Consider the following 99216-nt stretch of genomic DNA (forward strand, 5'->3'; position numbering starts at 1 on the left):
GTGGGGGAGCGGCCCACGCCACTCGGCCGACCCGCGAGACACGACGGGTCACGGAGGCCGAGACACAGCGAGGGCCGCTCCCCCACCGGGGAGCGGCCCTCGCTGTGTCTCCACGGCCTGGACCGGATGCCGCTCGGGGCGTCCTGTCGTATGCCGTGTGCTGACCTGAGGTGATCTCGCTCAGTGACCGTGGCCGTGGCCGTGGCCGCCCGCGGCCGGCTCCTCGTCCTCGGGCTTGTCGACGACGAGTGTGTCGGTCGACAGGATCATCGAGGCAATCGACTCGGCGTTGCGCAGCGCGGAACGGGTCACCTTGACCGGGTCGATGACGCCGGCGGCGATCAGGTCGCCGTACTCGCCCGTGGCCGCGTTGAGGCCCTGGCCCAGCCCGAGCTCGGCCACCTTCGAGGTGACGACGTAGCCCTGCAGGCCGGCGTTCTCGGCGATCCAGCGCAGCGGCTCAGCGAGGGCCTTGCGCACGATGGTCGCGCCCGTGGCCTCGTCACCGGTGAGCTCGAGGGTGTCGATCGCGGACGCCGCGTGGATGAGGGCGGTGCCGCCACCGGCGACGATGCCCTCCTCGATCGCGGCACGCGTCGCGGAGATGGCGTCCTCGATGCGGTGCTTCTTCTCCTTGAGCTCGACCTCGGTGTGCGCGCCGACCTTGATGACGCAGACGCCGCCGGCGAGCTTGGCGAGGCGCTCCTGGAGCTTCTCGCGGTCCCAGTCGGAGTCGGTGCGCTCGATCTCGGCCTTGATCTGGTGGACGCGGCCGGAGACCTCGCCCTCCTCGCCGTTGCCGTCGATGATCGTCGTGTTGTCCTTGGTGAGGACGACGCGGCGGGCCTGGCCGAGGACGGTCAGGTCGGCCTGGTCGAGGCTGAGCCCGACCTCGGGCGCGATGACCTGGCCACCGGTGAGGATGGCGATGTCCTGGAGCATGGCCTTGCGGCGGTCGCCGAAGCCGGGCGCCTTGACGGCGGCGACGTTGAAGGTGCCACGGATCTTGTTGACGACCAGGGTCGAGAGAGCCTCGCCGTCGACGTCCTCGGCGATGATGAGCAGCGGCTTGCCCGACTGCACGACCTTCTCGAGGATCGGGAGCACCTCGGCGACCGAGGAGATCTTGCCCTGGTTGATGAGGATGTAGGCGTCCTCGAGGACGGTCTCCATGCGCTCGGTGTCGGTGACGAAGTAGGCCGAGAGGTAGCCCTTGTCGAACTGCATCCCCTCGGTGAACTCGAGCTCGGTCGCCGTCGTCGAGGACTCCTCGACGGTGATGACGCCGTCCTTGCCGACCTTGTCGAACGCCTCGCCGATGAGACCACCGAGGGTGGTGTCCTGGGCGGAGAGCGTGGCGACCGAGGCGATCTCGTCCTTGCCGTCGACCTCGCGAGCGTTCTCGAGGAGGCGGTCGTTGACGGCCGTGACGGCCTTGTCCATGCCCCGCTTGAGCGCGGCCGGGGCGGCGCCCGCGGCAACGTTGCGCAGGCCCTCCTTGACCATGGCCTGGGCGAGGACGGTCGCGGTCGTCGTGCCGTCACCGGCGACGTCGTTGGTCTTGGTGGCGACCTCCTTGGCGAGCTGTGCGCCGAGGTTCTCGTAGGCGTCCTCGAGCTCGATCTCGCGGGCGATGGTGACGCCGTCGTTCGTGATCGTCGGGGCGCCCCACTTCTTGTCGATGACGACGTTGCGACCCTTCGGGCCGAGCGTCACCTTGACGGCGTTGGCGAGCGCGTCGACGCCGCGCTCCAGCGACTTGCGGGCGGAGTCGTTGAACTCCAGCTTCTTGGCCATGGTGTTCCTTTTGGCTCGTGATGCGATGCGGTACGGGGGATCTGGTGGAACGAGACGCACCCCGGGGAGACCCCGACGGGGCTCACCGGGGTGCGTTCACGGCATACGGCTGGGTCAGCCGACGATGGCGAGGACGTCGCGCGCGGAGAGGATGAGGTACTCCTCGCCGCCGTACTTGACCTCGGTGCCGCCGTACTTGCTGTAGATGACCTTGTCGCCGACCTGGACGTCGAGCGGGACGCGCTCGGTGCCGTTGTCGTTGAAGCGGCCGGGGCCGACGGCGAGGACCTCGCCCTCCTGGGGCTTCTCCTTGGCCGTGTCCGGGATGACGAGGCCGGAAGCGGTGGTCTGCTCGGCCTCGAGGGACTTGACGACGATGCGGTCTTCGAGCGGCTTGATGGAAACCGACACGGTGGTGACCTTCCCTTCGGGACAGTCGGAAACTGACTACGGACTGTGGGCTCTTCGAGGCTGGCCGCCGTCGCGGGGGTCGACCTCCCTCGAGGAGGGCGCTGGCACTTTCAGGTCGAGAGTGCCAACAAGATGAAATCTAGGTATGCCGTTAGCACTCGGTCAAGTCGAGTGCCAATGCTCGGGAGCTCACGGACCCGGCGGCCCTGCGCCCGCGAGTGCTCCGAACACTGCCCGCACGCCTCCTTCCGGCCGGCCCCGCCCCCTCGACGGGGGGCCTGCGAGGATGGCGGGATGGACGCCGCCATGGTCGATCGCCTCGCCGCGGGTGAGGGCTGGGCGCTGCTCCAGTCGCTGCCGCCCTACGACGAGGGCACGTCCTTGCACCTGCAGGGTCGGCTGCGTGAGGCCGGCTTCGCCGCGGACCTCGTCGCCGCGGCGATGACCCAGTCGCGGCTGCGCTCCCGGGGCGCCGAGAAGTTCGGCGACTTCGCGGCAGGGATGCTCTTCACCTCCGACGGGCTGGAGCAGTCGACCCGCCTCGCAATTGCCGCCCGGCACGCGCACCGGTATGCCGCCGCCGGCGTCCGGGACGTCTACGACCTCGGCTGCGGGCTGGGCGCCGACGCGATGGCCTTCGCAGGACTCGAGCTCAACGTCCACGCCGTCGACGCCGATGACACCACCGCCCGCGTCGCCGCCGTCAACCTCCGCCACTGGCCGTCAGCGCGGGTGACCCACGGACTCGCCGAGGACGTGAGCATCCCCCAGGGCGACGGGCGCCGGCACCTCGGCCTGTGGCTGGACCCGGCCCGCCGAATCACCGGGGTGGCGGACGCCAAGGGGCGCACCAAGCGCGTCTTCTCCCTCGACGCCATCTCGCCGTCGTGGTCGCAGGTGCTCGACTTCGCCGAGCAGGTGCCGGCGACCGGGGCGAAGCTCTCCCCCGCGTTTCCCCACGGTCGGGTGCCGGGCGGCGCAGAGGCGCAGTGGACTTCGTGGCACGGCGAGGTGCTCGAGTGCGCGGTCTGGTGGGGGCCCCTCGTCGCGACGGCGGGGCGCACCGCGGCCGTCTGCAGCGAGACCTCGACGGCCGTCGTCACGGAGGCGGACGCCGCCGAGGGCAGCGCGCGTCCCGCGCTCATGTCGGTCAACGACATCGGCGAGTGGCTCCACGAGCCGGACCGGGCCGTCATCCGCGCCGGCCTCACGGGCGCGCTGGTCGCGGCGGTCGACGGCGCCGAGCTCGCGACCGGAGTCGGCTACGTGTCGAGCAGCAGCGCCCTCGAGCTGCCCTGGGCCCGCCGCTTCCGGGTCGTCGAGGCGATGCCCCTGTCGACGAAGCGCCTCGCACGCTGGCTGCGCGACCACGGACACGACCGCGTCACGGTCAAGAAGCGCGGCGTCACCATCGACGCCGACGCGCTGCGCCGGCAGCTGAAGATGACCGGACGCGGCAAGGGCGGCTCGGGGGCCACCCTGGTGCTGACGCGGGTCGGCGGCAGCCAGGTCGCGCTCGTCGTGACGCCGGCCTGACCCATCCGACGCCTGCCTGACGCGCGGGACCTGCCGCATGATCTGCCGTCTGGTGGGGTGATCACCCCATCGGATGCAGGACCACCCGCAGATCGTCGAGGAAGGGGCGACGTCAGTCGCGCGGCCGCTCGGCACGAGCCACCACGCCCACAGGTGCAGGGGGCGTCAGAGGGCCGCGTCCGGCTGGGCGCCGACCCAGCGCACGGCGGCCGCACCCGCTGCGTTCGCCGCCTCGAGGGCAGCCTGCCGGTCGGCCCCGGCGGCCAGCGCGGCCGCCAGGGCACCACAGAACGCGTCCCCGGCGCCGACGGTGTCACCGAGGTCGCTCGAAGCCACGGGTATGCCATCGACCCCGTCGGTCCCCCACCGCGCGCCCGCAGCCCCGAAGGTCACGAGCAGCGACTGCGGCATCAGGTCGGAGTCCGCGAGCGCCCGCATCTCCGACTCGTTGACCACGACGGGGTCGGCGAGCGCGATGACGTCGGGCGGCAGGGCGGCATACGGCGCGAGGTTGAGGACGACGCGGGCACCGGCCGCATGCGCGGCCCTCGCGGCGTCGGCCACCGTGTCGAGGTGCGCCTCGAGCGAGCAGAGCAGCACGTCACCGGGGCCCAGGCGGCTCGCCTCGGCCGCGAGGGACGGGTCCGCCTCGCCGTTGGCGCCCGCGATGACGATGATGGAGTTCTCGCCCTGCTGGTCGACGGTGATGAGGGCGGTGCCCGTGGGCGCGGACGGGCTGGTCGAGACGGGCGAGGCGTCGATCCCGAGCCCGGCCAGGCGCTCGAGGTATACGGCGCCGGCCTCGTCGGCGCCCACCCGCGCAAGCATCTGCACGTGGCTCACCCCCGCCCTCGCCGCGGCAACAGCCTGGTTGCCACCCTTGCCTCCGGCGAAACGGCCGCCGGCCTCGCCCAGCACCGTCTCGCCCGGCGCCGGGTGGCGCTCCACAAGAGTGACGACGTCGACGTTGAGCGAGCCGAGCACGGCCACGCGTCCCATCAGGGCGCCCCGACCCGGCCGAGCAGGGTGTCGGCCCAGAGCTTGGAGTAGCGCGGCCCGTCGACGGCCAGCGCCACGTCGATGCGGACCGGAGCCTCGCCGTGCGGGTCGTGCGCCATGTCGCCGCTCCAGTCACGGCGGTCGACGATGGTGCGCCCACGCGACCACGTGCCGGCGAGCTCCACCCGGATGGGAAGGGTCTCCGTCGTCAGGGCCGCCCGGTCGAGGACGGCGCACACGGCTCCTGCGTCGCCGATCGTCGACGCCTCGCGGCCGAAGCGGGCGTTCTGGAAGTCGAGCAGCCGCCCGCCGAGCTCGGCGGCACCCCGCCCGCCGACGCCGACGAGCTCGCGCACGACGTCGGCCCCGATGACCGGCTCGTAGAAGACGTCGAGGCCGTACATCGTGACCGGGATCCCCAGGTCGGCGGCGGCATCGAGGGCGATCGCGGCCGCCTCGGGGTCGTGGAAGACGTTGAACTCTGCCGAGGCCGTGGCGTTGCCCACATTCGCGGCGCCGCCCATGAAGACGATCTCCGAGATGCCTTGTGCCGCATCGGGATACGTGCGCAGCAGGAGCGCGATGTTCGTCAACGGCGCGAGGGGCAGGAGCGTGACCGGGCGGTCGGCGGCGGCCGCCTCACGGCATACGTCCCGAAGCAGCTCGACCGCGTGCCTCGGGTCCGGACGGGTCGCGGCGGGGCCCCAGCCGAGGTCGCCCATGCCGTCGTCGCCGTGCACGTGCCGTGCGTCGACGGGGCTCTCGAGCAGGGGCCGCTCGGCGCCGCGCGCAACCGGGACGTCCGCGCGACCGGCGGTCTCGAGCACCAGCAGCGTGTTGCGCACGACGTCGTCGACGGGGGCGTTGCCGCCGACGCACGACACCGCACGCAGCTCGAGGGCGGGGTGCAGGGCGGCGAGGAGCAGGGCGCAGGCGTCGTCGACTCCGGTGTCGACGTCGAGCACGACGGGGATGGGTTCGGTCGTCACAGCGGCAAGGTACCGGTTCGGCGGCGGGAGCACCGGACCACGTGGTCCCCGGCACGGGGCGATACCCTCGGGCGATGCGCCGTAGCCCTCGCCGACTCCGCCGCCCCTTGACGCTCCGGTCGGTCGTGATGGTCGCCGCGGTGACCTCGCTCGCAGCCGGGTGCACGTCGGCACCCGCCCCCACCGGCCCGACCGCTGCCGGCAGCTCCACGGCGCCCTCGGTGCCGGCCTCCTCGGTCCCGACGTCTCCCCCGACGACCGCGCAGACCGGCCCCGCGACCAGCTCCTCGACGACGGGCACTCGATCCGCGACCACAGGACCAACGAGCAGCCAGCCCGCCACCCCGTCGTCGTGCGCCCCGTCCATCGTCGCCGGGATGGACGACGACGAACGCGCCGGCCAGCTGCTCATGGTCGGCCTCGACAGCGGCGCCGGCCGCACGAGTCTCGACGGGCTCGTGGCCCGCCGCCACCTCGGTGGCGTCATCCTGCTCGGCGGTTGGGACCGTGGCGTCCAGGGTGTCCGCACGACGACCCGCCACCTCGCGGGGCTCGCCTCCAAGCGGGACACCGCCGGCCTCGGACTCCTGCTCGCAGCCGACCAGGAGGGGGGCGCCGTGCAGCAGCTGCGCGGCGACGGCTTCAGTCGTATGCCGTCCGCGCGAGTCCAGGGCCAGGGCTCGCCCAGCGGCCTCACCACCGACGCGACCAGCTGGGCCAGCCAGCTGCGTACAGCCGGCATCAACGTCAATCTCGCGCCCGTCGCCGACACCGTCCCGACCTCGATCGGCAGCGCCAACGCGCCCATCGGGCAGTACGGCCGCCAGTTCTCGAGCAACCCCGAGCGGGTGTCGCGCATGGTCGGAGCGTTCCTCGCCGGCATGCGCGCCGGAGGCGTCGCTTCGACGGTCAAGCACTTCCCCGGCCTCGGCCGGATCACCGGCAACACCGACGTGACCGCACGCGGCATCACCGACAGCACAACGACGGTTGACGACCCCTTCCTCGAGCCGTTCCGCACCGGCATCCAGGACGGTGTCGAGCTCGTCATGGTCGGCTCGGCGATCTACAGCCGCATCGACCCCGGGACTAATGCCGTCTTCTCGAAGCCCATCGTCACCGACCTGCTGCGCGACCGGCTCTCGTACGACGGCGTCGTCATCACCGACGACGTGGGCGCCGCCAAGGCCGTCGCCGCAGTGCCGGTCGGCCAGCGCGCCACTCGCTTCATCGAGGCCGGGGGCGACATCACCCTGACCGCCCGGCCGGCAACCGTCCCCACCATGCACGACGCCATCACCAAGAAGATGAACGCCAGCCCTCCCTTCGCCAAGCTGGTCCAGACAGCCGCCACCCGAGTCGTCGACCTCAAGCTGAGAATGGGCCTGGCCCACTGCCCCTGAGACACGCCACAGCTGCGGCCAGGAAGGAGGGCGCGCGGCCCAGAGGAGGGCGCGCGGCGGAGCGAGCGGCATCGGAGGCGGCCAGCTGCCGCTGGAAGGTGACGTGCCGACATGCGGCCGCCGACGCTCCACGCCGCGAACGTCGCCGCGGGCCCGACGAACCCGGCCGAAACGCTACGCCTGAACCAGGGTGACCGGCATCGACGAGTCCGTCGGCAGCCCCAGGTCGCTCGGCTCGCGCCCCTTGGCCACCATCTGCGCCCCCAACGCCGCGACCATCGCCCCGTTGTCGGTGCACAGCCCGGGACGTGGGACACGCAGGGTGACGCCGGCCTTGTCGCAGCGCTCCTGCGCGAGCGCCCGCAGGCGTGAGTTGGCCGCGACCCCGCCGCCGATGAGCAGGTGGTCGACGTCGTGCTCCTTGCAGGCCAGCAGCGCCTTGCGGGTCAGCACGTCCACGACGGCCTCCTGGAAGCTGGCGGCGACGTCGGCTACCGGCACGCTCTCGCCGGCTCGCTGGCGCGTCTCGACCCACCGCGAGACGGCGGTCTTGAGCCCCGAGAACGAGAAGTCGAAGCGGTGCCGCTCCAGGTCCCGACCGGTCGTCAGCCCGCGCGGGAAGTCGATGGCGACCCGGTTGCCTTCTCGCGCAGCACGATCCACGTGCGGGCCGCCGGGGAACGGCAGGCCGAGGACCCGGGCGACCTTGTCGAAGGCCTCCCCCGCGGCGTCGTCCATCGTGGCGCCGAGCGAGCGCACGTCGTTGGTCACGTCCGGCACGAGCAGCAGCGAGGAGTGACCGCCGGAGACGAGCATCGCCATCGTCGGCTCGGGCAGTGGGCCGTGCTCGACGATGTCGACGGCGACGTGGGAGGCGAGATGGTTGACCCCGTAGATCGGCTTGCCGAGGGCGAGCGCCAGGGCCTTGGCGGAGGCGACCCCGACGAGCAGGGCACCGGCCAGCCCGGGGCCGGACGTCACCGAGATCGCGTCGAGATCGCGCAGCCGCACACCGGCCTCCCGGCAGGCGCGCTCGATGGTCGGCACCATCGCCTCGAGGTGGGCGCGGCTCGCGACCTCGGGCACGACGCCGCCGAAGCGGGCGTGCTCGTCGACGCTGCTCGCGACCGTGTCGACGAGCAGCGTCTGGCCCCGCACGATGCCGACGCCGGTCTCGTCGCAGGACGTCTCGATGCCGAGGACGAGGGGCTCGTCGCTCATGTGTCTCCCTTCGTGAGCAGGAGACGCATGACGAGCGCGTCGACGTCTCCCGGCTGGTAGTAGCGGCGGCGCACCGAGATGACCTCGAAGCCGGCCCGGTCGTAGAGCCTGCGAGCCGCGTCGTTGTCGGCCCGTACCTCGAGGAGCACCGCCTCGAGGCCCCGCAGCGACGCCCGGCGGACGAGCTCGGCGAGCAGCACCCGGCCGATGCCGCGGCCCTGGTGGCCGGGGACGGTGGCGACGGTCATGACGTCGGCCACGTCACCCGCGACGTCGAGACCGGCATACCCCAGCACGTCGGCGGCGACAGCGCCGGAGGCGACGGCGAGGACGTAGTCGCGGCGAGGTCGCCCGGCCAGCTCGGCCCACCACGTCGCCTCCGACCAGGCGTCGTCGGCGAAGAGCTGCTGCTCCAGCTCGGCGAGGTGGGCGAGGTCGGTCCACTCGAGGTCACGAAGTACCACCTGCCCGCCGAGGTGCATCTGCGGTTGCGCCACGGTCATCCGAGCGTCGACTTCGTGGAGGGCGGGGGCGGGGCGACGTCGGGCCGGCGCAGGTAGAGCGGCTCGAGCCCGTCGAAGCCGTGTCCGGCGTCCACCCACTGCAGCTCGCCGGCCCCGGCCGCCGCCGCGTCGCCCAGGCGACGGATGGCGAGGTCCGCGAGCGCTCCGCCGCTGACGTCGAGCGGCGGCACCGCGTGCGGCAGCGCCTCGGAATACAGTGACGGCCCACGACCCGCCGTCGGCAGTGCCCGCAGCTCGGCCGGCAGGTCGGCCGCCCGCACGACGGCGGGATCGGTGACGCGGTCGGCGCGCGCGTTCCCGAGGAGGTACGCGGCGGCATACACCTCCTTGCGGCGGGCATCCGTGGCGACGAGCAGGTCGCCGCGGTGGCCGGTCAGCCACGCCTCGTGCGCGATGGCGTCGAGGCTGGTGAGGCCGCGCACCGGCCGGCCCAGCGCGAAGGCGAAGGTGCGGCCGGTGACGATGCCGACGCGCAGTCCGGTGAACGGTCCCGGGCCGATGCCGACCACGACGTCGGTGACGTCGCCGGGCTCGGCGTCGACCGAGGCGAGCGCCTTGCGGATGCCGGGCGCCAGGTGCTCGGCATGCGCGCGGGCGTCGAGCGTGGTGACCTCGGCGACGACCGAGGTGCCGTCGTGGAGGCCGACGGTGATGGCGGTCGTCGAGGTGTCGATCGCGAGCAGGAGCACGTCGGTCAGGCTATCCGAGCGCCTGCGCGGTCCCCGAACCCGGCAGAGGCGGGGTATGCCGGGTGGCCGGGTCCGCCTCGCGGCTGGCGGGAGAAAGGGGCTGGGTCAGGCGGCCGGCGCGACCTCGTCGAGGACCTCGCACCAGCGGTCCCCCACGCCGACGAGGCGGGCGGTGCGTACGTCGTCTCCGGTGATCGTCAGCTCGAGACGCGACTCGCTCAGCTGCTCGACGAGCCCGGCGCCCCACTCGACGACGGTCACGCTCGCGTCGAGGTCGGCGTCGAGGTCGAGGTCGTCGAGCTCGAGGGCCGACCCCAGCCGGTAGGCGTCGACGTGGACGAGCGACGGACCCCCGACCAGTGAGGGGTGCACCCGCGCGATGACGAAGGTCGGCGAGGTGATGGGCCCGCGCACGGCCAGGCCCTCGGCGATGCCCTGGGTCAGGGTGGTCTTGCCCGCGCCGAGGTCGCCGGTCAGGACGAGCACGTCGCCGCCGCGCAGCAGCGTGCCGAGGCTGCGGCCGAACTCCTGGGTCTGCTCGGTGGTGGCCCAGCGGACCTCGCGCTGCACCGCGCTCATGCTCCCTGCCTGCGGGCCCGCTTGCCGCGACCAGAGCGCGCGAGCGCGGCGGCCTCCTTCTCGAGGCGTCGCAGCCGACGGTTCTTCGCGACGTCGGTGACGATGCGGCGCACGCGCGGCTGCTGGTCGACCTCGATCTGCTCGACGCGGGACCGGGCCGACTGGTCGACGAGCTGCACCAGGTGGGCGCCCAGCAGGTCGGGGTGCTCGAGCATGATGACGTGGCCGGCGTCGTTGACCACGATGTGCTCCGCACCGGGGATGCCCTCGACGATGAGCTCGCTGTGCGACGGCGGCGTCAGGATGTCGTCGCGGCCGTTGAAGACGAGAACGACGGCGTGCCGGAACTCTGTCAGCGCCGGCCGCTTGTCGAAGCCGTCGAAGGTCTGCAGGTAGTCGTTGACCACGTCGAGCGGGGTGCCGAGCAGCATGTCCGCGGTGTAGCGGACCACCGACCGCGGCACGGGCGAGGCGAAGGAGTTCTGCTCGACCAGGAAGTGCTCGAGGTCACGGGCCACGTGCCTGAAGCGGCTGAACAGCTCCGGCCGGTTGGCGAGGGAGCCCAGCACCCCGGGCCCCAGTCGCTCGAGCATGAGCCGCCCGAAGGTGGCGGTGCGGCCGCCGTTGGCGAGCATCAGGCCACCGGCACTGGTCGCGATGAACCCGGCACCCACCACCCGCTCGACGACGAACGCGGGCTGCTGCTCCCCGAGCGCCAGCATCGTCATGCCGCCCATGGAGTGGCCGACGAGGACGATGTCGCCCTCGGGCACGGTGTCGGCGAGCACCGCCTGGAGGTCCTGGCCGAGCCGGTCGATGGTGTAGCTGTCCTTCTCCCCCCGGCCCGAGCGGCCGTGGCCACGCTGGTCCCAGCTGACGACGCGGTAGCCCGCCTCCTTGAGGGCGCGCCGCTGGTAGACCCAGCAGCGCAGGCTGAGGCAGTAGCCGTGTGTCAGCACGACGGTGGGCAGCTCGTCGGGGCGGTCGTGACGCGTCGCCCCGGCGGCTGCGCGCCGGGCGTCCTCGGGTGCGGGCAGGTCGATCTCGACGTGCAGGGGGACGCCGTCGTCGGTGAGCACGACACGTTCCTCGTCGGGGGTGATGTCGAGCAGCTCGGGGGTCTCGAGCGCCGCCATCGCCGCGCGGTGCTTGCCGGCGCGGTCGGCGGCGATGCCGGCGGCGACACCTGCGGCGACGCCGAGGGTGGCGGCCGCGATGCCGAGGACGGGGTTGCGCCGCGGGCTCATGCGCGGCCCTCCGACTTGGCCAGGTCGGCCATGACGCCCACGTCCCTGACGTCGCTCACATCGCTGACGTCGCCGACGTACAGCCTCGGGACGCGCGCCCCGACCCGGGTGACGATCTCGTAGCTGATCGTGTCGGTGGCGTCGGCCCACTCCTGCGCGGTCGGCTCGCCGGCAGCGCCCCCGAAGAGGGTGACGACGTCGCCTGCCCGCGCCGGCGACCCAGGACCGAGGTCGACGACGAACTGGTCCATGCAGACACGCCCGGCGATGGTCGTGCGCCTGCCGTCGACGAGGAGCGGCCCGACGTTGGTGGCGTTGCGGGGCACCCCGTCCGCATAGCCGGCCGGGACGAGGCCGACCACGGTGTCCACCTCGGGGACGTAGGCGTGGCCGTAGCTGATGCCCTGGCCCGCCGGCAGTGCCTTGACCAGGGCGAGGCGGGCGCGCAGCGTCATGGCCGGTCGCAGCCCGAAGTCGTCGTCGACCTGCGGCACGGGGGTCAGGCCGTAGATCGCGATGCCGGGCCGCACGAGGTCGGCGTGGGCCGACGGGTGCACCAGGGTGGCGGCGGAGTTGGCCAGGTGGCGCACCTCCGGACGGAGGCCGGCCTGCTCGGCCTCGCCGACGGCCTCGAAGAAGCGCTCCTGCTGGCCAAGCACCGTCGGGTGCTCGGGCGAGTCGGCGTGCGCGAAGTGGGTCCAGATGCCGACGACCGTGATGGCGCCCTCGGCCTCGTGCCGCCGGGCGTGCCGCACCAGCGCGGTCCAGTCGGCACCGTAGGCACCACCCCGGCCCAGGCCCGTGTCGACCTTGAGGTGCACGCGGGCCGTGCGGCCCAGGGCGCTCGCGGCGGCGGCGATCTCGTCGAGCACCCAGAGCGCCGAGGCGGACAGGTCGATGTCACGCGAGATGGCGCCGCCGAAGTCGGAGCCCGGCACGCTCAGCCAGGTCAGCATCCGCGTCGTCACGCCGGCGTCGCGCAGGGCGAACGCCTCTGGGAACTGTGCGGCTCCCAGCCAGGTGGCGCCACCGCGAACCGCGGCGCGGGCCACGGGCAGCAGGCCGTGGCCGTAGGCGTCCGCCTTGACGACCGCCATGAGCTCCGACGAGGCCGCGCGGGCACGGAGGGTGCGCACGTTGGCCTCGATCGCGCCGAGGTCGACCTCGGCCCACAGGGGCAGGCCGTGGGTCTGCGGAGCGGTGGTCCGGTCCACGGAGGGTGTCGCCGTCCGCTCGGCGTCGGCAGCGTCGATCTGGCTCATCGGTGCAAGTCTCGCAGTTCGTCGAGGTGGTGCAGAAACGGGTCCGGGCAGGGCGCCCGCCGGCCGGCGCTCAGCCGGGCGCGGACCGTCCCCGGGCCAGCAGGTCGCGCACCGTCGGGCGTATGCCGTGTGCCACAGCCAGGGCCCGCAGCGGGCCGCCGCCGGACACGCGGTCGGCGGCCACGCCATGCACGAGGGCTCCGAGGGAGGCTGCATCGTGCGGTGGCAGGCCGGCTGCGAGGAGCGCCCCGATGACGCCCGAGAGCACGTCACCGGCGCCGGCCGTGGCGAGCCACGGCGGCGCGTCGGCCTGGGAGCGCACCGCCTCGCCGTCGGTGACGACCAGGGTGGTGGCGCCCTTGAGCAGCACCGTGGCCCCCGTCAGGGCCGCGAGACGCCGGGCGTGGCCCAGCGGGTCGGCCTTGACGTCGTCGGCGGTGACGTCGCGCTCGGCGTGGTCCCCACCGCTGGCGGGACCGATGGGGCGGCTCCTCGCGGCGTCCACGCTCGCGGCGGCGCCCGAACGGCTCGGATCTTCGTCATCGGTCCCGGATGACGGCCGTTGGAGGCGGGTGAGGAGCCGCGCGAGCTCGCCGGCGTGCGGCGTCAGCACCGTCGGCGCGCCACGCCGTTCGTCGACGAGCGCCAGGCCGCCGGCGTCGATCACCACCGGGAGGTCGTTCGCCAGCGCGCCGCGGGCCGCGTCGAGCTGGGTCCGGGCGAGATCGTCGCCGGCCTCGGTGTCGAGCCCGGGCCCGACGACCCAGGCCTGCACCCGTCCGTCGCCGACGACGGCCTCGGGCACGGCCTGGTGCACCAGGCCCACGGGGGTCGGCGTGCCGACGTAGCGAAGCATCCCGACCCCGGCCTCGGCTGCCGCTGTCGTGCAGAGCACCGCCGCCCCGGGGTAGCTCTCGCTGCCCGCAACGACGCCGAGGACCCCCCGGGAGTACTTGTCGTCACCGCGGCCCGGCACCGGCCACAGCTTTGAGACGTCGTCCCAGGTCAACCGCTCGACCGCGGCGGGCACGTCGTCGACGTCGATGCCGATGTCGACGACCGTCAGGCGGCCGGTCGCCGCCTCACCGGCCGGAAGCAGGTGCACGGGCTTGGGCGTGCCGAAGGTGACGGTCTCGTCGGCCCACACGGCGTCGTCCTCCCCCGACTCACCGGCGGGGTCGAGCCCGCTCGCGAGGTCGACGGCCAGCACCCACGCGTCGTCGTCGATGGCGTCGACCAGGTGCGCTGCCTCTGGGCGCAGGCCCGGACGCCCGCCGATGCCCACGATGCCGTCGAGGACGAGGTCCGCCTCGGCCACCACCTCGGCGGCGGACTCCGGGTCGTCGCTCGCGACGTGGACCGTGACCCCGGCCGACTCGGCAGCCTCGAGACCGGCGGCGTGCACGCCTGCGCGGCCCGAGGGCGGGACCAGGACCGCAGCACACGTGAAGCCCGACCCGGCGAGGTGTGCGACGGCATACAAGGTGTCCGCGCCGTTGTCCCCGGCCCCGACCAGACCGACCACGGTGGCGCCGTCGGCGTCGGCCAGGCGGGCAGAAGCGACCTCGGCGAGGCCGGCGGCGGCACGGGACATGAGCTCGCCCTCGGGCAGCTCCGCCATGGCCGCGGCCTCGGCGGCCCGGACCGCCTCCACGGAGTGTGCGCGAATCATCAGCCCTCCGCGATGACGACGGCCGACGCGACACCCGCGTCGTGTGACAGGGACAGGTGGAAGGAGTCGACGCCGAGGTCGTTGGCCCGCGCCAGCACGGTGCCCCCGATCTCCAGCGAGGGCCGGCCGTCGTCCTGCGACACGACCTGGGCGTCGGTCCAGTGCAGCCCGACGGGGGCACCGAGCGACTTCGCGAGCGCCTCCTTGGCGGCGAACCGAGCGGCGAGCGAGGCGATGCCGAGGTGGCGCTCCTCGACGGTGAAGAGCCGCTCGCGGAGCGCCGGCGTGCGCTCGAGGGTCGCCTCGAAACGCGCGATGTCGACGACGTCGATCCCGACCCCGACGATCACGTCACTCGACCGTGACCGACTTGGCGAGGTTGCGCGGCTGGTCGACGTCGAGGCCCTTGGCCGTCGACAGCCACAGCGCGAAGACCTGGAGCGGCACGACGGTCAGCAGCGGCGCCAGCAGCGGCGAGGTGGCCGGCACCCGGATGACCTCGTCGGCGAAGGGCTCGACCGACTCGTCTCCCTCCTCGGCGATGACGAGGGTGCGGGCGCCACGGGCCCGGATCTCCTGGATGTTGCTGACGACCTTGCCGTGCAGGCCGTGCTCGCTCGTCGGCGACGGCACCACGACGAAGACCGGCTGGCCCGGCTCGATCAGGGCGATGGGTCCGTGCTTGAGCTCACCCGCTGCGAAGCCCTCCGCGTGGATGTAGGCAAGCTCCTTGAGCTTGAGCGCGCCCTCCATGGCGATCGGGTAGCCGACGTGACGGCCGAGGAAGAGCACCGAGCGGGTGTCGGCCATGAAGCCGGCCACCTCCTTGACGCGGTCCATCTGTCCCAGCAGGGTCTCGATCTTCGCGGGGACGCCGGCGAGCTCCTTCATCACCGACTGCGCGTCGTCGGCGTACGAGCCGCCGCGCAGCTGCGCGAGGTAGAGGCCCAGGACGTAGCAGGCGGTGATCTGCGCGAGGAAGGCCTTGGTCGAGGCGACCGCGATCTCCGGTCCGGCGTGCGTGTAGAGCACGGCATCGGACTCGCGCGGGATCGTCGACCCGTGGGTGTTGCAGACCGAGAGCGTGATGGCGCCGAGGTCGTGGGCGTGCTTGACCGCCATCAGGGTGTCCATCGTCTCGCCGGACTGGCTGATGGAGACCACGAGGGTGCGGCCGTCGACGATCGGGTCGCAGTAGCGGAACTCGTGCGCGAGGGCGACCTCGACGGGGATGCGGGTCCAGTGCTCGATGGCGTACTTCGCGACCATGCCGGCATATGCGGCCGTGCCGCAGGCGACGATCGTGATCCGGTCGACGGACTTCAGCTGCTCCTCGGAGATGCTCATCTCGTCGAGGACGAGCCGGCCCTCCGCGTCGGTGCGCCCGAGGAGGGTGTCGGCGACCGCGTGCGGCTGGTCGTGGATCTCCTTCTCCATGAACGTCGTGTAGCCGCCCTTCTCGGCGGCCGCGGCATCCCAGGTGACCTCGTACGCCTTGCCCTCGGCGGGCGTGCCGTCGAAGTTGACGACCGTGGCACCGTCGGGGGTGATGGTGACGATCTGGTCCTGGGCCAGCTCGAGGGCGTGGCGGGTGTGGCCGATGAAGGCGGCGACGTCGGAGCCGAGGTAGTTGGCGTCGTCGCCGAGGCCCACGACGAGCGGGCTGTTGCGCCGCGCGCCGACGACCACCTCCGGCTGGTCGGCGTGGATCGCGAGGAGGGTGAAGGCGCCGTCCAGCTCGGCGACGACGGCACGCATCGCGGCCGTCAGGTCTAGCTCGCGGTCGTAGGCGGCGGCGAGCAGGTGGGCGACGACCTCGGTGTCGGTCTCACTCGTGAAGTCGACGCCGTCGGCCAGCAGGCCCGCCTTGAGGGCGTGGAAGTTCTCGATGATGCCGTTGTGGATGAGGGCGAGCTTGCCGTCCTGGCCGCCGCGGTGCGGGTGGGCGTTCTCGTCCGTCGGGCCGCCGTGCGTCGCCCACCGCGTGTGACCGATGCCCGTGGTGGACGTCGGCAGCGGTTCGGCCTCGAGCTCGGCCGTGAGGTTCGCGAGCTTGCCCGACTTCTTGCGGGTCTCGACGCGGTCACCGGCGACCAGGGCCACCCCGGCCGAGTCGTAGCCGCGGTACTCCAGACGGGCCAGGCCCTCCATGACGACGTCGAGTGCCGTACCGTCGTTCGACCGCCCGACGTATCCCACGATTCCACACATGGGGGCCAGCCTAGGGGACCCCGTGTGGGGCCGAGGCCACCCCAGGGCGCCGCGTCCGCAACAATGTCGCTCGTGTCGGAGCCATCCAGCGGTACCGGCGGGGACGGTTACGCCGGTGGCACCGGCGTGGCCGGCACCGCGATCCCGTCGCCCTACGTCGAGTTCGACCGGGTCGCGTGGTCGCGGCTGCGGGAGAACCACCCGCTCAACCTCGACGACGCCGACCTGGCGCGCCTGCGCGGGCTCGGCGACCGTGTCGACCTCAACGAGGTCGAGGAGGTCTACCTCCCCCTGTCCCGGCTGCTCAACTTCTACGTCGGGGCGACGCGTCAGCTGCACCAGGTGACGAGCGACTTCCTCGGCGAACGGCCCGCCAGGACGCCCTTCGTCATCGGCGTGGCGGGCTCCGTTGCCGTCGGCAAGTCGACGACCGCGCGCATCCTGCGCGAGATGCTCGCCCGCTGGCCGGACACGCCGCGGGTCGCGCTCGTGACGACCGACGGGTTCCTGCTGCCCAACGCGGAGCTCGAGCGCCGCGGGCTGCTGCAGCGCAAGGGCTTCCCGGAGTCCTACGACCGTCGGGCTCTGCTGCGCTTCGTCGCCGAGATCAAGTCGGGCCGGCCGGAGGTCACGGCCCCCGTCTACTCGCACCTCACCTACGACATCGTCCCCGGGGAGCGCATCGTCGTGCGCCAGCCGGACGTGCTCATCGTCGAGGGCCTGAACGTGCTGCAGGCTCCCGAGGTGCACCCGGTGCGCGGGTCAGGGCTGGCCGTCAGCGACTTCTTCGACTTCTCGGTCTACGTCGACGCGTGGGTCGACGACGTGCGCAAGTGGTACGTCGAGCGCTTCCTGCGCCTGCGCGAGACGGCGTTCTCCAACCCTGACTCCTACTTCCACCGGTATGCCGTGCTCTCCGACCAGGAGGCCGTGGCCACCGCGAACCGGATCTGGCGCGAGATCAACGGACCGAACCTCGTCGAGAACATCCTGCCGACTCGCTCACGGGCCAGCCTCGTGCTGTCGAAGGGCGACAACCACGAGGTCCGGCGGGTGCGCCTCCGCAAGATCTGATCGCGGGGGCGTCCCACGCACGTATGCCGTGGGGCGGGCTCCCTGAGGGCCCCCCACACGGCATACGGAAGCGGGCACGGCCCTTGCGGGCCGGTGGGGTCAGTACCAGTGCGGCGAACGGGCCTGCCACGTGGACCAGGCGTTGCACGGGTTGCCGTAGGACATCTTGATGTACCAGAGGCCCCACTTGATCTGGGTCAGCGGGTTGGTGCGGTAGTCCGCGCCGAACTGCGACATCTTGCTGGCCGGCAGCGACTGCGGGATGCCGTAGGCGCCGGAGCTCGGGTTCTCGGCGAACCAGCGCCAGTCGCTCTCTCCGGTCCAGAGGTTGACGAGGCAGTTGTACTGCGCGTCGCTCGTCCAGCCCTGGTCGGCCATGAGCACGCGAGCCGCCGACTTGGGGTCGCCCTTGGCGTTGGCGACGGCGTTCTGGCGCTCCTTGGCGAGCGCTGCCTGCTGTGCAGCCGCCCGGGCCTTCTCGGCCTGCTTGGCGGCTTCCTTCTTCTTCTGGACCTCGAGCTCCTTGGCGGAGCGCAGGCCGGTCGCGGCGATCGCGGTGCGACGCTCGTTGCGCGACACCGACGCCGCAGCGCGGTACGTCGTGTCGACGGTGGAGGCGCGAGCCAGCTCGTCGGTCTGGGCGACGACGCCGCTGCCCACGACGAACGCTGCTGCGTCGGTGCCGATCAGGTTGTTGGCCTTGGCGTAGGCCAGGCCTGAGGCGCCGAGGCCGAGCGCCAGGGCGCCGGCGAGGATCGGGCGCCCGAAGTGCCGCCTGCGATGCTGCCGCTGCTCCTTCAGGTGGCGGGTGCTGCGCCCGGAGGTCGAGTGGGTCGAGTGGGTCGAAGACGGGACGCAGAGCTCGTCGCGGCCCGCCGGCTCACCAGCGGACAGGGTGGTCTGTGCGGAGTCGGGGGCGCGGGCTGCGCCCCGGCTCGAGCTGGGACCGGTCGAGGGGGCCGGAGCGTTGCGGTGCCGGCCTTCATACCGTGCCATGAACAGACGTCACGCCTTCCTGGGTTCGGGGGCTGCGTCGGGTGCGGCGCAGGTGATGACCCGCGCCCGGCGACGACCGACGCGCAGTGCAAGATCCCGGAGCCGAACGAGCGCCACGTCAGGTGTCAGCGTTACCGTTCCGAGATCTGTCGAGGCCCAACGGTGCCATCCAAATGCTCACGGAGCAAGTCGGCGGCCGCGGAAGGACAGTCCGACAGGCGCCTTGGCCGTGACCCGGGGCACAGCCTCCCCGAGCTACGTGCTCGGGGAGGCGAGCGAGGGTTGTGACCCACGTCACACCTCGAGGCCCTCCAACATGTCAGTGACGAGCGCAGCGATCGGGCTGCGCTCGCTCCGCGTGAGGGTCACGTGGGCGAAGAGCGGGTGCCCCTTCAGCTTCTCGATGACGGCCGCCACCCCGTCGTGCCGCCCGACCCGAAGGTTGTCGCGCTGGGCGACGTCGTGGGTCAGCACCACCTTGGAGTTCTGGCCGATGCGGCTCAGCACCGTGAGCAGCACGTTGCGCTCGAGGGACTGGGCCTCGTCGACGATGACGAAGGCGTCGTGCAGCGAGCGGCCGCGGATGTGGGTGAGCGGCAGGACCTCGAGCAGGCCCCGGTCCATGACCTCCTCCACGACCTCCGTGGACACCAGGGCGCTCAGGGTGTCGAAGACCGCCTGCCCCCAAGGGTTCATCTTCTCCGCCTCGGTACCCGGTAGGTAGCCGAGCTCCTGCCCACCGACGGCAAAGAGTGGACGGAAGACGAGGACCTTGCGCTGGATGCGGCGCTCCATCACCGACTCGAGGCCGGCGCACAGCGCGAGGGCGGACTTGCCGGTGCCGGCCCGGCCACCGAGGCTGACGATGCCGACGTCGGGGTCGAGGAGCAGGTCGAGCGCGATGCGCTGCTCGGCGCTGCGACCGTGCAGGCCGAACGCGTCGCGGTCGCCCCGGACGAGGCGGATCTGCTTGTCGGCCCCGACGCGCCCCAGACCGCTTCCCCGCGGCGAGAGCAGCACGAGGCCGGTGTGGCACGGCAGCTCCGCCGCACCGGCGTGCTCGATGCGACCGTGGTCGTAGAGCTGGTCGAGCTCGTCGGTGGTGACCTCGAGCTCGCGCAGGCCGGTCCACCCGGTGTCGACGCCCTGCTCGTGGCGGTACTCCTCCGCCTCCAGGCCGCAGGCCGACGCCTTGACGCGCATCGGCAGGTCCTTGGACACGACCGTCACGTCGCAGCCCTCGTTGGCGAGGTTGCGGGCGACCGCGAGGATCCGCGTGTCGTTGTCGCCGAGCCGGAAGCCCGCCGGCAGCGAGCTGGGGTCGGTGTGGTTGAGCTCGACCCGCAGCGTGCCGCCGTCGGAGCCCACGGCCACCGGCTTGTCGAGGCGTCCCTCGCTGATGCGCAGGTCGTCGAGCAGCCGCAGCGCCTGGCGGGCGAAGTAGCCGAGCTCCGGGTGGTGGCGCTTACCCTCGAGCTCGGTGACGACGACGACGGGCAGGACCACCTCGTGCTCGGCGAAGCGCAGCATCGCCCGCGGGTCGGACAGCAGTACCGAGGTGTCGAGCACGTACGTCTTGTGCCCGGGCTCGCGCTCGCGTGCCGCGGTGCGCGTGCCGGCGCGAGTGGTGGTGGCGCGTGCGGAGTCCGCGGCCGGCCTGGTGGTCGTGCTGGCGGGGTCCGACGTGACCTGACGAGTCGTACGTGCCATGTGCCACTCCCTCTGCGGCGCGCGCTGCGCGCCTAGTCGCTCCCGAGATGCCGGGCGTCCACCAGAGGGTGGCGTGGTGCCCGGCCCTCCGTCCTGAGCGATCGCTCCATGGGTGGGCCTCCTGGCAACGTCCGACGGGTGTCGGCCGTTGGGACGACGGTACGACCCGGGACCGACAACCAGGCGGATTGCGTGTGCGCGTGATGGCGTGTCGCGTCGGCAGAGGGCTGCGACGGGTCGTCGAACGAGGCGTACGGCGGCGGGTCGGCCATCACGCCCAGGGAGAGCGGCCCATGACCCGGACGTACTCGCGCTTCCAGCGCCAGCGCACGAACGCGATCGCCATCCCGATGACGCCGAGGCCACCGAAGATCGCCAGGATCAGGTAGGCAACTCCCATCGCACCCTCGGCGCCTTGGTCGGCGCCCTTCTTGACCATGAGGAAGAAGATGACGCCGACCACGGTGAAGGCGAGGAAGAAGAGGCCCATCACGATGGGCTCACGGATCTTGAGGGTGAGCAGCCCACGGTCCTGGCTGACGTAGGAGAACGGCTCCTTCGGCGGCGTGGCGCCGGTCAGGCCGGCCGATCCTGCAGGTTCGGCCGGGCCAGTCGGGCGTGGCGCCGGGGTGCTCATGCGTCCACCGCCTCGGCGTAGAGGGCCGTCACCGCATTGTGCAGTCCGTCGGCGTCGACGACCCCGCCGGTCCCGGTCCCCGGACCGGCGACGTCGGTCAGGGCCTCGAAACCGTTGCCGGAGCGGCGGATCGCGAGGTTGCTGCTGCCCTCGAGCGTCTGGACCTCGAGGAAGACCCCTGCCGCGGGGTCGGCGGCGAACCGCTCACGCACGAGACCCGTGACGAGGGCGCCGGTGCCACCGTCGCGCTCCCCGAGGCGGATGAACCACGACGCGAGCTGGCGCGGCTGCATGAGCGCGATGACAGTGTCGGACTCGACCAGGACGGCGAAGTCGGCCTGGCTGACGTCCTCCCCCACGAGCCCGATGCGGGTCCACCGCGTGGCAGCGCCAACGGCATACTCGACGAGGGCGGCGTTGGAGCGCGTCTGCCCCACGCCTTCCTCGTCGAGTGTCAGCCACCCACGAGCCGCCAGGCTCGACGCGCCGGCGAGCAGGGCCGCCTCGGCCGCCGAGCGTGGGTCGAGCATGAGCAGGCGGCGCGAGCGCTCTCCCGCGGGCGTCTCGTGGCGTGACATCAGGTAGGCGAGCTCGGCCGCGCCGAGGCCGAAGACCTCGTCGGGCGTCTCGAAGCCGGCCAGCGGTGTGCCCTTCATCGGGTCAGCCATGGTTCTCCTCGGTCGTTCTCGATCGGGCGGTGCGACATCTCGGACGGTGCATTCTTGCGGGTCAGAACGGCCACGCCTTGTCGGCGACGTCGCCGATGGCGTCACCGGCTTCGGAGGCGAGATCGCCCACGGTGTCGACGGCCCCCGTGGTGAAGTCGCCCACGGCGTCGGCCGCGTCGGACGTGAAGTCGCTGATGGCACCCCAGTTGTCGTGGACGAGCTGGCCGACGGCCATCCCGCCGGCGGCGAGGCCGCAGACGACGTCGACGGGCGGCGGGGTCATCAGGGCGGCCGCACCGAGGCCGGTCATGACGGAGTCGTAGCCGGCGCGGCCGTAGTCGCCCTCCGAGATGTCGTTGGCGACCGTGAAGCCGCCGAAGGCCACGCCCAGGGGTCCGAGCGCCTTGCCGACCGTACCGAGACTGCGCGCGAGCGCACCCCCCTCCGACAGCGACGGCAGGAAGCGCGAGAGCGTGCCCCAGTTCTTCGGGCTGAGCGCGTCCCCGAACTCGGCGAGCCGACCGGTCTTCCAGGCCTGGGAGAAGTTCTTGAAGATCCCGAGGTCCTTGTCCCAGCCGGAGAGGTTGGATAGGAAGTTGCGGATCTTCAGGCTGGTGCCGAGCAGGCCGACAGCGGTGCCCATGCCCTTGAGCGGCGTCCAGAGAGACTTCAGGAAGTCGTAGCCCGGAATGCCGCCGTTGCCGCCGTTGCGGCCCGAACCGCCCGAGCCGCCGGGACCGCCGCCCGAGCCGGAGCCGCCCTGGCCGCTCGTGGTGTCCTGCTGTCCGGCGTTGCGCCGCAACGCCTCCGCCAGCTTGCCGAGGTCGGTGCCGAACTGGGTGAGCTGCGCCTCGACCGGGGGCCACCGGTTCATCAGGTGGTCGAGGTCGGCGCCGCCCCACTGGCCCTTGAGGGCGTGGACCGCGCGGCTCGCCTCGCCCTTGACGGTGTCGCACTCACGCGCGTGGCCCGTGATGCGCTCGGCGGACGCCCGCAGGGCCACCGGATCGGCACCCTTCTTGTAGATCGCCATCTGTGCTGCTCCCCTGACGTCGTCGCCGTGTTCGTATGCCCTGTGCCCGGGCCGATCCCGGGGCTGTCCTCTCCCGGTCCTCCGGCCCACCCGCAACCTACGCAACAGGGCCAAGCCGGACAATGGGGAGCACTCCCCACGGTCGCCCCGTCGCGTCACCGGCGCCTTGGAGTCAGCCCAACGGCAGGTCAGCCACCGAAGCGACGGTGCCGGCCGGCATACGCCCTCAGGGCACGCAGGAAGTCGACGTGGCGGAAGTCGGGCCAGTACGCCTCGCAGAAGTAGAACTCGGAGGTCGCGCTCTGCCACAGCAGGAAGCCGCCGAGGCGCTGCTCCCCCGACGTGCGGATGACGAGGTCGGGGTCGGGCTGGCCCTTGGTGTAGAGGTGCTCGGCGATGTCCTCGACGGTGAGCTCAGCGGCGATCTGCTCGATCGTCTCGCCACCAGCGGCGCGTGCCAGCAGCAGGTCGCGCACCGCGTCGGCGATCTCGCGGCGGCCGCCATAGCCGACGGCGACGTTGACCGTCATGCCGTCGACCTCCTCGGTCTGCCTTGCCGAGGCGCTGAGGCTCGCGGCGGTCTCGGGTGGCAGCAGGTCGAGGGCGCCGACGATCTTGAGGTGCCAGTTGCCGGACTCGGCGAGATCGGCGACGGCCGTCTCGATGATCTTCAGGAGCGGGGCCAGCTCGTCCTCGGCCCGGCGCAGGTTGTCGGTGGAGAGCAGCCAGAGGGTGACGTACTCGACGCCGGCGTCGCGGCACCACTCGAGCAGCTCCTCGATCTTGTCGGCGCCGGCCTGGTGCCCGCTGGCGGTCCCGGCGCCTCGCGCGCGGGCCCACCGGCGGTTGCCGTCGAGCATGACCGCAACGTGTCGTGGGAGCGCCTCCTTCGGGAGGTCCTTGAGGACTCGGCGTTCGTATGCGCCGTAGACCACATCGCGCCACCCCACGGGGCCTCCTCGTCGACTCGATCGCCATCGCCGTCGGTCACGCCGGCGGGCCGCGGGTCCACCGTACCCCCCGCCCATGGCGGCGCCGAGGGGGTCGGCGGGCGGTGGCGCGAAGCTTCGGTGAAGGAGTCGTGGCGGACGTGTGACGTCGTCGGCCGCATGCCGAAAACGGCAAACTTACCCATCCGTAACCTACGGTTGCGTAAGTTACACTGGCGGACATGAGCACCACGCCCGAGCGCCCCACCGAGGACACCGCGACCGGGCCGGTCGCCGACCTCTTCGCGGTCGTCAAGCCCCGCCTGCGCGGCTGGCTGCACCTCGGCATGTTCCCCGTCGCCCTGCTCGGCGGCCTCGTCCTCGTCTTCCTCTCCCCGCCCGGCGCCGTCCGCACGGCGTCCCTGGTCTTCACCGTCAGCGCGGCCCTGCTCTTCGGCGTCTCGGCCGTCTACCACCGGGGCACGTGGGGCCCGAAGATGTCGGGCGTGCTCAAACGCTTCGACCACTCGAACATCTACCTCATCATCGCCGGCACCTACACGCCCTTCGCCGTGACGCTGCTGCCGGCCGACCAGGCGCGGCTGCTCCTGTCGGTGATCTGGGGAGGCGCCGTCGCCGGGGTGCTGTTCCGCATCTTCTGGGTCGGTGCGCCCCGCTGGCTCTACACCGCGCTCTACATCGGGCTCGGCTGGACCGCCGTCTTCTACGTCGTGCCGTTCTGGCGCGAGGGCGGCCCGCTCGTCGGGACGCTCATCAGCCTCGGCGGCCTGCTCTACACCGCCGGCGGCATCGTCTACGGCATCAAGCGGCCCAACCCGTGGCCCCGGTGGTTCGGCTTCCACGAGGTCTTCCACGCGTTCACCCTCGGCGGCTTCCTCACGCACTTCGCGGCCGTGACCCTCGCGGTGATCGGCTACCAGGCAGCCACCTGAGCACGTCGAAGGCCATGCGCCCGCTTGACGAACGAACGCCCCGGCTCGGTGCCGGGGCGTTCGTCGTGGCCGATGGCGTATGCCGTCAGGTCGGGTCTCAGGGGCGAGGTCCCTCGCCGTCGGGGCCGGGGTGGTCGGCCGTGTCGTCGATCGGGGGACCCTGAATGCGGCCGTCCCGGCCCTCCGGGTCGACACGACCGGGCGGGTTGACGGCGTCCGCGTCGGCACTGGTGGCATCGGCTGCCTGCTGCTCGTCGCGGTCGCGGTAGGCCATCCGGCGCAGCCGGCTGTTCATGTTGCGCACGAGGAACCACAGCGCCACCGCCAGGACGAAGAAGGCGATGAACCCCCAGATGCCGGGCCCGACCGGCAGGTTGCCGCTGCCACCCATCAGACGTCCGCCTTCTCGGTGTCGTGGTCACCGGAGGCGACCGCCTCGGCGCCCGCCCGCAGCTCGGCGTCGTCCTCGTCCACGTGGGTGTCTGAGCTGTCGCCGTGCCGGTGCGCGGCCTCGGACGCGGCTTCCTCGGCCTCCTCGGCCTCCGGCTCGCCGGTGACCCGCCCGTCGTGGACGAGTTCGAGGCCGGCACGCGCCGCCAGCGCGTCGGCCTCCGCCGGGCTGCCCAGACCGGCGAAGAGGTCGTCCTCGCCCTCGGCGATCGGCACGTACGACAGCGCCGCCTCGAACTCCTCGACGCCCCAGACCCGCTTCTGGATCTCGAGGGGCACCTGGAACCAGAAGCCGTCGGGGTCCACCTGCGTCGCGTGGGCGATGAGGGCGCGGTCACGCGTCTCGAAGTAGTCGGCGCAGGCGATCGTCGTGGTGGGGCGCCCGGAGCGGCGCGGCTTCCAGTTGGCCAACCACTCGGCATACGGGCTCTCGAGCCCCTCGGCGAGCATCGCGTCGTGGATGGCCTCGAGGCGGTCCTTGGACCAGCCGCCGTTGTAGTAGATCTTCAGCGGCTGCCACGGCTCGCCGGCATGCGGGTAGCGCGTCGGGTCGCCGGCCGCCTCGAAAGCCGCCATCGACACCGTGTGGCACATGATGTGGTCCGGGTGGGGATAGCCACCCTTCTCGTCGTAGGTCGTCATGACGTGCGGGCGCCACGCGCGGATGACCCGCACGAGGGCTTCGGTGGTGACGTCGATGTCCTCCAGGGCGAAGCAGCCGTCGGGCAGCGGCGGCAGCGGGTCGCCCTCCGGCAGACCGGAGTCGACGAAGCCGAGCCACGTGTGCTCGCAGCCGAGCACCTCCTGGGCGGCCTTCATCTCGTCCCGGCGCACCTGGGCGATGTCGCGCAGGATGTGCGGGTCGTCCTTGAGCTTCTCGTTGAGGATGTCGCCGCGCTCGCCACCCGTGCACGACACGACCAGGACGGAGGTGCCCTCGGTGACGTACTTCGCCGTCGTCGCGGCGCCCTTGCTCGACTCGTCGTCGGGGTGCGCGTGCACCGCCATCAAACGCATGCCCTCGGCCACGTGGCTCCCTGCTCGTCGGTTCTCGTCGTTCTCGTCGGCTGTCGGAGGGCGCGAGGTGGCTGGTCGGCCGGCGGCGCCCGGGTCCGTGCGCCTGGCGCGATGCCATGGGAGACACTGGACCCGTCGTCATCCTCTCACTCCCCCGCACCTCCCGGTGCGCGGCCTCGAACCGCCAGGACCCCGTATGCCGTCCCGCACCACCTTGCCCCGCCCTGCTCCCGGCCAGCTGAAGTGGTGGGTCTTCGGCACGCTCGCCATCCTCGCCGGGGTGGGCCTTGCCATCTGGTTCGGGCTCTCGGCGACCCTCGGGCAGCCGAGCTGGGACACGCTCGGCTACAAGGTCGTCAGTGACGAGCAGGTCCGGGTCGACTTCCAGGTCTACCGGCCCGGCGGCACGGCCCTGACCTGCACCGTCGAGGCGCTGGCGCGGGACTTCTCCCCGGTCGGCACCAGCACCGTCGAGGTGGCGGCCAGCGCCGACGAGACGACGTCCGAGTCGGTGACCCTGCGCACGACCTCTCGTGCGGTGACGGGGCAGGTGAAGACCTGTTCCTGAGGTCCCCTCACCCGCTCCCGCAGGGGTCGTCCAGCGGCTCGTTGCGGGGGCCTTTCTCCGCGTAGACTGCGTGTTCGGGCTCTCCTTTGTTATCCTTGTTGCTTCATCAAGGGTCCGGACCCGTCGCCGACCGGCATCATGAGTTGACGACACCACGGTTCGGGCCCTTCGTTTTGTTGCAGGCGCCCACGCGAGCACCGCGTGGGCGTCTTTCTTCCAAGGAGTGACAACAGTGACCGACACTGCCGCTGGCTTCCTGACCCAGGAGGCCCACGACCGCCTCAAGGCGGAGCTCGACCAGCTGACGGGCGAAGGTCGCATCGAGATCGCGCGCAAGATCGAGGAAGCCCGTGAGGAGGGTGACCTCAAGGAGAACGGCGGCTACCACGCCGCGCGCGAGGAGCAGGGCAAGATGGAGGCCCGCATCCGCCAGCTCACCGAGCTTCTCCAGAACGCCACGATCGGCGAGACGCCCCCCGACGACGGCGTCGTCGAGCCGGGCATGCTCGTGACCGTCGAGATCTTCGGCGACGAGGAGACCTTCCTGCTCGGCAACCGGGAGATCGCCGACGGGTCCGACCTGCAGGTCTTCTCCGAGAAGTCCGCCATGGGCGCCGCCATCAACGGCAAGAGCGTTGGCGACAGCACGAGCTACGAGGCCCCCAACGGCAAGACGATCGGCGTGAAGATCATCGCCGCCAAGCCGTACACCGGCTGACCGCGACGCCAGGCGCTTGACGAACGAGCCGGTTCCCCCAGGGGGAGCCGGCCCGTTTTCCTCCCCTTTCAACCGTCGAAAGGCCACAAACCGGGCGCACCGGACGCGCCCCGCCGTCTGCGCTTCCACCGTCGAAAGGCCACAAACCGGGGTCGAGACCCCCGCGCCTCCAACCGACGAAAGGCCACAAACCGGGTCGGCCACCGAAGACGTCGGCCGGCTGGCGGCTCAGCGACGACGCGGTCGCCGGAACTGCTGCGGCGCGTGGAACTGCGGCCCTGCCTGACTGACGGTCAGTGCCTCAGGATTCCTGCCCAACGCCACAGCGAGCTCGACGAGGCGCGCTTCCCGGTCGGCGTCCACGAAGATGTCGTCGCTCACCATCGGCACCACGGTCCACTCGTTGCGCCGGAAGCGCTTGAACCGGATATCGTCCGCGGCCCGTTGCTCCGGCGAGGAATGCCATTGAACGCCTTGGTACTCGCCGACCACGCGTTCCTCCCGCCACACGAGGTCACCGCATCCCAGCCACTCACCCGACTCGCTGATGACGGGCTCGTTGAGCAGCGGCTCCGGCAGTCCAGCGCGCACGATCATCAGGCGAGCCCTGGTCTCCATCGCGGATGCTGAACCCACGCGGATGCGCGGGATGGCATACGTCAGCGTCACCTTGCCGCGAGGCCTGACCCGCCGTTCGACCGCTCGCTTGAGCGGGTCGACACCACCTGCGAGATTGGCGACGGCATCACCGGCTGCGATCAGGTCGTCGAGACCCGCTGGCTTGCCAGGACCCACCATCTCGCCGAGGTCGACCCACGTGTCGCACGGCTCGATGACCGGGAGCCCGTGGACGATGATGGTCCGCCGCCACTCCAGACCACGATGACCGCACACCTCGTCTCGCCGCATGCGGTTGGACACGGTCGCGCGCATGATGTGCAGCAGGCAGTCAGCCTCCATCTGCTCGGACACCGGAACGCCGAGCAGCTGTGCGGCGGTGACGTGGGAGAACGCGAACGGCCAACGTGATGCCGCGGCGAAGGCTCGCGCACGCTCCAACAGGTCGAGGGGCGGGTCGGTGGTCCGGACCCCGTGGGTCGGGCGCCAGAGGTCGTCGCCACGGAGACGGTCCTCGGTGACGCCGAGACGCAGTGCCTCCCGAACAGCGAAGGGCCTGGCCAGCAGTGCGGGCGGTAACGACGACGGTTCCACCTGTCGACCGTCGCGCACAGGTGAGGGCACGGCACGACCGCTTCGCCGAGCTGGGGACAAGCCGGGCAGCCTAGTAAGAGGTGTGGAGAGCCCGGTTTGCGGCCCTTCAACGGTTGGCGAGGCGGTGCCAACCCCCGGTCTGTGGCCCTTCGACGGCTCAAGTGGGCGGGCGGGTGCCCGGTTTGTGGCCTCTCGACGGTTCAGAGGGGGATGGTGTGGGCGAGGGTGCGGGCGACGGCGGGGTGGTCGGGTGCGAGCAGGCCGACGGCGAAGAGGACGTATGCCGTGTCGACCGTCGCGCGCGCCGCACGCGGAACCTTCCAGCCGCCCGCGTGGTCGGCGAGGACCGCCCCGAGCACGTGCTCGGCGCCTGCGGCGTCGGTGTTGCGCACCACTCCTCCGGAGCCGATCAGGGCCGCGACGTCGGCGAGCGGGCGCGGCGACTCGGTCGGCTGGGCAGGGCGGGCGTGCCGCCGCACCGCGACGAGGGCCGCCAGCCGCGCCAGCTCCAGGTCGAGCCCGCGCTCGAGGACGTCGACGGGCAGCGAGCCGGGGCGTTCGTGGACGCGCGCGGCATACGCCCTCAGCACGTCGGGGTCGGCGACGGCGCCGAGCAGGTGCTCGGTCTCGGCGGCCCCGAGGACGTGCTGGGCGTTCCACCTCATGCCGAGGTCACCTTCGACGGTGCGGGCGTGCCAGAGCGGCGCCACGACGTCCTTGCGCAGTCCGGCGTCCTCCCCCTGGGGTGTCAGGCAGGAGTAGACGTCGCTCGTCGCGCCGCCGATGTCGACGACGAGCACGTCGCGGCCGCCGCTCACCCCGGCGAGCACCTCGACGCCCCGCAGCACGGCGTCGGGAGTAGCCGCCTGCACCATCTCGGCGAACGCCGGGTCCCGCGACAGCCCCTTGCCGCCGATGACGTGACGCAGGAAGGCGTCGCGGATGGCGGCGCGCGCCGACTCGGGGGCGATGACCCCGATCTGCGGCAGCACGTTGTCGGCGAGCACGACGGGTCGTCCGGTGGCGGCGAGCGCGGCGGCGGCCCCATCCCGCGCATCGGCGTTGCCGGCCACCACCACCGGCACGGCGTGCGCGCCGTGACCACCGATGGCTGCCCTGGCGAGCTGGGCGGCGTTGTGCAGCAGGACGGCGGCGTTGCCGCCGTCGGTGCCCCCCACGAGCAGGACGATGTCGGGGCGAGACGCGCGCACCCCGACGACGTCGGCGGCGCTCAGCTCGCCGGCCGCCACGTGCACGACCTTCGCGCCCGCCGAGAGCCCGACCCGGTGTCCGGCCTGGGCCGTGACGGTGCGCTCATAGCCCACGACCGCGAGCCGCAGCCCGCCGCCGGCACTGGAGCAGGCCCGCACGGTCGCGTCCGCGGGCACGTCGAGGCAGTTGCGGAGCGCCCGGTAGCCCTCGAGGATGTCGCCGCGGCCACCGGTCCCCGTCGTAGGCGTCGACGCCGTGCCCAGCACCCTGCCGTCGTCGCCGATCAGCAGCCCCTTGGTGAACGTCGAGCCGAAGTCGACCGCGAGGAACGTCATGCCCAGACTCCGGCCCGCCCGAGGAGCACGGCGGGTCAGCCGTGGATGTCGAGCGCCTCGCGAAGGTCGGCGATCAGGTCGTCGACGTCCTCGATGCCGACCGACAACCGGATGAGGTCCGAGGGCACCTCGAGCTCGGTGCCGGCCACGCTCGCGTGCGTCATCCGGCCCGGGTGCTCGATGAGCGACTCGACCCCGCCGAGGGACTCACCGAGCGTCCAGAGGCTGACGGCCGCGCACGCCTTGACGGCGGCATCCTCGCCCCGGAGCATCCGGAAGCTCACCATCCCGCCGAACCGCGTCATCTGGCGCGCCGCGACGTGGTGGTTCGCGTGCCCCGGCAGCCCGGGGTAGAGCACCTGCGAGACGCCGTCGTGGCCCTCGAGGAACTCGACGACCTTCTCGGCGTTGTCGCAGTGACGCTCCATGCGCACCGAGAGCGTCTTCAGCCCGCGCAGCGTCAGCCAGGAGTCGAAGGGACCCGCGATGCCGCCGATACTGTTCTGGTGGAAGGCGATCCGATCCTCGGCGTCCTCGAAGCCGGCGACCTGGATCTCCTTCGCCGTCACGACCGCGCCGCCCACGACGTCGCTGTGCCCGCCGGAGTACTTCGTCGTCGACATCGTGACGATGTCGGCGCCCAGCGCGAGTGGCGTCTGGAGGTAGGCCGTCGCGAAGGTGTTGTCGACGACGAAGACGCAGCCGGCCTCGTGTGCGATCGCCGCGATGCCCTCGATGTCGGCGATGCCGAGCAGCGGGTTGGTCGGCGTCTCGATCCACACCATCTTCGTCTGGCCGGGACGGATCGCAGCGCGGACGGCCTCGAGATCGCCCATGTCGACGATGGAGTGCTCGATGCCCTGCGGCTTGGCGACCTTGTTGAAGTAGCGGTACGTGCCGCCGTAGGCGTCGTTGGGCACGACGACATGGTCGCCGGGGACGAGGAGCGCCCGGGCGACGGTGTCCTGTCCCGCCAGCCCGGACGCGAACGCGAAGCCGCGGCCGCCGCCCTCGAGCGCGGCGATGCATTCCTCCAAGGCGGTACGGGTCGGGTTGGCCGAACGGCTGTACTCGTAGCCGTTGCGGAAGCCGCCGATGCCGTCCTGCTTGTAGGTCGAGACCTGGTAGATCGGGGTCACCACCGCCCCCGTCAGCGCGTCGGCCTCCTGGCCGGCGTGGATGGCTCGCGTCGAGAAACCGTGCTCGTCAGACATGCACCCGAGCCTATGCCCTGAGGTCGGCTCGTCCGGGGGCGGCCGGCACCTCTCCGCACCGGTCGAGCCGGAGTGCGACCGACGTCGCGCACCGGTCTGCACTACAGCAACGTGGGCGGGCGGACGCCCGGGCCGGTCCTCTCGGCGCTGTCGACGGTCTTCCCGGGGTCCGTGCCGTCCAGGAGCAGGTGCGGCCGTATGCCGTGTGGTGGCAGCCCCACAACCGCGTGGCCGCCGCCGCGACGGGGCCGCTCCGGGTGCTCTCGGGGACTCGATGACCAGGGCATCGGGGTGAGCGCGCCGGACCGGGGCTGGGTCGGCCAGCTGAGTGGGCGCCTCACCGCCCGCGGCTGGGACCACCGCGTCGTGGACCTCGGCGTCCACCGGGTGCGGCCCAGGACGTGCTCGACGCTTGATCACCTGAGCCGGCCGCACGGCATACGCCCCCGGGGCGCGCTGTGGCGCAGCGGTGCTCAGTCGAGCGGGTCGAGGATGCGGTGCAGGAACTGCTGCGCGCGCTCGGTGCGTGGACGCGTCAGCACCTCGTCGGGCGTGCCCCGCTCGACGATGACGCCGCCGTCCATGAACAGCACCTGGTCGGCGACCTGCTGCGCGAAGCGGATCTCGTGCGTGACCACGACCATCGTCCAGCCTTGTGCCGCAAGGTCCTTCATGACGGTCAACACCTCGCCGACCAGCTCCGGGTCAAGGGCGGACGTCGGCTCGTCGAAGAGCATGAGCTTCGGCCGCACGGCGAGCGCCCGTGCGATGCCGACGCGCTGCTGCTGGCCGCCGGAGAGCTGGTAGGGGTAGGCCTGCGCCTTCTCCTCGAGCCCGACGAGCCGCAGCAGCTCGTGCGCCTCGGCAGCCACCTCGGAGCGGTCCCGGCCCTGGGCGAGCACCGGGCCGGCGGTGACGTTCGCGAGCACGGAGAGGTGCGGGAAGAGGTGGTGCGACTGGAAGACCATGCCGCTCTGCGCGCGCAGGGTCGCGATCTGGCGCTTCGTCACGGGAGGTTGCGCGAAGTCGACCTCGACGTCGCCGATGCGCACGACGCCGGCGTCAGCGACGTCGAGGGCGTTGAGCGAGCGCAGCACGGTCGTCTTGCCCGACCCGGACGGTCCGATGAGGACCGTGACGCTGCCCGGCGCCACCTCGAAGTCGATCGACCGGAGCACCTCGTGGTCGCCGAAGGACTTCGCGAGCCCAGCCACCGAGACGAGTGAGTCGCGCTGGGGCGGAGACGAGCTGGTGGTGGCTGTCATGTCGAGACGTACCTGTTCTGTCGGTGCTCGAGGCGGGCCTGGCCGAACGATAGGGCGAGGCACACGACCCAGTAGTAGACGGCCGCGACGCCGTAGAGGGCGAAGAACTGGTAGGTCGGTGCCGCAGCCTCCTGTGCGACGCGGAGCAGCTCCGTCACCTGGATCGTGGACGCGAGGGACGTGTCCTTGACGAGCGAGATGAGCGTGTTGGACAGCGGCGGGATGGCGGTGCGGGCCGCCTGCGGCAGCACGACCCGGCGCAGCGTCGTGGCATACCCCATGCCGACGGTCGAGGCGGCCTCCCACTGCCCCTTGGGGACCGAGAGGATGGCCGAGCGGATGACCTCTGCAGCGTAGCCACCGACGTTGAGCGTGAAGGCCAGGATCGCCGCGGGGAACGGGTCGAAGCGCACGCCCATCGCCGGCAGCCCGTAGTAGATGATGAACAGCTGCAGCAGCAGCGGCGTGCCACGGATCAGCGAGACGTAGAGCCGGGCCAGGGCCGAGACGACGCGGATCGACGACAGCCGCATCAGGGCCACGGCGAGCGCCAGGACGAGGCCCAGGACGAAGCTGATCACGGTGAGCGGGATCGTCGACGTCACCGTGGCGCGCAGCAGCGGCCCCAGTGAGTCGACGATCAGCTGGACGGTCTGGTCGTTCACGACCGGCTCACGACCCGGAGACCGCGGCGGGCTGCTTCGAGACGTCGGCAGAGAAGTACTTCTGCGAGAGCCTCGTCAGGGTGCCGTCGGCCTGGAGGTCGGCGAGCGCCTTGTCGATGGCGGCGACGAGGTCCGAGCCCTTGCGGGTGGCGATGACCTGCTCGGAGACGTCGCCGGTCTTGCCGGCGATCTTGACGCTCTTGTCACCGGTCGACTTCTGGTAGTCGAGCACCGCGAGGCTGTCGTTGACGGTCGCGTCGACCCGGGACTGCTTGAGCAGCGTGATGGCCTGCGTGAAGCCCTCGACCGACTCGACCTGCGCGCCGGCGTCCTTGGCGACCTTGGCCCAGTTGCTCGTCAGGCTCTGCGCCGACTTCTTGCCCTTGAGGCTCGCGAGCGAGGTGATCGACGACTCGTCGGTGCGGGTGGCGATGACGCCCTCGGACCACGTGTAGGTGGAGCTCAGGCCGTACAGGCCGGCCCGCTCGGGGTTCTTGGTGACCTGGTTGGCGACGACGTCGTAGCGGTCGGCGGCGAGACCGGCGAAGATCGCGTCCCACGGCGTCTCGACGTACTCGACCTTGACACCGAGCTTGTCGGCGACGGCCTTGGCGACCTCGACGTCGTAGCCGGTCAGGGCGTTCGTCTTGGGGTCGTGGAAGGAGAACGGCGAGTAGGTGCCCTCGGTGGCGACACGCAGCACGCCGGCCTGCTTGACGGCATCGAGGTCGGAGCCTCCGCTGGAGCCGCTGCTGCAGGCGGTGAGGACGAGGGCGACGATCGTGGCGAGCAGGGCGGTGAGGGTTGACCTCGAACGCATGGGAACACTTCCTGGGAGGCTGGCGGGACGGGCGGACGGCGGCCAATGTATAAGCGCCCGTTGGGATGGGCATAATCGTCCGAGGCGGACGTCCACCGCGTGCCAACTCCCGATTACCCACCGGCATTCCCCATCGGCGTGTCGTGCCCTCCGCCCGCCCCGGGTCGCACCCCCTGCAGCTCAGTCGCGCAGGCCGCGCAGGTAGCCGTCCAGGGCAGCCCGGTCACTGCCCAGCGTCTTGACGTCGCAACGCAGCGTCGCACTCGCCTCGCGCGCCGTCAGGGTGTAGGTCTGGCCCTGCCCCCGGCGAGGGCCACGACTACTGTGGGCCAGCTCAGCCGACGTCGTGGTCGCGGGCCCAGAGGGCTGCAGAGGTCCTGTCGCCGACGCCGATCTGGCGGAAGACATTGCCGAGGTGCACCTTGACCGTGCGCTCGCTGATGCCGAGCACCCGTGCGATCTGCTTGTTGGCCAGACCACGCGCCACATGCGTCAGCACCTCACGCTCACGATGGCTGAGCGCTGGACCGCCCGGGTGCCGCTCGGCGGACGGCAGCAGGGCTCGCGCGACCCGGGGGTCGAGCGGCGCGTGGCCGGCCGCGGCCGCGCGCACGGCGTCCAGCACATCATCGGGCTCGCTGTCCTTGAGGAGGTATCCGATCGCGCCGGCCTGGACAGCCGAGCGCACCCGCTCGGCCTCGGCAAAGGAGGTCAGGACCACCACGGGAGCCGTCGAGCCGTGGCTCCGCAGCCGGCGTATCGCCTCGACACCGTCGACGCCGGGCATCGACAGGTCCATGAGCACCACGTCCGGGGCGAGCCGGGCGACGACGTCGACCGCCTCGGCACCGTCGGCGGCCTCCCCCACGACGCGCAGGTCGAGGCTGGCATCGATGACGGTGCGCAGACCGGCCCGGACGAGGCGGTGGTCGTCCACGATGACGACGGTCGTCATCCGTCCTCCTCCCCAACCGGTAGTGCGAGCAGCCACTGCGTGCCGTGGCCGGGCCCCGAGCGCACGCGCAGGACCGCGCCGAGGTCGGTGGCCAGGTCGGCGAGCACGCGCACGCCGAAGTGTCCCTCGACTCGCGGCAGAAGTGTGGGATCGAAGCCGGCCCCGTCATCCTGCACCTGCAGCGCGACAGGGCGTGCTGGGTCGGTGGGGTCGGCACCGAGTAGGACGGTGACGTGCCGCGCGTCGGCGTGGCGCACGACGTTGCGCAGGCACTCGCGGGTGACGCGGTGGGCCACCTGCTGCGCCTCCTCCGTCAGCCGGCCCGCCTGCGCCTCGTCGACGTCGACCGTGACGGCGATGCCACGGCCCGCGAGGGGCCGCGCCAGGTCGGTGAACGCCGCCGAGAGGCCGGCGTCGGCCAACCGCTCGGGGTAGATGTCGACGAGCAGCGACCGCAGGCTCGCGACGCTCGCGCGCACGGTCGACGCGGCACCCGCGATCGCCTCGGCGAGGCCCGCCCGGCCCTCGACGCGCGCTGACTCCGCGGCGCCGCTGACCGCGAACGAGCTCGCGACGAGGTCCTGCACGGGTCCGTCGTGCAGGTCCGCAGCGATACGGCGGCGCTCCCGGGCCGAGGCATCGACCGCACGCCTCAGCAGCGACTCCCGGTGGGCCTGGGCGGCGGCGAGCCGGTCGAGCAGCCGCCAGAGGATCGGCGCCATCAGGATGAGCAGCAGCAGCAGGCTGCTCGCGAGCACACCGGCGAGGCCCCGCCACAGGTCGGAGGCGCGCGCGCTGACGGGCGCGTAGTCGCCGTAGACCTCGAAGAGCAGCTCGGCACCGGACGGCGTCCAGACCGGGCGGTACACCTCGAGGAGCTTGCCGCCGTAGCGCTCGAACTCGTTCTCCGAGCGGTCGAGGTCCGACACCTCGGCCCGGGTCTGGGCAGAGGCGAGGGTCTCGCGCTGCTCGTCGCCGAGCGTGAAGTGCTGCCCCACCAGCCGCGTCTCGTCCGCGTAGACGATCCTTCCGTCCGGCGCCCAGAGCTTGACCCGCACGATGCCGTTGGGCAGCACGCGCTCGCGCACGACCTTGTCCAGGGCGTCGTATGCCGCCGCGTCGCCAGTCAGGAGGGCGTCCTGCAGCACGGGTTGGACGACGGCCAGGGCAAGCAGGTTCGTCGTGTGGGCCGCGTCGTTGACCGCCTCGCGCTCCGCGAGCCGGCTGGCTGCGAAGGAGGCACCCACCACCACGGCCACGAAGACCGCCAGGGCGGCGACCGCGAGCTGGGTCAACATGCGTCGCCGGCTCGGCAGGGGTCGCATGGTCGCTGGCGCCACGCCGTCGGCGAGCGTCCACCAGGAGGGAGGGCCCTGGCGCTGAGGCTCGCCGACGGCTCGCAGCGCCGCCGGGGACGGGGAGCCCTCCCGGCGCGGCGCCGCCACCGCAACGGGCACGGGCACGGGGACGGGGACGGGGACGGTGTCCCCGGCACCCGTGCGGTCGGTGCGGTGGCTGCTCAGTGGTCCTCACCTCCTGAGCCGTCCGAGCCGTGACGGCCGGAGGAGTGGGAAGCCGAGTCGTCCGAACGCGAGTCGTCGGAGCCTTGACCGCTGGACGAGTGGGAATCCGAGTCGTCCGAGTGCGAGGCGTCCGAAGGCGAGTCGTCCACACCCGACCGGGACGAGGTCGTCGAGGTGCGGTTGCCGCCGTGGTCGTCGCCGGCCTCGGTGGTACGGCTCGCGCGCGGCCGGTCACCGCCGTGGTCGTCACCGGCCTCGGTGGTGCGGTGGGCGCTGGGCGTGGCCACCGGCGTACTGGTGGGGGCGTCGTCGCCGGACTCGGGCACGAGCTGTGCCGAGGCGGGCACCCGGGCGGGGACGCTCTGCGCGAAGGAGCTGTTGCCGACGAGGCCGAGCGTGGCCGGCACGAGGGCGGCGAACGCGGCGGCGGCGATGATGATGCGTCTCATGGGGTTGGACCTTTCACGTCGGGTGCTGTCGGTCCACCGTGCGGTCGGGGGGCGGGCAGGCACCATCGGGCTTTGGTCCTAGTACCTGCCCACGACGACGCCGCGCGGGCATCGCGGGTTCACCCTCGGCGGAGGCACGCAGGTCCTTGGCCCATTCGCGGGTCCAGCCGGTCACGACGAAGCCCAGCCGTTCGTTGATGGCGATCATGTGCACGTTCGTGTCGGCGTTCCAGGTACGCACGCTCGTGACGTCAGGCCGTGCGCGCTGGAGGCCACGGAGGTTCGCGAGCTTGCTGGCGAGCCCGAGCGCATGGCCGCGGTGCTCGCGCAGCACGAGGGTGTCGGACTGGACGGCGAGGTCGGGCTGCCCGGGACGGACGACGAGATCAGTGAAGGCCACGAGCCGATCGGTGGGCACGTGCCGCGCGACCGTCTCGATGCCCCAGATCGGGCTCGGGGTGTTCCACAGCTGCCGCACCCGCTCGGCGTCCCAGTCCTCCTCGTCGAGGTCGATGTCGCCGGAGGGGGCATCGGTGCTCATTCGGCGCGCCAGCAGCGCGCGGTCCTCGAGCCACTCCTCCGGGAGCGCGTCGACGGCCGTCTCGATGACGTATGCGGTGGGGTCGGTCCCCGGGTCGAGGCGGGCCAGCGTCTCCTCACTCACGGGCAGCGCGAGGTCCTGACGCAGGTCGAGGAGCGTCTGCCGGAATCCGTTGGCCAGCGCGAACTCCGTTGCGGCGTCGCCGTGCTCGACCGGGGCTCCGCTGTGCTCGTGGATGCGGGAACTCGCATCCTCGGCGACGAAGGTACGACGCACCTCGTGCCGCCGCGCCGTGACGTCGACGACCTCCTCGATCGAGGTGCGCTGGGCTGCGTCGCCCCAGACCGCACGGTGGCGGCGTGGTGCACCTCGAGCCACGCATCACTTCCCGGATCACCGACTGCGAGTTGGATCTCCTTGATGCTCAGGCTCATCCGCCGATCTCCACGATCTTCTGCCACTCACGGCTGTAGCCGTCGACGACGTAGCCGAGACGGCGGTTGACGGCGAGCATGTGTTGGTTCGAGGCGGCGTTCCACGTGCGGATCGCGGTCACCTGCGGCAGCTCGTCCATGACGCGCAGGGCGTTCGCGGCCTTGAGCCGGAGGCCCAGACCGTTGCCGCGGTGCTCCTCGAGCACGAGCGTGTCCTGCTGGTAGCCGAGTCCCGGCTCGGCCGCCGCGACGGAGATCTGCGTGAAGGCCACGATGCGATCGGTCGGCAGGTGGCTGGCCACCGTCTCGACGATGCGGCGACCGGCTGATCGGAGGCGTTCCTGCTGCTCCCACAGCAGGTCCGCGTCCCAGAGCTCCTCCTCGAGCGCGAGGTCGTCGCTCGGGGCGTCCGTGCTCATTCGCTGCTGGAGCACCGCCCGGTCGTCGAGCCATGCCTCGGGCATGTCGTCGACGTAGCTGTCCAGCAGGTACTCCTCGGCGCCGTCCGCCCGAACCACCTCCGTCAGCATCGCCCGGTTCGCCGGGAGCGCCATCTCGCTTCGCAGGACGGTCTGACCGACGACGTAGCCATGGGCCGTCGCAAACGACTCGGAGGCGTCCTGCCCGTCATGTGCCCACTCGGACTCGGCGAGGTAGACGGTGCGACCGTGCTCGGCCCCGATCCGCTCCGCCTCCCGGAGCAGGGCCGACCCGACGCCCTGCCCTCGCGCGGCCGAAGCCACGGAGAGCCACACCATCGCCGCGCTCGTGTTGTCCAGAACGGGGAGCTGCACCTCCAGGGCACCCACCACGCGGCCTTCGGAGCACACTGCGAGGTTGACGCGCTTCTTGGTCCCGGTGCGGTGCAGCGCCTGCAGCTCATCGAGCGGCCACGCGCTCCCCCGGTCGCCGAAGAGCTCGCGCTGAACCGAGGCGTGGACCTCGACCCACTGCCTGGCCACCGCCTGCTGCGCCGGGTCGAGCAGGTCGATGGTTCGGATCTCGGGGTGGTCTCTCACGGCCCAGAGTCTGTCGAGCCCGTCGCGGCGGTGCCAGCGATTTGTCCGGAACTGCGCGACCCGGCATACGCAAGGGGTTGCCGGCGTTGAAGGGAGGTACGACGCTCCCAGCACGAAGGATGTGACACTGGCATGGTGTTCGGATTCGGTAGGAAGTCCCAGATGCCCAGCCGCGACGAGGCCCTCACGGGCCGCGCGGAACGGCCGTATGCCGTGAACCCCACCCACGTCGTGCTCGGCACCCCGCTCGAGGGCCCGTGGCCCGACCGCTCAGAGGTGCTCTACGTCGCGATGGGCTGCTTCTGGGGCGTCGAGCGGATCTTCTGGAAGCAGGAGGGCGTCATCTCGACGGCCGCCGGCTACATGGGCGGCTACACCCCCAACCCGACGTACGAGGAGACGTGCACCGGCCGCACCGGTCACGCCGAGACCGTCCGCGTCGTCTACGACCCCGAGAAGACCTCCCCCGAGCTGCTGCTCAAGGCGTTCTGGGAGAACCACGACCCGACGACCGCCAACCGCCAGGGCAACGACATCGGCACCGCGTACCGCTCGGCCATCTACTGGACGACCGAGGGGCAGCGGCTCGCCGCCGAGGCCACGCGCGAGGCGTTCCAGAAGGTGCTCGACGACAACGGCTACGGACAGATCACGACCGAGATCCGCTCGGCCGACGATGCCGGACGGTTCTACCTCGCCGAGGACTACCACCAGGGCTACCTGCACAAAAACCCAGGCGGCTACTGCAACCACGGCCCCAACGGCATGACGTGCCCGGTCGGCATCGTGCGCCAGGACCAGCTGCCCGCCCAGCAGGACATCGCCCCGCCCGCCTGAGCAGGGCCGTGCGGCGCTCGGGTGCGGCGCAGTGGGATCTCGGATCCCGCTGCGCCGCAGTCATGACCGCCCGGCGTGGGAGGATCCGGCCATGGCCGACAAGAGCTTCCACCTCACACGTGAGACGACGATCGCTGCTCCTCCCGAGCGGATCCACTCGCTCGTCAACGACTTCCACGAATGGCAGTCCTGGTCGCCGTGGGAGGGACTCGACCCCGTGATGGAGCGCACCTACGACGGCCCCGCGAAGGGCGTCGGCGCCGTCTACGCCTGGCGGGGGAACCGCAGGGCGGGCGAGGGCCGGATGGAGATCCTCGAGTCGCAGCCACACCACCTCGGCGTCGACCTGCTCTTCGCAGCCCCCATGAAGGCGCACAACCGTATCGACTTCACGCTGACCCCCGCCGGTGACAGCACCCACGTCGAGTGGGCCATGACCGGGCCGCAGAACCTCGTCATGCGTCTGATGAGCACGATGTGGTCGATGGAGAAGCTCATCGGCCCCGACTTCGAGAAGGGCCTCGCACAGCTCAAGCGCGTCGCCGAGGAGGGATGAGCGCGTCGTCATCCGACCTGCGAGGCGCGACGGCGCGGTCGTCGGCACCCTCCAGCTCAGCATCATTCGCGGACTGTCCCGGCGCGGCGCGACTCGATCGGTCATCGAGGGGTCCGCGTGGCCCGCGGGGAGCGGCTCCGGCCTCGGCACCGAGCTGGTCACGTGGGCGGTCGACGAGTCACGCCGGCTGGGCTGCTCGCTGGTGCAGCTGACGAGTGACGCGAGCCGCACCGACGCCCGCCGCTTCTACGAGCGGCTCGGCTTCGTGGCCTCGCACGTCGGCTTCGAGCTCCAGCTCGACGACTGACCCCGCGGGCGGGGCCCACGGGGTCGGTCTTCGCGCTCGGCGCCCCTCAGAAGATGCGCACCCGCTGGTCCTCGTCGAGCCACATGGCGTCTCCCGGCTCGACCCCGAAGGCCTCGTGGAACTCCGACAGGTTGCGCACCGCGTTGCCGCGCACGTCCTGCGGCGAGTGCGGGTCGATCGCAAGTAGCCGGATCGCCTCGGCCTCGCGGGCCTTGCCCTTCCACACCTGCGCCCAGCCGATGAAGAAGCGCTGCGGCCCTGTGAACCCGTCGATCTCGGGCATGCCGTCGTCCGCGGTGGCGATGCGGTAGGCGGAGTAGCCGATCTGCAGCCCGCCGAGGTCGCCGATGTTCTCGCCGACCGTCAGGCCGCCGTTGACCTTGTGCTCCTCGGACAGGCCGGCCGGAGTGTACTGGCTGAACTGCTCGATGAGCCGCTGGGACAGCGCATCGAACCGCTCGCGGTCGTCCTCGGTCCACCAGTCGCGCAGCGCGCCGGTGCCGTCGTAACGCGAGCCCTGGTCGTCGAACCCGTGCCCCAGCTCGTGGCCGATGACCGCCCCGATGCCGCCGTAGTTGACGGCGTCATCGGCCTCGAGGTCGAAGAACGGCGGCTGGAGGATCGCCGCCGGGAAGACGATCTCGTTCATCGACGGCATGTAGTACGCGTTGACCGTCTGGGGCAGCATGAACCACTCGCTGCGGTCGATCGGCTTGCCGATCTTCGCGAGGTTGCGGTCGACCTCGAAGGCGGTGCTGCGCCGGACGTTGCCCACCAGGTCGGTCGGGTCGATGTCGATCGCCGAGTAGTCGCGCCACACGTCGGGGTAGCCGATCTTCGGGGTGAACGCATCGAGCTTGTCGATCGCCTGCTTCCGCGTCTCGGGTCCCATCCACTCGAGCGATGAGAAGGACCGGCGGAAGGCCTCCACGAGGTTGCCGACGAGCTGCTCCATGCGGGCCTTGGCCTCCGGCGGGAACCAGCGCTCGGCGTACAGCTGGCCGACCGCCTCGCCGACGCACGACTCCACGATGGAGACGCCGCGCTTCCAGCGCTCCTTGTTCTCCGGCTGCCCGGAGAGCGTGCGGCCGAAGAAGTCGAAGTCCTCGTCGACGAACGACTGGGGCAGCAGGCTGGCGAACTCCGACAGGACGTGCCAGGTCAGCCACGCGCGCCAGTCGTCGATGTCGCCGGACTCGAGAGCCCCACCGAGAGCCGCACCGAGGGCCGTGACGAAGCTCGGCTGGCGGATGACGACCTTGCCGAACGCTCCCGCCGGCGCCTGCAGGCCCGAGAGCCAGGCGTCCCAGGGGAACTGTGGCGCAAGGGTCTTCGCCTCATCGAGCGTGTGGGCGTTGTACGTCCTGATGGCGTCGCGGTTGCTGACGGTGTCCCAGTGCGACTTCGCGAGGAGCGTCTCCAGCGCCATGATGCGGGAGGCCTTCTCCTCGGGCTCCGGGATCGCCGCGAGCCCGAGCAACCGCGCGATGTGGGCGACGTATGCCGTGCGGATCTCGGCGTACTTCTCCTCGCGGTAGTAGGACTCGTCGGGCAGCCCGAGGCCGCCCTGCTCGAGGTAGACGACGTAGTCCTCGGGCGAGCGCTCGTCGGGTGACACGAAGTGCTGCAGCACCCCGGCGACCCCGTCCCGGGCGAGCCGGCCCAGGGCCCGGCCGAGGCTCTCGACGTCGGCCACCGACGCGACGTGCGACAGGACCGCCTGCAGCGGGGCCAGGCCCAGCTCCTCGATGCGGTCGGTGTCGGTGAAGCTGGCGTAGAGGTCGCCCACCTGCCGCTTCGGCGTCCCGGGCGCCCCGTCCTCGGCCCCTGCGGCCTCCTCGATGAGGTCGCGCACCCGCGCGGTCGACTCCTCGCGCAGCACGTCGAACGTGCCGAAGCGCGCCCGGTCGCCCGGGATCTGCGTCGTCTCGAGCCAGGTGCCGTTGACGAAGCGGAAGAGGTCGTCCTGCGGCCGGACGGACCGGTCGAACGCGTCGAGGTTGATGCCGGACTTCATGACCACGTTGTCTCCAGACTGCGAGTGCCGGGCGGAACCGGCGTGACTGTCCAGAGCCTAGTCACGGACGCCGACGTCCCGGGGGGCTGCCTCGTCCTGCGTGCTCAGCGGCGCAGGCGGCCCGCGACCACCCCGGCCAGACCCACGATCAGGAGCATGCCGCCGAACGCCCCGATCAGCGGCGGACCGACGAGGCGAAAGCTGAGGTCGGCGTCGGTGAGGTTGGCCACCAGCACGTAGGCCGCCACGAGCATCGTCAGCAGTCCGAGCATGATCGCACCCGGACGTGGCCCCTTGTGAACCGTGACGAGGGCCGGACGAGGAGCGGGTTGCGGGGCCTTGGCAGGTGCCGGCCGGGCCAGCACGGGCGGGGGCCACGCCGGGTCGACCGGGGCGGCCGGGGGCGGCGGCAGGTGTGGCAGCTGCGACCCCTCAACCACCGCGTCGTCCGGTACCGGTGTGGCCGGTGCCACCCGGAACGGGGATCCCGTGGGGAGCGCCGCCGTGCCGCCGACCGGGATCGTCGTCGTCACTTCCGGGTCGGCGGTCGGGTCCGTGAACTGCTGGGTGGTGGGCGTCTCGTCCTGGCTCATGTCGGTGGTCTCCGCTGCGTTGGTCGTCTCGGCGTTGCTGTCGCTGTTCGTGCCCTTGGCCTCGTCGGCGCTCATGACGCGCTCCCGGTGATGACCCGGATCTCGCCGACGCCGACCTCGGCGTTCACGACGATCTGCTCCGGTCCCGTCTGCGAGCCGTAGGTCAGGGTGCGCTGCCAGGCGACGCCGCCGGCGTCGAGCCCGCCCGGGCCCTGCTTGCCCGACTCGATGTTCACGGTGCCTTGGGTGCTGTCCGCCGCGTGCAGCGCCCCGAGCCGTGCCTTGGTGTTGACGGTGACGCGAACGCCCTTCGGCACGACCAGGTCGATCTGCCCCATGCCCATGGTGGCCTTCACGGTGTCGGTGCCGGGCGTGGCCGCGTAGTCAGCCTTCGTGAGGTCCACCTTCATCTGCCCGAGACCCAGCTGGAACGAAGGCGGCGGCGTCATCGAGGTGACCTGGTGGGTCACGTCACCTGCCTCCCAGGGTTGCGTCAGACCGGCGGGCGCTGCGGTGGCCACGACGGCAGCCACCATGCCGGTGACCGCGAAGAAGGCGAGCCCTCCGGAGCGCCGGCCGGCGATCCCGGCAGCGAGGATGCCGAGGCCCAGCGTGCCGACGCCTGAGGCCAGCCCGATGGCGACGGGGTTGCCGGGCCAGCCCGCCGACTGCGCCACCGTGCCCAGCACCACACCGGTCACGATCGCGAGACCGAGCACGAGCAGCCCTCCGGCGAACCCGATGGTCGGCGTCCGCTCGCGCACCGGCGTGGGGGCGGTGGTGGTCGGCGCGGCGAGCGTGGCGCCGGCGTTGGCCGCCGCGTTGCCCGTGGAGCCGTATGCCGTGGGCGCAGGAGCGCCTGCCGCCGCAGGGGTGCCGTGCGCCGTCTCGCCCGCTGCGCCCGTGGCGGTCGGGTCTGCGACCGGGTCAGCAGTGGACGTGTCGGGACCGCCGGCCGTGCCGCAGCTGCCGCCGGGATTCTTCCACGGGGCCTGCGCCATCAGCTCACGGCCGGTCCCGGTCCGCGTCAGGAACCACCAGGCGCCCGCGACGAGGAGCGCGAAGCCGAAGAAGCGGAAGCCGCGCGAGTCACCGCCCCACCAGGGGCCGCCGCCGAGGACCGCGATCGCCGTGACGACGAGCAGGAAGATCGAGTGACCCTCGCCGTGCCTCAGGGCGCGCTCGATGTGGATCTCGCCGCGCTCGTCGGGCATGAGGAGCCACAGCACGAGGTAGAGGGCCAGGCCCATCCCGAAGAAGATGGAGAAGAGGATGAAGCCCGCGCGCACGACCAGCGGGTCGACGCCGAGCCACCGCGCCAGTCCCGTCGCGACGCCGGCGAACCAGCGGCCGTCTCCCCGGCGGACGACTCCCGGGCGTCGCAGGGCCGTGTAGAAGCCGTCCAGGCCATGCCCCTGCGGGGGGGCCGCGTTGCTTTTCGTCATGTCACCAGAGTGGCGCCGGCGTCCCCCGCCAGCCATGAGGGTCGACCCTGAGCGCACCCTGACCGGACCCCCAAAGAGGCTCTGGATGCTCGCCCCCACGGACGGGGTGGGCGAGGATGGGACCGTGCAGACGGCATACGAGAACGGAACTGGTCCGGTGCGTCCCGGCTGGCGGGCGACGCCGCGGCCGCCGCTCGTGCGCCACCGGCAGGGCAAGGTCATCGCCGGCGTCGCCGCCGGGCTCGCCGACCACCTCGGCGTGCCGGTGGTCGCGGTCCGCGTGGTGCTCGTCCTGACGAGCATCCCCTTCTGCGCCGGTCTCGCGGTCTACGTCTTCCTCTGGGCGACGATGCGCGAGGTGGGCGACGTCGACCCCGCCGTGGTGGCCACGCCCGGGGCTTCGAACCCCGCGACGGCCAGCGCCGCGCGGCCGCACGTCGACCTGAAGAGCCTGCGCACCTGGCTGCGCAGCGGCAACCAAGCCGTCGTCATCACGCTCCTGGGCGTCGCGGCCCTCGCCGTGGCCGGGGCACTGTGGCTCGGCAGCGCCGGCCTGGACGTGCACGTCGAGGTCATCCTGCCCCTCGTCGCGATCGTCATCGGCGCCATCTTCTTCTGGTCCCAGCTCGACGACACCGACACCCTCGGTGCACGCCGACCGGTCCGCTGGATCTGGCTCGTCGTCGGTCTCGGCCTGACCATCCTGGGCCTCGTCGGCCTGCTCGTCCGGGGCACCGACCTCACCGAGCTGTGGCAGGTGGCCGGCGCGGTGCTCGCCGCCCTCGTCGGCGTCGCCGTACTCTCGGCCCCGTGGATCCTGCGGCTGTGGAGCAACCTGCGGCTCGAGCAGGCCGCGCGCATCCGGGCCACCGAGCGCGCCGACATCGCCGCGCACCTGCACGACTCGGTTCTCCAGACACTCGCGCTCATCCAGCGCCAGTCGGGTGACGCCGCCACGGTCGCCCGGCTCGCCCGCGCGCAGGAGCGTCAGCTGCGCAGCTACCTCTACGACGAGGACGCCCGTGCCGGGACGCTCGGCGCGGCCCTGACGACCGCCATGGGCGAGGTGGAGGACCTCCACGGCGTGCCTGTCGAGCTCGTCGTCACCGGCGACCGCGTGATGGACGAGCACCTCGACGCCCTGGTCAAGGCTGTCCGCGAGGCGACGTGGAATGCCGTGCGCCACGGGGAGCCGCCGGTCAGCGCGTACGTCGAGGTCGGTCCCGACGCCGTCGAGGCGTTCGTCCGCGACCACGGCGCCGGCTTCGATCTCGACACCGTGCCCGACGACCGTGCCGGTGTGCGCGAGTCGATCATCGGTCGCATGGAGCGGCACGGCGGCTCCGCCCGCATCCGGCGACGGGCCGACGGGACCGAGGTCGAGCTACGTCTGCCGGTCAGCCAGCCGGCAGCGCCCGAGTCACCCTCCCCCGGCCCAGCGGCCAGGACGGCCGCCAGCACAGGTACGGCCGGCAGCCCGGGCACGGCCGGCTCGCCCGAGGTGCCCACGACGCCCGGCGACCCCATTCCCCCCACCGGCTCCTCGCCGGCCCCGCAGACCCCGCAGACCCCGCAGACCCAGGAGCACGCCTCATGACCGACTCGCGGACCATCCGCATCGTCATCGTCGACGACCACCACATGTTCCGCACCGGCGTGCGTGCCGAGCTGACGACGCTCGCCTCGACGCCTCGCCCCGGGTCGTTCACGCTGGAGATCGCCGGCGAGGCGGGGGCGGTCGAGTCCGCCGTCCAGGTCATCACCGAGCAGCAGCCGGACGTCGTGCTCCTCGACGTGCACCTTCCCGGCGGCAACGGGCACGGCGGCGCCGACGTCATCCGCGCCTGCGTCACGGTGCAGTCCAGCGCCGGAGTCCCGGTTCGCTTCCTCGCGCTCTCGGTGTCGGACGCCGCCGAGGACGTCATCGCCGTCATCCGGGCCGGGGCCCGGGGCTACGTCACGAAGACGATCAGTGCCGACGAGCTGCTCACGGCGATCGGACGGGTGGCCGACGGGGACGCGGTCTTCAGCCCGCGTCTCGCCGGCTTCGTCCTCGACGCCTTCGGGGCCACCGCCGGCGAGGTCGCGGAGATCGACGAGGAGCTCGACCGGCTCTCGGCGCGGGAGCGTGAGGTCATGCGACTCATCGCCCGCGGCTACCAGTACAAGGAGGTCGCGAAGGAGCTGTTCATCTCCGTCAAGACCGTCGAGACCCACGTCAGCTCGGTGCTGCGAAAGCTGCAGCTCAGCTCGCGTCACGAGCTCACCGCCTGGGCGATGGGCCGCCGCCTCCTCTGACAAGGTCGACAGAGCAGCTCGTCCCTTCCCGCGGACGAGCTGCTCTTTCGATCCCTAGGGCTCGGCGACGAAGCGGCGCAGGGCGGTCACGATGATCTCGGGGGCGTCCGTGTGCACCCAGTGGCCCGCGCCCTTGATCGTGAACAGCCGGGTCCGCGGGAAGTGCCGCCGCATCCGTTCGCCGTCCTCACGCTTGACGTAGCGGGAGTCGCCGCCCGCGATCCACAGCACCGGCCCCTCGTATGCCGGGAGCTCGTCGACCGCGTCAGGCCAGTCGGCGATGCGTGAGTCCACCCCGAGAGCCGCGTCCCGGGCCACGAGCTCGAGGTTGACCTGCCAGCGCCAGCTCTCGCCGTCACGGCGCAGGTTCTGCAGCAGGAAAGCCTTGACGCCCGGGTCGGGCTCGTGGAAGCGGGCCTCCGCGTCGCTGCGGCTCGTCAGCTCACCGAGGGGCAGCTCGAGCATCTCCCGGATGTAGCCCTCGAAGCGCTCCAGCGAGCCGTAGCCCTTCGGTGCGATGTCGACGACGACCAGCCGCTCGACCAGCTGGGGATGGCGCAGGGCGAGAACCATGGCCACCTTGCCGCCGAGGGAGTGCCCGACGACGGTCCACTGCTCCCCCTCGGCGGTCGCACGCAGGGTCCCGGCGACGGCGTCGGCGTAGGCGTCGAGCGAGAACTCCTGCGACCAGGGCGAGCGGCCGTGGTCGGGGAGGTCGACGAGCAGGCAGCGCGCGTCTGCGCCCTCCGGGCCGCTGACCGCCTTGGCGATCTGGTTCCAGTTGCGGCCCTGGCCGAAGAGCCCGTGCAAGAAGGCGATACGGGGCCCGGCGATGCCCACGGACAAGGTGTTGAGCAGGGCCTGGTCGGGAGCCGAGGTCATGACCCGGAGCCTACGCGGCCAGTTGCATCGCTCGGCCGCAACCCCGACCTGACAGAGTGTGGCCATGACGAGCCCCGCACCCGTGCTCGTGGCGGTGGCCCACGGCACCGCGTCAGCCGCAGGCCGGTCGGCGATCGGCGGCCTGGTCGCCGCAGTCACGGCGCGACGGCCGGACCTGACCGTGCGGGCGGCGTTCGTCGACGTGCAGCCCCCCGAGCCCGGCGCCGTCCTGTCCTCGCTGGGCGACGGAGCTCCCGCCCGGCTGGTGCCCCTGCTGCTTTCGGCCGGTTACCACGTCTACGTCGACCTGGCCGAGGCTGCCGCCGCCGTCCCCGGCACGACGGTGGCCCCGGCGCTCGGCCCCGACGGCCGGCTCGCCCGGCTGCTCCACCGTCGACTCGCCTCCGCCGGTCTGCGTGACGACGACGTCGTCCTGCTCGGCGCGGCCGGGTCGTCCCAGCCCTCAGCCGTCGCCGACTGCGAGCAGGTGGCCGCCGCACTCGCGCAACTTCTCGGCCGGCCCGTCACCGCGGGCTACCTGTCCGCTGCGGAGCCCAGGCTCGCCGACCTCGTTGCCGCACAGCGCGCCCCGGACCGCAGGGTCGTCGTCGCGACCTATCTGCTCGCGCCGGGCTTCTTCGCCGACCTCGCGGACCGCTGCGGTGCCGACGTCGTGACGCCTCCCCTGCTCTTGCCCGGCGAGCTGCCGCACGACGAGCTCGTCGACATCGTCGTCGAGCGGTATCTCAGCCGATGAGCACACGATCGGGCATCGAGGGCGACGGAGACGCTACGGTGTCCTCGGCGATGGATTCCGCCGGGGCACCTCGGTGCCCGAACCGTCCACCGGCTGATGGTTCCTGTTCATCTGCGGCACCTGCCGCGACGATGGGCAGGCCTGCGCGCCCCGCCCGTCACTGAGTGTCTGGAGACTCGCCGATGGCGCAGCACGTGCCACCCCAACCGCATCGCTCCCGGATGACGGACTTCGCCGGACACCCGCTCGTCGTAGGCATGGTGCGCGACCAGTCGCCGCTCGTGGCCCTGACCGCCGCGTCGCTGGCTCGGGCGACCGGTGCACCGGCGCTGTACTTCGCCTACGTCGACACCTCCCGGTACGCCGATGTGGAGCACGCGGACGGGACGGTCCGGCACCTGTCGATCGACCCGGACGTCGACGACGAGCAGTGGCCCGAGCGGGAGGCTGCCCTGATCGACCTGGTCGGCCAGTGGATGTCAGAGGAAGACGTGCCCTGGCACTTCCGCTACCTCGCCGGGCGCCCCGACCGGGCCCTGACCCACCTGGCACGCGCCGTGGACGCCGCGGCGTTCGTGGTGGGCTCCCACGCCCGCCGCCACCACCGGGTCGCGGACTTCGTCAACGGCTCGTTGTCCATGCAGCTGTCGCACCGCCAGCACCGGCCCGTCGTCGTGGTGCCGGTCAGCGTGGTCGACTGGGAGGCCCGGGCACCGTGGGAGTGACCGGCGAGCCAGACCGTGCGACCTCGACCAGCTCCCCGAGACCCGGGACGCCACACCGACATCCGGGCCTCCTCGCCCTGATCTTCCTCGGAGGGACGCTCGGCACCGCCGCCCGAGCCGCGCTCGAGAACGCAGTCCCCACCGACCCGGCCGGCATCCCGTGGACCACCTTGGCCATCAACGTCACCGGTTCACTCCTGCTCAGCGTGCTCCTCGAGGTCCTGGCCCGCACCGGCCCGGACTCCGGCTGGCGGCGGGGCGCCCGCCTGACGCTGGGAACCGGTGTGCTCGGCGGCTTCACGACCTACAGCACGTTCGCGGTCGAGACCGTGCAGCGGATCTCTCCCGACGCGTACGTCGTCGGGCTGCTCTACGCACTCGGCACCGTCGTGCTCGGGGTGGCCGCTGCCGCCGCGGGCTACGGGTGCGCACGCAGCCTCGCGGGGCGCCGATCGGTGGAGCCGCGCCGATGATGATGCTGCTGCTCGCGCTGGGTGGCGGCCTCGGTGCCGTCACGCGGTTCGTCGTCGACGCCGCCGTCGCCCGCCACAACCCGTTCCGAGTGCCTCTGGGGACGATGCTCATCAACATCACCGGCTCGCTGGTGCTCGGCGTCGTGACGGGCCTGCTCGCCGCCGAGCCGGTGGGTCCCACCGCGGTGACCGTGCGGACTGTCCTCGGCACCGGGTTCTGCGGCGGCTACACCACGTTCAGCACGGCCTCGGTCGAGACCGTGCGACTGTGGCTCGCAGAAGGTCGCGGCACCGGGCTGCGGTATGCCGCGGGGACCCTGGTGGGCTCGCTCGCAGCCGCCGCCGTAGGACTCGCGCTGGGACACGCCCTCGCGCCCACGACGGGTGGCGCGTGACCGGGCAGACGCCCTCGCGGCCGCTGCGCTACCTGACCCTGCGGGCTCCCGCCGCCGCGGAGCTGGAGGTGAAGCGGTCGCGGTTCGTCTGCGACCTCGCCCCGGTCTCCTCGGAGGACGCCGCCCGCGCCTTTGTCGAGGAGGTGAGGTCGGGCAGCCGGGAGGCGCGGCACCACTGCACCGCCTTCGTCCTCGGCCCCGACGGCGCGACGCAGCGCAGCAACGACGACGGCGAGCCGTCCGGCACGGCCGGAGCCCCCATGCTGGATGTGCTCCGCGGCCGAGGGCTCACGGAGGTCGTCGCCGTCGTGACGCGGTGGTTCGGCGGCACCCTGCTCGGTACCGGCGGCCTGATCCGCGCCTACGGTGACGCGGTCTCGGCGGCCGTCGATGCCGCGACCCTCGTTACGAACGAGCTGCGCCAGGGTCTGCTCGTGACGGCCGACAGCGCCGTCGGACCTCGCGTGGAGAACGCCCTGCGGGGCCACCCCGGCTGCGCCGTCACCAGGGCGGCCTGGTCGTCCGACGGACTCACCCTCGCTGTGGCCGTCGACCCGACTCAGGAGGAGGCCGTGCGCGGCCTCGTGGCGGCTCTCACGTCGGGAGCGGGACGCGTCGCCGCCGGGCCGGAGTCCTGGGTGGCGGTCCCGTCGCCCTGACCGGCCGCCACGAGCGTGAGAGCATGCCTGCATGGGCTTCCAGATCGCCAACGAACCAGCCGCTGACCGGGTGCTCGACGAGTACCCGTTCGCCGTCGTCGTGGGGATGATGCTCGACCAGCAGTACGGCATGGAGCACGCCTTCCGCGGCGGCTACAAGGTGCTGGGCCGCTTCGGCACGCTCGACCCCGCGGCGATCGCGGCTGCCGACCCCGAGGAGTTCAAGGCCATGGCGAGCACGCCGCCGGCGATCCACCGGTTCCCCGGCTCGATGGCCACGCGCCTGCAGGAGCTTGCTGCGCTCGTCGTGGACCGCTACGAGGGCGACGTCACGCGGCTCTGGAGCGAGGCGACCACCGGCAAGGAGCTGTTCAAGCGCGTCCAGGAGCTCCCCGGATTCGGCAAGCAGAAGGCACAGATCTTCGTGGCCCTGCTCGCCAAGCAGCTCGGCGTCCGTCCCGAGGGCTGGGAGTCCGTCGCCGGTGACTACGCGCTCGACGGCTACCGCTCGGTGGCCGACGTCGTCGACGCCGACTCGCTCCTGAAGGTGCGAGAGTTCAAGCAGGCCAAGAAGGCCGAGGCGAAGGCCACGCAGCAGGCCTGACCTTCGAGGCTTTCCGCACGTATGCCGCTGGGCTCGCTTCTCGTGGAAGCGAGCCCAGCGGCTTACGTGGTCTCAGACAGCGCCTGACGGCTGTCAGTCGGCGAGGAAACCGAGCAGGTCGGCGCGCGTCAGCACACCGATGGGCTTGCCGTCCTCGACGACGAGCACGGCGTCGGAGTCCTCGAGCTCCTTGCGTGCGGCCGACACGGGCGAGCCGGCGCCGACGAGCGGCAGTCCCTTCTCCATGTGCTTCTCGACGGAGTCGGCCAGGTGTGCCTGGCCGGTGAAGAGCGCCTCCAGCAGCGCGCGCTCGCTCACGGAGCCGGCGACCTCGCCGGACATGACCGGCGGCTCCGCCTTGACGACCGGCATCTGCGAGACGCCGTACTCGCGCAGGATCTGCACCGCGTCGCGGATCGTCTCGTTGGGGTGCGTGTGCACGAGGGCGGGCATGTCGCCCGACTTGTTGCGCAGCACCGACCCGACGGTCGCCTCGGTGTGGTCGTTGAGGAAGCCGTAGGAGTGCATCCACTCGTCGTTGAAGATCTTGCTCATGTAGCCGCGGCCCGAGTCGGGCAGCAGCACCACGAGGACGGCCTCCTCCGGCAGGTCCTTGGCCACGCGCAGCGCCGCAACCACTGCCATGCCGCATGATCCACCGACGAGCAGACCCTCCTCGCGGGCAAGGCGACGGGTCATCTCGAAGGAGTCCGCGTCACTGACCGCGATGACGTCGTCGACGACCGACGGGTCGTAGGCGCCGGGCCAGAAGTCCTCACCGACACCCTCGACGAGGTAGGGGCGTCCGGTCCCTCCGGAGTAGACCGAGCCCTCGGGGTCGGCGGCGATGATGCGCACGGCACCGTCGCTGACCTCCTTGAGGTACCGGCCGGTGCCACTGATCGTGCCGCCCGTGCCGGCGCCCGTGACGAAGTGGGTGACCTGCCCGTCGGTGTCGCGCCAGATCTCGGGCCCGGTGGTCAGGTAGTGGCTGTTGGGACCCTCGGGGTTGTAGTACTGGTTCGGCTTCCAGGCGCCGTCGATCTCGCGGACGAGTCTGTCGGACACCGAGTAGTAGGAGTCGGGGTGCTCGGGGTCGACGGCGGTCGGGCAGACGACGACCTCGGCGCCGTATGCCCTGAGCACGTCGCGCTTGTCCTGGCTCACCTTGTCGGGGCAGACGAAGACGCAGTGGTAGCCACGGCGCTGTGCGACGAGGGCGAGGCCCACCCCGGTGTTCCCGCTCGTGGGCTCGACGATCGTCCCGCCCGGCTTCAGGAGGCCGTCGCGCTCGGCGGCCTCCACCATGCGCAGTGCGATGCGGTCCTTGACGGAGCCGCCCGGGTTGAAGTACTCGACCTTGGCGAGCACGGTGCACCTCACTCCTGCATCCGCGACCACGGAGCCGAGCTTGACCAGGGGCGTGTTTCCGACGAGGTCGGCGACGTTCTCTGCGTACTTCACCCACCCATCCTAGGAGGCGCGTCCCAGGCGCCGAGACACGCGGGAGCACAACGGCTCGCCGCCACCTCTTCGAAAGCGGGCACGGACATCGACGAGCGGACGTTACGGTGATGAACTCGAACCAGACGCAACCAACCAGAGACGAAGGGGGACTTCCGCATGGGGCGTGCACGGCGAGCGCGCAAGATCGCGCAGGCGGCGGCATACGGCGGCGGGATGGGTGTTGCCGGTCTCGGTGCGCTCGGCGTCCTCGGCTACGGCATCATCCGCGCCGAGGCCGTCATGGCCCGGCGGATCGTCGGCCAGCCCTTCGAGGGCGCGCCCGCGGACAGCGGCACCTACGGCGCAGGGTCTGGGTCGCCCGTGAGCTTCCTCGTGCTCGGTGACTCGACCGGTGTCGGCATGGGCGCCGACCACGCGCACCAGACGATCGGCGCGACGATCGCCAACGGCATCGCGGCCTTCAGCGAGCGGCCGGTCGAGCTGACCAACGTCGCCGTCATCGGCGCCGAGTCACCGGACCTCGACGAGCAGGTCGAGCGGGCGCTGGCCGCTGTCCCGGAGCCGCACGTCGCGCTCATCCTCGTCGGCGCCAACGACGTCACCCACCGCATCGACAAGTCCGTGGCCGTGCGCCACCTCGAGATGGCGGTGCGCAGTCTCCGCGAGGCGGGCGCCGAGGTGGTCGTCGGGACGTGCCCCGACCTCGGCGCCATCGAGCCCGTGCCCCAGCCGCTGCGGCTGTTGGCCCGGCGCTGGTCGCGCGACCTCGCCGCCGCGCAGACCGTCGCCGTCGTGGAGGCCGGCGGGCGCGCCGTGTCGGTCGGCGACCTGCTCAGCGAGGCCTTCTCCGCCGAGCCGCACGTGATGTTCAGCAAGGACCGCTTCCACCCCAGCCCCGCCGGGTACGCCCGCGTGGCCGCCGCCCTGCTGCCGACCGTCAGCGCCGCGCTCGACCTCTTCGGCGAGCGCAGCCAGCCGACGGAGCCCAACCTGCAGCGCGGCGAGAGCGTCGGCCCCCTTGTCGTGGCCGCCACCAAGGCGGTCACCCACCCGGGCACCGAGGTCGCGCCCGCGGAGGTCGGCGGGCAGGTGCGCGGCGCCCAGGGACGCTGGGCGGTCCTGCTGCACCGCATCCGGCCGGCCGTGCCGATCCCCGGGCTGCCCGGCGCGGGGGCGGCGAAGCCCGTCGTCGAGGTGCCCGGGGGGAACCGCGCGACCGCGGACGACGCGTACGCTCCCCCGAGCCCTGGCCCGCAGCAGCCGGACCCCGTTCCCGAGGCGCACGACGCCGACGCGCCGCATGGCGATCCCACGAGCGCGTCGGACGCCGCCCTGTCCTGACCGCCCCAGCGGCTACCCGTGAGCCGGTGCGGGGAAGGGGCCGTCCGCAGCTGCGGACGGCCCCTTCGTCGGTGCCGAGCGTCAGCCGATCGACATGATCTGGCCCGCCTCGGGCGCCTTGATGCCGAGGTCCGCGTTCCACTTGGAGAAGTCGAGCTGCCCGGGGCTCTTCGAGGAACCGGTGAAGCGCACGACCTCGTTCTTGTCCTTGGACACGTAGAGGGCGCCCTCGGACTTGCCCTTCTTGTCGGTCAGCACCCAGCAGTCCACGCCGCCGACGTTCTCGGTCGCGACGTCCGTGGCCAGCTGCTCGGGCGTCACCGCACCGAACGCCTTCTGCAGGAAGCTGCTGAGGCTGAGGCTCTGGGTCATCGACCCGGCCGACGCGGGCGCCTTGATGAACTTGTCACCGGCCTTCTGGACGGAGGCGGGCGCGCCCTGCTTCTTCCAGAAGGTGGCGTCACCCTGGATGTAGACGCCGTCCCCGACCGAGATGACCCGGGCCTTGCCGTCACCCTCCATCGCGATCGCGATGTCGGCGGTCTTGCCGTCGCTCGTGCCCTTGAAGTCGATCCTGATCGTCTTGCCGTTCTGGTCGACCTGGCCGACGAAGGCGCCCGACCTCGCCGCCAGCGCGTTGCTCTTCGCCTTTTCGAGGATGGCCGAGGCGCCCGTCGCGTCCCCGGGGGCACTCGTCCCGGTGGTGGGGGAGCTGCCGGACGTGGCCGCGGTGGCGGGCGCGGAGGAGGAGGACGTCGCGGTCGAGCCGGCCGTACTGCCGGCCGTCGGCGTCTCGGACTTCGAGCACGCGGCGGCGCCGAGGCTGATGGCGAGGGCGCCACTCACGGCGACGACGCGGGTCGTGAAGGTGTTCATGTGCTGGTGCTCCCCTGATCATCGGGTCGCCCGGGCGGGTCCGGACGGGAGCCGGCGCGGTGGGCGCGACGACTCGTCCAGCCTAGCGTCGGGCCAGGCGGACGCCTCCGCCGTACCCGTTCGGTCGCCCCCGCCTCGAGCGCCTCGAAGCGGCGAGACGCACGTCATGCCGGGCGGCCTGTCCAACCGGCGCGAGGACGTCCTACCATCGGGTGGACTGAGCAAGCGCTTAGTCGCCCGCCGCAGCGCCTTCGCGCTACGCGGGCCGTCGAAGCCGTACCAGGAGATCCCCGTGACCGAAGCCGTCATCGTCTCGACCGCCCGCTCGCCGTTCGGCCGGGCCTTCAAGGGCTCGCTCAAGCAGGTCCGCCCCGACGACCTCGCCGCGACCGTCATCCAGGCCGCTCTCGACAAGGTGCCTGCGCTCGACAAGCGCCTCGTCGAGGACCTCTACCTCGGCTGCGCCGAGCCGTCCGGCCGGCACGGGTCCAACATGGCCAAGGTCGTCGCCACCCTGCTCGACATCGACGCGACCCCGGCCGCCACGATCAACCGCTTCTGCGCCTCCTCGGCCCAGACGACGCGGATGGCCTTCCACGCCATCAAGGCCGGCGAGGGCGACATCTTCGTCTCTGCCGGGGTCGAGTGCGTCTCGCAGTACACCGACTGGGCCGGCGCCGGAGGCGCCAAGGAGGACCAGCAGAACGGCCGGTTCGCCGAGGCGCAGGCCCGCACCAAGCGCATCGCCGAGACCAACGAGACGTGGACCGACCCCCGCGAGGAGGGCCTGCTGCCCGACATCTACATCGCGATGGGCCAGACGGCCGAGAACGTCGCGACGGCATACGGCATCTCGCGCGAGCGCCAGGACGAGTGGGGCGTCACGTCGCAGAACCGCGCCGAGGCGGCCATCGGGCGCGGCTTCTTCGACTGGGAGATCACGCCGGTCACGACCCCGGACGGCACGGTCGTGACCACGGACGACGGCCCGCGCGCCGGCGTGACGCTCGACGCCGTACAGGCGCTCAACCCGGTCTTCCGCCAGCAGGGCACCGTCACGGCCGGCAACTGCTGCCCGCTCAACGACGGCGCTGCAGCCCTCGTCATCACGAGCGACACCAAGGCGAAGGAGCTCGGCCTCGAGCCGCTCGCCCGTGTCGTCTCGACGGCCGCGACCGGCCTCTCCCCCGAGATCATGGGTCTCGGCCCCGTCGAGGCGACCAACCTGGCGCTCAAGCGTGCGGGCCTGTCGATCGGCGACATCGACCTCTACGAGATCAATGAGGCCTTCGCCGCCCAGGTCATCGGCTCGGCCGACCAGATCGGCATGGACTACGACAAGCTCAACGTCAACGGCGGCGCGATCGCGATCGGCCACCCGTTCGGCGCCACCGGGGCCCGCATCACCGGCACCCTGATCAACGCGCTGCGCGAGCGCGACGGCCAGTTCGGTCTCGAGACGATGTGCGTCGGCGGGGGCCAGGGCATGGCCGTCATCTTCGAGCGCCTCAGCTGACACGACGCTCTTCCCCGACACGACGTCGAGTGGGCACTTTCCCTCCGTGGAAAGTGCCCACTCGACGTCTGGAGGGTGCCGCGCCGGCTGGGGAGGCCCGTCTAGAGGGCGCGGCGTATGCCGGCCAGTGCGTCCACGACTCCGGCGGGGTCGCTCTCGGGCTCGGTCGTGAAGAGGTCGAAAACCATGACGGTCAGCTGGTCCATGACGGCGGCCGGGCCGAGGTCCGGCACCTGCCGCGGAGCGGCCCCGCGGGCTTGAGCGACACGGTCGGCGAGGGACTGGACGAGAAGGCGCACGGACGGCATACGCGAAAGCGCGCGGTCGAGCGGCAGCTGGTGCCACCGCTCGACCACGCGCCGGAGCTCGTCGGACACCTCGTGCGGGGTCGGCGAACCCGAACGCGAAGGTGTCATGGAGCCGTCAGTCGCGCAGGCGCGCGAAGAGCCGGACGAACTCGATGTAGAGCCACACGATCGAGACGATCAGGCCGTGGGCGAGCAGCCAGGAGTACTTCCTGGGGGCGCCCACCCGGACGGCGTTGTCGATCGTGTCGAAGTCGATGGCCAGGGAGTACGACGCGAGTCCGACGCCGAGGATCGACAGGACGAGACCCAGGCCGCCGCTGCCGCCGAAGCCCCAGCCGCTGATGACGCCGGTCATGAGGAGCACGACCTGCAGCAGCGAGAAGAGGCCGTAGCCGACGATCGCGAAGAAGAACATCCGACGGGTCTTGTCGTTGACCTTGACGAAGCCCGTCGCGTAGCCGACGTACATCGCGACGAAGACGCAGAGCGTCGCGAGGACGGCCATCTGGACGACACCGTCGTACTTGGGGATCGACGCGATGTACTGGCTGAAGGCGCCGAGGAACGCGCCCTGCAGGACGGCGTAACCCACGAGCAGCGGCACCGACACCTTCTTCCTGAAGGCGATGACGAAGCCGAGGACCAGCGTGCCGAACATGCCGCCGAGCCAGAACGGCAGCGTCATGGCGGAGTTGGCCTCGGTCCAGAACCACGAGACGCCGGCGACGGCGACCGTGACGACGAAGAGCGTGAGGCTCTTGACGACGACGTCGTCGACCGTGACGCGGCCGGTGTCGACCGGGCCGGCCGGTGCCCGGTTGTACATGTCGTTGAGCTGGCCGGCCGTCAGGGTGTCCTGGGTGGCGTAGCCGGCGGCCGGCTGCTGCGGACTGCCCTGGGGCGAGCCGAAGCCGGCGTAGCGCTCCTTCTCGATCTGCTTGTTGAGCCGGTCGAAGACCGGGTTTCCACCTGCCATGTGAGTGCGCTCCTAAAAGCACTGGGTGCCACGACCCGCGACTGGGCGTGACGACTGTCCCCAAGAGTAAGCGAACGCACCCCACTGGAAGGTTCCCGTGCGGGGGCGCCACCGTCGCACTGACCTACCGACGGCATACTGGGCACCGCACACTGAGCACCGCGCCCCCGTGGCCCAACCGGCAGAGGCAGGCGACTTAAAATCGCCACAGGTGAGGGTTCGAGTCCCTCCGGGGGTACGTGGCGGGCGCGGGGCGTCCGGGAACAGTTCGGTCACGACCCGCCCACGCCTTGGCGTGGTGGGGCGGCCAGGCGCCTGCTCCGCCTAGACTGGCCTGCGAGAGCGAGGTCCGTGGGGTGCCTCGACGCGTCCCGTGACGGAGTCTGTGCGCTGCAGGCGCCACTCTCGTCCAGACGAAGGAGCAGCGAGTGCTGGAGCATCGTGTCGCTGGTGCGACAGCTCCCGCGCGCAGGCCAGGGGTGATCGAGCCCCTCGTCGTCGACTTCGCCGACCGGTTCGCGGCCGCCTTGCGCCGCAGCTGGGCCGACCCGATGGTGCGTCGGGGCATGCTCGGCACCTCACTTGTGGCCGCCGGCTCCATCAGCCCGGCCTTCCTGCCCGCCGACACCTTCGAGCTGCCGGCCTCTCCCCTCATCGAGCGCTTCGGTCTCGAGTGGCTCGGCACCGGGGCCGGCCGGGTGCTGACGACCATCCTGCTGGCCGTCGGCATGGCGCTGCTGGTCGACGCCTGGCTGCGGATGCGTCCGGTCCACGGCCGCAAGGCGCCGTCGCTCGCCTGGCTGCTGTGGAGCCTGCCGCTGATGGTGGCGCCGCCGCTGTTCAGCCGCGACGCGTACAGCTACGCCGCGCAGGGCCAGATCGTGCTGCGCAACATGGACCCGTATGCCGTCGGCCCGTTCTGGGTGCCGGGGCCGTTCGCCGACCAGGTCGACCCGATGTGGGTCGACACGCCCGCTCCCTACGGCCCGCTGGCGCTGCAGGTCCAGCACGCCATCGTGGCCGTCTTCCCTGAGAACGCCTACGTCTCCGCCCTCGCCATGCGGTTGCCCGCGCTCCTCGCGGTGGGACTGCTCGCGTACGCCCTGCCCCGTCTGGCTGAGCGCTACGGCGTGAGCGGTCGGCACGCCCTGTGGTTGGGCGTGCTCAACCCCCTCGTCCTGATGCATTTCGTCGGCGGCGCCCACGGCGATGCGGTGATGGTCGCCCTCGTCGCGCTCGCCCTGCTGCTCGCCAGCCGGGGCCAGCTCGTCGTCGCCGCGATGACGATCGCCGCCGCCGCGGCCTACAAGCAGACCGCGGTGCTCGCGCTCATCGGCGTCGTTGGCATGGCCGCGCAGGCGCAGACGGACCTCGCCCCCGGAGCCACCGCGCGGCTGCGGGCGATGGCCCGGCACGGCCTCGTCTACGGCGGGATCACCGCCGCGACGTTCACCGGCATCACCGCGGTCACCGGTCTCGGCTGGGGCTGGATCCCCAACCTCTCGGTGCCGGTGACGCTGCGCTCCATGCTCTCGCCGCCGACCTTCGTCGGCAGCGTGATCGAGTGGCTGATGCGGGTTGGCGGCATGCCCGAGACCGTGGCCAGCGCACCGGTGCCGATCGCGCAGACCATCGGACTGTTCGCCGGCGTGGCGGGCATCGTCTGGATCGTCTGGCACGTCGCCCCTCGCAACCCGGTGCTCGCGACGGCGGGGGCGCTGCTCGTGCTGTGCGCCTCGGGCCCCGTCATCCACCCGTGGTACCTCCTCTGGGGCGGGCTGCTGCTGGCGGCCGTGCGCCTGTCGGCCAAGCACGTGCGGGCCGTCGTCTTCGTCACGCTCTTCTTCGTCACCTACGGCGTCGTCGACGCGACCGTCTCCAACGGCACGTGGGCCCTCGGGGTCTCGGCGGCGCTGTGGATGTTGGCCAGGTGGCGCGCCAACCGCCGCCGGGTCCAGGAGCAGTCGGACCAGCCGGTGCTCAGGGCAGCCCTGCCGCGCAGCTGACGGCGTGCCGGCCGGCCCTCAGTCGCGGCGTGCGACGCTGAGCGCGATGCCGTCGAGGATGTCGTGCTCCGACGTCACGACCTGCGTGACACCGGCCCGCTCCACGACGCGCTCCACGACCCGGCGCCACACGAGGGCGCCGGCGCCGATGACGTCGACTCGCCCCGGGTGCATGTAGGGCAGCTCGGCGCGCTGCGCCCGCGACATCCCGAGCAGGTCGTCGCAGGCGGCCACCATGTCCGCCGGCGCCGAGCGCGCGAGGTGGATGCGTTCGGGGTCGTATGCCGTGAGGCGCAGCAGGTGCGCCGTGATCGTCGTGACGCTGCCGGCCAGTCCGATCAGGGTTGCGACGCCGGCGATCGGCACGACGGACTCGGCGAGGTCGAGGGCGGCGTCGATGTCTCTGGTCGCCGCCGCGACCTCCTGGTCGGTGGGCGGGTCGGTGACGAGGTGGCGTTCGGTCATGCGCACGCAGCCGATGTCGACCGAGCGGGCGGCCTCGACGTGGTCGGTGCCGCGGACCAGCTCGGTCGAGCCGCCTCCCAGGTCGACCACGAGGTAGGGCCCCGCGACCCCTTGAGCGGCCAGGCCGCCGGTCGCACCGGCGAAGGAGAGCGCCGCCTCCTCGTCACCGGAGACGACCTCCGGGAACACCTCGGTGCCGTAGTGCTCGACGAAAGCCGCGCGAACGCCCTCGATGAAGTCGGCGGCATTGCGCGCGTCGCGTGACGCCGACGTGGCGACGAAGCGGACTCGCACGGCGTCCAGCTCACGACACGCGGCGGCATAGTCCCCCGTGACGGCCAGGGTGCGCTCCATCGACTCGGGGGCGATGACCCCGGTGCGGTCGACCCCGTGGCCGAGCCGGACGATCTCCATGCGGCGGCGGACGTCCGTGAGCGCGCCGGTGCCGGGGTCGATGTCGGCGACGAGCAGGCGGATCGAGTTCGTGCCGCAGTCGATCGCACCGACCCTGATGGTGCCGGCGGGTGTCGGGTCAGTCACGGGAAGCCTCCTGGGCGAGGTCCTCGGCGGCATGCAGGGCCGCGCACGACGTCGGCTGCCACCAGTCGTCGAGCATGGCCAGCGCCTCGTCACCGAGCGGGTTGACGCCGTGGCCGGCGGCGAGCGAGTGGCCGACGAGCACGTGCAGGCACTTGACGCGGGTCGGCATGCCTCCGGCGGAGATTCCCGCGATCTCGGGCACCTCGCCGAGCTCGGCCCGCTGGGCGAGGTAGTGCTCGTGGGCCCGGTCGTAGGCCGCGGCGAGCTGCTCGTCGCGCGCGAGTCGCTCGGTCATCTCCTTCATCACGCCGGCCGTCTCGAGGGTGCTGACGGCGCCGGTCAGGCGAGGGCAGGTGGCGTAGTAGGTCGTCGGGAACGGTGTGCCGTCGGGCAGCCGGGGCTCGGTGCGCAGGACGTCGGGCTCGCCGCAAGGGCACCGGTGGGCCACCTCCGCGACGCCGCGGGGAGGCCGGCCGAGCTGCCGCTCGACCGCGTCGAGGTCGGCACGGTCGACGGGCTGTCGGGACGAAGGTGCGGGGTCGTTCACGGCGGGACTCACTTCTCGGGTTGCCGACACCCGGCTCACTTGGGGCGGACGACGCCGGCACTGGGACGGTCGGCGATCTGGACGGACTGCCACACCTTGCCGTACCAGGGGGAGTCGGCATTGGCCAGCGGGGCGGCCACGACGGGACGCGGGGCGGGCGGAGCGCTCACCGTGTCGGCCGAGGGGTCGATCACGGTGTAGGCCCGGTCGCCGACGCGCACGAACTTCAGGCGCTCGCGGGCCTGGACCTCGATGTAGGCGGGGTCCTTCCACAGTGCGGCCTGACGCTCGAGCTCCTGCACCGTCTGGCGCTGGCCGGCGACCTTGTCCTGCATGGCTGCTGCGTCACCGCGCTGCTGCACGAGCGAGCGCAGCGTGGGCACGATCGTCACGGCGAGCATGACGAGGATGCCGAGCAGGATGGCCCCGCGCACCCAGGCGGTCGAGGCGGACGGTGGCGTCGTCTGGGGCGTGCGCGGGCGTGCCGCGAGGGCGGGACGCTCCTTGCCTGCACCCGGACGACTGGCGCGAGAGGCTCCCGGTCGGGACTGCCCGGGGCGGCTCGCCGATCCGGATCCGGTTCGCGGTGTCTGGCGCGGTGTCTGGCGAGGTGTCTGGCGTGGGGTCTGGCGAGCTGCGGCCGGTCGCGCGCCACCGCCCGGGCGGCCCGTCGAGGACGGGCGGCCCGGGCGTGACGGTGTGCGGTCGGCCACGTGCTCAGCCCTCGGCGCCGAAGCGGGCGGCGTCGAAGCGCGGGAAGGCGCCCGTGCCGGCGTAGACCGCGGCATCGTCGAGCTCCTCCTCGATGCGCAGCAGCTGGTTGTACTTCGCGACGCGCTCGGAGCGGGCCGGGGCGCCGGTCTTGATCTGGCCGCAGTTGGTGGCGACGGCGAGGTCGGCGATGGTGACGTCCTCGGTCTCCCCCGAACGGTGGCTCATCATGCAGCGGTAGCCGTTGCTCTGCGCCAGGGCGACGGCGTCGAGAGTCTCGGTGAGCGTGCCGATCTGGTTGACCTTGACGAGAAGCGCGTTGGCGGTGCCGGTGGAGATGCCGCGGCCGAGACGCTCGGGGTTGGTGACGAAGAGGTCGTCGCCGACGATCTGCACCTTGGTGCCGAGCAGCTCGGTCATGGACCTCCAGCCGTCCCAGTCCTCCTCGTTGAGCGGGTCCTCGATGGACACGAGCGGGTAGGCCTCGACGAGCTCGGCGTAGTAGGCGACCATCTCGTCGGCCGACTTGCTCGCTCCCTCGAAGGCGTAGGACCCGTCCTGGAAGAACTCCGACGCGGCGACGTCGAGGGCGAGCGCGATGTCCCGGCCGGGCTCGTAGCCGGCGGCCCGGATCGCCTCGAGGATGAGGTCGAGGGCTGCCCGGTTGGACTCGAGGTCCGGCGCGAAGCCGCCCTCGTCACCGAGGCCGGTGGCCAGACCGCGCTCGTGCAGAACCTTCTTGAGCGAGTGGTAGACCTCGGCGCCCCACCGGAGGGCCTCACGGAAGGTCGGGGCGCCGATCGGCGCGATCATGAACTCCTGGATGTCGACGTTGGAGTCGGCGTGCGACCCGCCGTTGAGGATGTTCATCATCGGCACCGGAAGCACGTGCGCGTTCGGGCCTCCGACGTAGCGGAAGAGCGGCAGGCCCGCGGACTCGGCAGCGGCGTGCGCGACGGCGAGCGAGACGCCGAGGATGGCGTTGGCGCCGAGGTTCTCCTTGTTGGCCGATCCATCCAGCGTCATCATCTCCGCGTCGATGAGGCGCTGCTCGCTGGCGTCGAACCCGACGAGCCGCGGGTTGATCTCCTCGATGACGGCGTCGACGGCCTGCTCGACGCCCTTGCCGAGGTAGCGGCCCTTGTCGCCGTCGCGACGCTCGGACGCCTCGAAGGCGCCCGTCGACGCGCCCGACGGGACGGCGGCGCGAGCGAACGTGCCGTCGTCGAGTCGGATCTCGACCTCGACGGTGGGGTTGCCGCGCGAGTCCAGGATCTCGCGGGCGCCAATCTCCTCAATGCTGGCCACTTGGCTCTCTCCTGTGCTGGTGCTGCTCGTCGTACTTCGAATGGGCGCGTATGCCGGGTCGCTGGGTCGTGCTCGGCGGGTGCGAGCCGCGGCGGTGCAAACCCGCACCTACCCAGTGGTCGGCGCTGGGCCCGAGCCTAACGCCCGGGGCGCGCTGCCCGACGGAGCGACCCGGCATACGAGCGGGCGAAGGGATGAATCGGAGCACTGGCACAAGACATCCGCGCAGGCAATGTTTTTTACCTCTTCCTTACCAAGACCTGACCGGGAGCAGGCATACTCGCAACTAGCCATCCGGGGGGGTGGAGCGGTTCGACAAAAGGGCGCCGCTGGGTGCCGGGGGTGGGGTGTGAGACATGGGTCTTCCCATGCGCGAGTCGGGGGTCGTCCTGCTGGACGTGAGCGCGCGTCCTGTGACGCAGCCGCTCAGCGAGAGAGGTCGAGGCCAGCGTCTGCTGCAGCTCGGGATCGCCGGGGGCGACCTCGCCGTGATCGCGGTCGCGACGTCCCTGGCGGCGCTCGGGCGTACGCGTCTGGACATCTTCGAGGCCGCGAACGACGTCAACCAGGTGGCCCAGTCGGTCGGCCTGTGGATCGTCGTCGCCTGGATGCTGGCCAATCTGACGCTCGGCACCTACACGAGCACGCATCTGGGCGCCGGGACCGTCGAGTACGCCCGGGTCTGCAGCGCCGCAGGCCTCACGGCCGGCGCGATCGGGATCCTCAGCTACCTGACGAAGCTCGACCTGTCCCGAGGCTTCTTCGTGCTGATCTTCGCCGTCGGCCTGCCGCTGGTGCTGCTGTGGCGCTGGTACGCCCGCCGGCTGGTGCACCGGGCCCACCTGCACGGCCACCTGCTGACCCGGGTCCTGATCTCCGGCTCGGTCTCGCACGTCGACGACGTGGCCGCGGTGCTGGACCGGGAGCAGTGGCTCGGCTACCGCGTCGTCGGAGCCCTCACGCCGTCGTCCCAACCGACGATCGCGACGCCGCGCGGCGTGCCCGTCGTCGGCACGACGGCGCAGACCGCCACGTCGGTGCTGGCCGAGAAGGCCGACATGGTGATCTTCACCGAGGGCGCGTTCCCGTCGGCCGTCGACTTCCGGCACATCGCCTGGGATCTCGAGGGCCACCACGTGCAGCTGGCGGTCGTCCCGAGCCTCTCGGACATCTCCACAGGCCGGATCGCCATGCGCCCCGTCGGCGGGCTCCCCCTGGTGCACGTGGGCCAGCCCCAGAGCCTGGGCGCCTCGCGCATCCCCAAGCGTCTCTTCGACGTGGTCGGCGCCACCATGCTGCTCCTCGTGGGCCTCCCGCTCATCGTGCTGGCGGCCGTCGCCGTCAAGCTCCAGGACGGCGGACCGGTGCTCTTCCGCCAGACGCGCGTCGGCCGTGACGGCGTGCTCTTCGAGTGCCTGAAGTTCCGGAGCATGGTCATGGACGCCGAGGCACGGCTCTCGGCGGTCAGCCACCTCAACGCCAATGCGGACGGCGTGCTCTTCAAGGCCCAGCACGACCCGCGCATCACGCGCGTGGGCGGCATCCTGCGCCGGCTCTCGATCGACGAGCTCCCGCAGCTGGTCAACGTCATCAACGGCGACATGAGCCTCGTCGGCCCCCGACCGGCTCTGCCGTCGGAGGTCAGCCGGTACGCGCCCGACGTCGAGCGGCGCCTCCACGTGCGCCCGGGCATGACCGGTCTGTGGCAGGTCTCGGGCCGCAGCGACCTCTCGTGGGACGACACCGTGCGGCTCGACCTCTACTACGTCGACAACTGGTCGATCGTGCAGGACCTCGCCATCGTGGCCAAGACCATCCACGCCGTCGTCCGCCCGCGCGGCGCCTACTGACGACGCCCCACAGCTCGGCCAGGGCCGCGTCGTCACCCGAGCGACGCGGCCCTGGCCGTGGCACCACCGATGCGGTCGTATGCCGTCCGGTCGGCTCAGGCGTCCAGGTGGGGGTGCGAAGTCGGCTCTGCTTGCAGGTCGCTCGCCGCCTCGGAGGCCGCCTCGGAGGCCGCCTCGGAGGCCACCTGGGAGGCCACCTCGAGCCGGCGCAGGGTCTCGCGGAGCGCCGCCTCCGCGTCGACCCCCTCACCCTTGGCCTGGCGCACGAGGCCGAGCAGCCGGCCGCCGAGACCGCCGGCGTCGACGGCAACGTCGACCAGGTCGTCACGTCCGGCCCGCTGCAGGCGTGAGACGTACTTCTCGGCCCGGGCGAGTGCCGGCAAGGAGCTGGGGACACCCTCGACGGGATGCATGCGGTGCTGCTTCTCGTCGGCCTTGATCGTCGCCCAGTTGGCCTCGACCGCCTCGGCGGTGTCGGCCTCCACGTCGGCGAAGACGTGCGGGTGGCGACGCACGAGCTTGTCGACGAGGGCACCGGCGACGTCGTCGATCCCGAACGGCTCGCTGGGGTGCTCCTCGGCGACGCGGGACTGGAAGGCGATCTGCAGCAACAGGTCGCCGAGCTCCTCCTGCATGTGGTCGCGGTCACCGCCCTCGATGGCCTCGATGGCCTCGTGGGCCTCCTCGAGCAGGTAGGGCACGAGCGACGCGTGGGTCTGCTCGGCGTCCCACGGGCAGCCGCCGGGCGAGCGGAGCCGGTCCATGACGGCGACGACGTCGAGCAGGCGCGCACCGGGCACGTCGAAAGAGCCGATGAGCAGCTCGACGTCAGGCGGCTCCGGCAGCCGCGTCACCTCGACCGCGATGGCGTCGCTGAGGCCGGGGTCGCCGTCGGACGACCCGACCCACACGACGTCGCCCGCCTCGGCGGCGGTCACGAGGTCACGGGCCAGCTCAGCCGGGTGCCCCTCCTCGCGGGGAGTCACCTCGATGCCGGCCTCCACCAGGGCGGCGACCTGCGGCTCGTCGGAACGGCCCCACACGACATACGCCTGCTCGAGGCTGCTCCACGCCTCCCGGGTCAGCAGGCCGGGAGCGATGCGTGGGGTGGTGACGAGCAGGACGACACGGGCGGTCACGGCGGCGCGCCGGCTGCCTACTGGGCCGTGGCCGGAGCGGCGTTGGTGCCCGGCTTGACCCAGTTGGGCGTCTGCTGGCCGAGGGTGAAGTAGACCGGCCCCTGGTCGGACTGCACGACGGTGCCGTACCTGGGGTTGACGCTGATGTCGGCCTTCTTGAGGTCGGCGCGGTAGGCGGCGACGTCGGCCGGCGTCATCTTCTGCGACTGGATGAGCGCGACCGCCTCGACGAACTCCTTCGTCGTGTCGGTGGCACCGGGGATGGAGGCGATCACCGAGGCGTAGGTCGCGTCGGGCTTCCAGCTGCCCGACTTGGCGACGACGTCCTTCAGCAGCGGCGCGGCGACGAGTGCCGTGACGACGATGTTCTGGGCGAAGTCGAGCTTGGCCGCCTTGAGCTGGTCGTACGTCTGCTGCACGTCGGACTCGTGGATGACCTGGCCGTTGACGACCGCCGCGGCCTGCTGACGCGTGTCGAAGCCGCACCCGCCGAGCAGCGACACGGCGCCGATAGCGGCGATGCCGACGACGGCGACGCGCCTCGCGGGTTTAGCAGACCGAGCCTTCACGAATTTCCTCCTCTGGCGGATGCGTCTGACATCCTACGGGGCTCCGACGGAGGACGTGGCAGCGCCCGACGATGCCCGCGAGGACGCCGCCGACGCGGCGGCGATGTCGTCGAGCAACACCGCCGTGATGAGCTGGCGAGCCCACGTGAGCACCTCGACGTCGCGCAGCGGTTTGCCGCCGACCCGGGCCGTCATGGGCGCGGGGACGAGGATCGTGCCGAGCGCCTCCTTGACGATGGTCCCGGGGTAGAGCCGCATGAGGCGCAGCTGCTGGCTCTCGCGCAGGTCCTTGACCGGGCCGAAGCGCACGACCTTGCCCTGCACCCCGATGTCGCCGATGCGGGCGGCCCGCGCGACGACGCGCAAGCGGGCGACCTCGAGGAGGTTGAGCACCGGCTCGGGCGGGGCGCCGTAGCGGTCGCGCAGCTCGGCCTCGATCTCGTCGACGGCCTCGAACGTCTCGACCGTCGCCAGCTTCTTGTAGGCCTCGAGGCGCAGGCGCTCCCCCGGCACGTAGTCGTGCGGCAGGTGCGCGTCGACGGGCAGCTCGATCTTGATCTCGGCCGGCACGTCCACCGCGTCGCCACGGAAGTCGGCCACCGCCTCGCCGATGAGCCGGACGTAGAGGTCGAAGCCGACGCCTTGGATGTGGCCGGACTGCTCGCCGCCGAGGAGGTTGCCGGCGCCGCGGATCTCGAGGTCCTTCATCGCCACAGCCATGCCGGAGCCGAGGTCGGTGTTGCTCGCGATGGTGCGGAGGCGGTCGTGCGCCGTCTCGGTCATCGGCTTCTCGGGCGGGTAGAGGAAGTAGGCGTAGGCCCGCTCCCGTCCACGACCGACGCGGCCTCGCAGCTGGTGCAGCTGGGAGAGACCGAGCATGTCGGAGCGCTCGACGATGAGGGTGTTGGCGTTGGAGATGTCGAGGCCGGTCTCGACGATCGTCGTGCAGACGAGGACGTCGAAACGCTTCTCCCAGAAGTCCTCGACGACCTGCTCGAGCTTGTGCTCACCCATCTGGCCGTGGGCCGTCGCGATGCGCGCCTCGGGGACGAGCTCGCGCAACCTGGCCGCTGCCTTCTCGATGCTGCTCACCTTGTTGTGCACGAAGAAGACCTGGCCCTCGCGCAGCAGCTCGCGCCGGACGGCGGCGGTGATCTGCTTCTCGTCATAGGCGCCGACGAAGGTCAGCACCGGGTGGCGCTCCTCGGGCGGCGTTGCGAGAGTGGACATCTCGCGGATTCCGGTGACCGCCATCTCGAGCGTGCGCGGGATCGGAGTGGCCGACATCGAGAGCACGTCGACGGCCGTGCGCATCGTCTTGAGCAGCTCCTTGTGCTCGACGCCGAAGCGCTGCTCCTCGTCGATGATGACGAGGCCGAGGTCCTTGAACTTCGCGTCCTTGGCGAGCAGCCGGTGGGTGCCGATGACGAGGTCGATGCTGCCGTCGGCCATGCCGACCATGACCTCCTTGGCCTCCTTGTCGCTCTGGAAGCGGGAGAGGGAGGCCACCTTGACCGGGAACTGCGAGTAGCGCTCGGAGAAGGTCTGCTGGTGCTGGCTGACGAGCAGGGTGGTGGGCACGAGCACCGCCACCTGCTTGCCGTCCTGGATCGCCTTGAAGGCGGCGCGCACCGCGATCTCGGTCTTGCCGTAGCCGACGTCGCCGCAGATCAGCCGGTCCATCGGGACCTGCTTCTCCATGTCGGCCTTGACCTCGTCGATGCTGACGAGCTGGTCGGGCGTCTCGACGTAGCCGAAGGCGTCCTCGAGCTCGCGCTGCCACGGGGTGTCGGGCGCGAACGCGTGGCCCTTCGTGGCCTGGCGGGCGCTGTAGAGGCGGATCAGGTCGGCGGCGATCTGCTTGACGTAGCGCTTGGCCCGCGACTTCGTCTTGGTCCAGTCGGAGCCGCCCATCTTGTTGAGGGTGGGCTCCTCGCCACCGACGTACTTGGTCACCTGGTCGAGCTGGTCGGTGGGGACGAAGAGACGGTCGCCCGGTTGCCCCCTCTTGCCCGGGGCGTACTCGATGACGAGGTACTCGCGGGTGGCGCCGGCGACGGTCCGCTGCATCATCTCGACGAAGCGGCCGACGCCGTGCTGCTCGTGCACGACGTGGTCGCCGGGGCGCAGCTGGAGCGGGTCGACCTGGTTGCGGCGGCGTGACGGCATACGCCGCATGTCCTTGGTGGAGGTGCCGCTGCCCGGCTGGCCGGTGAGATCGGTTTCGGTGATGATCTCGATGCGGCCGCCCTCGTGGACGAAGCCGCGCCCGAGGGGCGCGCACGTCACGCTGACGAAGCCTGCCTCGAGGGAGTCGCCGGTCGCCGGGTCGAGGGATCGCACCGGCACCTCGTTGTCGCGCAGCACCTCGCCGACGCGCTTGGCCAGGCCCGGGCCCTCCGTGACGACCGCGATCGCCCAGCCGTCACTGACCCGCTCACGCAGGTGCTCGACGGCGCGGTCGGTGTCGCCGCGGAAGGCCTCGGCGTCGACCGTGCGCACCGCGATGCGCTCGTCGACGTCGTCGTCCTCGATGACGAGCTCGGCGTCGGCGACGAACGGCGTCAGCGTCCACCACGCCAGCGCGAGCCGCTCGGCGAGGGCCCGGACGTCGGCCAGCGACCAGTACGAGGCGCTGCCGAGCAGCGACTGGAGATCGACGGGCACCTGGTTGCCGGCGGCGGCGTTGGCCCAGCTGGCCTCGAGGAACTCCTCGCTCGTGGCGACGAGGTCGTGCGCGCGCCGGCGGATCCGCTCGGGGTCGGCGAGCAGGACGATGGCCCGCTTCGGCAGGACGTCGAGGACCGACTCCATGCCGTCGACGAGGGCCGGCGCGAGGGACTCCATGCCCTCGACGGCGATGCCCTCAGCCACCTTGGAGAGCATCTCGGCCACGCCGGGCAGCTGGTCGGCGAGCGCACGGGCGCGGGCGCGTACGTCGTCGGTGAGCAGCAGCTCGCGGCACGGCGGCGCCCAGAGCCCGTGGTCGGCGATCTCGAGGGAGCGCTGGTCGGCGACCTTGAACCAGCGCACCTCCTCGACGGTGTCGCCCCAGAACTCGATGCGCACCGGGTGCTCCTCGGTGGGCGGGAAGACGTCGAGGATGCCACCGCGCACGGCGAACTCTCCCCGGCGCTCGACGAGGTCGGTGCGGGTGTACGCGGCGTTGACGAGGGCATCAACGACGTCCTCGAGCGGGCGCTCGTCGCCGGCGCGGAGCGCGACGGGCACCAGGTCGCCGAGGCCCTTGGTCAGCGGCTGGAGGATGGCGCGGACGGGAGCCACCACCACGGAGAGCGGGCCGTATGCCGGGTCTCCCGGCTCGGGGTGAGCCAGCCGCCGCAGCACGGCCAGTCGCCGCCCCACGGTGTCGCTGCGGGGCGAAAGGCGCTCGTGCGGCAGGGTCTCCCACGACGGGAAGACCGCGACGCGGTCGGGCGCCAGGAAGGCGCCGAGTGCGCCGGCGAGGTCCTCGGCCTCGCGGGTCGTCGCCGTGACCACGACGACGGGGGCGGACCCGGAGGCGGCGCCGGCGGCCTCGTCGAACTGCCGCGCGAGGGCGGCGACGAGGAAGGGCCGCGTGCCGTCGCTGGCAGAGATGTCGACCAGGCGTGCGTTATCGACCTGGTCGAGGACGTGGCGGACATCAGGAAGCGCCCCGAAGGCGCTGAGAAGAGGGTGCGACATCAGGCTGCCAGTCTAGGCGTCCGCGGTGACGCTGCCGGACGGGCAGGGGCGCCTCCCGCCGGACGCCCACGGGGCCGGTAGCCCGGGTGTCCCGACCGGGATTCGGGAAAGCGACGCCGCACGACCGGACGCCGGTGCAGCATGGGTCGGGGGCTCGCAGCCGGAGGTGGGATGGGTGACACGCGTGGCCGGCACCGAGCGCATGCGTCGTGGCGGCCCCGTCCCCGGTCCGGCGAGGCGGTCTGGCGACCTGGCTGGCCATCGGCTTGGGGATCCTCTTCCTGGCGCTGACGGTGCTGGTCGTCACCGGGGTCACGCAGCCGCTCGACTCGGCGGTCTTCCACCGCCTGCGACCCGGGGACGGATGGGGGGACGCACAGATCCGCTGGAGCCCCTGGATGAGCCGGCTGAGACCCCAGCACGGATACGTGCTGCTGGGCGCCACGTCGGTCGCCGCGGCGCTGTGGCGCCGGTCCTGGTGGCCGCTGGTCTTCGCCGTGGTGCTCGCCGGGGTCTCCGGCGTCGTCACCGTCGCCGTGAAGGTCGCCACCCACCGGCCTGACCCTCACGGCTTCGTCACCGAGAGCGGTGGGTCCTACCCGTCGGGGCACACGGTCGCCCTCGTCGTCTGCCTCGGCGCCTGCCTGCTCCTCGTCTGGCCCAGGGTGCACTGGTGGCTGTGGGCCCCCCTCCTCGTGGCGCTCTCGCTCATGACGAGTGGTCTTCTCGTGTCCGGGGCCCACTGGCTCACCGACGTGCTGGGCGGGGCCCTCCTGGCCTTCGCGCTCCTCGCCTGCAGCAGTCGAACGATGCTGCGCAACAGGGCCCACCGCCGGGAGCACGCCGCGGTTGTCGCCGTGACACCAGCGATCACCGACGGAGGCTGACTCCTCAGCAGTACTCAGACCTCGGCCCGGGCTGCGTGCAGAAAGGTGAGAAGCCGCGGAGCGACGGTCTCGACATCGAAGTGTCCGAGGAACTTCTGCCGCGCGGCACGACCTGCGCGAGCCAGCTCGGCAGGGCTGCACAGGAGGTCGATGAGGACGCGCGCGGCAGCCTCGGGGTCGTCGAGGGGCCAGAAGCGGCCCTCCGCCGGGTCGTCGAACAGCTCGGCGACGCCCCCGGACCTGGTGGAGAGGACCGGGAGGCTCGCCGCCATCGCCTCGATGATCGCCAGCGGCAACGACTCCGAGTAGGACGCATGGACGTAGGCGCGGTATCCGGGCAGGCGCCCCTGGACGTCGGTACGGAACCCGTGCAGGTGAACCTGGTCACCGAGCGCCAGCTGGTCGGCCAGGGCGGCAAGACGCGGCCGCTCGACTCCCTCGCCGAACACGTCGAGCGAGTAGACGTGACCGGCCTGCCTGGCGGCCGCGAGCACCCGGAGCAGGAACTCGTGGTTCTTCACCCGCTCCAGGTTGCCCACGGTGACGAGGTCACCCGTGGTCGGGGTGGTGGGAAGGTCCGGGGGCGCCTCGATGAAGTTGGGCAGGACGATGCTGGCCACGTCGTCCACCTGTGGCATCCACTCCCTGATCGCCTCCCGTCCCCACGCGGAGACGAACACCAGGCCGTCAACCTGCTGCAGGACCTCTCGCTCGGTCGCGCGGATCCACCGGTACACCCGGCGCCCGCGCGCGATCTGGCCCTTGTCGGCCCACTCGTCAGCCTGGGAGATCCGGAAGTGGACCGCCAGGACGACCCGCTGGTCTGAACCGGTCCGCGCCGCCAGGGCAGCCCTGGCCGAGACGGGGCACTGCGCGTACACGGTGCAGGCGCCCTCGTCCCTCAGTCGCCGGCGCAGCTCGCGCCGGAGGAAGAGCTCGTGCGACGTCCGGTACCACCACACGTTCGCCGGCCCGTACACCCGCTCGAGCACGACCCGTGCGCCGAACAGGGGCACGAGGACGATTCCGCGCAGCCACGCCCCCCGGGCCCAGCTGTGGGGCGTGACCAGCTCGGCCGGGTCAGCCGTGCGCTCCAGGAAATGCCGTAGCTGGCGCACGTGTGTGTGCACTCCCGTGATGCCTCGTTCACGAGCGACCGTGACGATGACGAGTGGTCGTCGCACCTCGGCCTGGTCGGTGGCCGTGGCCTGCGTGGCCTCACTCGGTCTTGCCGCGTCCTGACTCATGGCTTCCTCACGCTCAGGGCGCGACCGTCTCCGGTTGCTGCCGAGGTCGAGGGCCTCTGCCGCGGCCAGTCGCCTCGCGCTCGAGCGAGGGCCTCGGGCGTCCCGATGTCCACGAAGTAGGCGTCGCCGATGGGCAACCCCCGAGCGCGGCCGACGAGCTGTGGCAGCAGGTGGAGGCCGATGTCGCTCGGCGGGTTCCCGACGAGGTCGATGACGTCTGGCCGGAAGGCATAGAGCCCGGCGTTGGCCAGGTCGCCCCGGGGCTCGGCCGGCTTCTCCTCGAAGGAGGCCACGACGCCGTCTCGCAGCTCGACGATCCCGCACCGAGACGGATCCGGTGCGCGGAAGAGGCCCAGCGTCGCCACGGCACCGGAGTCGCGATGGGCATCGACGAGCAGCCGCAGGTCGAAGTCGGTCAGGTTGTCGGCGTTGACGGCCAGGAACATGTCCTCCCCGGCGACGAAGTCGCGGTTGCGCAGCATCGTCCCCGCGCTGCCCAGGAGCGTCGGCTCGAACACGGTCCGCACGGCGACCGGCAGGGCACGCGCTGCCAGGTGGCCCCGCACCTGCTCGGGGAGGTGGTGCAGGTTGACGAGCACGTCGTGGACACCGGCGGCGGCGAGCTGCTCGAGCCAGAGGTCGAGCAGCGCACTCCCGCCGATCGTCACGAGGCACTTCGGGACGGTGTCGGTGACCGGCCGGAGGCGAGTGCCCAGTCCCGCAGCGAGCAGGAAGGCCTTCATACGCTGTCGGGCACCCGGGCCCGGCGCACGACGCCCAACCGGCGCATCTTCTCGTCCGCCTCGGCCAGGACGTTCTCCAGTCCCGGCATCCCCTCCAGCCACGCGGCATACTCGGCGACGGAGTCGGCAGGTGAGCGCCGGGGCGCCCACCCCAGGCTTCGCAGGGCACCGAGGTCCGAGTGGATGTGCCGGGTGTCGCCGAAGCGGAACTCCCCCGACGCACTCGCGGGCCGGTCGGAGCCGTAGTGCGTCCGCACCACCTCGGCGAACTGTGACGTGGTGTAGGCCACGCCGCCGCCCACGTTGAGCACGCGACCCACGGCGTGCTCGTCGGTGAGCGCGAGCTCGTTGGCTGCAACGACGTCGTGGATGTTGACGTAGTCCCTGATCATCTGCCCGTCCTCGTAGAGCGTGGGCGCGCTCCCCAGCAGGTAGTGCAGGCAGAAGATCCGGCAGGCGCCGGAGTAGGCGTTGTAGATCGACTGCCGAGGCCCCTGGACGATGCTGTAGCGCAGGGCCACGGTCGGTATGCCGTAGCGGCGGCCGAGGTTGATGGCGACCATCTCCTCGCCGTACTTCGACATCCCGTAGGCGTTCTGGGGGTTGGAGATCCGCTCCGGGGTCTGGACGAGCTCCAGCGGTCCTCCGCAAGCAGGACAGACGTGGTCCCACTGCTGGGCGGCCAGGGCGGACTCGGGTCGCATGTCCGGCGTCTGCTCGCCGTCGACCGGGCAGCGGTAGAGGCCCTCCCCCATGGCCGACTGCGACGACGCCACGACGATGCGTTGCAGGTCGAGGCCTGCCTCGAGTGCAATCTCGTAGAGCAGGGCGGTCGAGACGACGTTGACGGACGTGAAGCGGGAGAAGTCGGTGAGGTAGTCCTGGTAGGCCGCGAAGTGGAAGACCGCGTCGACGTCGTGCATGAGGCGGGCGAGCAGCTCACGGTCCCGAACGTCGCCGACCACGAGCTCGGCGCCCGGTGTCACGTAGTTGGGTCGGCCTCCGCGGTGCACTGGCGGGGTGAGCGCGTCCAGCACCCGCACCTCATGGCCCAGCTCGACCAGCCGGTCGCAGGTGTGGGACCCGATGAAGCCGGCTCCGCCCGTCACGAGAATCCTCATCGAGCCGCCATTCGGTTCGCGTGCACCTCGCGGTACACCTCCAGAGTCTGCTTGGCCGTGTGTCTCCAGGTGAACTCGCCCGCCCGGAGGACTCCGCGCTCCCGAAGGGCATCGCCGTGTTCGACGGCGCTCACGATGGCCCGCGCGATCGACTGCGGGTCCGTGGGGTCGGCCAGCAGCGCCGCTCCGCCCGCCGTCTCGGGCATGGCACTCCGGTCGGAGGTGACCACGGGGCATCCGCACGCCATGGCCTCGAGGATGGGTAGTCCGAACGTCTCGTTGTGCGAGGGGTACACGAAGGCGGCAGCTGCCCGGTAGAAGTCCACCGTCTCCTCGAGGGTCACTCCGCCGACCCAGACGACGTCGTCCCCGACACCGAGCGACTCGGCGAGCGAATGCAGCTGGCCGACGTACGCCTTGTCCCGGCCCGGGCCCACGACCACGAGGCGGTGCCCCGGGAGGTCTGGCTTCGCGGCGGCGAAGGCGCGGATCAGCCCGTCGCAGTTCTTGTACGGCCACAGCGACGAGACGAAGAGCACGAACGGGTGGGTGATGCCGTACCGGTCCCGAAGGCTACGGGCAGCCTGCTCGGGGTCGCCCGGCTTGAAGACCTCGTGGTCGACTGCCTCCGGGACCATGCGAAGCTTGGCCGGATCGACGTCGAGATGCTTCAGCACCTCGGAGCGAAGGCTCTCGGAGTTGAGGATGATCGCGTCCGCCGTCGCCGCCGTCCGGGGATATCCGATGCGCCGGTAGAGGCGCGTGGCAGGCCCCAACGCGTCCGGCGTCGTGAACGCGTGCATCGTCTTGAAGTGGGCCACGACGGCCGGCGCCGGCCGGACCAGTGGCGCGATGAGGGTGCTGAACACGTCGATACGCGCCAGTGGGAGCCGCACTGGTGCATAGACCTGCTCGCTCAAGGTGCGCAGGTTACGGCGCTCGTTGGACCAGGGGAACGTGATGTAGCGGACGCCGGGCCCGTAGCCCTGGTGCATCGGCTTGGACCGCCGGCCAACGACCAGCGTGAGCTCCTCGCCCTCGCCCAGCATGCTCGCCATCTCGCGGATCACGCGGGTCCAGAACCAGTGTGCCCCGGAAGGGTTCGCCGGGTCGTCGGTCAGCAGGTTGATGGCGACCCGCATACCCTCAGAAGACTGTCGCCGCAACGTCATCCGAAGACATCCTCGACTGGCGGACGTACTGGGCGAGCAGATGCATACAGGCCTGGTGCGAGTCCTCGACGACTCCGTAGTTGAGCGAGTCCACGTGGATCGAGACGGTGGCGAGGTCACGGGCCGGTCCACCCGTGAACCCAGTCAGCGCAATGCTTTCCACGCCGTTGTCGGCACACCACTGAAGGGCCCTGACGATGTTGGGTGAGCGCCCGGAGGACGACACGGCGACGAGCACGTCGCCCGGACGGGCGAGCGACTCGAGCTGGAAGTCGAAGACGTTCTCGTAGCCGTTGTCGTTGGCGATCGCGCTCAGGATCTCCATGTTGGAGCTCAAGCTGTAGACGTGCGTGAGCAGGTCGGTGCCGAGTCGGACGCCCTTCACGTGGTCGCACTGGAAATGGTTGGCGACAGAAGCCGATCCGCCGTTTCCGCAAGAGAAGACGGTGGCTCTTCGCTCATAGGCCGCGTCGAGCAGCTGAGCGGCACGCTCGACCTGGGTGCGGTCGAGGGACGCCATGGCCTGTGCCAGCTCGTCCGCGTAGGCCGAGGTGAAGGTTGCCGCGTCGCCGAAGCGGACTTTCGGGAACCCGGAGCGGACTGACGTCGCGGGCGGCGGCGCGCTCGAACCAACATGCTCGGCGAGGATGGCATCGACAGCAGAACCGAGATCGGATACGAGCGTCACATCGCCGGCGTTCGGCCCGGCACCGCTCCCACCTCCCGGCGTGATGAGGAAGGGCCGGGCCCCGATGACCCTGGCCAGGCCCACGTCGCTGTCGCGGTCCCCCACGACCCAGGACGTGGACAGGTCGAGGTCGAGCGCCGCCGCAGCCGCAAGAGCCATACCAGGCGCCGGTTTCCGGTCCTGGCTCACCCGGGCGAACGGCGCGACGATGCCGTCGGGGTGGTAGGGGCAGAAGAACCATGCGTCCACGCGGGCGCCGAGCAGCGCCATCTCGGTGGACATGTGCTTGTGCACGAGGTCGACGTCCGCCAGCTCGTACATCCCGCGGGCCACGCCTGCCTGGTTGGACACCACGGCGACCGGGATGCCTGCAGCGTTGAGGCGAGCGATGGCCTCGATGGCGCCCTCTATGAACTCGACGTCCTCCACGGCACCGACATGTCCGTGATCGATGTTGATCGTGCCGTCGCGGTCCAGCAACACCCCCCGCCGGGCCATCGCCGTCAGCTCCCTCGCCGTAGGTGCGAATGTCTGTCGGTCGGCTCACCTCTGGCCCCACCGCGCGCTGCGAAGACTCGCACCACCCCGCGACAACTCATGCCAAGCCCCTCCCCAGGTCGTTCAGTCCATGGCCTCCCCCGAGGCCGGGGCGACGCGAACGGGTCACCGCGGACTGACACGACAATGCTAGGTGTGCGCGGTGAACCGAGTGAGCGTTTTCCGGAAGTCGCGCCGGCCGCTCACGTCCACGATGTTCCGAATCTCGTTCAAGGATCAGGTCGTTCACAAGATCAGCCACGGGCCCTCAGCCACACCCAGAGGTGCCATCCCAATACCTGGGCCAGCGGAGCGGAGACCGGCAGCCGCAACGGCGGCGCGTGCAGATATCGCTGGACATGCCGTATGAGCTCGAAGTCGGGGAAGTCCTCCACCACTTCATCAAGGGAGTACACCTTCGCGTACGGATTGAGGGGTCCGTCCGTGTTGCGATGGACGAAGCTGTCTATACGCAGGTAGTTGCCAAGTCCGACCTGCTCGGCATTGGCGAGGTGCTGCTGGACGATGGAGTGTCCTGCGACAAGTCGTGAGCCGCGCAACGGGTAGGCGAGCGCGAGTGCCGCTCGCCGAGCCAGCCGAATGCTCATGTGGTAGTTGAGTGAGCGCCGGGCGTAGAGCATTGCCACCAAGGTGCCACCAGGCCGAAGCACCCGGTGTATCTCCGCCTGGGCAGTCCGGATGTCGGGGACGTGGTGCAGCACGCCGTGGCTGAACACGATGTCGAATGTGTTGTCCGGCCAGGGGATCTGAAGGACCGAGCCCTGCCGCAGCCCTTCGTGGGGCAAGTCGCGCAGTTCCAGCCGCGACCGCACGCGGTCGACAGACTCCGCCGTCAGGTCCAAGCCGGACCAGCGAGCCCCGCGGCGGATGAGCTGCTCGGACTCCGCTCCTTGTCCGAGGCCGACCTCGAGAACGTCTCGGTCTCGCCAGTCGACCTGGTCGAGGCAACCGACGATGTGCCCTTCCTGCGTGTAGCGCCAGGAGTCATACGCCGAGAAGAAGGCCTCGTAGTCGTCCGCGAAATCACGGTGCAGTCCCCCGACGATGTGGTCCCCGCAGGGGTGGGTGTTCCAGAACGACTGGACATCGGTCTCGTCCACGAAGGACTCCTTGGGGTTGTGGTGCTTCAGGCGGGTGACTCGGTCGGCGTCTGCCCCACCCCACGAGGTGCGGTCACGAGCAGGGAGGCGGCGACGACGAGATCGAGCAGATACGCCGAGGCGTCGCCAAGCCCTGTCTCCGTGATGGATGCGACGACGACGTAGACGATGAGGAAGAGGGCGACCGCTCGTCGGGGACCGCGGACATGTGTCACCACCATGAGGAGAAGGACCAGCAGGAAACAGGCCTGGACGGCGATTCCGAACCAACCGAGGTCGAGGAACGTGGCCACCCAGCCACTGTCCACCGGCAGCCCGTCGAAGGACTTGTTGGAGAGACCGTCGCCGAAGATGTCCCGGACCAGCGGGCGCTGTACCTCCGAGACCGAGGACCACACCTTGGTGCGGCCCGTGAGCTGGGCTGCGTCCTCGGCGGACTGGCCTCGCGAAAGCCAGCCCAGAAGTTGCGGTGCGAACAGCGCGCCGGCACCGACCCCCAGGAGCAGGGTTGCAACGGACGTCCGGCGCACCCTTGCGTGTCCCAGGAAGAGGCTCGCGCCGGCGAGGGCAAGACCGATGACGAGCCCCAGGAGTGCCGTGCGGGTGTGGGTGCCCACGAGCATCGCCGTCGTGACGGCCGCGGCCAGTAGCGCATGTCGCCCGGTGATGACTCGGCACATCCACAGGATCGCCGTGGATCCCAGCATGATTGCGCTGTAGTGGGCCACCTGGGTCGGCGGTATCGGCCACAGGGTCCCGCCAAGCCGTCCCCCCGTGGCGAACGCCTTCCCAGGTGCGACGACCACCCCGAGCGCCACCGAGCCCAGGACAGCCCACAGGCACACGCGGTGACATCGCAGGAGGACGAGGTCATCCCGTCCCCACCAGGGGGTCAGGAGCCACAGACACATCACGAACCCGACGAGGCGCACGGCCCGATAGGTCGACCCCGCCATGAACTCACTGTGGAGGCTCACGGCGAGCGCCGCGACCGCCATCACGGTCAGCAGCACCAGACACAGGGTCGGCCGGATCACCAACCGCCGGTTGGCGCACAGGGCGAGCAGCAGGGCGACGACCAGTGACCCCTGGGCGAGCGCCTGCGCCATGAAGAACGGGATCGGTATCAGGGTGTCGCCCGCAGGCGTCAGGACGTTGAACACCAATGCCGCCCAGGCCATCGCGACCAGCAGCGGTGCCCGACGCGGGCGCGACGACAGACGATGCAGGGCGCCGTGACTGCCCTCTCTCCGGTCCACCGAGGAGGGAGTGGTCACCTTGTGCTCCCCTCCGCGGCCTCGCGGTCCACAGGGGCGACGCGATCCACGACATTCACGGGCGCGACGATGCCGAGGCTCTCATCTGTGGCGTCGCAGCCCACCATCATCACGAAGGGCAGCTCGAGTCCCGCCTCGCGGACCAGGTCACCCGTCGTGCTGAGCAGCTCGGCAGTGTTCGCGCCAGCCGTCACCAGCGGGACGACCCGGTCGACCCACGTGACGATGTGGTGAACCTCGATACCCGGGTCGACCTCCACGAGCGCAAGAACCAGGTCGGCTGAGTCCCAGTCCTGCCTCCACGCGCCCTCGGGCAGGTCGACCACGGCGTCGGTGCCCACCCGCGGACCGCGGGCAAGCCGAGGTGTGCCGGTCGGCCTCAGGACACCGGCACCCTCCCCTGCTCGGGCAGCTAGTGAACCCTTGCTGCTGAGGTCGACGAGGATCACCGTTGCCCCGCCCTCACGAAGTCGGGTGGCGGCGGCTGCCACGACGTCTGCCGCGGCGCTCGGATTGCCGATCGCCGCCAGGGCCACGCCGGGCGCCGGGCGACGTCCGGGGCGCAGCGCCATGGCAGAAGCGCCGTTCGTCGATGACCGTCCTTCGCCGACGTCTGGCGTCCGCTCGACCGGTTTTCCCCCCCGGGAAGGCGGGTCGGCTTCGGCGACGGTCGCAGCAGCATCGCGCAGCCCGCTCTCGAGGGACAGAGCGGATGCCCGTGCTGCCTTTGTCGCGACGATGCTGTGCCGGCGGCCGTTGGCGGACGCCTCGGCTGCCGAATTCCCGACGTTGGTGGCAGCCGTCGATGCCGCAGTGGAGTCTGGTCCACCCGGACCCGGCGCGCCGGCCTGGGGCTCGAGGGCCCGCTCCAGGCCGAGTGCCAGCGTCGTCAGGTCATCGCCGCCCCATCGGACGCGCTGCGGTCGTAGCCGCTCGAGACGTGAACCGTGGTCCCGGGGCCCCTTCGACCTGACGCTGAAGCGGACGGGAGCTCGTAGGGCGATGCCGACATCCTTACGTTGGCGCAGTCGCTCGGAGACGAGCGCACGGAACAGGACGATGCCGACAGCCAGTGCACCGCCCACGACAAGACCGGAGCCAGCAGCGAGGACCATGGCCCGCTTGGTCGAGGACCGGTTCGCGTGGACCGGATCGATGACGTGGGTCGACGCGAGGGCGGCCTCTGTCTGAAGGGTGGCGTTGTCGAGCGTCTCCTGCCAGTCGGCAATCTTCTTGCTCAGGTCACTCCGTCGGGCGAGCACGTCGAAGGCTTGGCCGGCGCTCTCCGTGCCCCGTGCGCTGAGTCGCTCGAACTGCCTCGTCAACTCTGTGACCTGCTTTTGGGCGGACGCGATCCGCGTGGCGTACTGCGAGCGGGTTCCGCTCGACAGCGACTCCAGCTGGGTGTCCCGGAAGGCGAGGTACTGGCTGACGAGCTCCTTCCCACGGGTTACGGCCGCTGCATCGTCCGGACCGGAGACCGTGACCGTCAGCACCTCGGTCGTCACCGGCTCGGCGGTGACGGTGGACCGGAACGCCTCGGGGGTGAGAGCGAGTCCGAGCGACGTGACGGTGCGGTCCGCCACCTCGCGTGTGGCCAGCAGGCTCACGTCCATGGCGCTGCCCTCGGGCCCGTCCATGCTCGAGGGATGGGCCATCAGCAGGGTGACGGTGGCCGTGCTTCCGGGAGGCATGAGGACCACGATGCCGAGGCCGAGCAGCGCGCCCAAGGTGCTCAAGGCCGCGACTGTGCGCCAGCGGCGTCGCAAGGAGCTTCGCAGGTAGTGCCACGTGCTGAGCAGTGGCCGCGGCGACTCCGTCAGGTCGCCCTCGGGGTCCTGCTCGATCGTCCAGGAGAGGTCGATCACCTCTTCCTCCCCAGCGCCGTTGCGACCGGGGGATCGCCATGGCTGGGAGCACCGGTCATCAACGACGGGAGCGGGGCCAGAACGGCCCTCTCGGTCGCAAGCAGGCGCCCGGTGGTGCGGTCAAGAGGGTCAGGATTCGTCACGACGATGCCGTCCAGGGGCATGCCCGCCTCATCGGCAGCCAGCGCAAGCGCGGCAAGGTCTTCGGCACTGGCGGCTCCCGACGACACTGCAAGCAGCGTCACCGCGTCGTCCAGCGCGGGGAGGTAGCCAGCCGGCTGCTGGCGACTCACGCTGACGGTGTGCACCACCAGCTCCCCCGGGCCGCCGACATCCGGTCGGCTGTCGAGGAAGAGACCGGGTCGCGGCTGTTCGCCGCTTCCGATACGCGAGCACGCGGCCCGAAGCGAGGTCGTCGACTCGTGCCGCTGTGACGTGGTGACTAGGCGGGTTTGCGTACCGCGTCCCGAGGAGAAAGACGCAAGCTGCGGGCCGAAGGCCAGCGCCGACTGGTCGCCGGCGAGCGTGAGCACCAGGAACCGGGTGGATCGGCGTCCGTCCTCGTGCTTCGCGCGCGGCCGGTGACGGCCCCCGGGCAGGGCACCGCGCACCTCGTCCGTGGTGAACCGCTGCACCAGCTGGTGGAGAGCCCATGCGTCGGTGCTGCTGGGCGAGTAGCCCCGCAGCAAGCTCACCCACCCCGCCACCGAGCGTGGGGGCCTGCTGTGGACGGAGGCAACGACCGGGACACCGATGCTGTCGGCGATCTGGTCCCTAGAACGCAGGGCCTTCTCCCGGCGCCCCCGCAAGATGAAGAAGGCGGCGGCGGCGATCAGGGCGACCGCCGCACCGAGACCCACGAAGGCCACTCCTCGCGTTATCGGGGGCAGGCTCTGTGCCGGCGACGCAGTCCCGATCATCTTCGGCCCCCCAGACGGGAGGGCGTCCCCGGACTGGCTGGTCATCTGTCTCTCTGCGGCGTCGATCTGGAGGACGAGTTCTGCCTGGCGAGCCGTGAGCTGGGACAGCGCCACAGCGTCCACCTTGGCGTCCGCCGTGCTCGCGGTCTTGCTTGCCAGGCGCCGGGTCGTCTTCTCGATCTCGCCCTGGACGGCGTCCAGGCTCTCCGACAGCGTGGACTTTCGTTTGACCATTGCCGCGGCTTGGTCGTTGCTCAAGTTGCTGGCTGCGACACGGAGGTAGTCGATATCGGCCTTTGCGACGGCCTCCGCGAGCGCCTCGGCGTCGGCTGCCGTCGCGCCCCGGGCGCTGATGGTCAGCATCTCGTCGGTTCGGGTCTCGACCCCGACCCGGTCGGCCACCTCGAGCGAGTTCAGGGGGGCGTCGAGCATATGGCCGGCACGCGCGAGCACTGCGTCGCTCCTGGCGATCTCCACCTGGGTGCCGATTGCGTGCTGGCTTGCCTGGACCGCCGCGCCTGCGGGTACGGGCGGGAACAGCACCACGCTCGTGCTGCTGTACTCGGTCGGCTGGGTCTGGAGCGCGGCACCACCGGCGGCCCCACCGATCACGGCCGCCACCGCAAGGGCTTGGGTGTGGCGCCGAAGGATGGCCCATATCGACCGGAGGTCGACGATCTGTTCGCTCAAAGAAGTTCCCCCGCAACGGGTGGGACGATGCCCAAGGCTAGCTCCGGCGTCACCGACGGCAGGGCGGTTTGCGACTCTCCGGCGTACCCGCCCGCAACGGGCACCAGCAGCAGGCACGTCCGCAAGGTGATGCTGCCGCTCCACTCACCGACCCCGACGAGGCTAGTGCTGGGCACGCGCTCACCGAAGCGCGGGGAGTACCACCCCGCGATGGGTTGCGTCTCCCCGCGGTGCGCGGTCCAGCCCAGCTCCCCAGGCAGTTGGAGGCGCGCCTGCTGGGTCCCAGACGGGCTGGGCCAGGACAGCTCCGCCTCGCCCTCCCGGAGCGCCACGGTGACCTCGGGGCCGAGATGCCAGCAGAGAGAGGCCGTGTGCCGCGACGTCCCGGTGAGCGTGTCGACGACGAGCAGCTCGCCCATGGCGGGGTCCAGCGTGACCCTGCGACGGTGCCGCAGCGCCGGATCGAGTCGGGCGTAGCCGGTGTGGTGGGCGGCCCACACCTGAGGTGGGGTCACCCACCCGTCGTGCGCCACCGCCGAACGCTCGACCACTGCGTCGGTATGCGTGCTCCACAGGAAGGGGCCGCCCTCGACCGACTGGTTGACCCCGTCCACCTCCACGGTGTTGTGGGCGCGCGTCGAGCGGAAGTAGCTCCGCCACTCCGGCTCCCCGTGGTAGCAGTAGGTCCCGGGATCAGCGAGGACGTCGACCGAGCCGTGCCGCACCTCGACGGACAGGGCGTCGGCGTGCGCGTGGGCGGCGATCGAGAGGAACCCGTGGGCGCCGCCGTCGCACCGGCACCACAACAGCGGGTCTCCATCGGGCGACGTGGCACGCAGGAGGTGGATCCCGGCGTCGGCGAAGGCGCTGGGTGCTGTGCTCGGGCGGTCCACCACACTGCACGAGTCGGCCAGCGCGCCGATGAGCCTGCTCGTCACGCCGTCGCCGACGTGCGGCCACCACCCCATGGGCCCGAAGACGGCCGCGCCCGTGGCGAGGAGGGTGCTCCACGGGTCAGCCGTCGGATCTTCCACGAGGAGGGCTCGGCCCTCGTCACCGTCGCCCTGTCGGGGAGGGCGGCCTGCGGGGTCGAGGAGTGCCGCCGCCGCGTCCACCGAGGCAGCAAGGAGCCGCTTCGTCGGTTGGGTCAGCGGGTGGCCGGCCCGGTCGGCCTCGGCCAGCGCGACGAGGCCGAGCTCGGTCACGAAGCGGTGGTAGTCGGTCGCCAGCTCACGGTTCACCCCGCTCGGGAAGGTGTTGCTCTTAAGGGCCGTCTCGAGCTCCCGGGCGGCCTCGTCGCGCCAGCGTTCACTCGCGGCATACCAGGGGAAGGCGCAGGCAGCGGCCAGCCGCCCCGACGCCTCGGCGACCAGGTGGTTGTTGGCTGAGGAGCCGGCGCTGCGGAAGGCAGCCAGGTACTCCTGGTGCCACTGGATCTGGCGCAGGGCAGCTTCGTTCTGCTCGAAGAGGGCCGCAGCCCCCGGCCACCCGTCGAGCAGCCGGCGAACCCACACCCAGCTGATCAGCCGGACCCCCAGCTCGATCCCACTCGTCCAGTGCACACCGGACAGGAAGGGGTTGGCCGCCCACCAGGAGCGCAGCTGCGCAGCGGTGGCCTCGGCGTACCTGTCGTCGCCCGTGAGCCACCAGGCGGCCGCGAGCACCGTCAGGTGGTGGTGCCGGGACAGCTCCCACACGACCTTCACATTGCCGGTGACGTCCTCGTCGCGGTGGTCGATCGAGAACGCGTAGTCGGACCGCGGCGCCGTTCGTCCGGTGACCGGGTCGAGGAACCAGTCGGGGTCGACGATGTCCGGTCTCGGCCAACCGAGGACGGTCCAGTCGCCCGCGAGGAGGCGTTCGGCCGCAGCGACCAGCGCGTCTCGGGCCGCGACGGGGATCCGGTCCCGGGCGGAGTCAGGGACCGTGGACCTGAATCGCCGTTCCTCGAGCAGTCCCCGGATCGGCCCGCCGGAGGAACCGGGCGGCACCCTGCGGCGCCTCCACGCGGCCTGACGCCCGCGGTCGGTGAGGCGCGAGGTGATCTCCCGGGGCGGCATCCGGCGGAGCCTCCGGAGGTACCAGCGGGCGGAGCGGCTCATGGCACGACCGGAAGACCCGTGGTCAGGCTCGTCCCCACGGCGATCGTGGCCCGGGTCGTCGCGACGATCGACTCGAGGTCGATGGGCATGGGTCCGCCGGCGCGGACGGCGGCCACGAACTCGGAAAGCTCCGTCGCCTGGCCCTTGTCCTGGCCGGTGAACGAGCGCCGCACCTTCTTCCCCGAACGGCTCCACACGGTCGTCCGGCGGAAGTTGTCGAGGCGCGCGTTGCGGCCGCTTCCGGAGACGTCGAGCGTCTCCTTCGGGAACCGGTTGTCCCCGTCGGTGACGTAGTCGATGGTCGCCAGAGAGCCGTCCGCGTAGCCCAGGACCACCTGGAGGTTCAGCCCGTTGGAGGTCTGGTGGGCCGTGACCTCGACGGGTGGGTGGCCGATGAGCGCGCTGAGGGTGTCGATGAAGTGGCCACCCTCCCCGAGGAAACGCGACCCCTCGAGCTCGTCCTTGAGGTACCAGCTCGAGGCGTCGAGACGACCGGCGTTTACGAGGTATCGGGCACTGACGGGGCTGGAGACAGCGCCGAAGCGGCGGCGCAGCTCGATGAACAAGGGCGCGAAGCGGCGGTTGAACCCGACCATGAGCCGGTCGTTCCCGGTCCTCGCCACCACCTCGACGATGCGATCGACGTCCACCGCAGTGAGGGCCAGCGGCTTCTCGACGAAGACGGCCTTCCCGGCCTCCAGGGCCTGGCACACGAAGGCGGCATGGGAGTGGTGACGGGTCACCACGAAGACTGCGTCGATGTCGCTGTCGCCGAGGACGTCCTCGGCGTCGGTCGTCGCGTAGTCGAACCCGAACTTCCTCTGCGCGTTGACCGCCGAGAGGGAGCGCGTGGTCGCCACGGTCGCCAGCGACACCAAGGGCTCCTTGGCGAGATGCGGTAGCAGCATCGAGGTGGCGTAGCTGCCCGCACCGATGAATCCCACTCCCACCGTTGACTGTGCGCGAGCGAGCTCGAGGGGATGCCGCTGGGTGGCCGGCGAGCCCGACGTGCCCGGTGAGCTGGAGGTGGCTCGCGTGACGGCATACGGACGCGCGCGGCCCACGTTCGGCTGGGTGCGATCACCCGGCTCGGACCGGGGGTACTCGAAGAGGAAGCCGACGCCGCGAAGCCCTCCGTCGCGCAGCGAGCCGTACACCTCGGCGGCGTCATCGATCGAGCGGATGCCGGAGACGAGCGGGGCCACGTCGACCGAGCCGTCCGCGAGCAGGTCCAGGAAGCACGAGAGGTTGCGGCGCTCGGTCCAGCGCACGTAGCCCGCGGGGTAGTCGATACCCTCCAGCTCGTAGCGGTCGTCGTATCGTCCCGGGCCGTAGGAGCGCGAGAACCTGACGTCGATCTCCTTCTCGTAGAAGGCATTCCAGGGGAGGTCGAGTCGCGTCTTACCGATGTCGACGATACGCGCGCGGTCCCTGGCGAGCCGGACGGCAAGCTCCACCGGCCCGTTCGTGTCCCCGCCGGCGGCCAGGTAGACCTGGTCGGCGCCGAGTCCGCCGTTCGTGGCACGGAGCACCTGCTCGACGAAGGCCGTGCTGTCGGCGTCGACACCGCCGCAGGCCAGGGCGCCGGCCTGCTCTGCGAGGCGGCAGCGTTCCGGCACCGTGTCGATCCCGACGACCCGGACGCCGGCGGCGACGAGCAGGCGGACCACCAGCTGCCCCACCAGGCCGAGGCCGATGACGCAGGCGCTCTCACCGAGCTGCGGCTCGCCGCGGCGAACCCCGTGCATGGCGATCGCACCCACCGTGGCGAAGGCCGCGTGCTCCGGCGAGACGCCCTCCGGGACAGGCACGCACAGGTTCGTCGGGACCCAGTTGAGCTCCGCGTGCAGCGCGAACTCGTTGCCGGCGGCTGCCACGAGGTCCCCGACGGCGAACTCCTCGGCGCCCGCCCCCACCTCTACGACGACACCGCAGAGCGAGTAGCCCAGCGGTGTGTAGCTGTCCAGGGTGGAAGTGACCTTCTTGTACGTGGCGACCGGGCCCTGCTGTGCGACCGAATCGAGGACCTTGCGCACCTGGTCGGGTCGGGCACGTGCCTTGCCCACCATCGACAGCCGCGCCTCGGTGACCTTCATCAGCTCGGTCCCCGTCGAGATGAGGGAGTAGAGCGAGCGGACGAGCACTCCCCCCGGCTTGCAGGCGGGGGCGGGCACATCGAGCACGACGAGCTCGCCGGAGCGGTAGTTCTGGGCAACCTGCTTCATCTCACGTCCCTGTCCACGGAATGGTTGTGGTCTGCGGTCCTCACGCTGCGCCGACCCCCGCGTCTCTTGCGTTGCGGTACCACAGCTCGAGGCTGAGCAGCTGCCAGATCTGCTTGGCCTCGTCCCGGCGTCCGGCCCGCTGGTCCTCGACGAGGCGACGGAGCGGGTCGCGCCGGAGGAAGCCCGAGCGCACGAGCTCCCCGCCGACCAGGACGTCGTCGATGAGCTCGCGCAGGTCGTTGGTCACCCACGCGCGCAGCGGGGCGCCGAAGCTCGCCTTGGGCCGGTCGACGATCTCCCGGGGCAGCCATTCGCGCGCAACGTCGCGCAGCGCCGCCTTCTGCACGCGTCCACGGATCCGGTCCGATGGCGGCAGCGAGAAGGCCGCGCCGAACACCTCGGTGTCCACGAACGGGACGCGGACCTCGGTGGAGGCGGCCATGCTGGCGCGGTCGGTGTAGGTGAGGTTGAGGCCCGCCATGAACATCCGCGTGTCGGCAAGGCACATCCGGGCCACTTCGTCGTCCAGGTCGTTGTCCTCGTAGACGGCCCGGTGGCGGTCGATGACCTGGTCGACCTCGCTGGCGAGATCGGGGTCGAGCAGACCGACGAGCTCGTCGCGGTCATAGAGCGTGTAGCTGCGCCGGAACGCCTCCTGCTCCGGCAGACCGGCGAAGGTGACGAAGCGCTGGGCCCAGCGCGCGGTCCGCAGTCCCCTGCCGCCGACCGTGACCGGCAAGGCCCGCACGAAGGGCGCCACGATGCCGGAACGGATCGGGACGGGGACCCTGCGGTAGCGGGCTCCGAGGAGCATCGCGTAGTGCTTGCGGTACCCGGCGAACAGCTCGTCCGCCCCCATCCCTGACAGGAGCACCTTCACCCCACCCTCGCGTGCGGCCTCGCACATGAGCAGGGTGTTGATGGCCGCGGGGTCCCCGATCGGCTCGTCGAGGACGTCGACCATCCGCGGCAGCATCTGCGCCACGTCGGGGTGCAGCTCGATCTCGTGCAGCCGCATGCCGAGACGGTCGGCCAGCATCCTGGCGTAGGGCGCGTCGTCCGGCATGGCCTCGAGTCGCTGGTCCTCCTCGCGGAAGGCGATGGTGTAGGCCTCCATGGACGGGTCCCGCCGGTGCGCCAGTGCCGCGATCAGGCTCGAGTCGAGGCCACCACTGAGAAAGCATGCGACAGGGACGTCGGACACGAGGTGCGCCTCGACCGAGGAGGTGAGCACCTGCCTGAGGTCGGCCCGAGGTCCGCTGGCGGCGCGCGTCGCCTCCGCGGACGCGTTCCAGTACGTGCCCGAGCTGACAGTGCCGTCCCGGTGGTATGCCGTCCACGTCCCCGGAGGGAGCTTGCGCACCTGCGAGACCGCGTCGTACTCCTGCGGCAGCCAGTAGTAGAGGGCCGAGGCCACCATGGCCGCGGGGTTGACAGTCAGCTCGCCGCCCACCGCCGCGAGGATCGCCTTGAGCTCGGAGGCGAAGACGACCCCCTCTCCTCTGGCCATGACGTAGAGCGGCTTGATCCCCAACGGGTCTCGCGCGAGCGTGAGGTCGCCGGTCCGCTCGTCGTGGACGGCGAAGGCGAACATGCCCCGGAGCCGGCGCAGCGATGCCGGTCCCCAGGCGCGCCACGCCTCGAGGACGACCTCGGTGTCCGATCGCGTGCTGAACTGCACACCACGCCTCTGGAGATCTCGACGCACGTCGTCGTGGTTGTAGATCTCGCCGTTGTAGGTCAACGTCAGCCCACCCTTGGAGAAGGGCTGGTCCGCCGCAGCTGACAGGTCGATGATCGAGAGCCGGCGATGCCCCAGCACGACCGCGCTGTCCGGAGCGACGATCTCGAGGACACCTGCGGCGTCCGGACCCCGGTGGCCGAGGCGATCGGTCATGGTCGTGACGACGAGCTTGCCGTCGGGTTGTTGGAAGGCGCCGGCGATCCCGCACATCGCTCAGACCCCCGAGCCCACGCGCCGCCCGACCGGGGGCGGTTCCGCCTCGGGAGCTTCCGGCAGCGCTACCTCGCGGGGGCCGCCGACGAGCTCGTCGAAGACGGCCTGGTACGCGACCTGCTGGTACGACCACGCCAGGTGCTCCTCGACCCGCTGACGACCGAGTCGAGCCATCCGGGCCCGCGCCTCCGGGTCGTCGACGAGGTCGACGATGGCCTTGGCATACGCCTCGACGGAGTTCGGCTCGACGTAGCGGGCCGCCTCCTGCGCGGACACCCTCGTCTCCCGAAGATCGAAGGCGACGACCGGCAGCTCGAACGCCATGTACTCCATGGTCTTGTTCATGGTGGAGACGTCGTTGAGCGGATTGAGCGGGTCCGGGCAGAGGCCCACGTCAGCGGTGGACAGGACCGTGGCCATCACCTCGTCCGACACCCGTCCGGGCAGCTCGACGTAGTCCTGCAGCCCGCGACGGTCGCGCTCGGCGAGCAGCTCCGGGCGGGAGTCGCCGGAACCCATGAGGCAGAAGGCGAGGTCGTGCCGGCCCATGATGTTGACGATGATGTCGGCGGCCTCGATGACGAGGTCGACGCCGTCCTGTGGTCCCATCACGCCGAGGTAGGCGACCAGGTGGGGACGGTCCCTGCGGCGCTCCGGGTCGGGTGTGCGGCGCTTCAGCCGCTCCGGGTCCGGCCCGGTGCGCACCACGGTGACCTGCTCGGGCGCCTTGCCACCTCGGGTGATGGCGATCTGCGCGTAGGACGCGTTCGTGGACGTGACACGGTCGGCCGCTCGGAACGTCTGCCGCTCGAGGAAGAGCAGGCCGCGGTGGAGCAGCCCGGGGCCGGCCGGGAACCGCGACTCGAACAGCTCCGGGCTCAGGTCGTGGTGGTCGAACACGAAGCGGCTGCCATCCCGCAGGCGCAGCCAGCGGGCGAGGGGCCAGAAGATGTCGGGCGGGTTGCAGGCCTGGACGACGTCGAAGCCACCGGCCCGGCGCTCCTTGAGTGCAAGCCGCGCGGTCGCCAGAAAGGAGTATGCGTACTCCGTGGCGTAGCTCAGGGCCGATCCTCCGGGTGCATAAGCCCGGTAGGCGACGATGCGGACGCCGTCGACGACCTGCTCGGCCCCTGTGCCCTCCCCCGTCGGGCACACGACGGTGACGTCGTAGCCGGCCTGCTGCAGGGTCCGACACTCGAGCCAGACCCTGCGATCGAACGGAACGGGAAGGTTCTGCACGATGATCAGCACCCGCGGTGGTGCCCCGGGCGCGCGTAAGCGTCTGGTCACCAGCTCACTCCCTCGTAGCCGGGAAGCTGTTCGATCTGGTCGCCCAGTCGCCCGCTCATGTCGAACACCACTTGCGGCGGGTGGGCCAGCAGGGCTTCCAGCACCACCGGGTTGGTCGAGGTGACGATGGCGATGTCGGCGCCGTCGAGCGCCTCGTCAGGCGACGCCGCGAGCAGCCGGTTGACGTGCGTGAGCCTGCTCTGCAGGTGCCGCAGGTTGGCCCCGACGAGCAGGTCCGGGTTGACGATCGGGTCGTAGATGCGCACGTCGAGGCCCTTGCCCACGAAGCGCTCCGCCAGCTCCAGGCTGGGGCTCTCACGGACGTCGTCGGTGTGCATCTTGAAGCTCAGCCCCAGCAGGCACACGCGGACCAGGTGCGTCGCTAGGACCCGGTCAACGACGTCGCGAACCACCAGGTCGTTGCTTGTAGTCGTCGCGCTTATCAGCGGGATGTCCACTGCTGCAACGCGGGCCAGGTCCTGCAGGGCCCTGAGGTCCTTCGGTAGACAGGAGCCGCCGAACGCGAAGCCCGGCCGCAGGTAGGCAGCGGACAGGTTGAGCTTGTCGTCCTCGCAGAAGACCTCCATGACACGTCGGGCGTCGACCCCGAGCTGGGAGAACAGCCGCCCCATCTCGTTGGCGAAGGTGATCTTGACGGCGTGGAAGGCGTTGCACGCGTACTTCAGGGCCTCGGCCGTGGGCACGTCCACGTGGTGGATGTTAAGGTCCAGGAAGGAGAACAGCTCGGTGAGCGCCTCCCTCGTGACGTCGTCCTCGGTGCCCACCACGACGAAGGGCGGGTCGAAGAAGTCCGCGACGCCGGAGCCCTCCCGCAGGAACTCGGGGCACATCGCCGTGCCCACCGACCAGCCGGTCGGCAGCTGGTCCGGCTCGAAGACGGGCGTGACGACTGCCGCACCCGTGCCCGGCGGGACGGTGGAGCGGATCACGACACTGTGGTGTCCGGAGGCCGGTGGCTGCGCCGAGGCCATGGCATCGCGAAGGTCCGCCAGGGCTCGCGACAGGAACGTCAGGTCGGTGCCCCCGCGGGCCGTGGACGGAGTGCCGACGCAGACGAGGGACACATCGGCACCCTGCATCGCCGCGCCGATGTCCGTGGTCGCGTCGAGCAGGCCGCTGGCGACCCCAGCCGCGACCAGCTCGCTGATCCCCGGCTCCACCACCGGGCTCACACCCCGGCGTATGCCGTCAACCTTCGCCTCGTCGACGTCGACCCCGACGACGTGGTGCCCCTTCGAGGCAAGACCCGCCGCAGTGATCGTGCCGACGTATCCGAGTCCGAGCAGAGCAATTCTCATCGATCCGCGGCCCTCCCCTTGTGGTTAAGAACGCAACCCCCCCCGGGGTGGTGGATCCAGTGTTAACCGGTCCGACGAGGCGACGTGCGCGAACGGCGAAGGTGTCCGGCAATGTGACGTTCACTTCGCGGCTTTTGGATCGAAAGGCCCTGAAAGAGAAAGGCGTTGGGCATCCGCTGATAGCGACCGAACCGTCTTCGGCGACGCCACGAGGAGGCCCGTCAGGCCGCGCGTGCGGGAGCGAGCCGGAGCAGCCGGCCGAGCCTCACGGCATACCTCTCCGGCACCGGGAGGAGGTGGACCGCATCGCTGACGACCCCACGGGCCAGCAGGCGCAGCAGGACGCCGTAGACGACGACCGTGACCGTGGCGGTGACGACCAGCGCCGCCCAGGGCCGGCCCGGCACGGCTGCCATCGTCAGAGTGCCGACAACCATCGCGGCCAGCGTGATGGGCGCGACGCGAAGGAACGGTCGCGCGGAGGTGGCGACGCTCCATCCCTGCAGCTTCGAGATGAGCAACCAACGAGCGATCGTGGCGGCGAGAGCGATGAAGACGAATCCGACCGCCACTCCCGTGATCCCCCACCTCACGGCGATCGCCGTGGTGGCGACCGTCGCGCCGTCCACGACTATCGCGTAGCTCAGCCACGTGCCGGGGCGCCCCAGCCCGTAGAAGAGCCCGTGGTCGAGCATGGCACCCAGCGTGATGATGCCGGCGACCGCCAACGCCTGCGCGGGAGGCACGCTTGCGGTCCACCCGGGGCCGAAGAGCACGGGTACGAGCTCGGGTGCCGTGACGACGATGACGACCATCACGGGTGAGACCACGGCATACACCAGGCCCAGCGCCCTGAGGTAGGCAGCGCGCAGCCTCTCGGCGGACTCACGCATCCGGGCGAATACGATCGTCGAGACCGGGACCATCGAGGCGGCGACGAGCTCCTGCGCCACGAGTACGAGCCGCTGTCCGATGCTGAGCAGCCCCAGCGCCGAAGGCCCGAGTGCCACGGTGATGATCCAGCTCTCGGCCAGCGTCCGGACGGTGGCCAGCACGTCGACACTCGAGACCCAGACCCCGAACGCAGACATGGTACGCAGCCGCGGTGGAGAGAGTCGCAGGGACGGCAGCCACGCTGCTCGGCGCCAGGCCAGCACTGCGGTCACGGCCTGCGTGACGATCACCTGGCTCACGAGCGCCCAGACGCCGCCCCCGCGCAGGACGACCACGATGGCCACCACCTGGCCCAACAGGGCCGCGACGAGGCTCTGCAGGGCCACGGCCCGGAAGTCCATCCGCCGTCGCAGCAGTGCCAGCGGGACGCCTGCCAGAACGGTGGGTACGGCGGCGAGGACCAGAACCCGGAGGACCTGTGCCAACTCCGGGATGTGGTAGGCACGTGCCAGCACCGGTGCGAGCCCGACCAGTCCGGCGGACAGCACCACCGCTGCAGCTACGGAGGCCCAGAAGGCGGTGCTCAGGCTCTCCTGGTCGACGTCGTCCACCTGCAGCAGATAGGTCGAGAAGCCCAGGTCCGAGAGCAGGTAGACCAGCGGTATCACCGTCATCGCAGCAGCCACGACGCCGAACTCGCGCGGGGACAGCTGATGGGTCAATACCGCCAGCGTGGCGAAGCCGCTGATGCGGACCACCCACTTGTGGGCGCCGAGCCAGAGGAAGCCGGAGGCGGCCCGCCTGCCCAGGCCTTCCTCCTGATCAGGCTGATCCGCCGTGTTCACCGCCTCGGCGCGCGATGGCCCATCCGCATCCATGCTCAGCCGGCACCGGAGGCCATCGCAGCACGCAGGGTGGCCGCCACCCGCTCCTGCTGCCGCACCGTGATGCCCGGGAAGATCGGTAGCGACAGGATCTGGCGGGCAGCCCGCTCACACACCGGAAGGCTTCCCCTCCCGCGACCGAACCTCGACATGGCCGGCGTCAGGTGGACGGGCACCGGGTAGTGCACACTCGCCCCGATCCCTTGGTCGCGAAGGCTCTTCAGCACCTGATCGCGTCCGCTCACCCGCACGACGTAGAGGTGCCAGACGTGCTCGTTGCCCGGAAAGGTCGCGGGGACCCGGAGGCCGGGAACCTCACCCAGCAGCAGGTCGTAGAGCGCGGCGGCCTCCTGTCGCTCGACGTTCCACTCGCGCAGCCGGCGCAGCTTCGCCCTCAGGACCACCGCCTGCAGCGTGTCCAGACGCGAGTTGAAACCCAGGTCGGTGTGCTGGTACTTCGCCGTGCTGCCGTGGGCGCCCATGAGCCGCACTCGCTGGGCCAGCTCCTCGTCGTCGGTGACCACCGCCCCGGCGTCGCCGTACGCACCGAGGTTCTTGCCGGGGTAGAAGCTGGTGGCCGCCACGGACCCGAAGCGTCCCGCCGACCGTCCCTGCCGGGTGGCCCCCTGGGACTGGGCCGCGTCCTCGATCACCGTGATGTCGCGCTCACCGAGAGATGCCGGCAGCAGATCGAAGGGGGCGACCTGGCCGTAGAGGTCGACTGCGATGACAGCCCGGGTCCTGTCCGTCAGCGCGTCCTCGACCGCTGCCGGGTCCATGAGGAGTGCCTCGTCGTCCACGTCGACGAACACCGGCCGCGCCCCCGCCCGGACGACCGCCTCCGCCGTGGCGATGAACGTGTTTGCGGGGAGCACCACCTCGTCGTCCGGCCCGACCCCGACCCCCCGCAGGGCCATCTCGAGGGCGTCAGTGCCGTTGCCGACGCCGACGCACGCGCGAGCCCCGACGAAGTCGGCGTACTCCTGCTCGAACGCGGCCACCGCCTTGCCTCCGACGAAGTCCCCGGTGGAGAGGACCTCGGTGAAGCCTGCCTGCACCTCGTCCGCGATGCGCCGGTGCTGCACCGACAAGTCAACCAACGGAACCATCTGCACGGTAAGCCTCCTCGAGATGTCACCATGACCGCGGGCGATCCAGGGGGTCGCACGATCGGCGTGAGATCGGTGGGTCAGTCGCTCGGCGACGGCGACCACAGCGTCACGACGGGAGTCATGCGCGAGTGCGTTCGGCGTGCCACCAGTCGACCAGTCGCCCGAGGCCCTGCCTCAGCTCCACCTCAGGCACCCAGCCCAGCTGTCGCCGCGCCGCGTCGATGGACGCGAGCCGCCGAGTCACACCGTTCACGGAACGCCCGGGACCGAACTCCACGGACAGGTCGCTCCCCATGGTGTCGAGCAGCGCCTCGGCCAGCTCCAGCAGGCTCGTCTCGGTGCTGCTGCCGATGTTGAACACAGCGTCGGTGACGGCCGCCTCGGCCGCGAGCAGGTTCGCCCTGGCTATGTCGGTCGTGAAGACGAAGTCCATGGTCTGCGCCCCGTCGCCGAGGATGATCGGCGGGTCACCGGCCTCGATGCGTTCCATCCAGCGGATCAGCACCTCCGTGTAGAGCCCGTGGACGTCCATGCGGGGGCCGTACACGTTGAAGTAGCGCAGGGCCACGTAGTCGAGTCCGTACATCGCATGGAAGCTGCGCAGCATCCCCTCGTTGAAGACCTTGGCCGCCCCGTAGAACGTGTCGTTGGACCAGGGAGCCGCCGCCTCGGTCGTCGGGAACTCGGAGGCCAGCCCGTAGACGGAGGCGGAGGACGCGGCGACGACCTTGCGCACCTTCGCGGCGGCCGCCGCCTCGAGGACGTTGAAGGTGCCGTCCGCGAGCACCTGTAGCGCAAGACGGGGCTCTTCGGCGCACTGCGTGATCCGGATGGCCGCCTGGTGGAACACGAGGTCCACACCCTCGGTCGCGTGCTGGACCAGCCCGACGTCGCGGATGTCACCCTCGACCACCTCGACCCGCCCCGACGCCAACGCGCCGGAGAGGTTCTCCTTGCGGCCCCGCACGAAGTTGTCCAGGACGCGGATCTCCGCGGCCTCGGCCGCCACGAGCTGGTCGACGATCGTGGAGCCGATGGTGCCTGCGCCCCCTGTCACCAAGCAGATGCTGCCCTTGATCACTTGCTCTCTCCCACCGTGACGAACGCTCCGTCGAGCCGCAGGCTCTGCGCCGCCGCCTCGAGCACACGCATGACCCGCAGGCCGGCCCAGCCGTCGGTGGCTGCGGGCCGACCCTCGGTGATGCTGGCGACGAACTCGCCCACCATCGAGCGCAGCGCTTCGTGCTCGTGCAGGGCCGGCGCCACCATGTCGCCCGTCCGGTACGAGATCCTCATCTGCTTCCGGTCGTCGGCGGCGAGCTCCTCCGAGCCGCGTCGCTCGACGCCCCGGTCGTAGACCGAGAGCCGCTGGCTGGGGTTCAGGTCGTCCCAGACGACGGTCCGGTGAGAGCCCCCGATGACCATCGTGCGGATCTTGACGGGGCTGAGCCAGTTGACGTGGATGTGCGCCATGGCCCCGGTCGAGAGCCTGAGGGTCAGGTAGGCCACGCAGGCCATGCCGTGCCCGATGGGGTCGGCCCCGTGGGAGGCGACCTCGACGACCGAAACCCCTTGTGGCAAGAGGTAGTCGAGGATGGAGATGTCATGGGGAGCCAGATCCCAGAGCACGTCGACGTCGGGCTGGACGAGGCCAAGGTTGATCCGCACGGAGTCGACGAACTGGACGTCACCCACCTCGCCGCTGGAGACCAGCCGCTGCAGCTCCTTGACCGCCGGGGTGTAGCAGTAGGTGTGGTCGCACATGAGGACCAGTCCCCGGTCCAGCGCTGCGTGGACGAGCTTCTCACCGTCCGCGAGCGCGGAGGTCAGGGGCTTCTCGACCAGGACGTGCTTGCCGGCGTCGAGGGCGGCCATCGCCAGCGCGAAGTGCGAGGCGGCCGGCGTCGCGATGGCAACCGCCTGGACCTCCGGGTCGCTCAGGATCTCGTCGAAGGAGTCGGTGGTCGCGACGGTCGAGTAGGGCCCGAGGACGCGTCGCGCCCGATCCTCGTCGAGGTCGCAGAGCCAGCGCAGATGGAGCGATGGCGTCGCCATCGCGTTCCGAACCAGGTTCGGCCCCCAGTATCCTGCCCCCACGACCGCCATCCCAATGGCTGCGGTCATATCATGCAGGCTAGCTGCGGACCAAGCAGCGACAGGGTCGTTCGAGAAAACTCCCATCAGCTCCAGATGTCGTGGTGCACGTTGAAGATCACCCGCGACCCGTAGGGGTCGATCTTGATGGGGAGCTCCTTCATGTGCGCCAACGCCTCTCGGACCGACCGCTGCTTCTCGAGCGGGCACACCACGAGCAGGAAGCCACCGCCGCCGGCGCCCGTCACCTTCGCGCCGGTGGCACCGGCAACGACGGCCGCCTCGACGGCCGCGTCAATGAGGTCGTTGGACACGCCGGTGGCGAGCTCGCGCTTGGCCGTCCAGCTCTTGTTGAGCGCGACGCCGAGGGCATCCACGTCCCCAGCCCGCAGACCGTCCGCGGCCTCGCCGGCCAGGTCGCGCAGCTGTGCGAGCTGCGGCAGCCGGTTGGCGATGTTCGCCCGCTGCTCGCCGAGGATGGAGCTCGCCTGGCGGGTCGCGCCGGTGTAGAAGAGGAGCAGCTCGTCCTGAATGCGCCGGCGCTGGTGAGCCGAGAGCTCGAGCTGGTTGACGGCCACCCGGTCGCCCCGGCCGAACTCGATGTCGCACACACCCCCGAAGGCTGCGGCGTACTGATCCTGCTTCCCGATCGGCTTGCGGCACCGGTCGATCTCGATCCCGCAGGCACGGTCCGCCAGCTCCTCGGCCGTCAGCTGCCGGCCCTGGTAGGTGAACAGCGCCTGCAGCAGCCCCACCGTGACGGCTGACGAGGAGCCCAGGCCGGACCCGGCGGAGGGGATGTCCGCCAGCGTGGTGATCTCCACTCCCCCGCGGACCCCCGTCATGTGCAGCGCCTCCCGGACCAGCTCGTGCTGGAGGTCCTCGACCCTGGACACGATCTCCTTGGTCGAGTAGTTGACGTAGATGTCGTCGTCGAAGCGCTGCTTCACCACGACGTAGACGTACTTGTCGATGGCGGCGTTGAGCACCCGCCCCCCGTGCTCGCGGTAGTAGTCCGGCAGGTCCGTCCCGCCGCCGACGAGCCCCACGCGTAGTGGTGTCTGGGTGATGATCATGAGCTGGACCGCCTTTCCCTTCTCGTCACAACAAAGGCGAGTGCCGAAGGTTCGTGTGCCTCGGGGTCGCGCCGGCGCCGAGTTCAAACTCCGCGGTGTCTCCACGACCGGCGGCGCAGCCACCACTGCGCCTTCTGGCTCAGCAGGAACTGCAGGTCTCGCGGGCTGAGCCCGTGCCCGGACCCGAGGGTGCGGTAGAGATGAACGTGCTCGATGGCCGGCCAGCACTGGACGGCGAAGGTCAGTAACTCGTCCATGCCCTCCTCCGCCTCGAACGTGCCACTACCCAAGAGCCGGCGACCGAGCTCTGTTCGGCGAAGGCGGCCGCGATCGTGAACCCGCCCTGCCGCCCACAGCGCCTCCCGGGCGAGTTGCTGGTGCACCATGGCGGACAAGCGTTCCGGGCGCGGCAGTCTCGGCCGGTCCCGCTCCAGAACCAGCTCGAAGACGGATCGCCGCTGGCGCAGGTCCATCAGCGGACTGACCGCTTTTCTCATGTTGTCGCCGTGGAGGCGGTAGTACGCCTGATCCACGCCTCGAATGAAAGCCACGGCGCCGTTGGTGGCAAGCCGCATGTACATCTCCATGTCGGCCGTCTTGGGGAGGTCAGGGTCGTATCCCCCAACCTGCTTTTGGAGAGACGTGCGCACGACGACCTCGGGCGAGGTGATGGGGTTCTCTGCCTGCCGGTAGCGATAGTCGAGCCACGTCCGCCCTGACCACACCGTCCAACCACGGACCGTCGTGCGGGCAGGCGGCAGCGGCGAGCCATCGTCGAACCAGAGTGCCCGACCGTAGACGAAGCCGACCTCCGGGTGCGCGTCGAGCAAGGCGCCCGCTCGCGCTAAGGCTCCCGGCGTGGCACGGTCGTCGGCCGACAGCAACATGCAGTAGTCGCCATCGGCCCACTCGAGCCCCTCGTTGAAGGTGGCGATGTTCCCCCGGTTCGAGTCGTGGACCACCACCTCGACCTGGGGCCGACGCGAGGCGATCTCCTTCGCCACTGCCGCGCTGTCGTCGGGCGATGCATCATCGATGATGAGCACTCGCACGTCGACGCCCGGCTGATCGTCGATAACGCTGCTCACGGCCGCCTCCAGGAAGTGGCCGTACCGGTAGCAGGGGATGAACACGCTGAATGTGCTCATCGCGGCTCCACCGCCTCGTTCGACCACGCTGTCATGCCCGCCCACCCCCAGGT

At 71.2% G+C, this 99216-nt stretch carries 89 protein-coding genes, 1 tRNA gene and 1 riboswitch; of the genes, 23 read left to right on the plus strand and 67 right to left on the minus strand.

All coding sequences use genetic code 11. From position 1 onward, the window contains the following. Positions 1 to 180: 180 nt before the first annotated feature. Complete coding sequence (groL, locus tag AC3WRT_RS11830; RefSeq protein WP_492722100.1) at positions 181 to 1797, minus strand: chaperonin GroEL; 1617 nt, start codon at positions 1795 to 1797, stop codon at positions 181 to 183. Between the two features lie 114 nt (positions 1798 to 1911). After that, on the minus strand, positions 1912 to 2208 hold the full coding sequence (gene groES / locus AC3WRT_RS11835; RefSeq protein WP_492722101.1) for a co-chaperone GroES: 297 nt from the start codon (positions 2206 to 2208) through the stop codon (positions 1912 to 1914). Between the two features lie 294 nt (positions 2209 to 2502). On the opposite strand from groES, the gene AC3WRT_RS11840 reads away from it, so the two are divergent. Continuing rightward, positions 2503 to 3744 (plus strand): class I SAM-dependent methyltransferase, encoded by a 1242-nt coding sequence (locus AC3WRT_RS11840; protein ID WP_492722102.1) that lies wholly within the window; start codon positions 2503 to 2505, stop codon positions 3742 to 3744. A gap of 165 nt (positions 3745 to 3909) precedes the next feature. Here AC3WRT_RS11840 and AC3WRT_RS11845 read toward each other — a convergent pair whose 3' ends face one another. Together AC3WRT_RS11845 and AC3WRT_RS11850 are read right to left on the minus strand one after the other, a co-directional pair. Beyond that, positions 3910 to 4743, minus strand: coding sequence for a PfkB family carbohydrate kinase (locus tag AC3WRT_RS11845; protein WP_492722103.1), 834 nt, complete (start codon positions 4741 to 4743; stop codon positions 3910 to 3912). Continuing rightward, the gene (locus AC3WRT_RS11850; protein ID WP_492722104.1) at positions 4743 to 5732 is read right to left on the minus strand and encodes a nucleoside hydrolase; all 990 of its coding nucleotides are present in this window, start codon (positions 5730 to 5732) and stop codon (positions 4743 to 4745) included. Before AC3WRT_RS11850 ends, AC3WRT_RS11845 begins: the two co-directional genes overlap by 1 nt. A gap of 377 nt (positions 5733 to 6109) precedes the next feature. Between AC3WRT_RS11850 and AC3WRT_RS11855 the strand changes: the two genes are divergently transcribed. After that, the gene (locus AC3WRT_RS11855) at positions 6110 to 7135 is read left to right on the plus strand and encodes a glycoside hydrolase family 3 N-terminal domain-containing protein (RefSeq protein ID WP_492722106.1); all 1026 of its coding nucleotides are present in this window, start codon (positions 6110 to 6112) and stop codon (positions 7133 to 7135) included. A gap of 174 nt (positions 7136 to 7309) precedes the next feature. Here the strand turns inward: AC3WRT_RS11855 and tsaD are convergent, their stop codons facing one another. The 9 genes from tsaD to glmS form a co-directional block, all read right to left on the minus strand. Then, complete coding sequence (gene tsaD / locus AC3WRT_RS11860) at positions 7310 to 8356, minus strand: tRNA (adenosine(37)-N6)-threonylcarbamoyltransferase complex transferase subunit TsaD (RefSeq protein WP_492722107.1); 1047 nt, start codon at positions 8354 to 8356, stop codon at positions 7310 to 7312. After that, on the minus strand, positions 8353 to 8859 hold the full coding sequence (gene rimI, locus AC3WRT_RS11865; protein ID WP_492722108.1) for a ribosomal protein S18-alanine N-acetyltransferase: 507 nt from the start codon (positions 8857 to 8859) through the stop codon (positions 8353 to 8355). Before rimI ends, tsaD begins: the two co-directional genes overlap by 4 nt. Next, entirely contained in the window at positions 8856 to 9569 is a 714-nt protein-coding gene (gene tsaB / locus AC3WRT_RS11870; protein WP_492722109.1) for a tRNA (adenosine(37)-N6)-threonylcarbamoyltransferase complex dimerization subunit type 1 TsaB, read from the minus strand. Before tsaB ends, rimI begins: the two co-directional genes overlap by 4 nt. 105 nt (positions 9570 to 9674) lie before the next feature. After that, the gene (gene tsaE / locus AC3WRT_RS11875; protein WP_492722111.1) at positions 9675 to 10148 is read right to left on the minus strand and encodes a tRNA (adenosine(37)-N6)-threonylcarbamoyltransferase complex ATPase subunit type 1 TsaE; all 474 of its coding nucleotides are present in this window, start codon (positions 10146 to 10148) and stop codon (positions 9675 to 9677) included. Beyond that, the gene (locus AC3WRT_RS11880) at positions 10145 to 11395 is read right to left on the minus strand and encodes an alpha/beta fold hydrolase (RefSeq protein ID WP_492722112.1); all 1251 of its coding nucleotides are present in this window, start codon (positions 11393 to 11395) and stop codon (positions 10145 to 10147) included. Before AC3WRT_RS11880 ends, tsaE begins: the two co-directional genes overlap by 4 nt. Beyond that, complete coding sequence (gene alr / locus AC3WRT_RS11885; protein WP_492722114.1) at positions 11392 to 12657, minus strand: alanine racemase; 1266 nt, start codon at positions 12655 to 12657, stop codon at positions 11392 to 11394. Before alr ends, AC3WRT_RS11880 begins: the two co-directional genes overlap by 4 nt. A gap of 70 nt (positions 12658 to 12727) precedes the next feature. Beyond that, entirely contained in the window at positions 12728 to 14329 is a 1602-nt protein-coding gene (locus AC3WRT_RS11890; RefSeq protein ID WP_492722116.1) for a bifunctional ADP-dependent NAD(P)H-hydrate dehydratase/NAD(P)H-hydrate epimerase, read from the minus strand. Further along, positions 14329 to 14679 carry a holo-ACP synthase gene (locus tag AC3WRT_RS11895; RefSeq protein WP_492722117.1) on the minus strand — a complete coding sequence of 117 codons (351 nt, stop codon included), beginning with the start codon at positions 14677 to 14679 and terminating at the stop codon, positions 14329 to 14331. Before AC3WRT_RS11895 ends, AC3WRT_RS11890 begins: the two co-directional genes overlap by 1 nt. A 1-nt stretch (position 14680) precedes the next feature. Beyond that, complete coding sequence (gene glmS, locus AC3WRT_RS11900; RefSeq protein ID WP_492722119.1) at positions 14681 to 16540, minus strand: glutamine--fructose-6-phosphate transaminase (isomerizing); 1860 nt, start codon at positions 16538 to 16540, stop codon at positions 14681 to 14683. Between the two features lie 63 nt (positions 16541 to 16603). Between glmS and coaA the strand changes: the two genes are divergently transcribed. After that, complete coding sequence (gene coaA / locus AC3WRT_RS11905; RefSeq protein ID WP_492722120.1) at positions 16604 to 17614, plus strand: type I pantothenate kinase; 1011 nt, start codon at positions 16604 to 16606, stop codon at positions 17612 to 17614. Between the two features lie 99 nt (positions 17615 to 17713). On the opposite strand, the gene AC3WRT_RS11910 is transcribed toward coaA, so the two are convergent. The 6 genes from AC3WRT_RS11910 to AC3WRT_RS11935 form a co-directional block, all read right to left on the minus strand. Next, positions 17714 to 18610, minus strand: a complete 897-nt coding sequence (locus AC3WRT_RS11910) for an aggregation-promoting factor C-terminal-like domain-containing protein (RefSeq protein ID WP_492722122.1) — start codon at positions 18608 to 18610, stop codon at positions 17714 to 17716. Positions 18611 to 18904: 294 nt separating this feature from the next. Then, positions 18905 to 20140 (minus strand): RNA 5'-3' helicase PhoH2, encoded by a 1236-nt coding sequence (gene phoH2, locus AC3WRT_RS11915; RefSeq protein WP_492722242.1) that lies wholly within the window; start codon positions 20138 to 20140, stop codon positions 18905 to 18907. A gap of 451 nt (positions 20141 to 20591) precedes the next feature. After that, entirely contained in the window at positions 20592 to 20957 is a 366-nt protein-coding gene (locus AC3WRT_RS11920; protein WP_492722123.1) for a hypothetical protein, read from the minus strand. Continuing rightward, complete coding sequence (locus AC3WRT_RS11925; protein WP_492722124.1) at positions 20954 to 21625, minus strand: hypothetical protein; 672 nt, start codon at positions 21623 to 21625, stop codon at positions 20954 to 20956. Before AC3WRT_RS11925 ends, AC3WRT_RS11920 begins: the two co-directional genes overlap by 4 nt. Before the next feature lie 61 nt (positions 21626 to 21686). Then, a complete protein-coding gene (locus AC3WRT_RS11930; RefSeq protein WP_492722125.1) occupies positions 21687 to 22658 on the minus strand; it encodes a WXG100 family type VII secretion target in 972 nt (323 codons plus the stop codon). 188 nt (positions 22659 to 22846) lie between these two features. Then, complete coding sequence (locus AC3WRT_RS11935) at positions 22847 to 23608, minus strand: isoprenyl transferase (RefSeq protein ID WP_492722127.1); 762 nt, start codon at positions 23606 to 23608, stop codon at positions 22847 to 22849. 221 nt (positions 23609 to 23829) lie between these two features. Here AC3WRT_RS11935 and trhA point away from each other — a divergent pair, with 221 nt between their 5' ends. Then, a complete protein-coding gene (gene trhA / locus AC3WRT_RS11940; RefSeq protein ID WP_492722129.1) occupies positions 23830 to 24540 on the plus strand; it encodes a PAQR family membrane homeostasis protein TrhA in 711 nt (236 codons plus the stop codon). Positions 24541 to 24637: 97 nt separating this feature from the next. Here the strand turns inward: trhA and AC3WRT_RS11945 are convergent, their stop codons facing one another. Together AC3WRT_RS11945 and mca are read right to left on the minus strand one after the other, a co-directional pair. Further along, positions 24638 to 24931, minus strand: coding sequence for a hypothetical protein (locus AC3WRT_RS11945; RefSeq protein ID WP_492722131.1), 294 nt, complete (start codon positions 24929 to 24931; stop codon positions 24638 to 24640). Further along, positions 24931 to 26019 carry a mycothiol conjugate amidase Mca gene (mca, locus tag AC3WRT_RS11950; protein ID WP_492722132.1) on the minus strand — a complete coding sequence of 363 codons (1089 nt, stop codon included), beginning with the start codon at positions 26017 to 26019 and terminating at the stop codon, positions 24931 to 24933. The genes AC3WRT_RS11945 and mca overlap by 1 nt, the downstream gene beginning before the upstream one ends. A gap of 184 nt (positions 26020 to 26203) precedes the next feature. On the opposite strand from mca, the gene AC3WRT_RS11955 reads away from it, so the two are divergent. Continuing rightward, the gene (locus tag AC3WRT_RS11955; protein WP_492722134.1) at positions 26204 to 26575 is read left to right on the plus strand and encodes a DUF4307 domain-containing protein; all 372 of its coding nucleotides are present in this window, start codon (positions 26204 to 26206) and stop codon (positions 26573 to 26575) included. A 232-nt stretch (positions 26576 to 26807) separates the two neighbouring features. Then, on the plus strand, positions 26808 to 27293 hold the full coding sequence (greA, locus tag AC3WRT_RS11960) for a transcription elongation factor GreA (protein WP_492722138.1): 486 nt from the start codon (positions 26808 to 26810) through the stop codon (positions 27291 to 27293). A 228-nt stretch (positions 27294 to 27521) separates the two neighbouring features. Here greA and AC3WRT_RS11965 read toward each other — a convergent pair whose 3' ends face one another. From AC3WRT_RS11965 to AC3WRT_RS12015, 11 genes are all read right to left on the minus strand, one after another. Next, positions 27522 to 28505 (minus strand): putative endonuclease domain-containing protein, encoded by a 984-nt coding sequence (locus AC3WRT_RS11965; RefSeq protein ID WP_492722140.1) that lies wholly within the window; start codon positions 28503 to 28505, stop codon positions 27522 to 27524. A 200-nt stretch (positions 28506 to 28705) separates the two neighbouring features. Continuing rightward, positions 28706 to 30052, minus strand: coding sequence for a glutamate mutase L (locus AC3WRT_RS11970; RefSeq protein ID WP_492722142.1), 1347 nt, complete (start codon positions 30050 to 30052; stop codon positions 28706 to 28708). Between the two features lie 35 nt (positions 30053 to 30087). After that, on the minus strand, positions 30088 to 31266 hold the full coding sequence (locus AC3WRT_RS11975; protein ID WP_492722144.1) for a cystathionine gamma-synthase: 1179 nt from the start codon (positions 31264 to 31266) through the stop codon (positions 30088 to 30090). Positions 31267 to 31739: 473 nt separating this feature from the next. Further along, entirely contained in the window at positions 31740 to 32531 is a 792-nt protein-coding gene (locus AC3WRT_RS11980) for an amino acid ABC transporter ATP-binding protein (RefSeq protein WP_492722147.1), read from the minus strand. After that, complete coding sequence (locus tag AC3WRT_RS11985; RefSeq protein WP_492722149.1) at positions 32528 to 33196, minus strand: amino acid ABC transporter permease; 669 nt, start codon at positions 33194 to 33196, stop codon at positions 32528 to 32530. The genes AC3WRT_RS11980 and AC3WRT_RS11985 overlap by 4 nt, the downstream gene beginning before the upstream one ends. 7 nt (positions 33197 to 33203) lie before the next feature. Further along, positions 33204 to 34016, minus strand: a complete 813-nt coding sequence (locus AC3WRT_RS11990; RefSeq protein WP_492722151.1) for an amino acid ABC transporter substrate-binding protein — start codon at positions 34014 to 34016, stop codon at positions 33204 to 33206. 334 nt (positions 34017 to 34350) lie between these two features. Then, positions 34351 to 34971, minus strand: coding sequence for a response regulator (locus AC3WRT_RS11995; RefSeq protein WP_492722153.1), 621 nt, complete (start codon positions 34969 to 34971; stop codon positions 34351 to 34353). After that, the gene (locus AC3WRT_RS12000; protein WP_492722154.1) at positions 34968 to 36269 is read right to left on the minus strand and encodes a sensor histidine kinase; all 1302 of its coding nucleotides are present in this window, start codon (positions 36267 to 36269) and stop codon (positions 34968 to 34970) included. Before AC3WRT_RS12000 ends, AC3WRT_RS11995 begins: the two co-directional genes overlap by 4 nt. Before the next feature lie 221 nt (positions 36270 to 36490). Next, positions 36491 to 36943 (minus strand): hypothetical protein, encoded by a 453-nt coding sequence (locus tag AC3WRT_RS12005; protein WP_492722155.1) that lies wholly within the window; start codon positions 36941 to 36943, stop codon positions 36491 to 36493. Between the two features lie 13 nt (positions 36944 to 36956). After that, complete coding sequence (locus AC3WRT_RS12010) at positions 36957 to 37862, minus strand: hypothetical protein (protein ID WP_492722156.1); 906 nt, start codon at positions 37860 to 37862, stop codon at positions 36957 to 36959. A gap of 52 nt (positions 37863 to 37914) precedes the next feature. Beyond that, entirely contained in the window at positions 37915 to 38937 is a 1023-nt protein-coding gene (locus AC3WRT_RS12015) for a GNAT family N-acetyltransferase (RefSeq protein WP_492722157.1), read from the minus strand. Positions 38938 to 39099: 162 nt separating this feature from the next. On the opposite strand from AC3WRT_RS12015, the gene msrA reads away from it, so the two are divergent. From msrA to AC3WRT_RS12030, 3 genes are all read left to right on the plus strand, one after another. Next, positions 39100 to 39774, plus strand: coding sequence for a peptide-methionine (S)-S-oxide reductase MsrA (gene msrA, locus AC3WRT_RS12020; protein WP_492722158.1), 675 nt, complete (start codon positions 39100 to 39102; stop codon positions 39772 to 39774). 91 nt (positions 39775 to 39865) lie between these two features. Next, complete coding sequence (locus tag AC3WRT_RS12025) at positions 39866 to 40330, plus strand: SRPBCC family protein (protein ID WP_492722159.1); 465 nt, start codon at positions 39866 to 39868, stop codon at positions 40328 to 40330. Positions 40331 to 40340: 10 nt separating this feature from the next. After that, positions 40341 to 40637 (plus strand): GNAT family N-acetyltransferase, encoded by a 297-nt coding sequence (locus AC3WRT_RS12030; RefSeq protein WP_492722245.1) that lies wholly within the window; start codon positions 40341 to 40343, stop codon positions 40635 to 40637. A 46-nt stretch (positions 40638 to 40683) separates the two neighbouring features. Here the strand turns inward: AC3WRT_RS12030 and AC3WRT_RS12035 are convergent, their stop codons facing one another. From AC3WRT_RS12035 to AC3WRT_RS12045, 3 genes are all read right to left on the minus strand, one after another. Continuing rightward, positions 40684 to 42654 (minus strand): M13 family metallopeptidase, encoded by a 1971-nt coding sequence (locus tag AC3WRT_RS12035; RefSeq protein ID WP_492722161.1) that lies wholly within the window; start codon positions 42652 to 42654, stop codon positions 40684 to 40686. A gap of 104 nt (positions 42655 to 42758) precedes the next feature. After that, positions 42759 to 43322 (minus strand): hypothetical protein, encoded by a 564-nt coding sequence (locus AC3WRT_RS12040; RefSeq protein WP_492722163.1) that lies wholly within the window; start codon positions 43320 to 43322, stop codon positions 42759 to 42761. Then, positions 43319 to 44692, minus strand: a complete 1374-nt coding sequence (locus tag AC3WRT_RS12045; RefSeq protein WP_492722165.1) for a PspC domain-containing protein — start codon at positions 44690 to 44692, stop codon at positions 43319 to 43321. The genes AC3WRT_RS12040 and AC3WRT_RS12045 overlap by 4 nt, the downstream gene beginning before the upstream one ends. An 85-nt stretch (positions 44693 to 44777) precedes the next feature. Here AC3WRT_RS12045 and AC3WRT_RS12050 point away from each other — a divergent pair, with 85 nt between their 5' ends. Next, positions 44778 to 46289, plus strand: a complete 1512-nt coding sequence (locus AC3WRT_RS12050) for an ATP-binding protein (RefSeq protein WP_492722166.1) — start codon at positions 44778 to 44780, stop codon at positions 46287 to 46289. Then, complete coding sequence (locus tag AC3WRT_RS12055) at positions 46286 to 46990, plus strand: LuxR C-terminal-related transcriptional regulator (RefSeq protein ID WP_492722167.1); 705 nt, start codon at positions 46286 to 46288, stop codon at positions 46988 to 46990. The genes AC3WRT_RS12050 and AC3WRT_RS12055 overlap by 4 nt, the downstream gene beginning before the upstream one ends. 54 nt (positions 46991 to 47044) lie before the next feature. Here AC3WRT_RS12055 and AC3WRT_RS12060 read toward each other — a convergent pair whose 3' ends face one another. Next, positions 47045 to 47872 carry an alpha/beta fold hydrolase gene (locus AC3WRT_RS12060; RefSeq protein WP_492722169.1) on the minus strand — a complete coding sequence of 276 codons (828 nt, stop codon included), beginning with the start codon at positions 47870 to 47872 and terminating at the stop codon, positions 47045 to 47047. A gap of 64 nt (positions 47873 to 47936) precedes the next feature. Between AC3WRT_RS12060 and AC3WRT_RS12065 the strand changes: the two genes are divergently transcribed. The 6 genes from AC3WRT_RS12065 (at position 47937) to AC3WRT_RS12090 (ending at position 51485) form a co-directional block, all read left to right on the plus strand. Further along, complete coding sequence (locus AC3WRT_RS12065) at positions 47937 to 48629, plus strand: sirohydrochlorin chelatase (RefSeq protein ID WP_492722170.1); 693 nt, start codon at positions 47937 to 47939, stop codon at positions 48627 to 48629. A gap of 37 nt (positions 48630 to 48666) precedes the next feature. After that, a riboswitch (Fluoride riboswitch) is annotated at positions 48667 to 48742 on the plus strand. Between the two features lie 108 nt (positions 48743 to 48850). Beyond that, complete coding sequence (locus tag AC3WRT_RS12070; RefSeq protein WP_492722172.1) at positions 48851 to 49354, plus strand: universal stress protein; 504 nt, start codon at positions 48851 to 48853, stop codon at positions 49352 to 49354. After that, a complete protein-coding gene (locus AC3WRT_RS12075) occupies positions 49351 to 49827 on the plus strand; it encodes a fluoride efflux transporter FluC (RefSeq protein ID WP_492722173.1) in 477 nt (158 codons plus the stop codon). Before AC3WRT_RS12070 ends, AC3WRT_RS12075 begins: the two co-directional genes overlap by 4 nt. Further along, positions 49824 to 50222, plus strand: coding sequence for a fluoride efflux transporter CrcB (gene crcB / locus AC3WRT_RS12080; protein WP_492722175.1), 399 nt, complete (start codon positions 49824 to 49826; stop codon positions 50220 to 50222). Before AC3WRT_RS12075 ends, crcB begins: the two co-directional genes overlap by 4 nt. Continuing rightward, the gene (locus AC3WRT_RS12085) at positions 50219 to 50881 is read left to right on the plus strand and encodes an IMPACT family protein (RefSeq protein ID WP_492722177.1); all 663 of its coding nucleotides are present in this window, start codon (positions 50219 to 50221) and stop codon (positions 50879 to 50881) included. Before crcB ends, AC3WRT_RS12085 begins: the two co-directional genes overlap by 4 nt. Positions 50882 to 50912: 31 nt before the next feature. Continuing rightward, entirely contained in the window at positions 50913 to 51485 is a 573-nt protein-coding gene (locus AC3WRT_RS12090; protein ID WP_492722179.1) for an HhH-GPD-type base excision DNA repair protein, read from the plus strand. A 93-nt stretch (positions 51486 to 51578) separates the two neighbouring features. Here the strand turns inward: AC3WRT_RS12090 and AC3WRT_RS12095 are convergent, their stop codons facing one another. Next, positions 51579 to 52949: a cystathionine beta-synthase gene (locus AC3WRT_RS12095; protein WP_492722180.1), complete on the minus strand. Its 1371-nt coding sequence runs from the start codon at positions 52947 to 52949 to the stop codon at positions 51579 to 51581. Between the two features lie 159 nt (positions 52950 to 53108). Between AC3WRT_RS12095 and AC3WRT_RS12100 the strand changes: the two genes are divergently transcribed. Further along, positions 53109 to 54293 carry an SGNH/GDSL hydrolase family protein gene (locus tag AC3WRT_RS12100; protein ID WP_492722182.1) on the plus strand — a complete coding sequence of 395 codons (1185 nt, stop codon included), beginning with the start codon at positions 53109 to 53111 and terminating at the stop codon, positions 54291 to 54293. 81 nt (positions 54294 to 54374) lie between these two features. On the opposite strand, the gene AC3WRT_RS12105 is transcribed toward AC3WRT_RS12100, so the two are convergent. Beyond that, on the minus strand, positions 54375 to 55169 hold the full coding sequence (locus AC3WRT_RS12105; RefSeq protein WP_492722184.1) for a hypothetical protein: 795 nt from the start codon (positions 55167 to 55169) through the stop codon (positions 54375 to 54377). 292 nt (positions 55170 to 55461) lie between these two features. On the opposite strand from AC3WRT_RS12105, the gene AC3WRT_RS12110 reads away from it, so the two are divergent. Continuing rightward, positions 55462 to 56685 (plus strand): acetyl-CoA C-acetyltransferase, encoded by a 1224-nt coding sequence (locus AC3WRT_RS12110; protein ID WP_492722186.1) that lies wholly within the window; start codon positions 55462 to 55464, stop codon positions 56683 to 56685. Between the two features lie 101 nt (positions 56686 to 56786). Here AC3WRT_RS12110 and AC3WRT_RS12115 read toward each other — a convergent pair whose 3' ends face one another. After that, the gene (locus AC3WRT_RS12115; RefSeq protein WP_492722188.1) at positions 56787 to 57101 is read right to left on the minus strand and encodes a hypothetical protein; all 315 of its coding nucleotides are present in this window, start codon (positions 57099 to 57101) and stop codon (positions 56787 to 56789) included. Between the two features lie 7 nt (positions 57102 to 57108). After that, entirely contained in the window at positions 57109 to 57969 is an 861-nt protein-coding gene (locus AC3WRT_RS12120) for a Bax inhibitor-1/YccA family protein (RefSeq protein ID WP_492722189.1), read from the minus strand. Positions 57970 to 58132: 163 nt separating this feature from the next. Between AC3WRT_RS12120 and AC3WRT_RS12125 the strand changes: the two genes are divergently transcribed. Together AC3WRT_RS12125 and mptB are read left to right on the plus strand one after the other, a co-directional pair. Next, positions 58133 to 58207: transfer RNA gene (locus tag AC3WRT_RS12125), tRNA-Leu, on the plus strand. A 241-nt stretch (positions 58208 to 58448) separates the two neighbouring features. Continuing rightward, the gene (gene mptB, locus AC3WRT_RS12130) at positions 58449 to 59975 is read left to right on the plus strand and encodes a polyprenol phosphomannose-dependent alpha 1,6 mannosyltransferase MptB (protein ID WP_492722191.1); all 1527 of its coding nucleotides are present in this window, start codon (positions 58449 to 58451) and stop codon (positions 59973 to 59975) included. A gap of 18 nt (positions 59976 to 59993) precedes the next feature. Here mptB and AC3WRT_RS12135 read toward each other — a convergent pair whose 3' ends face one another. The 4 genes from AC3WRT_RS12135 to eno all read right to left on the minus strand — a co-directional run bounded on the left by AC3WRT_RS12135 (position 59994) and on the right by eno (position 63546). Next, positions 59994 to 60980 carry a Ppx/GppA phosphatase family protein gene (locus AC3WRT_RS12135; protein WP_492722193.1) on the minus strand — a complete coding sequence of 329 codons (987 nt, stop codon included), beginning with the start codon at positions 60978 to 60980 and terminating at the stop codon, positions 59994 to 59996. Further along, positions 60973 to 61527 (minus strand): DUF501 domain-containing protein, encoded by a 555-nt coding sequence (locus AC3WRT_RS12140; RefSeq protein ID WP_492722194.1) that lies wholly within the window; start codon positions 61525 to 61527, stop codon positions 60973 to 60975. Before AC3WRT_RS12140 ends, AC3WRT_RS12135 begins: the two co-directional genes overlap by 8 nt. 35 nt (positions 61528 to 61562) lie before the next feature. Further along, a complete protein-coding gene (locus tag AC3WRT_RS12145; RefSeq protein WP_492722196.1) occupies positions 61563 to 61961 on the minus strand; it encodes an FtsB family cell division protein in 399 nt (132 codons plus the stop codon). A 283-nt stretch (positions 61962 to 62244) separates the two neighbouring features. Continuing rightward, complete coding sequence (eno, locus tag AC3WRT_RS12150) at positions 62245 to 63546, minus strand: phosphopyruvate hydratase (RefSeq protein WP_492722197.1); 1302 nt, start codon at positions 63544 to 63546, stop codon at positions 62245 to 62247. Positions 63547 to 63914: 368 nt separating this feature from the next. Here eno and AC3WRT_RS12155 point away from each other — a divergent pair, with 368 nt between their 5' ends. Beyond that, entirely contained in the window at positions 63915 to 65396 is a 1482-nt protein-coding gene (locus tag AC3WRT_RS12155) for a sugar transferase (protein WP_492722199.1), read from the plus strand. Between the two features lie 95 nt (positions 65397 to 65491). On the opposite strand, the gene AC3WRT_RS12160 is transcribed toward AC3WRT_RS12155, so the two are convergent. Genes AC3WRT_RS12160 through mfd form a run of 3 tightly spaced genes read right to left on the minus strand, consistent with a single transcriptional unit; the run spans position 65492 to position 70791 of the window. Next, complete coding sequence (locus AC3WRT_RS12160; protein WP_492722201.1) at positions 65492 to 66535, minus strand: nucleoside triphosphate pyrophosphohydrolase; 1044 nt, start codon at positions 66533 to 66535, stop codon at positions 65492 to 65494. 17 nt (positions 66536 to 66552) lie between these two features. Then, positions 66553 to 67104 (minus strand): SurA N-terminal domain-containing protein, encoded by a 552-nt coding sequence (locus AC3WRT_RS12165; protein WP_492722203.1) that lies wholly within the window; start codon positions 67102 to 67104, stop codon positions 66553 to 66555. 33 nt (positions 67105 to 67137) lie between these two features. After that, positions 67138 to 70791 carry a transcription-repair coupling factor gene (gene mfd / locus AC3WRT_RS12170; RefSeq protein ID WP_492722205.1) on the minus strand — a complete coding sequence of 1218 codons (3654 nt, stop codon included), beginning with the start codon at positions 70789 to 70791 and terminating at the stop codon, positions 67138 to 67140. Between the two features lie 209 nt (positions 70792 to 71000). On the opposite strand from mfd, the gene AC3WRT_RS12175 reads away from it, so the two are divergent. Continuing rightward, positions 71001 to 71678, plus strand: coding sequence for a phosphatase PAP2 family protein (locus tag AC3WRT_RS12175; RefSeq protein WP_492722207.1), 678 nt, complete (start codon positions 71001 to 71003; stop codon positions 71676 to 71678). Positions 71679 to 71692: 14 nt separating this feature from the next. Here AC3WRT_RS12175 and AC3WRT_RS12180 read toward each other — a convergent pair whose 3' ends face one another. The 20 genes from AC3WRT_RS12180 to AC3WRT_RS12275 all read right to left on the minus strand — a co-directional run. Next, the gene (locus AC3WRT_RS12180) at positions 71693 to 72925 is read right to left on the minus strand and encodes a glycosyltransferase family 4 protein (RefSeq protein WP_492722209.1); all 1233 of its coding nucleotides are present in this window, start codon (positions 72923 to 72925) and stop codon (positions 71693 to 71695) included. Next, positions 72922 to 73668 (minus strand): nucleotidyltransferase family protein, encoded by a 747-nt coding sequence (locus AC3WRT_RS12185; protein ID WP_492722210.1) that lies wholly within the window; start codon positions 73666 to 73668, stop codon positions 72922 to 72924. The genes AC3WRT_RS12180 and AC3WRT_RS12185 overlap by 4 nt, the downstream gene beginning before the upstream one ends. Further along, entirely contained in the window at positions 73665 to 74789 is a 1125-nt protein-coding gene (locus AC3WRT_RS12190; RefSeq protein ID WP_492722212.1) for an NAD-dependent epimerase/dehydratase family protein, read from the minus strand. The genes AC3WRT_RS12185 and AC3WRT_RS12190 overlap by 4 nt, the downstream gene beginning before the upstream one ends. Next, a complete protein-coding gene (locus AC3WRT_RS12195) occupies positions 74786 to 75931 on the minus strand; it encodes a glycosyltransferase family 4 protein (RefSeq protein ID WP_492722214.1) in 1146 nt (381 codons plus the stop codon). Before AC3WRT_RS12195 ends, AC3WRT_RS12190 begins: the two co-directional genes overlap by 4 nt. Positions 75932 to 75935: 4 nt before the next feature. Next, positions 75936 to 77147, minus strand: coding sequence for an HAD-IIIA family hydrolase (locus AC3WRT_RS12200; RefSeq protein WP_492722215.1), 1212 nt, complete (start codon positions 77145 to 77147; stop codon positions 75936 to 75938). A gap of 293 nt (positions 77148 to 77440) precedes the next feature. Beyond that, positions 77441 to 78307, minus strand: coding sequence for a class I SAM-dependent methyltransferase (locus AC3WRT_RS12205; RefSeq protein WP_492722217.1), 867 nt, complete (start codon positions 78305 to 78307; stop codon positions 77441 to 77443). A gap of 26 nt (positions 78308 to 78333) precedes the next feature. After that, complete coding sequence (locus AC3WRT_RS12210) at positions 78334 to 79584, minus strand: hypothetical protein (RefSeq protein ID WP_492722219.1); 1251 nt, start codon at positions 79582 to 79584, stop codon at positions 78334 to 78336. Next, positions 79581 to 81452 (minus strand): GumC domain-containing protein, encoded by a 1872-nt coding sequence (locus AC3WRT_RS12215; protein WP_492722220.1) that lies wholly within the window; start codon positions 81450 to 81452, stop codon positions 79581 to 79583. The genes AC3WRT_RS12210 and AC3WRT_RS12215 overlap by 4 nt, the downstream gene beginning before the upstream one ends. Beyond that, complete coding sequence (locus AC3WRT_RS12220; protein ID WP_492722221.1) at positions 81449 to 83062, minus strand: hypothetical protein; 1614 nt, start codon at positions 83060 to 83062, stop codon at positions 81449 to 81451. Before AC3WRT_RS12220 ends, AC3WRT_RS12215 begins: the two co-directional genes overlap by 4 nt. Next, a complete protein-coding gene (locus AC3WRT_RS12225; protein ID WP_492722222.1) occupies positions 83059 to 85164 on the minus strand; it encodes an alginate lyase family protein in 2106 nt (701 codons plus the stop codon). Before AC3WRT_RS12225 ends, AC3WRT_RS12220 begins: the two co-directional genes overlap by 4 nt. Continuing rightward, entirely contained in the window at positions 85161 to 87389 is a 2229-nt protein-coding gene (locus tag AC3WRT_RS12230) for a bi-domain-containing oxidoreductase (protein WP_492722224.1), read from the minus strand. The genes AC3WRT_RS12225 and AC3WRT_RS12230 overlap by 4 nt, the downstream gene beginning before the upstream one ends. A 40-nt stretch (positions 87390 to 87429) precedes the next feature. Then, positions 87430 to 89343: an asparagine synthase (glutamine-hydrolyzing) gene (gene asnB, locus AC3WRT_RS12235; protein WP_492722226.1), complete on the minus strand. Its 1914-nt coding sequence runs from the start codon at positions 89341 to 89343 to the stop codon at positions 87430 to 87432. A gap of 3 nt (positions 89344 to 89346) precedes the next feature. Next, positions 89347 to 90636, minus strand: a complete 1290-nt coding sequence (locus AC3WRT_RS12240; RefSeq protein WP_492722228.1) for a glycosyltransferase family 4 protein — start codon at positions 90634 to 90636, stop codon at positions 89347 to 89349. Beyond that, positions 90633 to 91955, minus strand: coding sequence for a nucleotide sugar dehydrogenase (locus tag AC3WRT_RS12245; RefSeq protein ID WP_492722230.1), 1323 nt, complete (start codon positions 91953 to 91955; stop codon positions 90633 to 90635). Before AC3WRT_RS12245 ends, AC3WRT_RS12240 begins: the two co-directional genes overlap by 4 nt. Positions 91956 to 92176: 221 nt before the next feature. After that, positions 92177 to 93694, minus strand: a complete 1518-nt coding sequence (locus tag AC3WRT_RS12250) for a lipopolysaccharide biosynthesis protein (protein ID WP_492722232.1) — start codon at positions 93692 to 93694, stop codon at positions 92177 to 92179. 35 nt (positions 93695 to 93729) lie between these two features. Further along, positions 93730 to 94842: a DegT/DnrJ/EryC1/StrS family aminotransferase gene (locus AC3WRT_RS12255; protein WP_492722248.1), complete on the minus strand. Its 1113-nt coding sequence runs from the start codon at positions 94840 to 94842 to the stop codon at positions 93730 to 93732. 121 nt (positions 94843 to 94963) lie between these two features. Beyond that, a complete protein-coding gene (locus AC3WRT_RS12260; RefSeq protein WP_492722234.1) occupies positions 94964 to 95902 on the minus strand; it encodes an NAD-dependent epimerase/dehydratase family protein in 939 nt (312 codons plus the stop codon). A 20-nt stretch (positions 95903 to 95922) separates the two neighbouring features. Then, positions 95923 to 96969, minus strand: a complete 1047-nt coding sequence (locus tag AC3WRT_RS12265) for a Gfo/Idh/MocA family protein (protein ID WP_492722236.1) — start codon at positions 96967 to 96969, stop codon at positions 95923 to 95925. A gap of 56 nt (positions 96970 to 97025) precedes the next feature. Then, positions 97026 to 98015: a GHMP family kinase ATP-binding protein gene (locus AC3WRT_RS12270; RefSeq protein ID WP_492722238.1), complete on the minus strand. Its 990-nt coding sequence runs from the start codon at positions 98013 to 98015 to the stop codon at positions 97026 to 97028. Positions 98016 to 98098: 83 nt separating this feature from the next. Beyond that, positions 98099 to 99216: glycosyltransferase family 2 protein (locus AC3WRT_RS12275; protein ID WP_492722240.1), on the minus strand; the 1118-nt coding region annotated here is incomplete at its 5' end.

This window comes from Terrabacter sp. FW104-15G4B (assembly GCF_058790095.1).

What these genes read in the sequence shown, in the direction of transcription:
- rimI (WP_492722108.1), bottom strand. Translation starts at nt 8,859, where the DNA reads ATGACCGTGGCGCAACCGCAGATGCACCTCGGCGGGCAGGTGGTACTT.
- AC3WRT_RS12045 (WP_492722165.1), bottom strand. Translation starts at nt 44,692, where the DNA reads ATGACGAAAAGCAACGCGGCCCCCCCGCAGGGGCATGGCCTGGACGGC.
- AC3WRT_RS12200 (WP_492722215.1), bottom strand. Translation starts at nt 77,147, where the DNA reads ATGGCCCGGCGGGGGGTGTTGCTGGACCGCGACGGCACGATCAACATC.
- AC3WRT_RS12025 (WP_492722159.1), top strand. Translation starts at nt 39,866, where the DNA reads ATGGCCGACAAGAGCTTCCACCTCACACGTGAGACGACGATCGCTGCT.
- AC3WRT_RS12180 (WP_492722209.1), bottom strand. Translation starts at nt 72,925, where the DNA reads ATGAGTCAGGACGCGGCAAGACCGAGTGAGGCCACGCAGGCCACGGCC.
- AC3WRT_RS11975 (WP_492722144.1), bottom strand. Translation starts at nt 31,266, where the DNA reads ATGTCTGACGAGCACGGTTTCTCGACGCGAGCCATCCACGCCGGCCAG.
- phoH2 (WP_492722242.1), bottom strand. Translation starts at nt 20,140, where the DNA reads ATGCTGCGCTTCGCCGAGCACGAGGTGGTCCTGCCCGTCGTCGTCGTC.
- AC3WRT_RS12070 (WP_492722172.1), top strand. Translation starts at nt 48,851, where the DNA reads ATGACGGACTTCGCCGGACACCCGCTCGTCGTAGGCATGGTGCGCGAC.
- AC3WRT_RS12265 (WP_492722236.1), bottom strand. Translation starts at nt 96,969, where the DNA reads ATGACCGCAGCCATTGGGATGGCGGTCGTGGGGGCAGGATACTGGGGG.
- AC3WRT_RS12230 (WP_492722224.1), bottom strand. Translation starts at nt 87,389, where the DNA reads ATGAAGCAGGTTGCCCAGAACTACCGCTCCGGCGAGCTCGTCGTGCTC.
- AC3WRT_RS12155 (WP_492722199.1), top strand. Translation starts at nt 63,915, where the DNA reads ATGCGCGAGTCGGGGGTCGTCCTGCTGGACGTGAGCGCGCGTCCTGTG.
- AC3WRT_RS11945 (WP_492722131.1), bottom strand. Translation starts at nt 24,931, where the DNA reads ATGGGTGGCAGCGGCAACCTGCCGGTCGGGCCCGGCATCTGGGGGTTC.
- tsaD (WP_492722107.1), bottom strand. Translation starts at nt 8,356, where the DNA reads ATGAGCGACGAGCCCCTCGTCCTCGGCATCGAGACGTCCTGCGACGAG.
- groL (WP_492722100.1), bottom strand. Translation starts at nt 1,797, where the DNA reads ATGGCCAAGAAGCTGGAGTTCAACGACTCCGCCCGCAAGTCGCTGGAG.
- AC3WRT_RS12065 (WP_492722170.1), top strand. Translation starts at nt 47,937, where the DNA reads ATGACGAGCCCCGCACCCGTGCTCGTGGCGGTGGCCCACGGCACCGCG.
- AC3WRT_RS12090 (WP_492722179.1), top strand. Translation starts at nt 50,913, where the DNA reads ATGGGCTTCCAGATCGCCAACGAACCAGCCGCTGACCGGGTGCTCGAC.
- coaA (WP_492722120.1), top strand. Translation starts at nt 16,604, where the DNA reads ATGTCGCTCGTGTCGGAGCCATCCAGCGGTACCGGCGGGGACGGTTAC.
- AC3WRT_RS11890 (WP_492722116.1), bottom strand. Translation starts at nt 14,329, where the DNA reads ATGATTCGCGCACACTCCGTGGAGGCGGTCCGGGCCGCCGAGGCCGCG.
- AC3WRT_RS11955 (WP_492722134.1), top strand. Translation starts at nt 26,204, where the DNA reads ATGCCGTCCCGCACCACCTTGCCCCGCCCTGCTCCCGGCCAGCTGAAG.
- AC3WRT_RS11845 (WP_492722103.1), bottom strand. Translation starts at nt 4,743, where the DNA reads ATGGGACGCGTGGCCGTGCTCGGCTCGCTCAACGTCGACGTCGTCACT.
- AC3WRT_RS11925 (WP_492722124.1), bottom strand. Translation starts at nt 21,625, where the DNA reads ATGGCTGACCCGATGAAGGGCACACCGCTGGCCGGCTTCGAGACGCCC.
- AC3WRT_RS11840 (WP_492722102.1), top strand. Translation starts at nt 2,503, where the DNA reads ATGGACGCCGCCATGGTCGATCGCCTCGCCGCGGGTGAGGGCTGGGCG.
- AC3WRT_RS11930 (WP_492722125.1), bottom strand. Translation starts at nt 22,658, where the DNA reads ATGGCGATCTACAAGAAGGGTGCCGATCCGGTGGCCCTGCGGGCGTCC.
- AC3WRT_RS11910 (WP_492722122.1), bottom strand. Translation starts at nt 18,610, where the DNA reads ATGGCACGGTATGAAGGCCGGCACCGCAACGCTCCGGCCCCCTCGACC.
- AC3WRT_RS12115 (WP_492722188.1), bottom strand. Translation starts at nt 57,101, where the DNA reads ATGACACCTTCGCGTTCGGGTTCGCCGACCCCGCACGAGGTGTCCGAC.
- AC3WRT_RS12270 (WP_492722238.1), bottom strand. Translation starts at nt 98,015, where the DNA reads ATGATCATCACCCAGACACCACTACGCGTGGGGCTCGTCGGCGGCGGG.
- AC3WRT_RS11980 (WP_492722147.1), bottom strand. Translation starts at nt 32,531, where the DNA reads ATGACAGCCACCACCAGCTCGTCTCCGCCCCAGCGCGACTCACTCGTC.
- AC3WRT_RS12185 (WP_492722210.1), bottom strand. Translation starts at nt 73,668, where the DNA reads ATGAAGGCCTTCCTGCTCGCTGCGGGACTGGGCACTCGCCTCCGGCCG.
- trhA (WP_492722129.1), top strand. Translation starts at nt 23,830, where the DNA reads ATGAGCACCACGCCCGAGCGCCCCACCGAGGACACCGCGACCGGGCCG.
- AC3WRT_RS12035 (WP_492722161.1), bottom strand. Translation starts at nt 42,654, where the DNA reads ATGAAGTCCGGCATCAACCTCGACGCGTTCGACCGGTCCGTCCGGCCG.
- mfd (WP_492722205.1), bottom strand. Translation starts at nt 70,791, where the DNA reads ATGTCGCACCCTCTTCTCAGCGCCTTCGGGGCGCTTCCTGATGTCCGC.
- AC3WRT_RS12040 (WP_492722163.1), bottom strand. Translation starts at nt 43,322, where the DNA reads ATGAGCGCCGACGAGGCCAAGGGCACGAACAGCGACAGCAACGCCGAG.
- AC3WRT_RS12190 (WP_492722212.1), bottom strand. Translation starts at nt 74,789, where the DNA reads ATGAGGATTCTCGTGACGGGCGGAGCCGGCTTCATCGGGTCCCACACC.
- AC3WRT_RS12055 (WP_492722167.1), top strand. Translation starts at nt 46,286, where the DNA reads ATGACCGACTCGCGGACCATCCGCATCGTCATCGTCGACGACCACCAC.
- AC3WRT_RS12005 (WP_492722155.1), bottom strand. Translation starts at nt 36,943, where the DNA reads ATGAGACGCATCATCATCGCCGCCGCCGCGTTCGCCGCCCTCGTGCCG.
- AC3WRT_RS11995 (WP_492722153.1), bottom strand. Translation starts at nt 34,971, where the DNA reads ATGACGACCGTCGTCATCGTGGACGACCACCGCCTCGTCCGGGCCGGT.
- crcB (WP_492722175.1), top strand. Translation starts at nt 49,824, where the DNA reads ATGATGATGCTGCTGCTCGCGCTGGGTGGCGGCCTCGGTGCCGTCACG.
- AC3WRT_RS11990 (WP_492722151.1), bottom strand. Translation starts at nt 34,016, where the DNA reads ATGCGTTCGAGGTCAACCCTCACCGCCCTGCTCGCCACGATCGTCGCC.
- asnB (WP_492722226.1), bottom strand. Translation starts at nt 89,343, where the DNA reads ATGTGCGGGATCGCCGGCGCCTTCCAACAACCCGACGGCAAGCTCGTC.
- alr (WP_492722114.1), bottom strand. Translation starts at nt 12,657, where the DNA reads ATGAGCCAGATCGACGCTGCCGACGCCGAGCGGACGGCGACACCCTCC.
- tsaE (WP_492722111.1), bottom strand. Translation starts at nt 10,148, where the DNA reads ATGAGCGCGGTGCAGCGCGAGGTCCGCTGGGCCACCACCGAGCAGACC.
- AC3WRT_RS12120 (WP_492722189.1), bottom strand. Translation starts at nt 57,969, where the DNA reads ATGGCAGGTGGAAACCCGGTCTTCGACCGGCTCAACAAGCAGATCGAG.
- AC3WRT_RS11880 (WP_492722112.1), bottom strand. Translation starts at nt 11,395, where the DNA reads ATGAGCCCGCGGCGCAACCCCGTCCTCGGCATCGCGGCCGCCACCCTC.
- AC3WRT_RS12195 (WP_492722214.1), bottom strand. Translation starts at nt 75,931, where the DNA reads ATGCGGGTCGCCATCAACCTGCTGACCGACGACCCGGCGAACCCTTCC.
- AC3WRT_RS12255 (WP_492722248.1), bottom strand. Translation starts at nt 94,842, where the DNA reads ATGGTTCCGTTGGTTGACTTGTCGGTGCAGCACCGGCGCATCGCGGAC.
- glmS (WP_492722119.1), bottom strand. Translation starts at nt 16,540, where the DNA reads ATGTGTGGAATCGTGGGATACGTCGGGCGGTCGAACGACGGTACGGCA.
- AC3WRT_RS12100 (WP_492722182.1), top strand. Translation starts at nt 53,109, where the DNA reads ATGGGGCGTGCACGGCGAGCGCGCAAGATCGCGCAGGCGGCGGCATAC.
- AC3WRT_RS12060 (WP_492722169.1), bottom strand. Translation starts at nt 47,872, where the DNA reads ATGACCTCGGCTCCCGACCAGGCCCTGCTCAACACCTTGTCCGTGGGC.
- AC3WRT_RS12050 (WP_492722166.1), top strand. Translation starts at nt 44,778, where the DNA reads ATGCTCGCCCCCACGGACGGGGTGGGCGAGGATGGGACCGTGCAGACG.
- AC3WRT_RS12105 (WP_492722184.1), bottom strand. Translation starts at nt 55,169, where the DNA reads ATGAACACCTTCACGACCCGCGTCGTCGCCGTGAGTGGCGCCCTCGCC.
- AC3WRT_RS11920 (WP_492722123.1), bottom strand. Translation starts at nt 20,957, where the DNA reads ATGAGCACCCCGGCGCCACGCCCGACTGGCCCGGCCGAACCTGCAGGA.
- AC3WRT_RS12225 (WP_492722222.1), bottom strand. Translation starts at nt 85,164, where the DNA reads ATGAGCCGCTCCGCCCGCTGGTACCTCCGGAGGCTCCGCCGGATGCCG.
- AC3WRT_RS12245 (WP_492722230.1), bottom strand. Translation starts at nt 91,955, where the DNA reads ATGAGAATTGCTCTGCTCGGACTCGGATACGTCGGCACGATCACTGCG.
- AC3WRT_RS11855 (WP_492722106.1), top strand. Translation starts at nt 6,110, where the DNA reads ATGGACGACGACGAACGCGCCGGCCAGCTGCTCATGGTCGGCCTCGAC.
- AC3WRT_RS12000 (WP_492722154.1), bottom strand. Translation starts at nt 36,269, where the DNA reads ATGTTGACCCAGCTCGCGGTCGCCGCCCTGGCGGTCTTCGTGGCCGTG.
- msrA (WP_492722158.1), top strand. Translation starts at nt 39,100, where the DNA reads ATGCCCAGCCGCGACGAGGCCCTCACGGGCCGCGCGGAACGGCCGTAT.
- AC3WRT_RS11970 (WP_492722142.1), bottom strand. Translation starts at nt 30,052, where the DNA reads ATGACGTTCCTCGCGGTCGACTTCGGCTCGACGTTCACCAAGGGGCTG.